Source organism: Maribacter orientalis (genome assembly GCF_900109345.1).
GTDB classification, from domain to species: Bacteria; Bacteroidota; Bacteroidia; order Flavobacteriales; family Flavobacteriaceae; genus Maribacter; species Maribacter orientalis.
The window spans coordinates 115,344-230,686 of sequence record NZ_FNZN01000004.1 but is presented as its reverse complement, the minus strand read 5'-3'; the positions used below and the strand labels follow the sequence as shown (position 1 = coordinate 230,686).

Sequence of the window (115,343 nt, the reverse complement as noted above, 5' to 3'; positions counted from 1 at the left end):
ACCTAGTTTAAAAGTCTGTTCATTCATTGCTTTTGTGTTTCAAGATTTAAAATAAAATTAATACCTATTTTTAATACTTGGTAATATTAATTTTGTCATCAATCCATAACTATGAGTAATCAACTTGAGTTACGTCATTTAAATTATTTTCTTGCTGTCGCGAATGAATTACATTTTAGAAAAGCTGCAGAGAAATTATTTATATCCCAACCTGGACTAAGTCGACAGATACGGCAAATGGAAGATATTCTTGAAACGCAATTGTTTGAACGAAACAAGAAAAAAGTTTCACTTACGCCAGCGGGTCATTATTTAAAGAAAGAAGTTGAATTTATATTCAATCATCTTGAAAACGTAGAACGACAACTAAAATTAGTTGGTGATGGCAATAGTGGAGAATTACGAATAGGGTTTTTAGGTTCTGCAATGCAGCAGATTATTCCCGATTTATTATTAAAGATTAAAGATAACTATCCAAAAGTAAAAACATCTTTAGAGGAGCTTTCAAATTTTGCACAAGTAGAGGGCGTTCTTAATGATCAATTGGATATGGGTTTCGTACGTGTTTCTCGTGTGCCCAATACCTTACATATGAAAACTGTCTTTAGGGATACCTTTTCATTAGTGCTGCCAGAAAGATATCCTATGTTGACTCGTGAGTTTGAAGGAATGCATCAATTTATAAATGATGAATTTATTCTTTTCAGTCAAACATATAGCCCCTTGTATTATGATACCATAATGAGTATTTGTCAAGATGCAGGTTTTGCGCCGAAAGTCTCGCATAAATCAGTTCATGCACATACCATTTTTAAATTAGTAGAGAATCATATGGGTATCGCTATTGTTCCAACAGCTTTGCAGAACGGATTTAAAATGCGGGTAAAATTTATTGAACTTAAGAATATTCCTCAGCGGGCAGAACTATCGGTCATATGGAAAAAAGAGCATACGAATCCGGTTTTGAAAAATTGCATGAAGTTACTTTTAGAAAAATAGAGTTAAATCAACGTAAGATATGTTCGTACTTTACTTTTAGTAAATGCGTAACATAAAATTTATGCGATAAGGCTTAATTTTACAAGATAAAATGACAGTATGATATTTGATACAATAAAGAAGAGAAGGTCCATATTTCCAGTTCAGTATAATGAAACCCCTATTGCGAAGGCTGATATAGAAAAAGTACTAGAAGCTGCCAATTGGGCCCCAAACCATAAGTGTACCGAGCCTTGGCGTTTTAAGGTGATTCAAGGAAATGCGAAAAATCGATTAGGAATATTCTTATCTAAGAAGTATGAGGAAGTTGACCCTAGGCCGAAAGCTATAAAAATTAAAAAGCTTCAGGAGAATCCACAAAGGGCAAATGCGGTTATTGCTATTTGCATGCAGAGAGATCCAAAAGAATCTTTACCAGAATGGGAAGAAGTTGCTGCAGTTTCTATGGCCGTGCAGAATATGTGGTTAGTATGCACAGAAATGGGTATAGGCTCGTATTGGTCTTCACCGGGACTCATAAAATATATGGATGAATTCTTTTCGCTTGCAGAAGGTGAAAAATGTTTAGGATTCTTTTATATGGGGAATTTTGACGGAGATCTTCCTGAAGGAAAACGAAATCCGATTGCTTCAAAAACAGAATGGATTACTGAATAAGCTTAATTAAAGAAAGGAAATAGAGAGCCTTTGTGTTGCCAGGCTTCAGAAATGAATAAGCCTAAGTATACAATGGCTACCAAGAATTTCATAAAAGTACCCGTTAAAAATCCTAGAAATGAACCAAAAGCCGCTTTCGTAGCGGTTTTTTTATCCGCCTTATTTAAAAGTTCACCTACTAGAGCCCCAATGAAAGGCCATATGATAATACCAAAAGGACCTAATATGGGAAAGAAAAGCGCGACTATTAAACCAATTGTGGTGCCGATTACCCCAGCTTTTGTGCCTCCGAATTTTTTAGTTCCTATGGCAGGTATTATATAATCTAAGGCAAAAACCAGTAAAGCAATGGCTAAAGTAATGCCTAAGAATGTCCAAGTCATGTCAATTACACTCGTAGAATGAAGTAGAAGTAACCCCACCCAGCTAATTGGCGGCCCAGGTAATATGGGTAAAAAACTACCTATTATGCCCACTAGCATTAGTATAAAGCCAAGTATCAATAAGAAAATATCCATTGTTTAAAGTAATTGTTTCGTGTTAGACTAAGATAGGTCTCTAAAGTTACAGGAGAATCAACGAATATTATTTTTTGTAACTAAAAAATTAGTTTAAACTAAATATTTAGTTATATTTGAATATCAAACTAAAAGATTAGTTGAATGAAACAGTTAACAAAAGCCGAAGAAGAGATCATGCAAGTTGTATGGCAATTGCAAAAATGTAATGTTGCAGCAGTTATAGAAAAATTACCTGAACCAAAACCGGCGTACAATACAGTTTCTACCATAGTGCGTATTCTTGAAAGTAAAGGCTTTGTAGATCACGAGCAAGAGGGAAAAGGGTATTTGTATTTTCCGTTGGTACAAAAGGCCGATTACAGCAATCAATCTATTAATAAACTGGTAGATGGTTATTTTCAAGGTTCGTTTAAAAGTATGGTGTCCTTTTTTATGAAGAAAAATGATATGAGCTTGTCTGAATTGGAATCGGTATTGAATGAAATTAAAAAAGAAAAGCCATGATACAATATATATTGGAGTGTATTGCCTTTCAATTACTATTCTTGGGTATTTATGACTTTTTTCTAAAGAGAGAAACTTTTTTTCAATGGAGCAGGGTTTATTTGCTTGGTACGTTTGTATTGTCTTTGATTTTACCCTGGGTAAAAATAGAAGCATTTAAACAAAAAGTACCGCAGACTTTTGCCGCATATCCTGAGTATTTATGGGGACTACAAAATGCCGAAGTTGTGGTAAATAGCAAGGATGTAACTTTGTGGAATGTAACTTGGCAAGAGGGTGTTCTATATGGCGGAATGATAGTAGCATTGTTGTTTTTTAGTTTAAAAATCAGGCAATTATATCTGTTAAAAAAGCGAGGTGAGCAGGTTCAATTTCCAAATTTCACACAAGTAATCATAACAAATAGCAGCAACGCCTTTTCATTTTTTAAATCCATATTTATCGGTGACAAGGTGCTAAAAATGAAACATGATACCATTATTGCACATGAGTTGGTACATATAAAACAAGGTCATACTTGGGATCTATTATTCTTTGAATTGATGCGAATTATCGCATGGTTCAATCCTTTAGTATATGTGTATCAAAATCGAATTTCAGAATTGCACGAATTTATCGCAGATGCTCATGTAGCCAAGGAAGACAAATCTGAACAATATCAGCAGTTATTATCGCAAGTTTTTCAAACCGAGCATATATCATTCATCAATCAATTTTTTACAAAATCATTAATCAAAAAACGAATCGTCATGTTACAAAAATCAAAATCAAAAAAAGTCTGGCAGTTAAAGTATTTGCTATTAATTCCTATGGTATTGGGAATGTTGCTTTACAGTTCTTGTGAGGTAGTATCAAAGAATGAATATAGTGAATCAATAAATGAAACAAGTTTAAAATCTGGTACTGAAATATATTTCTCTAACGTAGAGCACGTACCAGTATTTCCAGGGTGTGAAAATGTTACGGATAAAAAGGCTTGTTTTAATGAAATGATGCAACAACATATCAGTAAAAATTTTTCTTACCCCGAGCAAGCTTTTGAGGCGGGTATTGAAGGAAGGGTAAACGTTATGTTTACGATTGATGAATATGGAAATGTTGACAATCTAAAGATGAGAGGACCAGACCCATTGTTGGAAGGTGAAGTTGAACGGATTATTAAAAGACTACCAAAAATGCAACCAGCAAAACATCAAGGAAAAGAGGTCGGTATACCTTACTCAATTCCAATAGTATTTAAATTGGATTATTTAAACTCGTCAAAAGTTTCAAATAATGATTCTGAAAATAAAAGTGAAGTACCTTTCGCAGTTGTAGATGAAGTCCCAATTTTCCCAGGCTGTGAAGATGCTGCAGATAAAAGGGCTTGTTTTAATGACAAGATACAATTACATATTGGTAAGAACTTTAATTATCCTAAGGCTGCACAAGACGCAAATATTGAAGGTAGAGTAAGCACTATGTTTATGATCACTACGGAAGGAGTAATTGAAAACATTAAAATGCGTGGACCAGATAAATTATTGGAAGATGAGGTGGAGCGAATCATTAAGCGATTGCCTAATATGATTCCCGGTAAAAATGAAGGTAAGCCAGTGAATGTACCTTATTCTATTCCGGTTACTTTTAAATTGCAATAGAACATTAAACAAAGTCAATATGCGTTTCGACCACTTATTTGTTTAAGCAACTCCTCAAAAAAATCGTAATTTCACCCGTAGAACAGGTGTGATGAAACGAGTTGTATATTTTCTTTTATGTATACTGGTAAGTTCTTGTTCGTTCTTTGAATCAAAACAAAAACGAACTCAAGAGCTTATAAATGAAGAATTGCGTCATATAGATTGGAATAGTGTTGACTCTTATCCCTTTTTCTACACCTGTGATGAAGCAGCTACCAAAGCTGAACAGAAATCATGCTTTGAAGAAACATTGATTACTCATTTTCAGGAAACCTTATACGATTTTGAGTTTACGCTTTCCAATACCGAAAGTGAGACTGTCTCCGTTATTTTTGTAATCGATACAATAGGTAGAATCCATGTCACCGACATAGAAAAAGATGCTTGGGTATTGAAACAAATGCCAGAATTTGATGGTGTCATTACCCAAAGCTTAAAGAATCTTCCTAAACTTGCACCCGCTTTAAAAAGGGGGATTCCGGTGAACACCAAATACCGTATACCTGTTCAATTAAATACAAACTAAACATTTTGGCGAACGAGAAAATTATATTGGGTATTGACCCTGGTACAACTATAATGGGTTTCGGACTCATTAAAGTAGTGGGTAAAAAAATGGAGTTTATTCAAATGAACGAACTGCTACTTCAAAAATATAATGACCCATACACAAAATTAAAGCTCATTTTTGAGCGTACGATTGAGTTAATTGACACCTATCATCCCGATGAAATAGCTATTGAAGCGCCATTTTTTGGTAAGAACGTACAGTCGATGCTTAAATTAGGCAGAGCTCAGGGTGTAGCCATGGCTGCGGGACTTTCACGACAAATCCCAATTACTGAGTACCTTCCTAAAAAAATTAAAATGGCGATTACCGGTAATGGAAACGCCAGTAAAGAACAAGTGGCAAAAATGCTGCAAAGTGTATTAGGATTAAAAACGTTACCGCAAAACCTGGATAGCACCGATGGTCTAGCGGCTGCCGTATGTCATTTTTATAACGAGGGTAGAGTTGAGGTTGGTAAAAGTTATACTGGCTGGGATGCTTTTGTGAAACAAAACGAGAAACGGGTGAAAAAGTAGTTTTCAGTAATCAGTTTCAGTAGGCAGTAACAGTGTTCAGTTAGCAGTATTAGTAAATAGTAATAAATATCATATGCATTTTCAAGATTTATTGGCTTATAAAAGGTCTTTTACACTAGCTATGAAGATTTTTCATATCTCAAAGTCTTTTCCAACAGAAGAAAAGTATTCTTTGACTGACCAAATGCGACGTTCGTCAAGAAGTGTCAGTGCAAATATTGCAGAAGCTTATCGCAAAAGAAGATTTCCTAAACATTTTATAAGTAAGTTGACCGATAGTGATGCGGAAAATTCAGAAACACAAACATGGCTTGAATTTGCGTTAAAGTGTGAGTATCTTGACCAAGATACTTTTGATGAGTTTAAAAGCGATAGTGAAGAAGTAGGTAAGCTTTTAAATTATATGATTAATAACCCAACAAAATTTGGTTCAGAGTAATTTACTGTCAACTGCAACTGATTACTGAAAACTAAAAAAATGAGCGGAATATACATCCACATTCCATTTTGCAAACAAGCTTGTCATTATTGTGACTTTCATTTTTCTACCTCGATGGGGAAGAAAGAGGCAATGGTGAACGCGTTATGTAAGGAGCTAGAATTGCGTAGGGCGGAGTTTGAAGGAGAAACTGTAGCGACAATTTATTTTGGTGGTGGTACACCATCTGTTTTGCAAACGGATGAAATAGGGCAAATATTGAATGCGGTTCGTGCGAATTATACTGTTGTCGATACTCCTGAAATCACCTTAGAGGCGAATCCTGATGATTTATCCGAAGAGAAAATAGTGCAATTGGCAACGAGTTCTATAAACCGATTAAGTATCGGTATTCAATCGTTTTTTGAGGAGGATTTAAAACTGATGAATAGGGCACATAATGCTGCAGAGGCAGAAAAAAGTTTGCAGTTGGCAAGGCAACATTTCGATAATATTTCCATTGATTTAATTTATGGAATGCCCAACATGAGTTTAGCGCGTTGGAAAGAAAATATTGATAAAGCGCTTGGATACGGAATTCCGCACATATCTAGTTATGCATTAACCGTAGAGCCCAAAACGGCCCTTGCCAAATTTGTGGAAAAAGGATTGGTTTCACCGGCCAGTGATGAAGAAGCACAAGAGCATTTTAACCTCTTGAACGAAACACTTTTGGGTGCGGGATTTGATTGCTATGAAATCTCCAACTTTGGAAAACCTGGTTATTACTCAAAAAATAATTCCGCGTATTGGCAGCAGAAAAAATATATAGGTATTGGTCCGTCTGCACATTCTTTTGATGGTGTACGCAGGGGGTGGAACATAAATAACAATCCGAAGTATATTAAATCGATTGAGCAAGATATCGTTCCTATGGAGGTGGAAGTGCTATCCGCTACTGATAAATACAACGAATATATAATGACGGGCCTTAGAACTATTTGGGGAGTATCTTTAAGTAGAATCGCAACCGAATTCGGCCCAAAGTTTAAGGAATATGCGATATTACAAGCCGAAAAATTTATTGAAGAACATCTTTTATTTGTAGATGATGAAACACTTAGAACAACCAAAAAAGGCATGTTTTTAGCAGACGGCATTGCAGCTGATTTGTTTATGGTCAATCTAAAATAAGTGTGGGAATAAGAAACCTTTTAGATTCGAATAACATTACTTGAACCGTTTAAAAAGTTGTAATTTTCTTAATTCAAAATACAACGTTTAATCAACCATTCAACTGCACACGTATTGACAGTAGTAAAATGAAGACCACCATATCCTACAAAACCAAAGAATACCACATAGACCTTTCGAAACCGTTAGATATTTCGATTGCGGTTAGTGGCACTAAAGAAAATGTAAATGCCTGGTATATCGATGCCCCCAAAATTTCACCACATACCGATGGTGATTTTATAGGTAGTATTTCGGCAGGCTCAAGTACAAATTTTTATGATATTTGGTTCAATCCACATTCACATGGTACGCATACGGAATGTGTAGGGCATATATCAGAAGTACATCAATCTATAAATCGGAATTTACATCAGTTTTTCTTTTTAGCTGAGGTTATTACTATAGCTCCTTCAGAAGAGAACGGTGATTTGGTCATTACTAAGAATCAGCTAAAAAAGCTGTTAGAAGATAAAGTTCCTAAGGCTTTAGTAATTCGCACGATGCCGAACTCTGAAACCAAATTAAACAGACAATATTCTAATACCAATCCTCCTTACATTTTAGAGGAAGCAATGGATTATATTAAAGAATTGGATGTAGAGCATCTGTTAGTTGATTTGCCATCTGTGGATAAAGAAAAAGATGATGGGCAGTTATTAGCACACAAAGCATTTTGGAATTTTAGTGGTGAGGTACGATTAAGTGCAACAATAACAGAATTTATCTATGTGAAGGATGCTATCGCCGATGGAAGCTATTTTTTAAATCTTCAAGTAGCCCCATTTGAAAACGATGCAAGCCCAAGTAGACCAGTACTATATAAAATAGAATAATCATGAAAAATGTATTGAAATTAGAAGAAGTTGCCTTAATGGGTCTTGGTATATTTATGTTTGGCCTATTGGGTTATCAATGGTGGTGGTTACCTGTGTTGATATTAACTCCCGATGTATCGATGTTGGGCTATCTAGCGGGACCCAAGATTGGTGCAATGTGTTATAATATAGTTCATCATAGGGCTGTAGCTATACTATTGTATTTCGTAGGTGCCTATTTTATGTTGCCTATAGTTGAATTAATAGGAACAATTCTTTTTATACATATAGCTATGGACCGTATCTTTGGCTACGGACTTAAATATGATAAAGGGTTTAAGTTTACTCATTTAGGTGAAATAGGAGGGAAAAATGGATAATGTTTTTGATACGTTTCTTGGGTTGCTCTTAGGTGCTATAGGTACGTATTGGGTTTTTACATTTTTTAGGGGTAAGAAAACCAAAGAGATTACTACACATCAGTCTACCGTGCTTTTAGAGAAAATGAGAAGTGTATGTAAGCTGATATCCGTTGAAGGAGATTTTGCTGAAATCTACAAGTACGAGAATGTAAAGGAGTTTATGAGCTTGGTAAGCAGTAAGAAAAAAGCTTTGGTCGTTATAAAGGCAAAGGCCCATATTGGATATGATCTTAGCAAGTTGATGATGCATGCTGATGAAGAAAGAAAACTAATTGTATTGGATAATTTTCCTCAACCAGAGGTGTTGAGTATAGAGCCAGAATTGGAGTTTTATGATATTAAGAGTGGGTTTTTTAATTTTTTCGTGCCGGATGATTTGACGAAATTAAATGCAGAGGCGAAAAAACATATTCGTGAAAAAATTCCTGAAAGCGGTTTAATGGATACCGCTCGTAAAGAGGCTTTACAAACCGTATTAATAATGGAAAAAATTGTGGAAACCATTGGGTGGAAGCTAGATTATACAGCGCTAAAAATACCACAACAACAAATAGAAAAATTAGAGAACCAACGTTAAACAAATAAAATTTAAAAATGAAAAACATAATTTGTATTCTTGTAATAACACTAATGACTAGCAGCATTTTTGCTCAAAATGATAAAGAAATGAAAGAATTCGACTCCAATTTTTCCCATACCGTATTTTTTTGGTTGAAAAATCCAGATAATGCAGCAGATCGCGCAGCTTTTGAAACCTCATTAAAGAAGTTTTTAGATAACTCGGGTTATGCAAAAACAAAGTTTATAGGTACACCACCAAGAGCAAGTAGAGATGTTGTTGATGGCTCTTTTACGTATTCTTTGATTTTGTCTTTTGATTCAGCAGAATCTCAGCAAGCATATCAAGATGAAGCACCTCATAAATTATTTATTTCGGAATCTGAAAATTTGTGGACTAGAGTAATCGTTTACGATTCTACCAGTATCTAAGAACCATGTTGGTCTTTCGAGAGGCAAAAAGCACAGATGTCGACCGTATTGCAAATTTGCATGCTCAGAGTTGGCAACAGAATTACCGAGGTTCATTTAGTGATAAATTTTTGGATAATGAGGTTTTAGATGATCGGTTAACCGTTTGGCATGAACGTTTCAATAATCCAAAAGAGAATCAGCATATAGTTATTGCTGAGGAAAATGGGCAATTGTTGGGGTTCATTTGTTCCTATTTTAAGGAGAGCGCTATTTATGGCACCTATTTAGATAATCTTCATGTAAGTGATGCTGCCAAAGGAAAAGGAATCGGCACAAAATTGATGGGTAAACTCGCTCAAGAAATTAATGGTAGAAACTATAAGAATGGTTTTTACTTGTGGGTTTTGAATACCAATTATGCAGCAATTTCTTTTTATGACCGAATAGGAGGTAAATCTTTAGAGACTGTAGAGGCCAATGATATTGGAGATACCGTTTTTCAAAAGACTCGATATGTTTGGAAGGATATGAATGTATTCTTAAAGGTGGTTAATACTAAAATTCGGATTGAAAGGTAAATTATAAGTGTTTTTTGAGTTTAACCAATAGCCATTTAACAATGAACATTGAAGAATTTAGGGACCACTGCTTAGCTAAAAAAGGGGTGACTGAAACCTTTCCTTTTGATGAGGTTACGTTGGTCTTTAAAGTCATGGGTAAAATGTTCGCACTTTGTGGGTTAGATCATGTACCGTTACGTATCAATTTAAAATGTGATCCGGAAAGGGCTATTGATCTTCGTGAAGAACATGATGGTATCATCGAAGGTTGGCATATGAGTAAAAAACATTGGAATACCGTATATCTCGACCAGCTTGCCCCAAAATTACTTACCGAATTAATTGACCATTCTTATGATCAGGTAGTTTCTAAATTCACCAAGAAATTAAAGGCAGAACTCGATGCCATTTGAAAAGTAAGGTGAAACCATTTTCTAAGGTTATCTTTGCAATTCCTAAAATAGTATGATTTTCATGAAGAATTTAGAGGAATTTTATACCCAGAAAGTTAAGGGGTTTGATAAGGATATTGATGAATTAAACCAGAAGTTATTTTCTTTTAGTGCACTACGTTTAATCATATTTTTAGGAACCGTTGTTGCCGTTTATTTTGCATCGGTCAATGCGAAATATGTCATTGGAGTTTTATGTGTTGGTATTCCTTTGTTTCTATTTTTGGTAAGTAAATACGCCAACCTTAAAAAAGAAAAAGCAAAGATTGAAGAGTTAAGAAATCTTAATTCACTCGAGTTACAGGTGCTTAAAAGGGATTATTCAAAACTTTCAACTGGTAAAAAATTTGCTGAGGATACGCATTATTTTAGTCAAGATATAGATCTTTTTGGTGAAGGTTCTTTTTATCAAGTTTCTAATCGTACCAAACTAGTTGAGGGTAGCCAATTATTGGCTGATATCTACAAAGAGAATTCCATTTCAGATATAAAATCAAAACAAGATGCGATTTCAGAAATGGATGAAAAGGTCGATTGGCGTCAAGAATTTTCGGCTCTGGCAGCATTGACTAAAACGGAAACTTCTACCCATATTATTGCTAAATGGTTAAAAAACTATCAACCTTTCGTGCCAAAAGCCATGAGCTATATTCCTATGGTTTTCTCGGTAATTTCAATTGGTATTTTTATTGCTTATTTCTTAGACCAAATACCTGAATCATTTTTAATTATCTGGTTGGTTTTAGGAATGATTATAGTTGGGGTGTTTACCAAAAAAGTAACTAGTTTAGGGCAGAGCGCTACCAAAATGAAATCTACTTTTGACCAGTACAATCAATTATTAGAAATGATTGAGGCAACAGATTTCACTTCTGTTTTATTAAAAAAGCAACAGGAGAATATCTTAAGTAAGGGAGAAAAAAATTCAAAAGTTCTTAAAAAATTCGCATCGCTGCTTAGTAACCTTGATCGTAATAATAACTTACTGTATCTGATTTTTGCGAATGGGTTTTTTCTACGATCGTTAACTGATTGTTTGGCGATTGAAAAATGGATTAGTAATTATGGTAGCGATGTTGAAACTTGGTTTGATACTATTGCTTTTTTTGATGCCTATAGCAGCTTAGGAAATTTCGCATTTAACCATCCTTCTTTTACGTATCCTGAAATTACCAATGACGATGTAGTGTTGAAAGCAAAAGGTGCAGGACACCCATTATTAGATCCTGCAAAAAGCGTTTTAAATGATATTACTATTGAAGGTGGTCAGTTTTTTATTATTACAGGTGCTAACATGGCTGGCAAGAGTACCTTTTTAAGAACGGTATCCTTACAGATTATGATGGCAAATGTGGGGTTACCGGTGTGTGCAGAATCTGTTACGTATTCGCCAATAAAATTGATTACCAGTATGCGTACGACCGATTCATTAACCGATGATGAATCATACTTTTTCTCAGAGCTAAAAAGACTACGATATATCGTCGATGAAATACAGACCGACCGTTATTTTATTGTGTTGGATGAAATTTTAAAAGGAACAAATAGTACGGATAAGGCTCTGGGTTCAAGAAAGTTTGTAGAGCGATTGGTGAAAAGTAAATCTACCGGAATTATCGCTACCCATGATTTAAGTTTATGTGAAGTGGCGAATGAATATGCGGCAGTTAAGAACCATTATTTCGATGCAGAAATCATTGATGACGAACTGCATTTCGATTATACCTTTAAAGACGGAATTTGTCAGAATATGAATGCGTCATTTCTTTTGAAGAAAATGGGTATTATAGAGTAATAATTAGTAGAAATGAAGATTTTGATAATATTTGAAGTTTAAAATTTACAGATGGATTCATTAACCCAAATAGTACTTGGTGCCGCAGTTGGTGAGGTTGTACTAGGTAGAAAAGTCGGGAATAGGGCAATGCTGTATGGTGCCATTGCGGGTACCATTCCTGATTTGGATGTGCTTACACGCTATTTAATGGATACCGTTACTGCGACCGAATGGCATAGAGGATTTAGTCATTCGATTTTCTTTTCGGTACTCTTTGCTCCAATTTTTGGTTGGTTGGTCTGGAAGTTGAATCGTAAAGAAGATGCTTCTTGGAAAGATTGGTCTTGGCTCATGTTTTGGGGACTTTTCACTCATCCTGTTTTAGATGCCTTTACTACATGGGGAACCCAACTTTTTTGGCCTTTAAAAATCCGTCTTGCCTTTCAAAGCGTTTTTGTCATTGACCCCTTATATACCGTACCTTTTATAATCTTTTTGATTTTGGCACTATTTCAAAATAGAACAGCCCTAAAAAGAAAAAGGTATGTAAAACTTGGGCTAATCATAAGTAGCTCATACTTAGTATTGACATTAGTCTTAAAAGGAATCGCTTTCGGAAAATTTGAAAACGCCCTTGATAGGCAAAAGATTAGTTACAATCAAATGAATACAAGGCCTGCACCTTTTAATACTATTCTTTGGATGGCTAATATCGAAACAGAAGATGCCTACTTAATGGGTAACTACTCTTTTTTTGACTCCAAACCCATCGTGTTTACAGCATATTCTAAAAATCATGAATTATTGGCTGATTTGGCTAAAAATGATAAAGTGAAAAGGCTCATACAGATAACCGAAGGTTGGTATACCATTTCAGAAAAGAATGGCCAGCTCTATTTTAATGACCTAAGATTCGGATTAATTAGTATGGATGAAACTGACACTCAATTTGCATTCAGTTACAAGATTGTACCAAATGGGAAAGATATAATTGTTGAGGAAATGCCGAAATTTAAACGGGATGCTAAACGTCTCATGGCATCGTTATGGCAACGTATTGGGGGGAATTAAATTATTAAAAAGGATATCCTATGGCAAAATTCAATGTCATGTTGTTGTCAATGTTTCCAAAGAATGGAACGTTCCATCTATTATTCTCAGGCAAGTACGGCACACGTAGTGGTGAAGCTAGATCTAATCGAATCACAAAATTCTGAATATCTAATCGAAGACCAAAACCTACCCCAGCTGCAACCTCCTTTAACCAATCTTTTTCAAACTTACCATCGGTAAAAAGGGTTTGTGAAAAGTTGCTTGTTAGTTGGTCATCTTCAATATCTGAATAATCGCCTGTTAGCCATACATTGCCAGCATCAACAAAAAAGGCGCCTTTTAAATATGAGAATAAAGGAAACCGATATTCAACATTGGCCTCTAATTTTAAATTACCAGATTGGTCAAAATAATCTGTTGTTGCATTTTCAGTTTCGGCATTAAAATTTCCGGGTCCTAAAGAGCGTATATTAAAAGCTCTTACGCTATAAGGGCCACCAGAATAAAACTGTTTCACAAAAGGTAAGGTTTGGCTATTACCATATGCCACCCCCCAACCAGCATAGATCCGGGAAACCAATGTACGTTCTTTTTTCCAGCGCATATAAAACCTTAAATCGGCATCAACTTTGGCATATTGAGCATATTCTGAGCCGAAAATGGTATTCGAACTACGACTTACAAGATTTAACATGTTACCAGCTAAATCCAAATTCGTGGTAAAATAAAGAGGATATTCTTTACCAATGTTTGAGACTTCATCGTAGGTGAAACTATATAAAAGGCCAGCAATAAACTGTTGCTCAAAGCTTAAACTTAAGAAAGGGTTGTCATCAAGTATGGTTTGAAACTCATCGGTTACATTTGTTAGTCGAGAATAATTTATACTAATGGGATCTAACTGATGATATACATATTGATTTTCTTTCCATGTATACCCAAAGGATGCATTTGCAGAACTTAATCTGAACAATTGGCTACGCTGAAGAAAATTTAGCCCCAAAGAAACCTTAGTTTTAGGTACAGCATATTTAAATCTGCTCGGTGAAAATGGAATCGATCTAGGAATAATAAGGTCTGCGTTTATACCACCCGCAATACTACTTAAACTCGAGTTATTTCCGCTAGATAGCTGAGACTCGTAAGAAAAATTAGCTGAAACACTAAAAGTTTCTCCTCCATTAAAAACATTTCTATTGCTATGGGTCAATAGAATTCCAGGGCCTGTAAATCCGTTAGATTTGGTTACTGCTTGTAATTCTGCTCTTATAGAGCGTTTAGTTAAAGGTGCCAAATAGATGTTGGCCGCCAAAGAACCGCCATCACCATCTGTAGCAGTGGTGTCAAGCTCGGTATATTGAATATTTACATACTTGTAACTTCCTAATGCCGATAATCGGTTGCTGGTTTGTTTAGATATGCTCGCATCATACAAATCACCTTCATTGAATAGCAGATAAGATTCTAGTAATTCTGGTTTGAAATACAATTCATTTTGAACAAAGTCGATACTGTCAACTTGGGTGACATTATTTTTTGTCAAAGGCAATGTATCTCCTTCAATTGAGTAATTTGGGTAAACAGTGATAGAATCAATTGTATAGGGGATAGAAGCACGAGCAGGTACATCTTTCTTAAGCCTTAAAAAAAGGTCAAATTTTTTGTTTTTATATTGATTTGTATCCGCTTCAAATATCAAAAGGTCTTCTTGGCTATTGTAGTAACCACGTTGTTTTAGTCCGTTGTTTAATCGAGTTCTTTCCGCTTTTAATAAATCGAGGTCAAAACGGTCTCCTTTAACTAGTGCCGTTTCAGTTAGCATTTTTTCTATTTCCTTATAAATAGGTAGTGAATCTGATTCTAGATTATAATTTTCCAATACATAAGGTTCTGGTAAACTTGCCATATAATTAACGGAAGCAAATTTGCCGTCAATGGTCGTTTTAGAATCTGAGCGACTATAGAAGAAACCATTATTATCTAGTCGATTTAATATCAATTCTTCTACCCGTTCCGTATTTACATCTGAAATATAAACAGGCTCTTCACCAAATGATTTATTTAAGAATTTATAGAAAAAGCCAGGTTTTTCACGTTGCGCCTTGTAATGAAAAAATAGGGCGGGTTTCATCCCTAGAAAAGTAGCGTTTGGGTTGGGTTCTATGAGGTTGAATAATTCTGTTTTAACCTCTTTAATGCCTTTTAAATCACTTACTATTTCTAGTTCAAGTTCAGCGCCAGTGTATAATTGTTCTCCTTCTGGTATGTACTTCTCTATACCACATGAGTAGATAAGCAAGAAAACCAAACTGAATACGGTATTATATGTATAGTTTTTATTTTTCAATAGTGCGAAATCAATTATTCTTTACTTTTTCTTTTTCAGCTCTTCTTCTTTTGAAGTTTTTTTTACGATATTTTCTTTTTTCAACGGATTAAATAATTGACTGAATTTATTGAACTCACGGTCAAAAATAAAGGCCACCCCAGTAACGATCAATTGACCATCGATAACGTTTTGATATTCCTGTCTTCTAAACCCTTTTAATCTATAGGTGCCTTCTTCGGTCAACAAATACTCTAAAGTTACATTACCGATTAAAGGTGTTGCAGTATCGCTCGACGAAGCACTACCCTCTACATCTAAGGCACTACCTGCGGTAACTATCAATCTATCGTCAAAAAGTTTTTTACTGGCGTTTATATTTAGCTGTGTACGGCTTTGTGCTGTACCACTTTCATAATCATCAAAGCTATCTAAATCAAAGCCTAGTTCAAAACCGGTTTTACCTAACAGTTTGTTCGAAATGGAAGTTAGTTCACTAGAAAGAACTTTGTTTACATTATTTCGTGCAATAGATATTGCACCGCCAGAACTACCATCACTACCTGTAGTAGGGTAAAATCGATTGAGAGCCAATAATGAAAATACTTGCTTATTCAATTCAGATTCTTGTTGGTTCAGTTGTTGAATGCGGCCATAGACAGCACCACCAAAATTACCTCTAGCATTTTCGGGCATATCCAATGCGAAAGACAGTTCGGGTTGCATAAGCTGTCCATCTATATTTAAATAAACCAAAAAGGGTGCTGATTGTTGGTAAGAACCCGATACACTGCTATCTTGACCATAGCTGATGGAAGACATTAAAGAAGCGGCCGATGTTTCGATCTCGTAAATAGCGGTCACGTCCATTTTGGCATCGTAGGGATCGCCACTCCAAACTATACTACTTCCTTTTTGCAATTTAAATTCACGACTTACCAAATTATATAAACTGGTTCGGTAAAAACCTGAATTAAGTTCTAATCTTCCCGATAATCTAATGTCTTGGTTTGGATCAATATTTAAGTTAAGAATCGCTTCTCCTGAAGCTTGTAATTTATCTTGTGTCTTTTCATCTAGAACAATGGTGAATGTGGCTTCATTGGCAATTTCTAAGGTGGTGTTGATATCCATACCTGCGAAAAATGAATTTGACGCCTCGCCGTCGTTACGTGTTAATATAGCATCAGGATTTTCTCTGTTTACGAAAATGACCACACCGTCACGTTCTTGTATATCTAATTGGTCTTGTGGTACTAAATAGGTTAGGTCAGTAATATCTCTAACTCTAAGTTTCCCATTTATAACGGGCATTTCTAAATTACCACCAACTATTAAATTAGCACGTATACTAGCAATACCATACACTAATTCATCATCACCTTTTTTAGAATCTAATACTCTAAATTTATCGGTCTTAATGGTAAGGTCAAAACCAGGATTTAGTATGTTTTTCGTTATAATTCGCCCATCTAAAGTTAGTGTGCCTTGGTTGACATCATTTATTTGGAAGCTGTCTAACGTTATTTCATCTTGATTAATATCTATTGCTTGATTGTTAATTTCTAAAGTAGTCTTGTAAGAAGATAAGCTTAAACCGAAATCATTAAAATTAAGTCTTCCTGAATATTTCGGTTCTGAAAGTGTGCCCCTTAGAAGTAAGTTTCCATCAATATATCCTTTGGCGTTGGTAAGTTGGTCTTTCGCAAATCCCTGTATTATACTAGCTTCCAATTTTTGAATGTCAAGCTCCATGTTTAGGTCAGCGGAAGTTTCTTTTGCCGAATAATCGCCAGTTAAGGTCAAATTGGCAGCGCCATCTTTTAAAGCTAAATCAAAGTCATATTCAGATAGTGATTTTGAAGATGCGCCTAGGGTTAATGTACCTAACGGATTTGACATTACCTGAAAATCTTTGATATCAATATCAGCTACTAAACCTGAGGCACTATAGGGATTAAGTATTACGAAACTACCCTCAACTTTCCCTTTTGCCAAAGCTTCTTCAGGATTCAAAAAACTTAGAAAAGTCTGTAATTGAAAATTTTCAAAAAGTATGCCTAAATGGTCGGTTTCCATTTTAGGTATTTTAGTAGAAATTTCTAATTTTTGGGAATTTCTGCCCAGTATAACATTTTGAAAATTGGTGTAAGATTCTGCAATTACAATATTATTATCTTCTGGTATTTTCCATTGTTTATTGTTGAGTGTCAGGTTATCAGGGGATATATGCAGTTTCAGAGTATCTTTTTGAAATACTAGTGAAGATGAAATATGCAATACTTGAACCGTGTCGTTTTTAGAGTTAAAATCTAAAACAAGTTGCTTGTTTTTAAGACTTCCCTCTAAGTAAGTCTGTTTTAAGTGTATCGGGTCATAAATTAATTCGGCTATGCCTGCTGAGAATTTAAGGTCAACGGAATCTGCTTTTACAAAAGCATTTAAACTATCGACAGAGCTGCCTGCGTATGCTATATGGGGTACTTTTGCTTCGGCTGAGATTAGTTGCTTTCTTGAATTGAAGCTGGCGTCTATATTCAAAGAATCTAAGTCTTTTATTCCATTGAAAAATACTTTCGATAAAACAGGGGTTGGCACTATCGCGAGTGCCAGTTTTGCCTCGATGCTATCTTCTGGCTCAAAGGCTAAAGTGTCATTTGTGAAATAGTGTTCTATTTGTTTTTTAAGGGCATCTGTAATACGATTGGGTGATGCATTCGATGAGAGTTCCCCATTTAGAAAGTCGCTGCGAATAGAAACATCCGTGATTGAATCTTCAATATGTGCTCTTAACGATACTGTTGAAATTTGATATTGCTCGTTATCCGCAATTGCAATACCATCGTTAATATTAGCCTTAATAGTAAAGTTTGAAGGTGTTCCCGTATAAGTTCCGTCTATGTTGGCTGCAACTTTAATATTATTCTTTGTAAGTCCCAATTTTTGCAAATCTGCTCCAATAATATTCGAACTAAAGGTTATGTCATTACTTTCTGATTCTAAAACAAGAGTAGAAATGGCCTTCATGTTTAAATTAGGGTCATTGATATTGGCTGTAACTTTTCCGTTACCATCTATCATATTACCAGAAATATCAATTGCCTTATAGGTATAACCAGCATATTGAAATTGTGAAATGACTCCTTCAATGTCTGCGTTTATAGTACCTAAAGTTGTTCCCGAACCTGAGCCTTTTAGGCTAAGGGATAATTTGTCTAATTGTTCGTTTTGAAGAAGTTTATTTAACTGCAAACTATCGACCGAAACTGCACCATTAAAACGTATCATTTTACCAAAATTGACCTTGGCATTAATCTGAGCAAAACCTTCGGGAATATTGATGTCCAAATCGGACTTTACCCATGTTGTTCCTCCAGATAGGCTACCTGTGGCAATTATGGTTTCTGGAACCGAAATTCCGATTTCTTTTAACGATATTAATTTATAAATATCATTTTTGGTGCTCGAAAAGTTAATATTGTTCAAGCTGTATTGAAGTGAATCTACATTGGTCAGATTGCTAATTGATCCTTTTACGGCCAATTTAGTGTTGGGACCCCATTGTAATTTGGTATTAAGATCACTTACTTTATTTAGGTTACCTTCGGCTTTAAAAGAACCTGTTATGTTATGTGTTGATAAAGAATCTAAGTATTGATTTTGGGCAAATTCGGGTACAAATTTTTGTACATCGCCTACGTCTAAATTTAGGTTTGAAATTGAGGCTGATAAGGTGCTGTTCTTCGGGTCTTTAAATGCTTTATTCAATGATTGAAATTGAATTTTTAAATTTGCCTCTGCCGTACTTTGGTTAATATGAAGAGCAACATCTGACAATGAAGCATTCGTGTCGGTCAACCCTGCTTTAAAAGTTAATTGATCTAAATGAATTCCGCCAGGCTCAGAAAATGAAAACTTTGAAACAAGTAGATTAAACTTTTCTGGTTGATATTCAAAATTGTTTGCTAGTAGATGTAGTTGTTGAATTTTAAATGCATCAGAATCAAATAGATTTTCTCTTTGCTGCGTGTTGTTTAAGGTATATGTAAACGAGTTTTTCTGAATTTCTATATTCTTGGCCGCTAAAATAAATTTAGGCCATTCAAAACTCTTTGCTGTGTTTGTATCTTCTAATAATGGTTCCTCAGCAGTTAGATTTAGTTTAAAGTGGGAGTCATTAAATATCAGGTCTTCTGTTTCGTATTGATTTTCGGCAATATTAGCCAATAGGCTAGTAAGATTAATTGTGCCTAATTGTAAATCGGTATTTAGACCATCTGGTTTACTATTGTAATTGACCAAAAGATTATGTACGCTAAATTCATCGACTTCAATATAGGGCAACAACGTACTAGTAGTGTCTTCACTCACAGGAAATGGATGTGACTGTAAATAGCTGAATTGTGTGTCATTTAAGGAGAATTCGTCTATTGAGAATTTCATCTTTTCCAAGTCAAATTCATTAACATCAACAGCTAGTTTCCCTAAAATTAGTTTTATGTCCGTTCCTAAGTAAGCATCATTATAATTCAACTTCCAATCAGAGAAATTTAATTCACCCAATGCAATTTTTAATGGTTCAGTAGTTGTAGCACTACTATCAGTCGGAGTGGTTAATGCATTTATTAGAAAAGAGAAATTAAAGTCGTCTATATTATTGTCTCTGCTGATGTTTACTACGACGCTATTTGAAATTACGCCATCAATCGATAACTGATTCTTAAATAATACAGGATAAATAGGAATGTCAGCTTGAAGTGATTCAGAATAAAAGAGAGTGTCACCCTTTTTATCTTCTAGGTATATTTGATCGGCCTGTAAATCGCCAGAGAACGTTAAATATAAATGTCGAACAGCAACCTTCGTATTGGTCTTGCCTGAAATATACTTAGTCACTTTAGAAACAATGAGGTTTTGAGCCCAAGGGGTTCTAATAACCAAAACCAAAATAAAAAACAGTATTAAAACACTGAGAATAATTTTCCCGAAGAGTTTTAGGTATTTTTTAATTTTTAGATTTTTCATGGTCATATGGTAAACATGTTAAGCTTGAATAGTAATATTCAATTCTGAGCTTTGTTAAACTAAGATCCAAGCTGTGCCATAAAACCTGTTACTATTATAATGAGTAGTACTATTATGATAACCAGGTTATAAAACCTTCTTTTTTTCTTCTTGGTTTCTTTAAGTGTTGCCATAATACTGCAAAGTTAAGACTACTGTGCAATAATTTTAACTTAATTCGAATTAAGATTATCTATATAGCTAATGAGTTTTTTGCTAAAATTTCATCTATTCTTATAGAGAATATTTTATTCATCGATACTTGTCTTCATTCGAACTACATTAAAGAGGGTTTTTATCTATAAGGTATAATTAAACACTAATGAAGAAGATACCTTTGGAGCGTAGAAAATGTTAAACTATTAATTTCACCAAAGTATAATCCATATGAAATCAGTTGAAAATATTAAAAGATGTTTAGGTTATTTTGAAGCCGCCAGTCAAAATGAAATATATGAGATTAGTAATTTTAATGTGACTAGTACTGAGCTAATTTTAGAGGCTATAACCATATAATAATTGTTTAGGTAGTTCCCCCAAATCTACTAAGGACCAATAGGAATATTGGTCTTTTTTTATTTTAGACCTTTTATCTGAATATCGTGAAAGCTATCTGCTTGTAGCCGTAACAATTCTTCTGCCTTTTTCTTTTTGTAACCATACAACTCTGACTCACCTTTTAAATCTTCATATATTTTTTGGTTGATATCACCATCAGTCGAAACGATTAATTTACGCTGGGCAACTTTCTGTGTTACCCAAGAAGACAAAATACTTTCTTCTTCTTCTGATTTTATATCATATTCACCTTTTTGAGCTAATAGTTTGGCAATTATTGGAGAAGTCTCAATTGCTAAAAACAATAGGAATATAAAGAAAGACGGAAGCCAAGGCAGTTCATCTAAAGCTGTAATTCTAGCCATTAGTCCATCAAAACTATCAATAATGGGTTGGGAGTTTTTTACTACTTCAGCATATTCAGTATTTAAATCAGCAATCTGTGTTTCAAGACCAGTTATTCTTTCAGCGTTTGTTGTTTTTAATGCGTTTAATTCATTCAACGCAGCATCGTGCTTTTCACGCTTTTCTGCATAAACCGGACCTTTTCCCAATAACTTGGTGCCAGCTGTGCCTTCTGCTTCGTTGATGTACACATCATATAAAGCATTTGTCTCAATCTCTTTAGTTGCTATCTCTGTTTTTAAAGCAGTAATTTCTTGATTTAGTTGCTCAACTTTCGGGGTGTATTGTAACGCTAATTGGTCTTTGTTGGCTAAGGTCAATTCATTTTTTTGCTCTAATAAAACCTGATTGATTTCCTTTTCAAATATTTTCATTTCCAGTGGTTTGGAAATTACTATTGCAATTATTATCGCTAATAATATACGTGGCGTAGCTTGAAAGAATTCTTGACTAAAACTATTACGTTTTTTTATCGTACTAACAATAAATCTATCTAAGTTGAAAATAAGCAGACCCCAAATGAGACCGAATAATATTGCGGTATACACATTATCGAAAACTGTAAAAAGTGCATAACTACTGGCTATAAATGCCATAACGGCCGTAAAGAATACAGTGGCCCCTATGCCAGCATATTTGTTCTGTTCTCCTTTTGAGCATGTTTTTAATAGCTCGGCATCAGCGCCTGAGCAAAGAATAAAAAAGTCTTGTATCATGATGATTGATTTTGACCCTCCAGAGGCGGGCAGATTGATGATTGTATATAATGGGTGAACGTAACTATTTCATTTTTGGTACGCAAAAAGCCCTCGAAAAGAGGGCTTTAACATATGTTTGACGTTATTTCTATTCGATTGTTACAGGCTCTTTTGTAATTCGAACAATTTGCTTGCCATTTTTGATGCGCGATTCTATATTCAACTCTTTGTTTTTCCTTAATAAATCAATGGCTTTGTCAGATGAAACTGCTTTGCCTTCATACATAAAAGTGGCCCCTTTTTTAGCTGCGTTAATAACAAAGTCTAAAGGAGAAGGAGGGGTTGGTGGTGAAGGAGGTGGTGGAATTCGTAAATCATTATTTTCCTTATAAATCCGAACTTCTGGTTGCTTATTTGAAAAAGGTAGCGTTTCTATTTTAATATCTTTTTCTTTCTTTATAATTTGAAACCCTTGTTCAGCTGTTATTATCTTTCCATCATAATAGAATTGTGCATCTTGTTCTTCAAGTGAACGTAAGCTTTCCAAAAGATTTGAGGAAATCGCTTTTTTAGACGAACCAGAGTTATGAATATATACTCTCATGTTTTCCTGAGTTTCAAAATCTATATTTTCTATATCGCTACCGGAATAAAACGTATTTGTGGTTGTTGGAATGCCGTTAATCGTTTTTAGGTCAAGGTTGTTATGGTCATAAGAATCTTGGTTCTTTAAAATTTCTTTTAGTTGGTTATCTGCAAAATCAGAAGTGTTTAGTGCTTTAGGAGCGTTTGGTGAACGCGGTGGAGCAGGAAAATTTAAGGATGATTCTACATTTGTTTTTGGTTCTTTTGGTATTGGAGGAGGTGGAATAGTACTTTTCTCTCCTTTTAAAACCCTAGGCGCTTTTGGAGGCTGTGGTGGTTCAGGAAATTTAGGAAAAGGTTCTGAGTCTACTTTTTGTGACTCTGTCATTAATTCATAGATACGGTTTAACTGGTCTACATCTGATTTTACGATGTGAATATTTCTACCTTTGTTCATCATGGTATTATACTTTTTAGCCAATTTGTTGTAGGCTACAATTTGTTTTTTCGTTGCATCTTCTTGTTTCTCCTTTGGTAAACATTCAGGAAAAGGTTGCGCTTCATCTTTTTGAGCCGCACTCATATTACGGTAGATGGTTTCTAATATGTTTAAATCCTTTAAAGGGATATTCCTTTTTTCAATTGGGATGGCATTGTATTTTTTTGCGAGCGAATCATATATTTTAATTTCTGGAGTTATCTCTAAATCCGTTGTTTGAATACTACTGTTAGATTTTTCTTTTTTGACGATAATTTTGGTTTCACTAAAACCATACAGTAAAATTGCGAGTAAGGGGAGAAGTACTGTGCTTCTTAATACAATCCCTTTTTTTGATGTTTGTTTTTTCATGATTTTAAAACGTTTTTTGATTGATGAATAATTGATGGCGTTTGACAGCGGCTGATACTTCTTTTCACTATCGGGTGATAAGTACGATAGTAACGTATTCTTATAAGAAGTCTGGTCGATATTGTTTTCTAAGACCGATTGATCTGCCAAAAACTCGTGATTTAATTTTATGGCTTTTTTAGAAAGATATATCAATGGGTTTACCCAAAATATGACCTGTAGGAGTTCTACAAAAAGAACATCCCAAGTGTGTTTTTGCTTGGCATGGGTTTCTTCATGTAGCAGTACTTCTTTAGGAATCTGATTGCTTTCAAATTTGGATTTATTTAGGAAAATATAGCTCATAAAGGTATGAGGTATGATTTTCTCTTGTAAGAGTACTTGTGTTATTCTAGCTAATTTATGTTTTGGGTTTTTACGGATTCTAAAAAATATGTGTAATAGGTTTCTCAGGAATTTTATGCCAAAAAAGAAGAGACCAATAAAATAGATGCTCCAGAGTAAAGGCGCTATGTCTAAAACACCTGTTTCTAATGCTGTTGGTACATTGATGATATCTTCTGGTTGTTGAACAGCTTGTTCTGTTGGGTAGTATATTTGATTTATAGGTTCAGATTCAACATACTCCGTATATACCAAGGCAGGTACTATTAATGAGAATAGTAAAGCTCCAAGCAAATAGAATCGTTTTAATCTATGTATACTTTCCTTTTCTAAAAATACGTTGTAAAAGACATACAGAATAGCAAGGCAGGCCGTTGATTTTAGAATATATACCAGCATAATTATTTCTTTTTTATTTCAATGTCTATCAATTTCTTTAAATCTTCCAATTCGGTTTTGCTCAAATTGGTTTCTTGGGTAAAAAACGAAGCGAACTGACTAGCGCTGTCATTAAAAAAGTTTTTAATGAGTCCGTTTACATGTTTTGAGAAATAATCTTTCTTTTTCACAAGCGGGAAGTATTTCCTACTTCTTCCAAAATTTTTATAATCAATGAAGCCTTTATCGGTCATACGTTTAAGAAGTGTTGCTACCGTTGTGGTAGCAGGTTTAGGTTCTGGATACTCTTCTAGCAAATCTTTCATAAAAGCTTTTTTCTGTTTCCAGAGAATATTCATTAATTCTTCTTCCGATTTTGACAACTGCATTTTCTACAAGTTTAGAATGTGTTCTACAAACATAGAATAAATATTTTAATTCTACAAGTGTAGAGTGAAATTAGTTATTTTTGCCTTAAGTATAGAGGTCAAAAGCTCGCATTCGCGTATTGCGTAGCGTACTTGTAACGAATAGCCCGACCCTAATTCTTTGGGGAAAGGCCCAACCACCACATGAAAAAGATGTAAGTTTGTTTTTAAAATAACCAATAATGAGTGTATTATCTGATTTGGAAGCACGTAGCGGTTCAACTTGCGAACTTTGTACGGGTACCAATAATTTAGAAGTTTTTGAAGTGGAGCCAGTTTCTATAAGTGGAGTTGATTCGAGTATTTTGGCGTGTCAAACCTGTCGTACACAAATTGAAGACGCTGAGCAAATGGATGCTAACCACTGGCGCTGTCTTAATGATAGTATGTGGAGTGAATATGATTCTGTAAAGGTCGTTGTCTGGCGTATGTTGTCACGTTTAAAGTCTGAAGGATGGCCTAAAGACCTTTTGGATATGATGTATTTGGAGCCAGAAGTTTTAGAATGGGCAAAAGCTACAGGTGAAGGGGTGGCCGAAGCCGATAAAATAATACATAGAGATGTGAACGGTGTAATTCTAGAAAATGGTGATAGTGTAGTATTGATAAAAGACCTTAAAATAAAGGGCTCTAGTCAAGTTGCTAAGCAAGGTACTGCGGTTCGTAGAATTTCATTAGACCGTGAAAATGCTGAATATATTGAGGGAAAGGTAGGCCCTACGCTTACTGTAATTATTACGAAGTACGTTAAGAAAATTTAAAAAGTCTTTGCGGGTAAAACGAAGCGATCTATTAGTTTGGTATACCAAACTAATAGATCGCTTCGTCGCTAAAAAGCTCTTGGCAAAGCCATTTATTTTATTTGTTCATTTCGGTAAAATACTCATAGAAGTATGGAATTGTTTCAATGCCTTTAAAATAGTTCCAAACCCCGAAATGCTCATTAGGGGAGTGGATTGCATCACTATCTAAGCCAAAGCCCATTAGAATAGTCTTGCTGCCCAATTCTTTTTCAAACAAAGAAACAATTGGAATACTACCGCCACTACGTTGTGGAATAGGTTTTTTCCCAAAGGTAGTTTCATACGCTTTTGACGCTGCCTGATAAGCAATAGTATCAATCGGAGTAACATACCCTTGCCCACCATGGTGTGGTTTGACTTTAACCGTAACCCCTTTTGGGGCAATCGACTCAAAATGGGTTTTGAATAGTTCTGTGATTTCTTTCCAATCTTGATTAGGAACCAAACGCATAGAAATTTTTGCAAAGGCCTTGCTTGCTATAACCGTTTTTGCACCTTCACCAATATAACCCCCCCAAATACCGTTTACATCTAAGGTAGGTCTGATGGAGTTGCGTTCATTTGTAGAATATCCCTTTTCACCGTAAACAGATTCAATATCAAGAGCTTTCTGATAGCTTTCTAAACTAAATGGCGCTTTTGCCATTTCTGCTCTTTCTTCTTTTGATAATTCTTCAACTTTATCGTAAAAACCAGGTATGGTTACATGATTATTTTCATCATGAAGACTGGCAATCATTTTTGTTAGTATATTGATTGGGTTGGCAACCGCTCCACCATATAGTCCTGAATGTAAGTCTCTGTTTGGTCCCGTTACTTCTACCTCCACATAGCTTAATCCACGAAGTCCGGTTGTGATAGAAGGCACATCGTTAGCAATCATTCCCGTATCTGAAATTAAAATAACATCATTGGCCAACTTCGCTTTATTCGCAGCTACATAAATACCCAAATTATTACTGCCGACTTCTTCTTCACCTTCAATCATGAATTTGACGTTGCAAGGCAGTTGATCGGTCTTTACCATCAGTTCTAATGCTTTAACATGCATGTACATTTGGCCTTTGTCATCACAGGCTCCTCTAGCATAAATAGCACCTTCTGGGTGTGCATCGTTCTTTTTAATAACCGGTTCAAACGGTGGTGAATGCCATAAGTCAATTGGATCTGCGGGTTGCACATCATAATGGCCATAAACTAGTACAGTCGGTAAATCAGGATTTATAATTTTTTCACCGTATACAATTGGATATCCTGCAGTTTCATGAATTTCTACAACATCGCAACCTGCTTCTTCTAACCTTCTCTTTACTGTTTCGGCTGTATCTATTACATCTTGCGAATAGGCAGGATCTGCACTAACCGATGGAATCTTAAGTAGTTCTATAAGCTCATTTAAAAATCGATCCTTATTTTCCGATAAATAATTCTTTACGTTTTTCATGTACTATATTATATGACTTTTGATAAAAGTACGAAAAGCGTAATTTTTAAATGGTAAAATTTAGAGAATTGAATTTTTGGCTTATATTTGCAGCCCGATAATAATCGGATATTGATGCAGGCGTGGTGGAATTGGTAGACACGCTAGACTTAGGATCTAGTGCCGCAAGGTGTGAGAGTTCGAGTCTCTCCGCCTGTACAACGAAAGCCTCTTGAGAAATCTGGAGGCTTTTTTTATGGGGTAAATTCGTTTTTAACTCTGAGAAACAAAAGGTTAGACTAATGTGGCTTTTTTCGATAGCTTTCTTTGATGAACTTAATTGAATTCTTTTGGTAACTTTTGAATTACTGTTCGTTGCAAAAAAAAATTATTGAAAGATATCTTTTCGAATTATTCAATTTTCAACTTTTTATATAATCTTCTTTGAAGATTAAAACTAGCGAATCATTTATTAATTCATTTTTATTCGGTAGGTAATATTACGATTGGTAATGACGGTAAAATTATTATTGACTGTTGCCAAAACAACTACTCTGTCAGAAATACAACCGTTCTCTGATGCTTCTACATAAAAGCTAGTAGATGTGGAAATGGCAGGTGTAGTAAAAGATGTTCCGGTTCCTAAAGAAGAACCTCCAGTAGGGTTTAAATACCAATTTAATGTTCCTGAAGATACAGATGCTTCTAAAACAACGGTTCCAGGTCCATTTCTGAAGCCGGGTGTTGTACTTGTTACTATTGGTGTAGGCAAAACTATAATACTCAATGTTTTGGTATTTGTATTTCCAGCCGAATCTCTAATTGTCACGGTATAATCATAATTACCTGCAATAAGACCAGAAATTACTGGATTTTGGATAGTTGAGGTATATCCGTTTGGCCCTGTCCATAAATACGATGCGTTTGAAGAACCTGTGCCCGATGGATTCGAATATAAATTCAATAAGTCTCCCTCGCATATCGCGCTATTCGAAGTAGGTGTAACCGACAACGTTCCGCCCTCTTCGTTTAAATCTGTAAAACTAAATTGCGCCCCAGCAGCACCGTTACATGTAGAATAGATAGTGGTGCCTATAATCAATCTTTTTGCAGCATTACAAGGTTTGTCTGTAACAAGTTCACCCCCAGTATCAATCTTGAAATTGGCTCCTGCTGGAAGAGATAAACTTACGTTGGAAATCCATTCTGCTATGCCTCCATTTGCAATTGTGATAACTTGTGTATTCAGGGTTGAAGTTCCACTTACAAAAAAATTATCCATGGCTCCTGTACCATCCCCTATGGTTACCGTGTTGATGGTATTTGCAATGGTTGATGAAATTGAGACGGAGTTGCCTCCAATAATGTGTACGTCATTTGTGCCAATAATTTGGCCAGGATAATAGGTTGCCGGAATCCATGCTGTTCCATTATAGGTATTCCAAATACCAACACTTGTCCAATTTCCTGAGCCGACAGATTTATAGTCTCCAATTTGTTGTGCATTTAAATTCGCTAAACCTAAAATGACCGTTATAATTGAGAGGATGAATAATTTCATTTTCCATTTGTTCCATTATCAAACTGTAAAATATTACTATTTGAATTCTAACAAAAGGAAATGTTGTGTAAGTGAAATAAGCTGTGGTTGTATTCTGAAATTTCACCTTCTACAAGAAGTTCATCTAATTGTTCTGAATCTTCGGCTATCGTTACCATACCTAGGTTGATTTTTCCATTAACTTTATTCGGATTGTCAAATCTCTTTGTGGTGAACCCTGTAAAACTAACTTCGATATAAAAATCGGGTGGATTGGTTTCTAGAACAAAACTACCGTCTTCGATTGTAGTTGTGCCAACGATTGGTTTTTGGTCTACAGGATTTCCAACCAATACCGTTGTAAATTAATCGGGCCACTATTGTTGTCTTCTACTATTTTACCAGTAATTATGGTTATTTTTTCTTAAGCTGTTGGTTGGTTACAAATGAAAATGAAAAATATAAGAAGAATTTAATAAGTAGTGGAAGGTAAATTCGATTGTAAATTTTTATTGATAAATAGATAACTGTAAAGATGCAGCATACTTAATTATTATTGAATAAAAATTCTACAGACAACTAAACTTTTGATATGGATGATACCAAGTGTTCGAATTTGGATAACTAATATTGGATAACTAATAAAAGTATTTTATTGTTAAACAGGAAAAGGCGATTGAATAATGGATCACAATATGATTTTAATTTTTACTGGCCGTAGAAATTAATTAGAACATACTTTTTTTTGCATCTTATTTCTACTTAGGTAACACGGTTACAATTACACGCTTATATCTTGAGAGTACTGGCGTACCCTTATCAGAAACCTTGAGGATGAAATGAATTGTTTCTTTTTTAGATACTTCTGGTGCGGTGAGGTTGACAATATGCACATTGTCTGCACCCATATTTATCTTCTTTTTATAGGAGCCAATTTCTGGGTATTGAAACCATAAAAAGCTAAGGTTATCACCATCAGGGTCTGTGGAGTTCAAAGCATCAAGAAAAAAGCCTTCACCCGATTTTACGGTAAAAGTTTCGGGGTGAGTCAATACAGGTACCGGTGGATGATTTGCTTCTTCAAAATTCATAACAGACCAATCCATACGGGCGGCAAAATCATTTTGAAAATCATCTCTCCAGCGCCATAATGTTTCTTTGTACCCATTGAAAGTGATTGTATCCGGTTTGATAGATCTTCCATATTCATTTGGTATGTAAGGGCTATAGCTGTCATTGGTATTGGTCCAAATTGCTCTAGTTTCAGGTGCGATAGTTACAATTGAACCGCCTTTTTTGGTTTTCGAAAAATCAGGCTTATATAATTCGTATCGACCTCCCCAGCCACCCAATTCAGGATGTTCAGCATCATTAAGTCCATTGGGTATTAATGATAAGAAAGCGGGCGTATCTCCCTCTACGCCCCAAGCTACATCAGGATAGATAGCGCCTAGCGGACCATGATTTTGTTGAATATGTTTTGCAATCCAATCATTACTTATTGTGGTGTTATCGATGCCTTTGATATATGAGTTGATTCCTGTCCAAGTTGCTTGGCTATATTCATCTCCAGGGCTAACAATATAAAACAAATCTGGAAAATTATTCCTAATCCAGATGCCGCTATCATCTTGATCAGAGATGGTGTAAACTCTAAGTTTAGAAATTAGCCTTTTAGCTTCTTTTTCACTTTTTGTGTTTTTGATTTTATGTAATGATTGCGCAAGTGTATTTACTCCTCCCCAAACCGAAATCCACAATGGTCGGTCATCATCTTCTTCAAGTATTTTTATTATCCAATCTGTACCTTCTGAATCCATTCCTTCTCCAACACCCAACATACCGTATTTTGGTAGACCTGACTTAATCAATTTTGAAAGGGAATTGGCATTAGGATAGTTTTTGTCATGTATTAAAAGGTTGGAGTGAATTTCACCATAAGCGCTAACTATTTTGTCTATAGACTCAGGATTGATTTTAGCTTGCAACCAACAAGAAGTAGTGGCAATCATGCCTTTGATGTCAATTTCATTGGCATATAGAAATAAACGTACAAACGATTGAGTGTCGTCTGGATCAGCTTCAATGTCTGATAATATAATTACCCTATTTTTTGTGGTTGTTTGGGCATGACAGATGATTTGACTCGCAAATAGTGTTAAACAAAAAAGTAAAGTGATTTTCATTAATTAAATGTCTTAGAATATTGGATTAATGGAATCCTAAATTAGTCCTTTTATTTAGTAAATAGTAGTTTGCCATTAAAGTCCTTTTCCTACAATGAATTCAGATTAAATCATTTGCATCAAAACTGTTTAGAGATTTTACTTAAATCAGGAATATGTTTGTACATAATTGTAAATCAGTATTTATTAGGTTAATCTAACATAGATAGTAGATAATATGCTTGTGTTATTGTTTCCTAAGATTTTAAACCTTTGTATAATATTAATGCAAAGAATTAAAATCATGAAGAATATAAAATTTTACCCAACGATATGGCAAACGATACCGTTCTCTTTAGATATGGTTGATATCTGGAAAAGAAAGACAAAGAAAAAATTAAAACAGGTTAAATAAAATGATTTAGTCTTTAATAGGATGATTATGATTATTTAAGGATATAAATTTTTGTCCAAATAAAAAGCCCCTTTTTACAAGGGGCTTTTTTTAAAGTTTTTTTTAACAATATGGGCTATGGTTAAAAGATTAAACTATCCCTATTAGGGCTAAAAGAGTTCCAACTGCAACGACTGCTAAAAAAGCATTCATTGCAATAATTAACACGGATAGATAAGAATCTACCCCCGTTTTAAATGATAAATTATTCATAACATTACCTACTTTAAAGTTATACTACTAAAGCTAGTTGATGTTTGCAACATTTAAATAGACAATGTTGTAAAACCTCACAAACCTGTTGTATAGTCTTACTTTGTTGATGTTTGGTAATTCTTGTAATGTATTTTATCTATTAAAATGGTAATTTATCGATACTTGTTTAAAATGCACTCTATAAATTAAAGATTTTTGATGTTGTGAATTTAAATTATTCAATTAAACCAATCCAATCTGCTATAGCAGCTAGGGGTACTGAAATAAGTATCAGTATTAAGCAACCAATCATTAATTTTAAAAAACCATTGAGCATTTTAACTCCTGAAGAAAGTTGTTGTTCCATAATCATAGTTCTATTGTTCTGTACTCAATATAAGGATATTGGGGTTAACGTGCTGTGAAATAGAGGTGTAAAATCGACTAAAGTATCAAATCACCTTTGTAAAGTAAGATTTACCTATTTAGAACCAATTATCTATGTGGTAATTTATATGGATCGAGGTTAAAGCAAAAAATAAATTCTAAGATTGAATTTTTAAATTAATTACATTCATTATTTTGCTGGTCGCTCCTTTTCTTGAGGTTATATAAGAATAGTTTATTTGACCTGTTTTTTCCTTATAATCTACTCTTTCAAAACACAAATTCATGTTTTTTCTAAACTCAGATGGGCTGTGTATAGATAAAACCCCTTTTAGTTGTACCAATTCTTCAGCTTCTGCAAAGCCATCGTATTTTGGACCTATAATAACTGGTATGCCATATACGGCAGGCTCTAATGTGTTGTGTAAACCGGTAGCAAAACCACCACCTACATAAGCTACATCTGCATAACTATATATTTTGGTCAATATGCCAATAGTGTCTATGATAATGACTTGATAATTTGTAGGGTCTTTATCACTAAGTTCAGAATAGCATAAAACAGGTTTATGTACAGCTTGTTTAATAGATTCTATATGTTTTGCTTTCATAGTATGTGGAGCAATAACGAATTGAATTGGATGAGTGTTTTGGTTAATATAATCTATAATGATATTTTCATCTTCTGGCCATGTGCTACCAGCTACAAAACAGAATTTGTCTTGCTTAAAACTACTCATAAAATCTAAAGAATTGTCTTTTTCTAGAATTTCGTTTACCCTATCAAAACGAGTATCACCTGCAATAGTCGCATTATTAAATCCGATAGAATTGAGTAAGTCATATGACTTTTCATTTTGAACAAAGAAGTGCGTAAACTTGGATAACGCTTTTCGCATGAATGCGCCATACCATTTAAAGTAAATCTGACTTTCTTTGAATAAAGCAGAGATTAAAAAGGTAGGTATATTCTCTTTTTTTAATGATGATAGGTAGTTCGGCCAAATTTCATATTTAATAAAGATCACCAATTCTGGATGAACTGCTTTTAAAAACTGTGACACATTTTTTCTAGTATCTAATGGTAAATAGCATATTACATCTGCGGTTTTACTGTTCTTTTTTACTTCATAACCTGATGGAGAAAAAAAGGAGAGTACTAATTTATGATTAGGACGAGTCTTTCTCAATTCTTCCATAATGGGGAGTCCTTGTTCGTATTCCCCTAACGATGCAGCGTGAATCCAAATAACTTTATCCTTTTTTGAGATAGTTTTTTTTAATATTGAAAATGTCTCTTTTCTGCCATTTACAAAAAGAGATAGTTTGGTGTTTACCAAGGCTAATGCTCGAAGAATAGCAGAAGCGGTTAAGACAAGAAGATTATAAAGAAAGTACAAACCTATGCTTTTGGGCTAAATTACGTTTCTTTCCATAAATTTAGTGTCGTCTGTTTCGTATTTTTGTATCGCTTCATGTAATTTCAACAGATGAAAAAGATACAAATGGTAGACCTAAGTGGTCAATACCAAGAAATTAAAGTTCAAGTCAACTCCGCTATAACTCAAATACTAGAAACATCGGCCTTTATAAATGGTCCTGAAGTTCATGCATTTCAAAAGGAGTTAGAAACGTATCTAGGTGTAAAACATGTAATTCCGTGTGCAAACGGTACAGACGCATTGCAAATTGCAATGATGGGATTGGGTTTGAAGCCAGGGGATGAGGTTATTACTGCAGATTTTACTTTTGCCGCAACCGTGGAGGTTATCGCGCTATTGCAATTAACACCGGTTTTGGTAGATGTATACCCTGACACCTTTAATATTAATATTGAGGCCATAGAAAAGGCAATTACACCTAATACAAAGGCAATTGTTCCTGTTCATCTTTTTGGACAATGTGCTAATATGGATGCCATTCTTGCCTTAGCTGAAAAGCATAATTTATATGTGATAGAGGATAATGCACAAGCTATTGGCGCTAAATACTTATCTAAAAACGGTAAAAAATCTATGGCGGGTAGCATGGGTCAGGTAGGCGCAACTTCCTTTTTTCCTTCTAAAAACTTAGGATGTTATGGTGATGGAGGTGCTATTTTTACCAATGATGATGAATTGGCACATATCATAAGAGGTATTGTAAATCATGGTATGTATGAAAGATATCATCATGACGTGGTGGGGGTTAATTCTAGATTAGATTCTATACAAGCTGCTGTTTTGAGAACAAAACTTCCGAAATTGGATGGGTATTGTGAAGCTAGAAGAAATTCAGCACGGGCATATTCAAAAGCGTTTAAAAATCAAGAACATATCGTTACGCCGGTTACCGTAAATAATTGTGATGGTATTTGTGATGTGTGCGATTGTCATGTTTTTCATCAATACACCTTAAAAATTACCAACGGAAAAAGAGATGCGTTGGTGAAATATTTAAACGAGAACGAAATTCCTTGTGGGGTATATTACCCGATTCCCTTACATAAGCAAAAAGCTTATGTAGATAAGCGATATAAGGAAGAAGATTTTCCGGTTACCAATCAATTAGTGAAAGAAGTAATCTCATTACCGATGCATACAGAATTAGATGAGGAACAGATTAACCATATTACAAAGATGGTTATCGAGTTTGTGAATGGTTAAATATGTAAGTGTTCTATATTTGGTTAAAGTTGAAATATCATTTAGATGAAAGTATTAGTAACAGGTGGGTTAGGGTTTATTGGATCACATACAGTTGTAGAACTTCAAAATAAAGGTTTTGAGGTCATCATCATAGATGATTGCTCAAATTCTGATGAAAAAGTACTTATAGGTATAGAAGCCATTACCGGTAAAAAACCTCTTTTTGAAAAGTTGGATTTGAAGGAAAAGCATAGCGTAGAAGATTTTTTTCAAAGACATCAAGATGTTGCAGGCGTTATCCATTTTGCTGCTTCAAAAGCGGTAGGGGAGAGCGTTGAAAAACCATTACTTTATTATGAGAACAATATTGGTACATTAATTTACATCTTAAAAGAACTTTGTAAAAAAACCAAGTCAAGTTTTATTTTCAGCTCTTCATGTACGGTTTATGGCCAAGCAGATAAAATGCCTATTACCGAAGACGCTCCGGTTAAGGTTGCCGAATCTCCTTACGGTAATACAAAGCAAATGGGCGAGGAAATTATTGCGGATACCTGTAAAGTTACACCTAGTTTAAATGCTATTGCATTGCGTTATTTTAATCCGATGGGAGCCCACCCAAGCGGAGAGATTGGTGAATTACCAAAAGGAGTTCCACAAAACCTAGTACCATTTATTACCCAAACGGGAATCGGCTTAAGAAAAGAATTATCTGTATTTGGTAATGATTACCCAACACCAGATGGTACTTGTATTAGAGACTATATATATGTCGTCGACTTGGCTAAAGCACATGTTGTTGCTTTAGAGCGTTTGTTTCAAGAAAAGAATGAAAAAAACTATGAAGTTTTCAATGTAGGTACCGGTACAGGAAGTTCTGTATTGGAAGCTATTCATAGCTTTGAAAAAGTTTCAGGCAGAAAGTTAAATTATAAAATTGTTGATAGAAGGCCAGGTGATATCACTTCGGCATATGCTGATACAACTAAAGCGAATACTGTTTTAGGGTGGAAAGCTGAATATACTTTAGATGAGGCCATGAACTATGCATGGATCTGGGAACAGAAAATTCGTGATTGAAATTCTTATTCTCAAGGACTTGAATAAGGGGAAATATGGTTATATTTCCCCTTATTACTTTAAACATTATCTCATGAAAAACTTGAACCTAATAATTTGTTTGTTCGTTACTACTATAATCTCTGCACAAGATATTTATATCCAATGCGGGACAATTTATGATACTAACTCTGGAAAGCTTATTAAGGATAAAACAATAGTGGTCTTTGAGAACAAAATTAAATCTATTGAGAATGGTTTTGTTTTTGGAACAGATTCAGATAGGATAATCAATTTAAAGGATAAAATTGTGTTGCCTGGTCTTATCGATATGCATGTTCATATAGAAGGAGAGTATAATGCACAATCCTATATAAAAGAATTTACAGCAAATGAAGCTGATATCGCTTTAGAATCAACGGTTTATGCTAAACGTACATTGATGGCTGGTTTTACTACGGTGCGTGATTTAGGAGGTACCGGTGTAAATATTGCGCTTAGAAATGCTATTAATGGAGGCCTGGTAGATGGACCGCGTATTTTTACTGCAGGCAAGGCGCTTGCTACTACCGGAGGGCATGCCGACCCAACCAATGGTAGGCGAAATGACCTGATGGGAGATCCAGGCCCAAAAGAAGGAGTGGTGAATTCTGTGCCAGATGCAAAAAAAGCGGTGAGACAACGATATAAAAATGGAGCTGACGTCATTAAAATTACCGCAACAGGTGGAGTTTTAAGTGTTGCTAAAAGTGGTCAAAACCCGCAGTTTACACTAGAAGAGATAAAAGCGATTACAGAAACTGCAAAGAATTATGGTTTTACTGTTGCTGCACATGCCCATGGAGATGAAGGTATGAAAATAGCGGTTTTGGGAGGCGTTAATACCATTGAACATGGTACATTAATGAGTGAGGAAACTATGGATCTGATGATTAAAAACCAGTGCTATCTGATTCCAACCATAAGTGCAGGAAAGCAAGTTGCTGAAAAAGCCCTTATACCTGGTTTTTTCCCAGAAATTGTTGCTAAGAAAGCTTTGGAAATAGGGCCTAAACATCTTGCTACTATGGCAAAAGCTTATAAAAAAGGTGTTCCGATGGGTTTTGGTACTGATGCAGGTGTATTTCCTCATGGTAAAAATGCGATTGAATTTGGATATTTGTTAGAAGCGGGTATTCCAGTAAAAGAATCATTAAAGCAAGCAACAATTATAAATGCAGGTTTATTGGGTGTGCAAGAAAAATTAGGAGAGATTAAACAAGGATATATAGCAGATATTATAGCGGTTGAAGAAAATCCTGATCAAAATGTGAAAACATTGGAGAATGTAATTTTTGTAATGAAAGAGGGTGTTGTTTATAAGCAATAAGCGAATCAAGCTTATACGATTGAGTTATTCAAGATAGAGAGTAGTTGTTTAGGTCAAATGAATTTGGAAGTTGTTAATAGTGGTCAATTATTGGATATCGCAAGTGAAAGTTTGCTCATTAAGGAATTATCTACACAATTGGAAAAAGACTTTAGTCTTGCCAATATTTCTTTGAAATTACCACTGAAGTTTGATGCACAAACTTTTGTATCTATGATTCGAGAAAAAGTTTATCACTTGATGATGGAGCATTTTGCAGAGTATCTTAACCTTCTTTATATAGTGGATGTGCCAGAAAGAGAATTTCAATATATTGAAGTCACAGACGCAGTAGAAGTTGCAGATCAAGTAACCTTTTTGATTCTGAAACGCGAATATCAAAAAGTATGGTATAGAAATAAGTATAAATAGGCAGAATATTATTCGTTGCTGAAATCTGCTTATTATGACTAAACTTTCACATAAATACTATTCTTATCCATAAGATATCCAACGAACCAGCAAGTCAACATAATCCATAATGCAAACAGTAGTGATCCAAAGTAGTCACCTCCTGTCGCAATGAAAATATTTTCTGCAATCCAGTTATAGGCGCTAGTGCCTTTCATTGATATTACACCTAACGAAATAACAAACAATTCTGACAATAAGTATATAAATAAAGTGTTTCTACCAAAGATTTCAAAAAAATAGGTCCACTTACCAGGTTTTCTCATATCCAGTAAATATATTAAAGTGGCTATGATGAATAAATCGATACCACAAGTCAGTAAAACGAACGAACTAGACCAAAGTTTTTTATTGAATGGCATAATTAAATCCCAAGCAAAACCAGCCACAACTAATATGGCCGCGACCATTAGTAATTTTGCTATGGTTTCAAAATTTTGACCATTCTTCTGAATGAATTTTCCCGTAAGATATCCAGCAATTACATTAACGATAGCGGGAAGTGTGCTCAATAATCCTTCAGGGTCAAAAGCGACACCTCCATTACCGTGGTACATGTGTTTTTCCCCAATTAAAAACTCGTCAAGTTTTATAACTGCATTACCCAATAGTGTTAAGTCGCCAAACGCAACAAGTAGAATATTGTAGCCAATTAATGCTAATATGCTGAATATAATGACGGTTCTAGTTTTAAAATAATGAAGGAGAAGAGATGCAAATAAATAGCAAAGAGCTATGCGCTGTAATACACCAAAAATTCGGGTCTCTGCAATAGGTTTTAAGTTGCCGTTCTCGAAAAAAGGAAACCAGTACATTAAAAAGCCTAAAAGAAAAATAATTAAAAAACGTTTAAATATTTTTTTAAGGAAAGCGCCATCGCCAATTGCTTCATATTTTTTCATGCTAAAGCTCATAGCATTACCAACCACGAATAAAAAGGTAGGGAAAACCAAATCGGTCAAGGTGAATCCGTTCCATTCGGCATGTTTTAATATCCCGAAACTTGTATCGCCATTTCCAGGTGAATTAACTATTATCATTAGAGCAACATCCATTCCCCTAAAAACATCTAATGAAAGATATCTATTTTTTAATGTATTCATTTTGGTTGGTTTGGTCGGTAGTGAAAGGTAGCATAAAATTTAAAAGTAAACACGAACAAAAGGCATCAATGCATTGCCATAAATACTTTTACTATCATTATAGAGTAAATCATATCGTAAGCCGAGCGTCACATTTCGTGTGCTATAACCAAGGCCAACAAAGAAAGCAGGTAACCAATAATTATCTTCAATATTGATTGTTTGGGTATATAATGTTCTATTGATGCGTAATTGTTCAAACTCTGTAGAAAGCTGAAGTTGTGGTATAGGATTAAAAAGTGATAGTACGCTTCCGCCGTAGGCTAAAAATTTATCATCGTTGAACTTAGCGTAATTAAAATTTAAACTTGTGCCTAACGCTATTTGGTCATTAAATTGGTAAATGGCGCTTGGTGATATTGAGCCATTAAAGCTATTGTTGCTAAAACCTAAGCCAATGCCACCGCCAAATCTAACGTTGTTCCAAAAATCGGCATTGTTAATTGAATTTTGAGCAAAAGAAAAAATAAAATTGAGGATGGCTAGAAGTATAAAAAGTAATTTTTTTAAGGCCATTTATATATTTTGTTTTAAAGTTTCATTTTTTTCAATAATACACTATATTCTTCCGTTAGATATGGTAAATGTTGTAAATTTGTACAAATTTATTCTAAAGATACAGAAAGTAATTCATGGATAAATATTCCTTTTTGAATACCGCTCATACCTCTTTTTTTTCAGAGCTATATGATAAGTATTTAGTGAATCCGGATAGTGTAGAGCCAAGTTGGAGAGCCTTTTTTCAAGGTTTTGACTTTGGTCTAGAGAGTTCGTTAGGTGAACTAGATATTGATGAAAATCGAACTACAGCTATAGTCAATGGCAACAAAAGTGAAATGCCAGAATCTCTACAAAAGGAGTTTCAGGTAATTCGTTTAATTGACGGTTATAGAAGTAGAGGTCATTTGTTTACAGAGACTAACCCGGTTAGAGAGCGAAGACATTACGAGCCAACTTTAGATATTCAAAACTTTGGTTTAGAAGAATCTGATTTAGCAACAGTTTTTAATGCGGGTGATATCATCGGTATTGGGCCATGTTCGTTAAATGAAATAATTAGACACCTTCAAAGCATTTATTGCGATGCAATTGGTGTTGAGTATATGTTTATTCGTAAACCTGAAAAGGTGAAATGGATACAAGATTGGATTAATGTTAATGACAATCATCCAAATTTTGATTCAGACCGAAAAAAGCATATTCTTAAAAAATTAAATCATGCGATTTCTTTTGAAACTTTTCTTCATACGAAGTACGTAGGGCAGAAAAGATTTTCTTTAGAGGGGAACGAATCTTTAATACCTGCATTAGATGTGATTGTTGAACGTGCTGCAGAAATGGGTGTGAAACAGTTCGTTATGGGTATGGCACACCGGGGCAGATTAAATGTACTTACTAATATTTTTGGTAAATCGGCGAAAGATATCTTTAGTGAGTTTGATGGTAAAGATTACGAGCAAGAGATTTTTGATGGCGATGTTAAGTACCATTTAGGCTGGACATCCGATAGAAAATCTGATAATGGTAATAAAATTAAGATGAATATTGCGCCAAATCCGTCACATTTAGAAACGGTAGGTGCAGTTGTTGAAGGTATAGCAAGAGCAAAACAAGATGCTCATTATCAAGACGATTTCTCTAAAGTTCTACCAATTGTAGTTCATGGTGATGCTGCAATAGCTGGTCAAGGTGTGGTATATGAATTGGTTCAAATGGCCAATCTTGACGGGTATAAAACGGGTGGTACTATACATATAGTAGTTAATAATCAAATAGGGTTTACTACGAACTATTTAGATGCTAGAACATCTACGTATTGTACTGACGTTGCAAAAGTTACTTTAAGTCCAGTACTTCATGTAAATGCAGATGATGCAGAAGCAGTTGTACACGCCTCACTTTTCGCATTGGAATATAGAATGCGATTTGCAAGTGATGTATTCATTGATTTGTTAGGATATAGAAAATATGGTCATAACGAAGGTGATGAACCTAGGTTTACACAGCCAAAATTATATAAAGCGATAGCAAAGCATAAAAACCCAAGAGATATTTATGCAGAAAGATTGATGCAAGAGGGTGTAATTGATGATACCTACGTTGCTGAGCTCGAAAAACAATATAAAGACTCTCTTGAAGAAAAATTAGAAGATTCAAGAAAAGAGGATAAAACCGTAATCACGCCTTTTATGGCCGATGAATGGAAAGGCTTTGAAAATGTGCGTGAATGGGAAATGATGGAAACCTTTGACACCACTTTTGATAAAGATAAATTAACCAAAATCGCTAAAGTTTTAACAGAATTACCTAAAGGTAAAAAGTTCTTGCGAAAAGTTGAAAAATTGGTTAATGATCGTCATAATATGTTTTTCGAATCTGATAATCTAGATTGGGCAATGGGTGAATTATTGGCTTATGGCTCTCTATTAGAAGAAGGTTTTGCAGTGCGTATGTCTGGTCAAGATGTTGAGCGTGGTACTTTTTCGCATCGTCATGCCGTAATGAAGGTTGAAGAAAGTGAAGAAGAGGTTATCCTTTTGAACATGCTTTCTGAGGAACAAGCTAAATTTCAAATTTACAATTCACTTTTATCAGAATATGGTGTTGTAGGTTTTGATTATGGCTATGCCATGGCCAGCCCTAATACATTAACTATTTGGGAAGCTCAATTTGGAGATTTCAGTAATGGAGCCCAAATTATGATTGACCAATATATTTCTGCTGCAGAAGATAAGTGGAAACTTCAAAACGGATTGGTAATGTTATTACCTCATGGTTATGAAGGTCAAGGTGCTGAACATTCCTCAGCAAGAATGGAGCGTTATTTACAGTTATGCGCTAAGGATAATATGTATATCGCAGATGTAACAACGCCTGCACAGATGTTTCATATCTTAAGAAGACAAATGAAGGCGAATTTTAGAAAGCCTTTAATCATATTTACACCTAAAAGTTTATTAAGGCATCCAAAAGCGGTTTCAAAAATTTCTGATTTGACTGAAGGTAGTTTTCAAGAAGTTATCGACGATGAAACGGCCGATGCTAAGAAAGTTAAAAGTTTAGTTTTCTGTACGGGTAAATTTTATTATGACTTATTAGCAGTTAAAGAAGAGCAAAATAGAGATGATGTTGCTCTTGTAAGAGTTGAGCAATTATTTCCATTACCTGAAGAGAAAATGAAAGAGGTAATGGTGAAGTATAAGAATGCAGATGACTTTGTTTGGGCACAGGAAGAACCAAGAAATATGGGAGCATGGAGTCATTTATTAATGCACTTTAGCGAAGTTCAAAAATTTAGAGTAGCTTCTCGACGTTTTTATGCCGCCCCTGCTGCAGGTAGTGCGGTTAGGTCTAAAATGCGTCATCAACAAGTAATAGATTATGTCTTTGATAAGTCAAAGGATAATATGTTCAAACCCAAAGATTTAAAATAACATATCAAATTATAGAAAGAATGATTCTAGAAATGAAGGTCCCTTCACCGGGAGAGTCTATCACGGAGGTAGAAATAGCGGAATGGTTAGTTCAAGATGGGGATTACGTAGAAAAAGATCAGGCAATCGCAGAGGTAGATTCAGATAAGGCTACTTTAGAGTTGCCAGCTGAAGCAAGTGGTATTATCACGTTGAAAGCTGAAGAAGGAGATGCTGTAGCGGTAGGTGCGATTATATGTTTAATTGATACTAGTGCTGCTAAGCCAGAAGGTGATGATAATGGCGCTTCATCTGCATCTAACGGTGAGAAAGTAAAAAAAGAAGTCGTTGCTGAAAAAGCTCCGCAAACTGCTCAGGCTAAAGCAACCTATGCATCGGGAGTTCCTTCACCTGCTGCAAAGAAAATTTTAGACGAGAAGGGGGTTGATAAAAATACCGTTTCTGGTTCAGGTCGTGATGGTAGAATTACCAAAGAAGATGCTGTGAATGCGGTTCCTTCTATGGGTACTCCTACTGGTGGTAATCGTGGTGAGACAAGATCGAAATTGTCTATGTTACGTAGAAAAGTTGCAGAACGATTGGTTTCTGCTAAGAATGAGACCGCAATGTTAACCACTTTCAATGAAGTGGATATGAGTGCCATCTTTGAACTTAGGGATAAGTATAAGGAAGATTTTAAAAATAAGCACGGAGTAGGGCTTGGTTTTATGTCTTTTTTTACTAAAGCAGTTGTTAGAGCCTTGGAGATGTACCCGGCTGTTAATTCTATGATAGATGGTAAAGAAATGATTTCTTTTGATTTCTGTGATATTAGTATCGCGGTATCGGGGCCAAAAGGACTTATGGTGCCGGTAATTAGAAATGCAGAGAATTTAACTTTTAGAGGTATTGAGGCAGAAGTGAAAAGACTTGCTATTAGAGCGCGTGAAGGTGAAATAACTGTAGATGAAATGACAGGTGGTACCTTTACTATTACTAATGGTGGTGTCTTTGGTTCAATGTTATCAACACCGATTATTAATCCACCACAGAGCGCAATTTTAGGTATGCACAATATTGTTGAGCGACCTATCGCACGTGATGGTGCTATTGCAATCGCCCCTATTATGTATGTTGCGGTTTCTTATGATCACCGTATCATCGATGGTAAGGAGTCAGTAGGTTTCTTAGTGGCCATTAAAGAGGCATTAGAAAGCCCTGAAGCGTTATTGATGGATAATAATGTGAAGAAGGCTTTAGAAATGTAATTTTAAAAAAAAAAACAAACAAAAAGCGCTGAGAATTCTCAGCGCTTTTTGTTTTTCAAATAGAGACATTTGTTATCGTAGTCAATTATTGCTTTCGATTTTTTTAGAATATCTGCACCAATTATTCCATCTACGGGTTCGGCATTATGGGCAATCAACGCTTCATTTACATGTTTAAGATCGAATAGAACAATTTTAAGTTTATTGAATTGCCATGAACGTAAGTCTATTACATTTTTTTTTGAGATAAGCGTTTCCATGTTCGTAGCTCCTGCGCCAGCAGCCTTTATTTTAGATTCTTCCGATACAAGATTGAAATGTTCAATACGGTCCATGCCAATACATGTGTTCGAAGCACCTGTATCTAAAATGAACCTACCTTTTATAGAGTTTATTTTGGCGTTAATTTCAAAGTGATCTGTAGCTGTTAAAATCAATGGAATATTGACGTAGTTTTTCTTCTTTAAGAATTTTTTGAGGGTGCTCATTACTCATTTTTTTCAAAGATAAGTCTATTTTTGTGGCATGATGATAACCGACACACATACGCATTTATATAGCGAAGCTTTCGATGAGGATAGAAGTGATGTTGTTCAAAAAGCAATTGATTTAGGGGTTGGGCGATTTTTTGTACCAGCAATTGATTCTACGTATACGCAACGCATGCTTGATTTGGAAAAAGACTTTCCGAAGCATGTATATCTAATGACTGGTTTACATCCTACACACGTGAAAGAGAATTTTCTAGAGGAGCTTTCTCATGTTGAAGAAATGCTAGCCACTCATAAGTTTTATGCAATTGGCGAAATCGGAATAGATTTATATTGGGAAAAAAAGTATTTGAAAGAACAACAAATTGCCTTTAAATCTCAGATACAACTCGCGAAAAGGAATAAACTCCCTATTGTAATTCACTGCAGAGATGCGTTTGATGAAGTTTTTGAAATTTTGGAAGATGAAAAGGGTGAAGATTTAAGAGGAATTTTTCATTGTTTTACAGGTACATATGAACAGGCGCTTAGGGCGATATCTTATAACATGAAATTAGGTATTGGGGGCGTTGTGACTTTTAAGAATGGTAAAATTGATATGTTTTTAAAGGATATCGATTTAAAGCATATTGTATTGGAAACAGATTCTCCTTATTTGGCACCTACTCCATATAGAGGCAAAAGAAATGAAAGTTCTTATATTGTTAATGTTCTCGAGAAATTAGCTGATATTCATCAGATTCCTAATGAACAGGTTGCTTTGGTGACAACCAAGAATTCGATAGAGGTATTTGGAATTTAATAATTATTTAAAAGAGAAAATGTGAGCACAGCTAAGAGTAGTATTTTGTTGATTTACACAGGGGGTACGATCGGAATGATGAAGGATTATACTTCTGGGGCGTTGAAAGCTTTTGATTTCTCGCAGTTATTGAAGAATATTCCAGAACTTAATCAGCTAGATTGTACGATATCAAGCTACTCTTTTGAGCATCCTATAGATTCCTCGAACATGAATCCTACCCATTGGATTGCAATAGCAGATATTATTTCAGTAAAGTATAATGAATATGATGGTTTTGTGGTACTGCATGGGAGTGATACGATGAGTTATACCGCTTCTGCTCTTAGTTTTTTGCTAGAGAATTTAGCAAAACCTGTGATATTAACTGGTTCGCAATTGCCAATTGGTGATTTAAGAACCGATGCTAAAGAGAATTTAATTACGGCGATACAAATAGCAGCATTGAAAAATAAGGGGAAAGCTGTAATTCAAGAAGTGGGACTTTATTTTGAATATAAATTGTATAGAGGAAATAGAACAACTAAAATAAATGCAGAACAATTTCAGGCATTTGCCTCTTTAAATTACCCTCAACTAATTGAATCGGGTGTTCATTTGACAGTATTTAATGAATATTTATTACCACAAAAGAAGAAATTAGGCTTAAAAACTCATAGAAATATGGATGATAATGTTGCTATTTTAAAAATTTTTCCAGGAATTAACAAAAATGTTATCGATGCCATGTTGGGAGCTAAAAATTTAAAAGCACTTGTTTTGGAAACATACGGTTCAGGAAATGCACCAATGGAAGAATGGTTTTTGGAGCGATTAAATAATGCTATAGAAAATGGTATTCATATAATTAACGTTACACAATGTTCAGGCGGTGCGGTTATGATGGGTCATTATGAGACAAGTTCAGGGTTAAAGAAAATGCAAGTTATTAACGGTAAGGATATTACGACCGAAGCAGCAATAACAAAGGCAATGTATCTATTAGGTTGTGGTGTCTCGCATGACTTATTTAAAACAGTTTTCGAAACTTCTTTGCGTGGCGAAATGCTTTAAAATTAACACTGGTTTAATTTCTTTAACTAACATTTTTTTTGTTATTTGCCCACCCTTAAAAAGGGTAATTTAGAGAGGTGGCCGAGTGGTCGAAGGCGCACGCCTGGAAAGTGTGTATACCCCAAAAGGGTATCGAGGGTTCGAATCCCTTCCTCTCTGCAAGTAAGTTTTACTTTTTTTATATTGTTTTTTTTTTATCTTTAACCCTATTAACTAACTAATTTAAGTTCGAAAAAATGAAAAAATTATTCCCAAGCCTAGCAATTGCTGGGGCATTTGTAGCAGGTACAAATATGGCAAGCGCTAAAGTAGCTGCAGTAGCTTTATTACTTCAAGACGCAACACCGGAAGCAGAGAGAGGTTTTACTCAAATGTTAAAAGAAATGTTTATTACTGGTGGTGCCGGATTTATGGGTATCGTTCTTTTATGTTTGATTCTTGGTTTAGCAGTTGCTATCGAAAGAATTATCTATTTAAACATGGCGAGTACAAACACTGCTAAGTTGAAACAACAAGTTGAGGATGCATTAGCGTCAGGTGGTGTAGAAGCTGCTAAGGAAGTTTGTAGAAATACAAAAGGTCCTGTTGCATCTATTTACTATCAAGGTTTAGATAGAGCAGGTGAAAGTGTAGAATCTGCTGAAAAAGCTGTTGTTGCTTACGGTGGAGTTCAAATGGGACAATTAGAGAAGAATGTTTCTTGGTTGTCATTGTTTATCGCTATTGCACCGATGCTTGGTTTCATGGGTACGGTAATTGGTATGATTCAAGCCTTCCAAAAGATTGCTGCTGTTGGTAACTTAAGTGCATCTCTTATTGCAGGTGATATTCAGGTTGCATTATTAACAACGGTATTTGGTCTTATTACGGCTATTATACTTCAAATTTTTTATAATTATATCATTGCAAAAATTGACAGTATTGTTAATGATATGGAAGATTCTTCGATTTCTTTAATCGATATGTTAGTAGATCACAAAAAATAAGTAACACTTTTAATACCTAAAATATTATGCAAAAAATTGTAAAAATAGCATTGGTAGTAATAGGATTACTTGGTGCGGTTTTATGGTTCATGCTTCCTGAAAGGGATATGCCTGCTGCTGAAGCGGCTCAAAGCGGAGCTATGAACTTTATGTTTATTATAACTTATTTCCTTTTAGCGGTTGCGGTTATAGTAAGTTTAGTCTTTACCTTGAAAAACCTATTTTCTAATCCACAAGGATTGAAAAAAACCTTGTTTGTAGTAGGTGGTCTTTTATTGGTAGTTGGTATATCTTATGTTATGTCAAGTGGGACGGACGTTGCTCCTGAATTCATGGCTATGACAACTGAAAGTACAGTTAAGAAAATTGGTATGGGATTGAATGTTTTCTTTATCCTTACCATTATAGCTGTGGCGTCTTTGGTGTTACCAGCAATTAAAAATATGTTTAGTAAATAATAAAATAAAGAACTATGGCTAGAAGAGCAGGAGCACCAGAGGTTAGTGCTGGTTCGATGGCGGACATAGCTTTCCTTTTACTAATCTTTTTCTTGGTAACAACTACCATTGAAACAGATGCAGGATTGGATCGTATGCTTCCACCAATGGAACCACCTACGGAGGAACCACCAATTATTAAACAAAAGAACATTTTCACGGTAAATATTAACCGTAATGGTCAATTGTTGGTGGAAGATGAAATTCTTCCAATTAATAAATTGCGCGAAAAGGCGATAGCGTTTTTAGATAACGGTGGAGCGCCTCAAGGTAGCCCAGATTATTGTAGCTATTGTAAAGGAAAGCGTAATGCTGAATCTTCAGATAATCCGACAAAGGCGATTATTTCTTTAAAGAACGATCGCGAGACAAAGTATAGTACCTACATTACAGTTCAAAACGAATTGGTAGGGGCTTATAATGAACTTCGTAACAGAGAATCTAAGAGACTATTCGGTAAAGAGTATGTTGATATGGAAGCTGAGTATTTGAATCCTGAAACTGATGATTCTGTTAAAGAAGAATTAAAGGAAAAGGTAACTCGTATTCAAGGTTTGTATCCGCAAAAATTATCTGAAGCTGAAACCTCAAAAGAATAATTAACAACTAAAAGTAACACTATGTCAAAATTTGCAAAGAAAAAAGACGGAGAGATTCCAGCAGTTTCCACTGCTTCACTTCCTGACATTGTATTTATGCTTTTGTTTTTCTTTATGACGGTAACAGTAATGAAGGATAGTTCTTTAAAAGTGGAAAACGTACTTCCAAATGCTAGTGAAGTTAAGAAATTGGAAAAGAAAGATCGTGTAATCTATATTTATGTTGGTAAGCCAACTAGAGAGTACGAGAAAACTTTTGGTACAGAACCAAAAATTCAATTAAATGATAAATTCGCTAGTCCATCTGAAGTTGGTGATTATATTTTGATGGAAAGGGCTAAGAAGCCTCAAGAACTTCAAAATGTATTGACTACAGCTTTAAAAGTTGATAAGAATGCTAGTATGGGATTAATATCCGATATTAAACAAGAGTTGAGAAAAGTAAATGCTTTAAAGGTAAATTATACTACCTATGAAGGAGATGCTTTTAATAATCTACAATAGTTAGTTAGTAGAATACAAATTTTCAAAACGCTTCAAATTTATTTGAAGCGTTTTTTATTTCATTAACTTTACTAGATGCGATTCGTACTTCTATTTTTTCTTTTACCGTTTACTTTCTTTGGTCAGAACGGTAATGATAGCTTAAGCAGTCAAAAATATTTTGAAGACCAGTTTTATTTAGGTTTATCATATAATTTTCTATTGAATCACCCTGAAGGCTCTAATCAACGGAATTTATCTTATGGACTACATGCAGGCGTTATTAAAGATATTCCTTTAAATCGCTCAGGAACTAAAGCTATTGGTATCGGAGCTGGGTTGGCGTTAAATAGTTATTACTCGAATCTTGTGGCGAACTTATCAAATAATGAAATCACCTATAGTATTGATGATAATATTACAAGAAGTAAATTGGAAACCCACCTTTTTGAATTTCCCTTAGAATTTAGGTGGCGTAATTCAACACCCGAAGAATATAAATTCTGGAGAATTTATACAGGTATTAAAGCCGCCTATATAGTAGGAGCTAGGTCAAAATTTGTTTCGGATACCACTAGTGATGGATTTTATAATACAGATTTATCAAGATTTCAATATGGTCTAACATTGAGCTTTGGTTATAATACGTTCAACTTAAATGCATATTACGCATTAACAGACCTTTTTAACGGTAGTGCAACTGTTAATGGAGAAGTACTTCAATATCGACCTCTTCGAATTGGACTTATATTTTATATTCTATAACCAGAACCGTACAGTTAACAACTGAGATAGCAGGCCGATAAAAACACCGATAAAAAGTTCTATTCTAGTGTGCGCTTTTAAATAAAGTCGTGCTGTTAAAATAGCGCCTGTCAGTAAAATGAAAATGCTAATTGCGATTATTAGATTGATTTCGAAATGGATACTCAGGTTAATAAGATACATGAGTAGGCCACTTACACCTACAGCATGTAAACTTGTTTTAAAGTTAAATAATAACAATAATAGGCACGCTACCGTAGCTCCTAATAGGCCTGTGAAATAAAAATATATCTCGCTAACATAATTGTTAGGTATTACTTTATATAATATTAAAAGCAGTATAGAAGCATGAATGTAAAGTGGGTATTTACGTTCTGTCGCTGTTTCCAAAAATATTGAATTAACTAATCCTACGTTTTTTAAAATGAAAAATGTCACAATAGGGATTATGACGGTCAATATAAATATGGGTAATATGCTGGCACTTTGTATTTCTAAAGGCGTGTATTTAGGGGTAATTAGAAAATAAGCAATTGTACCTCCGATAGGGATGAAAAGAGGATGAAGTAGATAAGACACAAAATTTGAAAAAACCTTCATTAGATTTCCTTTCTCATTCGGGCAACAGGTATGTTAAGCTGTTCCCTGTATTTAGCAACCGTCCTTCTAGCAATTGGATATCCTTTTGCTTTTAAGATAGCTGCAAGTTTGTCATCGGTTAATGGTTTCTTTTTTACTTCGTTTTGTATTACAGTTTCTAGAATTTTTTTTATTTCCTTAGTAGATACATCTTCACCTTGTTCGTTTTTCATTGATTCAGAAAAATATTCTTTTATCAATTTTGTACCATATGGGGTGTCTACATATTTGCTATTGGCAACTCTAGATACAGTGGAGACATCCATTCCAATTTCGTCAGCAATATCTTTCAATATCATAGGACGCAAGTTTCGCTCGTCACCAGTTAAAAAATATTCACTTTGATAGTGCATAATGGAGTTCATAGTAATAAACAAAGTCTGTTGACGTTGTCGTATTGCGTCGATAAACCATTTTGCAGCGTCTAATTTTTGCTTGATGAACATAACCGTGTCTTTTTGAGATTTGGACTTGTCCTTGGCCTCTTTATAGCCTTTGAGCATATTGCTATATTCTCTTGACACATGCAACTCGGGTGCATTACGGCCATTAAGGGTTAATTCTAATTCACCTTCGACAATTCGTATGGCAAAATCAGGTACAACATGCTCTACAATTCTATTGTTGCCAGAATAAGAACCACCTGGTTTAGGGTTTAATTTTTCAATTTCACCTATAGCTTCTTTTAATTCCGCCTCTGAAATATTATGTTTTTGAATTAATTTTTGATAGTGTTTTTTGGTAAAGTGCTCAAACGATTTTTTCAGAATAGCGATTGCCAATTCTACACTTGGGGTAAGTTCTTTACGTTCTAATTGAATAATTAAACACTCTTCTAAAGAACGGGCACCTACACCTGGTGGGTCTAAGTCTTGAACGATGGCAAGAATTTTTTCTATGGTTTGCTCATCGGTGTAAACGTTTTGGGTAAATGCCAAATCATCCATGATGTCGGCAATTGGTCTTCTGATATACCCGCTTTCATCTACGCTGCCTACTAAAAATTCGGCAATGGTCCATTCATCATCACTTAAATAAAAGGTATTTAATTGATTTATTAGATATTGATTAAATGAAATACCTGCAGCATATGGTACACTTTTCTCCTCGTCGTCTGAACTATAATTATTTGCTTTGGTACGATAATCGGGAATTTCATCATCACTTAAATAGTCATCAATATTGATGTCTTCTGTGTTGATGGTCTCATTATCAGAATCATCTTCATAAATATCATCATACTCGTCAGAGGCTGTTTCTAATTCTTCCTTTCCTGTTTCCAGAGCGGGATTTTCCTCTAATTCTTGTTTTAACCGTTGTTCAAAGGCTTGTGTGGGCAGTTGAATCAGCTTCATCAATTGAATTTGCTGAGGAGATAATTTTTGGGAAAGTTTAAATTGTAGATGTTGTTTCAGCATTACTTTTTTCTAGTACTGGTAAAAGTAACTAAATCCGCTTAGAATTCTGCATTCTGTGGTGTTCTAGGAAATGGGATAACATCTCTAATGTTACCCATGCCTGTTGCAAAAAGAACTAATCGTTCAAATCCAAGTCCAAAACCACTATGCTCAGCTGTGCCGAATTTTCTTAAATCTAGATACCACCAAAGTTCTTTTTCATCAATGCCTAATTCCTTAATTTTCTCTTTTAGAATATCTAAGCGTTCTTCTCTTTGCGAGCCTCCAACTATTTCGCCTATACCAGGGAATAAAATATCCATAGCTCTAACGGTTTTACCATCTTCATTTAGACGCATATAGAAAGCCTTGATTTTTGCTGGATAATCAAATAATATCACCGGACAGTTAAAATGCTTTTCAACAAGGTAGCGCTCATGCTCACTTTGTAGGTCGGTACCCCATTCTTCAATAGGATATTTAAATTGCTTCTTTTTGTTCGGCTTGCAGTTTTTAAGAATGTCGATTGCCTCTGTGTAGCTTACTCGCTTGAAATTATTGTCGACGACAAACTTTAATTTTTCTATTAAAGGCATATCACTGCGCTGTGCTTGTGGTTTGCTTTTTTCCTCGTCTAATAATCTTTTCTCTAAAAATTCTAAATCCTCTTGACAATGTGTCAAAGTATATGAGATAACATTTTTTATGAAATCTTCAGCTAAATCCATATTAGCATCTAAATCAAAGAAAGCCATTTCTGGTTCAATCATCCAAAATTCTGCTAAATGCCTAGAAGTATTTGAATTTTCAGCTCTAAACGTTGGCCCGAAGGTATATACTTTACCTAAAGCCATGGCATAAGCTTCAGCTTCCAATTGCCCTGAAACGGTTAAGTTGGTTTCTTTTCCAAAAAAATCTTGTTTGTAATCAACTGCTCCATCTTCTGTTAAAGGCGGATTTTTTTCATCAAGTGTTGTTACTCTAAACATTTCCCCTGCACCCTCGGCATCGGAACCTGTAATTATGGGAGCGTGAAAATAATTAAAACCGTTTTCTCTAAAATAATTGTGAATAGCGAATGATAGGGTAGACCTAACACGCATTATTGCGGCAAATGTATTCGTTCGAATTCTTAAATGTGCTTTTTCTCTTAAAAATTCTAAGGAGTGTTTTTTAGGCTGAATAGGATATTCTTCTGGGTCAGCGATACCTAAAACTTCTAAAGCCGAAACTTGAATTTCAACCGATTGTCCTTTACCTTGGCTTTCTACAAGCGTACCGGTAATTTTTAATGCTGCTCCTGTATTTACTTTTTTTAATAATTCTTCATCAAAATTTTCGAAATCTACTACACATTGAATGGTATTCAATGTTGACCCATCATTTAAAGCAATGAACCTATTGCTTCTAAAGGTTCTTACCCAACCTTTGATAGTTATTTCTTGAAGTAAATTTTTACTTGATAAAAGTTCTTTTATAGTAGCTGAACGCATGCTTATTGAATTGAAAATTAAAACGCCAAAGATAGGATTTTGTTAAAAAATAATTGGCTTATGTTATGATATAAAACAATGACCTAAATGAATTTTATTTAATTGTTATTTTCATCTTGTGGCAATATGTCTATCTGCGGTTTTTTGAGTGTTTGCTTGTTGGCGATACTTTTTTCTAATGATAACAGTAATGAAGGTAAAAGAATTAGATTCGCAAGCATTGCAAGAAGCAGTGTTGCCGAAACCAAAGATCCTAAGGCTACCGTACCCCCGAAGTTGGAAATTACAAAGACCGAAAACCCGAAAAATAATACTATTGATGTATAGAACATACTTACCCCAGTTTCACGTAAGGCATTGTATACCGATTTTTCAATTCTCCAACTGTTCGCCGTTAATTCTTGCCTATACTTCGCTAAGAAATGTATGGTATCATCCACTGAAATCCCGAATGCAATACTGAACACTAAAATTGTAGAAGGTTTTATAGGCACGCCAACAAAGCCCATTATGCCTGCCGTAATTACCAATGGTAATAGATTTGGGATTAGCGAAATGATAATCATTCTAAAAGATCTAAAAAGATAAGCCATAAAAAGAGCAATTAAGCCAATAGCCAATGCGAGAGACATTATTAGGTTTTTAACTAAGTACTTTGTTCCCTTTAAGAATAAGAGCGCACTACCGGTCATGTAAACGTTGTAGCGTTCGGCTGGAAATATTTTGGAGATATGCTCCATTAGCCGCGCTTCAATTTGTTCCATTCGAGTTGTATTTACATCTCGCATGAATGTCGTTATTCTCGCGGTTTGACCAGTGCTGTCCACAAATGTTTTCAATAGGTCGCTGTTGTTGGAAGATTTTCTTGCAACATCCATAATGAAAGTATTCTCTTGACTTGTGGGTAATTGATAATATTTTGGTAGGCCATTATAAAAAGCCTGTTTAGAATACTTCACTAAATTAACTACAGATACTGGAGAAGAGAGTTCTGGAATATCTTCAATAACCTCTCCTAATTCATTCATGCGTTTAAGAGTGGCTTGTTTTAAAACACCCTTAGGTGTTTTTGTGTCAATCACTATTTCAACGGGCATTATGCCTTTAAACTCTTTTTCGAAAAATCTTATGTCGTGAAAAAACTCGGCATTCTTAGGCATATCCTCAATCGGACTTCCTGATATTTTAATCTGATAAATACCGATTATGCTTATGACCAACAAGGCAATAGAAACAATATAAACAGATATTCTTCTATGTCTTACGATGCGCTCCATCCAACTTACGAAAGCGTCGATCCACTTTTTATTTAAGTGTTTTAGATGTTTTGTTTTAGGCAAAGGCATGAAACTATATGCAATAGGAATGATAAGTAAAGAAAGAATAAATATGCCTATAATATTTATAGAGGCAACAATACCAAATTCTTTTAAAAGCTTGCTATCGGTAATTATGAAAGTGGCAAACCCAGAGGCTGTGGTAATATTTGTCATTAAAGTAGCATTTCCAATTTTAGAAATAACTCGCTGCAATGATAACGCTTGATTACCGTGTTTTTTAACTTCTTGTTGGTATTTATTAATTAAGAATATACAGTTGGGAATACCAATAACTATAATTAATGGTGGTATAAGGGCTGTTAGAACAGTAATTTCATATTGCAGCAAGCCTAGAAGACCAAAGGCCCACATTACGCCAATAATTACTACACACATAGATATTACCGTAGCACGAATACTTCTAAAGAAGAAGAAAAAGATTAATGAAGTAACACCTAGAGCGGCCAGAATAAATTTACCGATTTCATCGATAATATTCTGGGAATTCATGGTTCTGACATACGGCATGCCAGATATGTGAACATCTAAATTTGTTTCTTTTTCAAAATTCTTAACTAACGTATTTAAATCTTGTAGAATAAAGTCCTTTCTTACTGAAGTGTTAACAATATCCTTATCTAAATTTACAATAGTTCTTACTGTTTTACTTTCTTTATTGTAAAGTAGATTTTCATAAAATGGCAGATCATTGAATAAATGATTCGTAATGCTATCAACTTCTATTTGAGAATTTAGTTCTCCCGTTATTAACGGTTGCATTTTAAACTCTTGCTTCTCATTATCTTTTATCAGTTCTTGTAGATTGTCGGTAGAGAGTACAAAATCTACTTCAGGAAATGCAGCTAATTGCTTACTCAGTTTATTCCATCTATTAAAATTGATAGGATTAAAAAGAGCGCTATCGCGTATAGCAAATACAACAGCATTACCTTCTTCGCCGAACTTGCTAAGAAAATCTTGATATTCTTGGTTTACCGGATGGTCATCTGGTAATAGATTGGTTTGCGAACTTGAAAATCGCATATATTGCCACTGCATGGCCATGAAAATTGTAAATCCAACAATGAGAAAAATGATTAGGATTCTGTTTCGCAGAATAATGTTTGCCGTTTTCGGCCAAAATCCTTTAGTTAGTTTAGCTACCATAACTGTTTTTGCAGGTGGCAAAGGTAACCAATAGGTGCATTTGTTCCTAAAAGGAAAAGTTTAAAATTGGCTATAAACAAAAAAAGCTACCAATTTAAGGTAGCTGGGTATTTAAATGAATAGTGTAAACCTATACTTTCATAATTTCCGCTTCTTTTTTGGCAAGAAAATCATCAATCTTTTTTGTGTAAGCATCGGTTATATCTTGAACATCTGCAGTTGCATTCTTCTGAAGGTCTTCTGAGATATCAAGATCTTTAATTTCTTTATTTGCATCTTGCCTAGCGCTACGTACACCCACTTTTGCATGTTCTGCCTCAGCTTTAGCCTGTTTTGTAAGTTGTATTCTTCTTTCCTCTGTAAGTGGCGGAACATTTATGATAATTAAATCGCCATTGTTCATAGGGTTGAAGCCTAGGTTGGCATTCATGATTGCTTTTTCAATCTCTTGAAGCATTCCTTTTTCCCATGGTTGTACAGAAATAGTTCGACCGTCGGGAGTATTGACATTGGCTACCTGTGATAATGGGGTTTGGGAGCCATAATAATCAACTAGTATAGATGATAACATTGCAGGGCTAGCTTTACCTGCTCTAATTTTTAAAAATTCACGTTCTAAGTGGGCCATAGCGGCATCCATTCCTTCTTTTGTCGCGTCTAAAATAAATTGTACTTCTTCGTTCATAAAACAATAATATTACTTTCTCAAAACATAAACTGTACCAAAATTAAATATTGACTGTTGTACCAATACTTTGGCCGTCAACAATTTTAAGTAAGTTTCCTTTTTTGTTCATATCAAAAACTACAATTGGTAGTTCATTTTCTTGACTTAATGTGAAGGCGGTCGTATCCATAACTTTCAAGCCTTTTTTAAGGACATCGTTGAAAGATATCGTATCAAATTTGGTGGCGTTTTTATCTTTCTCTGGGTCTGATGTGTAAATACCGTCAACACGAGTACCTTTTAGAATTACATCGGCCTCTATTTCAATGGCTCTTAAAACTGCTGCTGAATCTGTAGTGAAATAGGGGTTGCCGGTTCCGCCACCGAAAATAACTACTCTTCCTTTTTCAAGATGTCTCATAGCTCTCCTTCTTATGAAAGGTTCGGCTACTTCATTAATTTTTATTGCAGACTGTAGTCTGGTTTGAACACCACACATTTCTAATGCACTTTGCAGGGCTAGACCATTTATTACAGTTGCCAACATACCCATATGGTCTCCTTGTACACGATCCATACCTGTAGCTGCACCTGCTAATCCTCTGAAAATATTTCCTCCGCCGATAACAATAGCTACTTCAATTCCTTTTTCTACTACTTCCTTAATCTCTTCTGCATATTCGTTAAGCCTGTTGGAGTCAATTCCATATTGCTTTTCACCCATTAGTGCTTCGCCACTTAATTTTAGAAGAATTCTTTTGTAGTGCATCTTTATTTTTTATTTGCCATCAAAAATAATGAAAATATTTGATGGGTGTGGTCAATATTTTGTGGAAGCAAAACATAATTCTTTCAGAATGGTATATCATAGATTATATATCTTTGGCATCCTTAAATTAACAAGAAAATTAGTTATTGATCATGAGAAAAATAATAATAGTCTTTGCTCTAGCAATATTGTTTAATGCCTGTGGAACAGGTAAATCATTATTATTTGAGAATGCTGGTCCAATTTTAACTACGATAGATTTGGTAAATGTTGTTGATGATCGTGTTAGGGTTGAAATAAACCCAAGTTATTTTGCAACTGAAACGGTATTGTTTAGAATACCTAAAACCGTACCTGGTACATATAGTTCGGATAATTACGGAAAGTATATTCAAGATTTTAAGGCGCTCGATTATAAAGGTAATCAACTTGAGGTTGTTAATTTTGATGAAAATTCTTGGAGTATTTCGAATGGTAATCAACTAGATAAGGTTGAATATTTGGTGAATGATACCTATGATACTGAGAACGAAGTTGCTGACGCGGTCTTCTCACCGGCTGGCACCAATATTTCTAAGGGAAGCAATTTTATGCTTAACCTGCATGGGTTTGTTGGTTATTTTGATGGTTTTCAAGAAACGCCATACACTATTTTAGTCCACAAACCTGAAACACTTGAGGCTACTACGTCACTGTCTCTTGAACCGAACAGAAAACCAGATGCACTTTGGGATGGTTTCACGGCTAAACGATATTTCGATGTTATTGATAATCCTATCATGTATGCTGTGCCAAATAGTGAGATATTCGAAATTAACGGAATCACTGTAACGTTAAGCCTCTTTTCTCCTAACGGAGTGTATAAAGCTGTAGATTTAAAAGATAGGATGATGACTATGATGGGTGCGCAAAAGAAATTTTTGGGTGATGTAGATAGTACTAAAGAATATAATATTTTATTGTATCTGTCAGATATAAATACACCTGACGCACATGGTTTTGGCGCTTTAGAACACCATACATCTACTGTTGTTGTTTTGCCTGAGGCTATGCCAATGGAAAGGTTGGAACAGGCAATGGTTGATGTAGTTTCTCACGAATTTTTTCATATTGTAACACCATTATCGGTTCACTCTAAAGAAATACAGTTCTTTAATTTTAATAACCCTAAAATGTCTCAACATCTATGGATGTATGAAGGTACCACCGAGTACTTTGCGAATTTGTTTCAAGTTCAACAGGGTTTAATTTCAGAGGAAGAGTTTTATGAAAGAATGTTAAAGAAGATTGACAACTCTAAATTCTATGATGATACTATGTCTTTTACAATTATGAGCAAGAATGTTTTAGAAGAACCATATAAGGCGAATTATGCCAATGTATATGAAAAAGGTGCTCTAATCAATATGTCGTTAGATTTAGTGTTACGTGAGAAAAGTAATGGTGAAAAAGGTGTGCTTTGGCTATTAAAGCAGTTGTCTAAGAAATATGGAGTGAATGTTCCCTTCGAAGATGACGATTTGTTTGAAGAGATAGTAGAAATGACATATCCTGAGGTAGATACATTTTTTAAAAATCATGTAATTGGCGTTAATCCAATAGATTATGAACTTTATTTGAAAAAGGTTGGTTTAACTATCTTGGATGTTGAACAGCAAACAGGATATTTCTTTGATGGTCAAGTGCCATATATTGATGTAGATATAGAGAATGATAGCGTTGTATTTATAAGAGAGGGAATAAAATTAAACTCTTTTTTCAATGATTTAGAATTAAAGGGTGGTGATGTTTTACGGGCAATTAATGGAGAAATGATTACTATTGAATCGCTACGGCCTATTATAGGTGAAAGTTTTAGTTGGACTCCTGAAAAGGTTATTGAGGTTACTGTAGAAAGAAATGGAGAGATGGTCACTGTCAAAGGAACTGTAGGTTCACCTATGAAGATGGTCAAAAAAATAACTCTTATAAAAGATGCAACTGAAAAGGAAGTCTCTTTGCGTAATGCGTGGTTAAAATATTAAGTAATATCTGCTCTAAGCGTATTATTCCTTGAAAATTTAAAGATTAAAGTTTAAATAGAATAAATAAAAAAACCGTCTACTTTTAACAGTAAGACGGTTTTTTATTGAGTTAGTTGTATTGTAATTAACCTAATGCTACTCTTTTAAATCCTGTTACTTCTAATTTAGAATCAACAGATTTTACGTATTGAGAAACACTTTGTTTGCTGTCTTTAATGAAGTCTTGATTAATCAAGGTGTTGTCTTTAAAGAAACGCTTTAATTTACCTTTTGCGATATTGTCAAGCATTTCTTCTGGCTTGCCTTCTTGACGTAATTGATCTTTTGCAATTTCGATTTCTTTATCGATTACAGATTGATCAACACCATCCTCATTTAATGCAACAGGGTTCATTGCTGCAGCCTGCATAGAAACATCTTTTGCAACTTCTTCAGCGCCATCAACCGCAGCTGAAAGACCTGTAAGAACAGCAATTTTATTTCCTGCATGTATGTATGAACCAACGAAAGGAGCGCTTAAAGTCTCAAAACCTCCGATTTCAATTTTCTCACCAATAACTCCTGTTTGTTCAATAAGTTTTTCTTGAACAGTCATGCCTTTATAATCAGCAGCTAAGAATGCCTCTTTAGTATCAAAATTGATTGCTAAATCTGCCAATTCTGTAGCCAACGTTACAAAAGATTCGTTTTTAGCAACGAAATCAGTTTCGCAGTTAAGTGAAATGATAACACCACTAGTGTGAGCATCATTTACTTTAGCGATAGCAGCACCTTCAGAAGATTCTCTATCGGCTCTCTTTGCTGCAACTTTTTGACCTTTTTTACGAAGAATTTCAATTGCAGTTTCAAAATCACCTTCAGCTTCTACCAAAGCTGTTTTGCAATCCATCATTCCTGCTCCCGTCGTTTTTCTTAATCTATTAACTTCTGCGGCTGTAATCTTTGCCATTTCTTTTACTTTTAGTGTACCCTTTTTAGGGGGTTATTCTTAATTTATTTATATAAAAAAATGTAGATGCTTATTCTACACCACCTTTAGTGTTGTCTTGCCATTCTTTAAGCTCATCCCAATTACCATCAGCGGCCATTTTAGCCTGTTTTGGCCAAGAAGTAGGATCTAAATGAGCCATTCTTGAACTTGCTTCTGTTAAGATTTCTTTGATTTTTTCAGCATCTCCTTTAGAAAGATCAGCAAATGTAGCAATACCTGCAGCAACCAATGCTTCAGCAGCTTTAGGTCCGATACCTTCTACTTTAGTTAAGTCATCTGCCTCAACTTTTTCTTTTTTAGCAACTGTTTCTTTGGTAGCCTCAACATCAACTTCAACGTTTGGTGCTTTAGCAACTACAGGAGCTGGTTTAGTATCAACCTTTTCAGGAGATGGTGCCGGTTTATCGGCTGCTTCTTTTTTCTTAGGAGCTTTTTCTTTTTTATCATCAGATTTACCTTCAGCAGCATCACCTTTTTCAGACTTACGTTCAGCAAGACCTTCGGCAACCGCATTGGTAACTTCTGTCATAATGATGTCAATTGACTTAGAAGCATCATCATTGGAAGGTATTAAATAATCTACATCTCTAGGGTCACAGTTTGTATCAACCATTGCGAAAATAGGAATGTTCAATTTTTGAGCTTCTTTAACTGCAATGTGCTCTCTCATTGTATCAACGATGAATAATGCACCTGGTAAACGTGTCATTTCAGAAATAGAACCAAGGTTCTTTTCTAATTTTGCACGTAAACGATCTACTTGAAGTCTTTCTTTTTTAGAAAGAGTTAAGAATGTACCATCCTTTTTCATTCGATCGATAGAAGCCATTTTCTTTACAGCTTTACGAATTGTAACGAAATTAGTCAACATACCCCCTGGCCATCTTTCAGTGATGTAAGGCATGTTTACTTTAGCTGCTTTTTCAGCTACTATGTCCTTTGCTTGTTTTTTGGTAGCTACAAAAAGTATTTTTCTACCCGATGCTGCAATTTTACTAAGAGCCTCATTGGTCTCATCTAATTTTGCAACTGTTTTGTAAAGATTGATAACGTGAATACCGTTACGCTCCATGTAGATGTAAGGAGCCATGTTTGGATTCCACTTTCTTGTTAGGTGACCAAAATGCACACCTGCTTCTAATAATTGTTTTACTTCGACTCTCGCCATTTTAAATTTAGTTTACGTTCTTATGAATTAGCAATGGTAAAGTGGTATTTGCAATTGTGCAAAAGCCTTCACCATTTAGATGCTAAACTAATTTACCCTTAATCATAAGTGACTAAAGGATTTTTAATTGTCCTTCAAAGGACTTTCAATGAACTTGTTAATAATCTGGATTTTCCAGTGTGATAAAATATATAAAATAGGCACCCAAAAAGGGTGCCTGGTAATTTTGTGATTTGAATTAACGTTTCGAGAATTGGAATTTCTTACGCGCTTTCTTCTGACCGAATTTCTTACGTTCAACCATTCTTGGGTCTCTTGTCAATAAGCCTTCTGGCTTCAAGATAGTTCTATTCTCAGCATCAATCTCACACATTGCTCTTGAAAGAGCAAGGCGAATAGCTTCTGCTTGACCTGTGATACCACCACCGTAAACATTTACTTTTACGTTATAAGTATCCAAACTCTCGGTTAAAGTGAAAGGTTGTTTTACCTTATATTGAAGTGTTGCAGTTGGAAAGTATACACTTAAATCTTTATTGTTGATAGTAATGTCTCCATTTCCATCAGAAAGATATACTCTAGCTACAGCGGTCTTTCTACGACCAATTTTATGAATTACTTCCATCTTATTTAATGTCTTTTAGATTAACAACAGTTGGTTTCTGTGCTTCCTGACCATGCTCAGTACCTGCGTAAACTTTAAGGTTTCTGAAAAGTTCTGCGCCTAATCTATTTTTAGGTAACATCCCTTTTATTGCTTTTTCAAGAATACCTTCTGGATTTTTATCCAATAATTGTTTTACGCTAGTAGAACGTTGACCACCTGGGTAGCCTGTGTATCTTAAATACGTCTTATCAGACCATTTATTTCCTGAAAGAACAATTTTCTCCGCGTTGATAATAACAACATTATCACCACAATCAACATGAGGGGTGAAACTTGGCTTGTGCTTTCCTCTTAACAAATAGGCGACTTTTGAAGCCATGCGTCCTAATGTTTCTCCTTCGGCATCTACCAATAACCACTCTTTGTTTACAGTTGTTCTGTTGGCCGAAACGGTCTTATAACTTAATGTATCCACTACTGCTATTTTTAACTATTATTTTAATCAATCCCGTCAAAGGGGCTGCAAATCTACGATTATTAAGTTGAATTGCAAATACTTGTTTCTTTATTTTTACATTTTTATTGTAAATATAATTTCTAGAGGCTGTTAAGCTAATGTATTACTGTTAAACTTATCTCATTTAGTGCCAAAATTGTAACAAGTAGGTATTTTTTGCGTCACTCTACTATCATCACCAATCAACCAAAGAACGCATTATTATGTTTAAATATCTTTATCTGTGTCTAATATTTATTTTATGTTTTACTCTTACTTATGCTCAAAAAGACACTTTAAAGATTATCAAGGAATATATCACAGCGCCAATACCTGTTGGAGAGTCGGTAATTATTGATGGAATTCTTTCAGATAGCGCATGGGATAATGTTCATTGGGATGGTGATTTCACCGTTTTTGAACCTAATAACGGTAAGTTGCCTAGCCAGGCTACCATGTTTAAAATTACGTATGATGATAAATATTTATATGTTGGTATTAAATGTTTAGATAGTATACCTAGTAAAATTGAGAAACGTCTTTCAAGACGTGATAGTTTTTCTGGTGATTGGATAGAAGTGAATATTGACAGTTATAGTGACAAGCGAACTGGTTTTTCATTTAATGTATCAGCAGCTGGCGTTAAAGGCGATGAATTTATTTCACAAAATGGGGATTTTTGGGATTCTAGTTGGAACCCTATTTGGTATACATCTACAAATATTGATGCGGAAGGATGGACAGCTGAAATGAAAATACCCTTTAGTCAATTAAAGTTTGGTTCTGAGAAAGAACAAATTTGGGGTCTTCAAGTGCATAGAAGATATTTTAGAGGCGAAGAGCGCTCTATATGGCAACCTATTTCATTAGAAGCTCCAGGTTGGGTAAGTGAGTTTGGAAGATTAAAAGGGTTAAATAATATAAAGCCTCAAAAGCAATTAGAAATACAACCGTTTTTGGTTAATCAATACGATAGATATCCCGCACAAGATGGCAATCCGTTTAGAGATGGGCGAGATTATAAGCTAAATGTAGGGTTAGATGCTAAAATCGGACTCACAAATGATCTTACTTTAGATTTGACTGTAAATCCTGATTTTGGACAAGTAGATGCGGATCCTGGAGCTATTGCATTAGATGGCTTTCAAATTTTCTTTGAAGAACGAAGGCCTTTTTTTATAGAAAACAAGAATATTTTTGATTACGAATTTGCTGATGGTAATGATAACGTGTTTTACAGTAGAAGAATCGGCAGAAGTCCACAAGGTTTTACTACTGCGACTGCTACTGAATTTATTGATGAACCTACCAATTCGACCATTTTAGGAGCCGCTAAATTTTCAGGAAAGACAAAAAATGGGTGGTCATTAGGTCTTTTGGAAAGTGTTACGGGTAAAATGTTTGCAGATGTTGAAGATGTTGCCGGTAATAGAAGGTCTGAGCTTGTTGAGCCATTAACAAACTACCTTGTCGGTAGAGTTCAGAAAGATTTTAATGAGAGAAATTCGTATATCGGAGGAATTTTTACGGCCACAAATAGAAACCTTACCGATGAATTGAATTTTCTAAGAAGTGCCGCCTATACCGGTGGAGTCGATTTTAGACATAGTTGGAAAAATAGAAACTATTATTTTGAAAGTAATTTTGTTACAAGTCATATTACGGGTAGTGAAAAGGCTATTGCCGAAACTCAAAATAGTATAACCCATTTATTTCAAAGAGTAGATGCTGGTCATGTAGAAGTTGATTCTACAAGAACCTCGATGTCAGGTACTGGCGGTAAAATAGAAATAGGCAAAGCCGGTGGTGGAAATTGGCGTTATGATGGTGGATTGATATGGAGGTCGCCAGAATTAGAATTGAATGATATTGGTTTTTTAAGGCAGGCCGATGAAATTAAGCAAACAGCATCTATTAAACGATTGTTTTTAAAACCAACCAATTTTTATCGTCGTGCGCAAATGGAACTAAGTCAGTATACAACCTTTGATTTTGAAGGTAATTACAACAGAGTTCAATATCAATTTGAAGGATTTATAAATTATAAGAATAATTGGTGGACTGAACTTGGAGGGGCACATAAACCAAGAATATTTTCGAACACAGTTCTACGGGGTGGACCAAGGTGGCGATGGTCTGATGAGAATTTCGGATATCTCTTTTTTGGTTCTGATAACAGAAAAAAGGTAAGTTTTACATTAGGCTACGTTAATAGTCAGGCGGCTGAAAATAACTTCTCTTTAGAGCGTTATGTTTTACGGTTATACTACCAACCTTTCGATGCTTTTAGTCTTTCTATCTCATCTGAATATGAAGAGAATCCCAATAAAACGCAATATGTAACTGAAAAAAGCTTTAATGGTACTCCAAGATATATTACAGGTAATATTGATCAACGAACGTTCAGCACTTCTATCCGATTCAATTACAGTTTAAATCCGAATCTATCAATTCAATATTACGGACAACCATTTATTTCTAGAGGCACATATACCGATTTAAATTTTGTAAATAACCCGATAGCTGAAAACCTTAATGAACGGGTGACTTTGTTTTCTAATAATCAAATTAGTAGTTCAGATATTGGAAATCCTTATTTGATAGATGAAGATATAGATGGAATAGTTGATTATGAAATAGAAAATCCAGATTTTTCATTCGTTCAGTTTAGGTCAAATCTTGTTTTAAGATGGGAGTATATACCTGGTTCAGAAATCTTTTTGGTATGGTCGCAAGGTGTTGTAGGTTCTGCAAATCCTTATGAAACCCTAGGGAATAATTTAGATGCTCAAATCTTTGGACAAAAGAAGGATAATACATTTCTAATAAAAGCTACCTATCGTTTTGTTTTATAAGTGAAATTTGTTTGTGAAATAATATGTTGATAATTTCGTTTTAAAAGGTTAATAACCAATTTTAACAACGATGTATAAACATATTTTATTCTTTTTAGGGATGGCTCTGGTGCTCATTTCTTGTAGTTCAGACAAAAATGATAGCGAAGCAGAAACCCAAGTTGCAAGCACTGCTATTTTAGGCACTTGGGATGCCACTGAACTTGTAATTGATGATGCTACAGCGTCGGATAACACAAAATTTGCAAAAGGGATTCTGGATCTTTTAACGGATAAAGATTGTTATGTAGTTACCTTGACATTTAACGAAGATTTAACGGCTAGTGCTTCTAATTCAGCAAACTATGTAGAAGTAAATGCAACTGGTACGGGTTTAGATATTCCTTGTCCAACTGAGTCTGACATCGAATCAAGCACCTATACTTTTGATGGTACTACAGTGACGACTACTAAAAGTGACGGCGAAGTTTTAAATATTACTGTTTCTATAGATGGAGATATTATGACCGTTGATGCTGCTGATTTGAAAATTCCGAACTTTTCGGATGACGGACAAATGATTTTCGTAAAAAGATAATTTTTTTTATTCTAGATATAAGCCCTCACAATTATTTGTGAGGGTTTTTTTATAAAAGAACTCTATGTGATATTTAATACTATCTTTAAAAATCACAATAGTACTTTTTTGAATATTTCAATGAATAAATTAATTGTCAAATTCCTTTTATTAGTATCGCCATTTTTCCTTACAAATTGTATAGATCCGGTTGAACCTGAGTTTGAGTTTAAAGAAGGTTTGGTTTTTATAGAGGGTATAGCTACGACTGTAAAAGGAGGCTCTTATGTGATAATTAATAAATCGGTAAATGAATTTGGAATAAATAAAACAAAATTTGAAAATGGAGCATCTGTTTCATTTGTAAATTCTTTGACGGGCCAAGTAGTTGAATTAGTAGAATTGGAAGGGGCATATGTGCCTTCAATCGAATTTAAGGCTAATGTGGGTGAGCAGTGGGAAATTGATGTTGTCTTAGAAGACGGCAGGCAATACCGTTCCCAACCTGAAACAGTATTGGAATCTGTTCCTATTTCAAATATTAAGGCTTCCTATAATCCCGAATTGCAATATAATGACGGAACAGGCTCTTTTGAACCTGGCCATGCTATTTCAATTACTTTTGATGATCCGGTTAATGAAGAGAATTATTATTACTGGACATTCAAATCTTATGAAAATTTATTGGTTTGCCAAGTCTGTTTTGATGGTATTTACCGTGATGGGTTATGCGGCCCTACCAGCATATCTACACCTGATTATTTTAGTTACACTTGTGACACAGATTGTTGGAAAATTAGATATCCAGAAAGTATATCGATATTTGATGATAAATTTTCAAACGGAAAGACTACAACTGATTTAATTGTTGCCAATGTACCACTATATACAAAAGAAAATATTGTGGTAGAAATTCAACAGTTATCGTTGACTCCAGATGCATTTGATTATTATAAAGTCTTAAAAGACTTGGTCGATAATAATAGTGGGTTCAATGCACCTCCGCCAGCAGCATTAATAGGTAATATATACAACCCAAACGATTCAGATGATTTTGTGTTTGGCAGGTTCACTGCCGCTGCTACATCAAGTGCTGATATTTTTATTAAAAGAGGTGATATTCCAGAAAATTCATTGGAAACTCAAATGCCATTGAGCATTGAACCAACATTTATGTCTCCTTACCCACCCCCTGCAACTATAGAAGCTCCTTGTAATGAAGGAAGATTTAAAACAGCGATACAGCCAGAAGCATGGATGAATTAGATCAAGATAAAAATCATTTTTCAAGGAAAGCCATAAATCTTATTTTGGGTTTAGTGTTTACGGTTTTATGCTCAACTACAATTGCAGCTCAAGAGTATCTTTTAGTTGTAGAAGTTATGGATGAGCTAACACAGCAACCATTGGAGAGTGCAGAAATTATTATCGATCAATGTTCATGTGGTGGAATCACAAATAATAATGGAATTTTCTCTATTAATCTTCCTCAAAATACCTATTCGGTTCATGTTAATTATATCGGTTTTAAAAGTGAGACCACTAATGTTAACTTAAACTCTAGGAAGAAAATTATAATTAACCTTGTTGAAGAACAAGAGCAGCTTTCTGAAGTTGTTGTTAGAGCTAAACGCATTAATGATAATTTGGAATTACCCCAAATGGGAGCCTTGCAATTACAAACACAAGAGTTGAAAAAAATACCATCAGGTCTTGGCGAGGCAGATGTCTTAAGGAGTATGACTCTTTTGGCAGGGGTAAATAATGCTGGTGAAATCAGTAATGGGTTATCAGTTAGGGGTGGCGCTTTAGATCAAAATTTATTACTATTAGATAATGCGCCTGTATTTAACCCAACCCATCTTTTTGGTCTTTTTTCAGTATTTACTCCAGATGTTATTTCAAGTGTTGACTTGTATAGAGCTAATATTCCTGCACGATACGGTGGTAGAATCACCTCGGTATTAGATATAAAGGTGAAAAATCCATATGTAGACAAATTTAAATTGAGTGGGGGAATAGGTATTGTTTCAAGTCGTTTGAATATTGAAACGCCTATAATTAAAGATAAGCTAATGATGACTTTTGGCGGACGAGCAGGTCTCACAGATTTTTTATTGCCTTTGGTTTCAGAACGATTAAAGGATACAAAGGCTAAATTTTATGATAGTACTTTAAAATTATTATATCTGCCAACAGAAGATGATCAAATAACATTTACTGGATTTTATAGTAAAGATTTTTATCAATTGGATTTGATTACACAAATACAGAATATCAATGCGAAAAATAATCAGTATGATTTTAAAACGCTCAATGGCACGCTAAATTGGAGGCATTCTTTTAATGATAAAAGTAATCTAAGAACATTCTTAGTAATGAGTGATTATACACCAAAAACTATTTTTCCAGAAGTAGATAATCCAAATGAAATTATATTCGAATCTAAAATTAACTATCAAAGTTTTGCTACAGAATTTTCTAAAGAGATTAAATCTAATCTAGATTATTATGTAGGTGTTCAGGCTAATAAGTATCAGATTAGACCAGGAGAATTACGCCCAGGTAATGGAAATAGTGTAGTAGCGGTATCTTTGGCTGAAGAAAACAGTTATGAATTTGCTGGTTATGGTAATATCAATTTTAAGCCAGTTACCAATATGGCCATTTCAGCTGGTTTAAGATTTAGTCATTATGTTCTTGTAGGTCCTTATAAACAAGCACAATTAGATCAAACAACAGGTTTGTTATTAGGTGTTACTGATTTTGAAAAGGGTGCAGGGGTGAAGACTTATAATGGATTGGAGCCTAGACTAGGAGCTAATATAAAATTAAATGAAACTACATCGATAAAGGCAAGTTACGCAAGACTAAACCAATATCTTCAAAATGTATATAATTCAACAACACCATTGCCTACTTCTAGATGGAAGACTTCTGATTCAAATATAAAACCCCAAATAAGTGATACTTATGGATTAGGGATTTATAAAAATTTGGCGAATAATGCTGTTGAACTGGGCTTAGAAGGGTATTATCGCGATTCTAAAAATAACTTGACCTTTAAGCCTGGAGCAGATTTTTTTCTTGAAGAGTTTTTAGAAAGAGATGTCATTCAGGGTGAGGGTAGGGCATATGGTGTTGAGTTTAGTATAAAAAAATCTAGTGGTAAAGTAAATGGCTGGTTAAACTATACATGGTCTAGAAGTTTGTTAAGATCCGATAATGAAAATCTTGGAGATCGAATAAATAATAATAATTGGTATGCTTCAGATTTTGATAGACCACACGTTGTAAATTCAACCATAAATTTTGAAGGAGATAAGTATAATACATGGAGTTTTAATTTCACAGGGCAAACAGGAAGACCTTATACTGTTGCAAATAGTGTTTTTAAATTAGAAAATATTGATGTTCCAATTTTTATTGAACGTAACAATGCAAGACTTCGGCCTTACCATAGGTTAGATTTCTCTTGGAATATAAAGTATGGTGAGAAAGTAAATAAAAGATGGATTGGCGATTGGACATTTACAATCTATAATGTTTATAGTCGTCGAAATCCTTTTAATATATATTATTCCCAACGTCAGGCAGGTGTTGATGCAGATGTGTTTTTGGGAAGCCCATTAGGTTCTTATGAACTTTCTATTTTAAATAGTCCACTATTTGCATTGACCTACAATTTTGTTTTTCAATAATAGATATTTTATTCCTTAAAAAACTTACGCTGTATATTTTGATGTTCCGTTTGAATGGTTAGCAAATAAACCCCTTTCTCTAAATTAAAAACAGGAATATTAAGGGCGTTATGCTGAATTACCCAATGATGCGAGATAACCTGCGTACCGTACATGTCTGTTATTATAATCGATGCATTGGGTGAATTATGAAGACCTAAAACATTTATAACATTAGTTGCTGGATTAGGAAAAACTTTTATTTTTATGGTGTTTTTAGTCTCAACACTTATTTCTTGTTTATATGATTGGGAAAAACCTAGATGAATAGCGGTTATGAAAATGACAAATAATATTACGTTTTTCATGGTATTTTACAATAGAATAGTAAATACCTAACGTCTTGTTAAATGTGTTTCTTGTAATATTAAGAAGGTTTAACATCTAGGAAAATAGTGTTAATGCGCCACCAACCAATTTTCTCCTACACCTACTTCCACATCTAAAGGAACATCTAATTTGTAGGCATTCTCCATTTCAGACTTTATTAAAGTTTTTAATTCCTCTAACTCTGGGTTGTAAATATCAAACACCAATTCATCATGTACCTGTAAAAGCATTTTAGATTTGTAATTACCTTCTTCAAGCTTTTTATGAATGTTGATCATGGCTATTTTGATAATATCAGCGGCACTACCTTGAATAGGAGCGTTTACTGCATTACGTTCAGCGGCGCCTCTAACAATGGCATTGCTGCCGTTAATATCCTTAAGATATCTTCTTCGGCCTAAAACAGTTTGTACATAACCATTTTCACGAGCAAAATCGACTTGCTCGCTCATATAGTTACGCAATTTTGGGTAGGTCTTATAATACGTGTCTATAAGTTCTTTTGCTTCTGATCTTGATAAATCTGTTTGATTACTAAGGCCGAACGCAGATACTCCGTAAATGATTCCAAAATTGACCGTTTTAGCATTACTACGTTGTTCACGGGTTACTTGTTCTATAGGAATATCAAAAACCTTTGATGCGGTTGAAGCATGAATATCCTCGCCATTTTTAAAAGCCTCTATCATAGTGGTTTCTTCGCTTAAAGCAGCAATGATTCTAAGTTCTATTTGAGAATAATCTGCAGCCAATAACGTATAATTTTCATCTCTTGGGATGAATGCCTTACGAACTTGACGACCACGTTCGGTTCGAATTGGAATGTTCTGCAAATTGGGATTATTGCTGCTTAAACGACCTGTTGCAGCAACTGTTTGCATATAATCTGTATGAACACGCCCGGTAGATGGTTCAACTTGTTCTGGTAAAGCATCTACATAAGTGCTTTTCAATTTAGCCAAACCCCTATAGTCTAAAACATTTTGAATAATTTCATGGTCTTTTGCTAAATACGATAACACATCTTCTGCAGTTGAGTATTGACCTGTTTTTGTCTTTTTAGGTTTTTCTACAAGTTTTAGTTTGTCAAATAAGATTTCACCCAACTGCTTTGGTGAACCAATGTTAAATTCGGTGCCAGCGTCTTCATAAATTTTCTTCTCAAGGGTAGCGATATCATTATTTAAATCTGAAGAGAGTGAATTAAGAAACTCTTTGTCAAGATTTATTCCTTCCAATTCCATGTCGGCTAATACCCGTAATAAGGGAATTTCAATTTCTTGGAATAATTTTTCTGTATTTGCTTCTTTAAGCTCTGGTCTAAAATGTTGTGCCAGTTGAAAAGTAATATCGGCATCCTCTACTGCATACTCCGTTTGTTTTTCTACAGGAACTTCTCGCATATTCAACTGGTTCTTACCTTTTTTTCCAATAAGTTCGGTAATAGATATTGGAGTATAGTTAAGGTAGGTTTCCGCCAAAACATCCATGTTATGACGCATATCAGGATTGATAAGGTAATGCGCTAACATGGTATCGAACAAAGGTCCCTTTACATCAACATTATATTTGTCTAAAACTTTGATGTCATATTTTAGGTTCTGACCTATTTTCTCAATTTTTTCAGATTCAAAGAAAGGGCGTAGTTCTTCAATAAGGGCTTGAGCTTCTGCTTTATCTTCAGAAAAAGGAATATAAAAACCTTTAGTGGCTTCCCAAGAAAAAGCAATTCCTACTAATTCTGCCGTTAAAGGATTCAATCCTGTAGTTTCTGTATCAAAACAAACAGATGTTTGCTTCATCAAATTTTGAAGAAACAATTTTAATGCCATGCCAGGGGCTATACTTTGGTATGCATGAGCTACATCGGTAATTGTTTGTCTACTTGAATAGTCTTTAATGGTTACAGGTGAATCACTAGGGCTACCAAAAAGCGAAAACTGACCTGATCCTGCATCTTGTTCTTGTTTTTTGCCTGTTGGTGTGCCGGTTACTTGTGTTACTGTTTCTTCAGATTCATTTGAAAACAGTTTTAGGAATTGCTCTTTTAATCTTCTAAACTCTAACTCTTCAAATATTTCTTGAACTTTTTCAAAATCAGGCCTAGAAAGTTCGTAATCTGATGCGTTAAAGGTTACATCACAATCAATACAGATAGTTGCTAGCTTTTTAGAAAGAATTCCAAGTTCTTTGTTTTCTTCAATCTTCTCTTTCATTTTTCCTTTCAGCTTATCAGTATTTGCTAAAAGATTTTCCATACTACCGAACTCAGCAATGAATTTTTTGGCAGTTTTATCGCCAACACCTGGTAGACCGGGTATATTGTCACTGGCATCGCCCATCATACCTAAGTAATCAATAACCTGTTCTGGTCGTTCAACTCCAAAGCGTTTTTGAATTTCTGGAATTCCCCATATTTCAATGCCATTACCCATGCGTGCAGGGCGGTACATGAATATGTTTTCTGAAACTAATTGTCCAAAATCCTTATCCGGAGTCACCATAAATACTTTGTAATCTTCCTTTTCCGCTTGTTTGGATAAGGTACCGATAATATCATCTGCCTCCCAGCCTTCTAAAACTACACTAGGTATATGCATCGCTTCTAAAATATTCTGAATATAGGGTATCGCTATACGAATGGCATCGGGCGTTGCATCACGGTTTGCTTTATAGGCTTCAAACATATCTGTACGCTCTACACTACCTCCTTTATCAAAGCATACAGCTAAATGGTCTGGTTTTTCTCTTCTAATTACATCGAGCAAAGAATTCATAAATCCCATTATCGCAGACGTATCCATGCCTTTAGAGTTGATTCTAGGATTTTTTATCAAGGCATAATAGCCACGAAATATCAATGCATATGCGTCTAGCAAAAAGAGTCTTTTTTGATCTGCCATTTTTGAATATTAAATGTGAGGGATTAAAAGTACAAATTGAAAGGGAAACTAACCCAAGGATTAGTCAAGTGGTTAGACATTAAAATTTTTCTAAGTCAACCTGTCTTAACTTTTCAAATAACTATCTGATGGGTTATTTATGTGACCATCTTTGGTATATGTTCTATAGGTGAACCCTGGGTGAATACAATAACCACCTGTTTCTCCTTTTTTATTAATAGCAATAAAGCCAATTTGAAAATCTTGTTTGTCTTTATTTTTTGCGATAATACGTTTAACACCTTCTTCACAAGCTTCTTGTGGTGACTTTCCTTGTCTCATTAATTCAACAATAAGAAAACTACCAACTGTTCTCACTACTTCTTCACCTACACCTGTAGCGGTTGCTCCACCAATTTCATTGTCCACAAACAATCCTGCACCTATGATTGGAGAGTCTCCAACTCTACCAGCCATTTTGTAGGCCATGCCACTAGTGGTGCAAGCTCCTGAAATATCTCCTTTTTTATCAATAGCTAACATGCCTATGGTGTCATGATTTTCTATATTTATTATGGGCTTGTACTGTGAGGTTTCTTTCCATTTTAACCATGCTTCTTTTGACTCTTCGGTCAATAAGTCGGTTTTCTCAAAACCTTGCTCGTACGCGAATTGTTCTGCTCCTTTACCTGCAAGCATAACATGTGGTGTTTCTTCCATTACTTTTCTAGCCACGGATATTGGATTCGCAATATTTTGCATTGCTAAAACAGCTCCGCAATTACCATCCTTATCCATAATACATGCATCTAAGGTGACATTGCCATCACGGTCAGGTCTACCGCCATTACCAACGGTACTGTTATTTAAATCGTTTTCTTCGACCATAACGCCTTGGTGAACGGCATCAAGCGAGCTGCCACCAACTTTTAATACTTCCCATGCTTTGGCGGTCGCGTTACCGAAATCCCATGTGCAAATAGCGATAGGGGTAATTCCGATAGAATTTGTTTCTTTCGAAGTTGTTTTTTCAGTGTAGGATGCTAACAATGGAGCTGACATTATTCCTGCAGCAACCGTACTTGATTTTCTAAGGAACTTTCTTCTTTTCATGGGTTGGGTTCTTTACTTTTAACAAGCCTAAATATAAGAATATGCTAGTAGAAGTTTGTGCTAATTCGTTAGAATCTGCCTTAGTTGCCGAACGTGCTGGTGCAGACCGCATTGAGTTATGTTCTGAGTTGGCAGTAGGGGGATTAACTCCATCTTACGGATTGTTGAAAGCGGTAAAAGAACAAGTGAGTATTCCTGTTCATGTATTGATTCGTCCTAGAAGTGGCGATTTTACGTATTCGGATGCAGAGTTTGACATTATGTTGACCGATATAGCGCTATGCAAGGAACTGGGATTTGAAGGTGTCGTATCTGGGGTGCTTAACAAAAGTTTTACTTTGGATGTAGAACGAACACGAAAATTAAAATCTTCAGCAGGTGATTTAACGTTTACATTTCATAGGGCATTTGATTGGGTTAAAGACCCATTTAGAACCCTTAAGCAATTAGATGATTTACAGATAAGTTATATTTTGTCTTCTGGCCAGCAAAAGTCTGCACTCTTAGGTATTGATTTATTGTCTGATTTAAAGCTGCAAAATTCTCGTGTTCAAATAATGCCAGGTTCAGGAATAAATGCAGGTAATGTTGAACTTTTTAAGAAAAAGGGTTTTAGTATTGTTCATTTATCTGGTACGGCAATGACTGAAACTTTGTCTAAAGCACCACTGATTTCTATGATTTCAAGTGGTTTTCTAAGTGATGATCATAAAGCGGTTACAAAGTTAGAGAATATAAAGGCAGTTATGAATAAGGTTAAATAAAATGCAAATGAGCTCGTATAAAGTTGTGATACGGATATCTTTGTAAAAAAGAAACTATGATACGTTGGATTATTTTTATCTTGGTTTATATAGCACTGGGGTTTTACGTAATACAGGCCTTAAAAACTATTGCTAAACAGCCATGGTGGTCTTATTTATACATTATTGTTTCGTTGTCGGTAATGGTCAATTTTATATATCAGTTTACGGTAGGTGATGATACCAGTAGAGTTTTAAATGTACCTAAAAGCTATGCGTTTGGATTTTTATTGACAGTACTTACTTTCAATATCATAACCATTATCTTTTTATTTTCTGAAGATTTGTACAGAATCACTTCCGGAATTTATCATAAAATTTATGGGGTGGACAAAGAATTTGGCCTACCGGCACGTAGGCGATTTTTGAGTTTAATCGCCCTTGGGATAGCTTCAATACCTTTTGGTGCACTTCTTTACGGCATGTATAAGGGTAAATACAACTTTAAGGTTTTAAAATATACTTTAGAATTTGATGATCTTCCCGATGGTTTTGAAGGCTATCAAATTACTCAGATTTCAGATATTCATAGCGGTAGTTTTGATGATAGAAAAATGATTGAGTATGGTGTTGATCTAATTAATAAACAAAAAAGTGATGTGCTTTTGTTTACAGGTGATATGGTAAATAATATGACTTCAGAAATGCTACCATGGGCAGATTTATTCTCAACCTTAGAAGCTAAAGATGGTAAGTTTTCTGTTTTAGGTAACCATGATTATGGAGATTATATACCATGGGAGACTGAGGAGTTAAAGAGTCAGAATTTAGAAGACCTAAAAATATTGCAGAAAAAAATGGGTTTTGATTTGTTGCTTAATGAACATCGATATTTAAAGAAAGGGACGGATAAAATTGCTTTGGTAGGAGTTGAGAATTGGGGTAAGGGTGGATTTAAAAAGGCCGGAGATTTAAGCAAAGCAGCTTCTCAAATCAATGAGAATGATTTTAAGATACTAATGAGTCATGACCCATCTCATTGGGAGATGGAAGTAATCAAAGATTCATATCATTACCATTTGACTTTAAGTGGACATACCCATGGGATGCAATTTGGAATTGAAATACCAGGATGGATCAAATGGAGTCCTGTAAAATGGAGATATCCTTATTGGGCAGGTATTTATAAGGAAATGGGTCAATTTATTAATGTAAATAGAGGTTTTGGGTTTTTGGGATATCCAGGAAGAGTTGGTATATGGCCGGAAATTACTGTCATTACATTGCGAAAAAGGGCATTAACATGATTTTAACCCTTTTAGAAGCCTACAAATGCATCCGCTAGGGTAGTATTTTAACAATTTTTATTACATTTGGCTAACATAGTAAAGCATTTTATATGTCCAAATTTGGTGAGCTTATAGATTTACAAGTACCGGTTCTTCTCGATTTTTATGCTGAGTGGAATGAACAGTCTACTGCAATGCATCCTGTATTGAGAGATGTTGCTGCAGCTCTAGGCGATAGAGGTAAGGTTATTAAAATTGATGTGGATAAAAATAAAGAGCTTTCCCAAGCTTTACGTGTTAAAGGTCTGCCAACCTTAATGATCTACAAAAAAGGCGAAATGGTATGGCGCCAAAGCGGTGAGCAAGATGCAAATACCCTTATTGGTATTCTTAAGGAGTACGTTTAACTTTTCTAAATAAATTCTATTAGCTAAGCATTGCCTTGGGCTTTCGCCCAAAGCTTATTGTTGTGCCTTTATGCCAACAGTGTCTTGTAATATGTCGGTATTTGTATTGTCTGTCTGTATCGTATCTGAAACTGGTAATGTATCAATCATATCTGGGTCAGATTCTAATCCGCCCTCTGGTAACGTCATATCATCCTCGTCTTTATAGAAATGTTGAAATTTATCTATATACTCGTTAAATATTAAAGTTTCTTTTTCAGCCATCTCTTCAGTATCGTTAGCGATGATTATATCTATATTACGCCTATAGGCTTCCATATCGGCGATAATGTCATCGATGCTACTGTATTGTTCATCTAAACTTACTGAGGCATAGTATTCTAATCGTTCTTGATACTTCTTCTTCAATGTTTCGAAAAGTTCACGCGCTTTTTGGCTTTCACCCACTTTATAGTATCCATCGATAAATGGTTCTATAAGCGTATAATAACCGAATTTTTCAACTGGCATATTTGTTAATGATATTTCAATAATATCTTTAGCCTTATCCATTTTGTTCTCTTTGATCAATGCTTCCATCAATCGGGCTAAATTGCCTCTAAAAGACACACTTTGTATGCGTGTTTGCGTGTCATGGTAAATATCACCGCCTGCATTACCCCAATCCCATTTCTTAACAATATCATACATTAAATCTGTATCAATACGGCCTAATTCAAAAGCATTCGGGCGTTCTGTACGAATAGGGACCAATTTGTACGCCAAACCATCTAATTGCAGGTAATCTTTCATCCATAGATATTCTGCATCATCAAAACTTCCTCCTGAAAAATACAATGGTCTTTTCCAATCATTATTGGCCAAAATATCTAACATCATCATACTCTTTTTGGTGATAGCGCCAGGTAAGTCTATGTCGATAAAATCAACAATTAAATCTGCATCCTTTTCTTTAACAAGACCACTATTTAATACATTCTGTTTGTTAACTGGAACCCTTATTTTATTAGTTGGGTAATACACCATATTTTGAGTGTCCTCTGAGTACTGACTTAAATCAGCGCCATTTTGTTCAAAAAGATATTTGAGCTTTGTTCTAGGTTTGTCGCTATCTATCCAATTAATGAAATCTTTAATAGGCCATCTATTTTCGGTAATACTTTGGTGATATAGCACATCTCGTGAGCCCCATCTATATTTCTCATGTGAAATTTGAGAAGGAATAGGAGCACTTTCGTATGCAGCAACCTTCATTTGATCTACGTACCAATCTGTTTCAAAAAGACTCGTACAAACTACACGTACGTCTGTTCTATAATGCTCTATTTCTTGTGCATACCAAATAGGGAAGGTGTCATTATCACCAATGGTGAAAAGTATGGCTCCTACATCTTCTTGACAAGAATCTAGATATGCTTTTGCAGAAGAGTTAGCCGTAAAACGATTAGATCGGTCATGGTCATCCCAATTTTGAACCGCCATAACCGTAGGTACTGCAAGTAGTGTGACAATAACCACAACAGGAGCTAATATTTTCGGTGTTATCCAATCTTTAAAACTGTCGTAAAGCCCGTATACGCCCAAACCTATCCATAGTGCAAAAACATAGAATGAACCAACTAAGGAATAATCACGTTCACGTGGTTGAAATATACCAGGGTTGGTGTAAAATTGAATTGCCAAACCTGTGAAAAGAAAGAAAATCAATAATACCCAGAACTGTTTTTTGTCTTTTGAAACTTGAAAAACAATCCCAATTATACCTAATAGAAGCGGTAAAAAGAAGTAGGTATTTCTACCAGGATTATTCTTAATATCGCTCGGTAAATTATCTTGACTTCCTAAACGCCAACTATCTATGAAATTAATACCGCTAAGCCAATTTCCATTATCGTTGTAACGACCTTGAACATCATTCTGTTTACCTACAAAGTTCCACATGAAATAGCGTAGATACATGTAATTGAATTGAAATTCAACCATGTATTTAATATTATCCCAAACAGTCGGTGGCTGTACTTCAATATACTCATCAAAACGTTTTAGAAAACTAATGTATTGATCTGCACCAATTTCACCATTAGCAAAACCTATTTTAATCTGCTCAGCAGCTTGTCTTAATTCTTGATTTGGTTGTGTGATTCTAAAATCTAACGCCCCAAAATAACGCATGTAATTTTCTGCATTTTGTGAACTCCACATTCTTGGCAATAGACCTAGATGTTTTGGATTAGGGCCTTGAACTGCATCTTTGAATTTGTTTACAACAATATACTTACCTAGGGTATAATCTTTTTCATATTTCGGTTTGCCATCTTGGTCTTCACCAGCTGAAGCAAACATATCTGAATAATACGCACCATATACAGGGCTATCTACCCCTGGGTATTGCTCTCTATTATAATATGCTAAAAGAGCTCTTGCATCTTCTGGATTATTCTCATTAATAACTACCTTGGCATTTGCTCTAATTGGGAGCATCAACCAGGAAGAAAATCCTAAGAATAAAAACATCATACATAATACGATGGTGTTTCCGGTTCTAAAATTATTCTTACGAGTGTAATTCAAGCCAAAATAGAAAGTAGCAATAAATACTAAGCCGATGATAATTGATCCTGAATTGAAGGGTAGTCCAATGCTATTAATGAAAAAGACTTCTCCCCATCCAAAAAGCTGAAGTACATAGGTAAGTGAGAATTTATAAACTAACATTAAAATTGCTATCACAATAATATTAGCTAACAAGAAATTTTTAACTGTAGTCTCTTTATAGGTTTTAAAATAATATAAAAGTCCAATAGATGGTATGGCTAAGAAGCCCATGAATTGAATACCGAAAGTAAGGCCTACAACAAATGAGATTAAAATAATCCATCGGTTACCTCGTGGGTCATTTAAATTATCAGTCCATTTTAAGCCTAGCCATAATAATAAGGCCATGATGAAACTTGCCGTTGCATAAACCTCTGTTTCAACTGCATTGAACCAAAAACTGTCTGAATAGGTAAAGGCAAGTGATCCTACCAATGCACTACCAAAAACAGCTATAGCTTTACTATTTGTGAACGGACCATCTTTATCGATAAGTTTTCTGGTGATGTTTGTAATTGTCCAGAACATAAATAAAATGGTAAATGCACTTGAAACACCTGACACTAAATTCACCATCATGGCAACCTTATTAGGTTCGAAGGCGAACATAGAGAAAAATGCACCTATCATTTGCAGTAAAGGAGCTCCTGGTGGGTGTCCTACCTGCAGCTTTGCGGCTGTAGCTATATACTCGCCAGCATCCCAAAAACTATTTGTTGGTTCTACGGTAATATAGTATGTAATAAGGGCTATGAAAAATACGGACCATCCTAATATGGTGTCCCACTTATGGTAGTTCTTTGAAAACATGAAGCTTGGGTTAAACCTAAGTGGCGAATTTACTAATTAATATAGAGAAGTTTGTACTATTTTTATAAACCTTTAACAGGGTAAAAGCACTATTTTTTATTATTACATTAAAAAATGTTTGGTGAAACCAAACATTGTTTTAAATTTGCACCCTCTTAGAAGGTATTGGCCCATGGTGTAATGGTAACACTTCGGTTTTTGGTACCGTCATTCAAGGTTCGAGTCCTTGTGGGCCAACTAATGAGAACAAAGAAAATCCCGATATCATATGATGTCGGGATTTTTGTTTTTAACAAACTGTGTATTCGTTAAATTTGTGGAGTGATGAGATTTGATATGAATGTTAACGAGAAGAAATGGCTATCTATTATGTCAGTATTTTTGTACATTTAATCTAATAACGTTAGTAATTTATCGGAAAAGAAACCATTTCGATGTCGTTTTGTTATAATTTAGTGCCCTTAATAACTTGACCTATGAATCTTTCTCCAAAAATTTTAAAAATTTTATTGATTATTGTGTTGCTTGGATTTGGCATTGGATTTTACTTGCAAGATTTAAAGCACGAAGAAAGTACTACACATGCATGGAAAGCGAACCGTTATAATTTAGATAGGTTCAATAAAATAATGGAGTACAATAAAAAAATGAATTCCACTAACTGGAGGGTTTTGCGAGACAGTATCGATCAGCAATTAGATACACTTATGATTCTTCGTTTTAGAAAAGAAGTGGATAGCATGAACAATAATCAGCTTGAAGTTCAAAGCGATCAGGTAGAGGTTCATGCCTCGTTTGGTCCTCAATAGTACTCATTAAGGTTAAAAAAAGACGACCCTTTTTAAGCTATTTCGTATGCTATTTTTATATCAAATAGGATCTTCTTTTGATGTTTACTGCGTTTTTTCAATACTATGGTCGTTTGCTGATTCTATTTCAGAAGCACGTAATGCATCTTCAGCTAAATTGCGTTCTAATATTTCTTCATCTATTTCATCTAGCATGGTTCCCATTTTGCGTTTGTCGTGAATCATAGCCCACGTCATAACTAAGCTTGTTGCGATTATTACAAATAACAATATACCCGATTCGAATCCTTCTACTTGAGCTTCCATGGGTATCGCGTAAAAAAGTAATATGGTTATTAATCCTCTTGGGGCAATAAATAGTTGTGGTAGTATGTCTTTGCCGACAAAGATAATAAGTACAATAAAGCGTATTGCGTAAATAGAGGCTATTATTAGTAAACTCACTATTGCTACATTAACGCTTAATAAGGTTGCAAGCACAATTGTGATTCCGAATATCACAAAAAAGAAGGTGCGAACGACAAATGCGGTTTCTAAAGTTATTATATGTAGTTCATGATATATTTGTTGCATCCGTTCAGATTCCAAGAAAATTTTTGTTTTCCCAGGAAAAAATAAATTCACATTCTTTACAATTAAACCGAATATGAGGATTATAATTAAAGAGGATAAGTGCATCTTTTTTCCAATTGCATATAGTAGCAGTAATACCGATATGAGTAAAAATTGTTTTGCCTGACTTTTAATACGTTGAAATATTAAGATGATAGCATAACTCGCAACAATTGCAATTATGATGGTTAGTACTAAATTTCCTGCGAAACCTACTACACCAGCATCCTCTGTAGGATTTAGTTTGCCTATTAAGAAATAGAACATCATAATACCCATGATGTCAGAAAAGGTGCTTTCATAAATATGAAATTCTTTTTTAGTTTCTGCGAGTCCGCCAACACTAGGTATAATTATAGCGCTTGAAAGAATGGATAGGGGGGTTGCGTATAGCCAGGCAGATTGCATGGTCATATTGGGTATGAATTGATATAGAATGAGTGCTGCTATATATGCAGAGCCAATTAAGCCTATTAAAGCAACCGCCATTGATTTTAGAATAGGCCATAATTTTTCTTTCTTCAGCTCTAGTTCTAAAGCGGCCTCAAGTACAATCATAATTAAACCTACTGTTCCTAATATTTCTAAGGAGCCTTTAAAATCGGGTATTTCAGGAATAAAAAACCCTAAGCCTATCTTTATTAGTATGCCTAATACGATTAGCATTAACACTGCAGGTATATTCGTTTTTTTTGATATGCCATTAAATAAGAACGACAATACAACAATAAGCGATGCGCCAATGATTAGGTTATAGGAGGATAAAATTTCCATTTGGTTGTGTTTTGGTTGACATTCGCCTAAAATTAACATAAAAACTAGCCTTGCTTCTTTCTAAAGAGGTTATTTTTTATTTGACTGTTTTAGTGTTGATTGAATTAGGAAGTGAAACGGTATTGTAGGAAATTAAATTTATTGTATATTTGCAGTGCTGAAAGGATATAAAAGTATTCATGAGGGGACAATTAGTCCCCTCTTTTATTACTTATTATTTATGCTAAAGGAAAAAGTAAAAGAATTATTAGAGCAAGGTCTTGAAGAAGACCCATCCCTATTTTTGATTGATTTTACCATGGGTGCTGATAATAGTATTCACGTGGTAATAGACGGTGATCATGGGGTTACGGTTAGTGACTGTATGAAAATTAGTAGGGCTATCGAGCATAATTTAGATCGAGACGAGTACGATTTTTCACTAGAAGTTGCTTCGGCAGGTGCTTCGGCTCCGTTAGTAATGCCACGTCAATATTTAAAGAATGTTGGAAGAAAGCTTGAAGTTCAAACAAAGGATCAGAAATTCGAAGGTAATTTAACCTCGGTAAATGATGGATTCATTGTTTTAGAGTGGAAGGCAAGAGAGCCTAAGCCTATTGGAAAAGGAAAGGTTACGGTTCAGAAAAAAGAAGAAGTAAATTTTTCAGATATTATTAAAGCAAAAGTTGTATTAAAATTTTAATTGTAATTACCAATGGAAAATATTGCGTTAATTGAATCTTTCTCAGAGTTTAAGGACGATAAATTCATAGACAGGGTAACGTTGATGGCCATTTTGGAAGATGTTTTCAGAAATGCGCTTAAGAAGAAGTTTGGTTCAGATGATAACTTTGATATCATTATTAATCCGGATAAAGGGGATTTAGAAATTTGGCGTAACCGTATCGTGGTTAACGATGGTGAGGTTGAAGAACCAAATGAGGAAATTTCTTTATCTGCAGCGCGTAAAATAGAGCCAGATTTTGAAGTTGGTGAAGATGTGTCTGAAGAAGTTAAATTAATCGATTTAGGGAGAAGAGCTATTTTGGCATTACGTCAGAATCTTATTTCAAAAATTCATGAGCACGATAATACAACTATATATAAGCACTTTAAGGATTTAGAGGGGGAGATTTATACTGCAGAGGTGCATCATATTCGTCATAAGGCTATAATTTTGTTGGATGATGAAGGAAATGAAATCATTCTTCCTAAAGATAGACAGATACCATCAGATTTTTTCCGTAAAGGAGATAACGTTAGGGGTGTAATCGAAAGCGTTGAATTGAAAGGTGCAAAACCCACTATTATAATGTCAAGAAGCTCACCTAAGTTTTTGGAGCAATTATTCTTCCAAGAAATACCAGAGGTTTTTGATGGTTTAATTACAGTGAAGAAAGTTGTTCGTATTCCAGGTGAAAAGGCAAAAGTTGCTGTTGATTCTTATGATGATCGTATTGATCCTGTAGGTGCTTGTGTAGGTATGAAAGGTTCTAGAATTCATGGTATTGTTCGTGAATTAGGTAATGAGAATATAGATGTTATTAACTGGACAGCTAACCCACAATTATTGGTTACTAGGGCTTTGAGTCCAGCGAGAGTTTCATCTGTGAAATTGAACGAGGAGAAAAAGACTGCTCAAGTTTATTTGAAGCCAGAAGAGGTTTCGAAGGCTATAGGTAGAGGTGGTCATAATATTAGATTAGCTGGTCAGTTAACTGGTTATGAGATAGATGTATTCCGTGAAGGAGTAGAGGAAGATGTTGAGTTAACAGAGTTCTCTGATGAAATCGATGCTTGGATTATTGAAGAATTCAAGAAGATTGGAATGGATACAGCTCGTAGCGTCTTAGAGCAAGATGTTGCAGATTTAGTGAAACGCACTGATTTAGAAGAGGAAACTATTTTAGAAGTTGTGCGAATCCTAAAAGAAGAATTAGAAGATTAGCTATATATTAGCACTTAAATAAAAGAACGGGAATCAGTATTTATGGCAGACAATGCAAAAATAAGGCTTAATAAAGTTCTTCGTGAACTTAATATTTCCTTGGATAGGGCAGTGGACTTTCTTAATGGGAAAGGACATGATGTGGAAGCGAGGCCTACCACAAAAATTTCTGACGATGTTTATCAAGTATTGCTTGACGAGTTCCAAACGGATAAGAGTAAAAAGGTTGCATCTAAGGAAGTCGGAGAGGAAAAGCGTAAGGAGAAAGAGGCAATTCGTGTTCAATTGGAAAAAGAGCAAGAGGATCGTCGATTAGCGCGTGAGCGTAAAAGTACCGAGGCTGGACAGAATACTTTGGTTGGCAAAGTTGAACTTGCAGGTCCTAAAATGGTGGGTAAAATTGACCTTAGTCCTAAGAAGAAAAGGGAAGAGCCTGCTAAAGAAGAACCAAAAGTAGAGGAAAAGGTTGAAGCAAAAGTAGAGGTCAAAGAAACTCCTAAGGTTGTAGAAGAAAAGCCTAAAGAAGTTCCTGTTGTTCCAAAAGTGGAAGTTAAGAAGGAAGAACCTAAAGTTCAGGAACCTAAAGTTGAGGGGCCAAAAGTTGAGGTAACTAAAAAGGTAGAGATTAAAAAAGAGATTCCAAAAGAACCTGAAGTAGAGGTTAAGGCAGAATCTGATGAGCCAAAAACTATTGAGACTCAATATCAAAAGCTTACCGGACCAAAAATTGCTGGTGAGAAAATTGATCTTAGTAAGTTCGAAAAGCCAAAGAAAAAGAAAGAAGAAAGAAAGCCTGCTGACAAAGCGGGTGTTGATCGTAAAAAGAGAAGAAGAAGAATTGTAACAAAGAATCCTTCTGGACCAGGTCAAACAAGAACAGCTCCAAATACTGGAGATCGTAATAAAGGTAGAGGTCGATTTGCACCTGTAGCAAAAGTAGAGCCTACTGAAGAAGATGTACAAAAACAAGTACGTGAAACCTTAGAAAAACTTCAAGGTAAGTCTAAAAAGGGTAAAGGTGCTAAATATAGAAGAAGCAAAAGAGATCAGCACCGTGAACAAACGGAGAAAGATCTTGAACAACAAGAATTAGAGAACAAAGTACTTAAAGTTACTGAGTTCGTTACGGCAACTGAGGTTGCGACCATGATGGGTGTTTCTACCACCGAAATTATTTCTGCTTGTATGTCTTTAGGTATTATGGTAACAATGAATCAGCGTTTAGATGCTGAAACCTTGTCTATTGTGGCTGAAGAGTTTGGTTATGAGGTCGATTTCGTAACAGCTGATATTGAAGAAAGTATAGTTGAGGCCGTTGATGCCCCTGAAGATTTGAAACCACGAGCTCCAATCGTAACAGTGATGGGTCATGTGGATCACGGTAAGACTTCTTTGTTGGATTATATACGTAAGGAGAATGTTATTGCCGGTGAAAGTGGAGGAATCACTCAACATATTGGTGCTTATGGGGTTACGTTAGAGAATGGAGAGCGTATAGCTTTCTTAGATACACCTGGTCACGAAGCGTTTACAGCTATGCGTGCTAGAGGTGCTCAAGTTACCGATATCGCAATAATCGTAGTTGCTGCAGATGATGACATTATGCCACAAACGAAAGAAGCTATTAGTCATGCGCAAGCTGCTGGTGTGCCAATCGTTTTTGCTATAAATAAAATTGATAAATCAACAGCTAACCCTGATAAAATAAAAGAAGGTTTGGCACAAATGAATTTGTTGGTAGAAGATTGGGGTGGAAAAATTCAATCTCATGATATTTCTGCAAAAACAGGTTTAGGTGTTAAAGAACTATTAGAGAAAGTATTACTTGAAGCTGAAATTTTAGAGCTTAAGGCAAACCCTGATAAACGTGCTTCTGGTACAGTTGTAGAGGCCTTTTTAGATAAAGGTAAGGGTTATGTGTCTACGGTTTTAGTTCAGTCGGGTACCCTTAAAATTGGTGATTATGTATTGGCCGGTACCACTAGTGGTAAGATTAAGGCAATGCAAGATGAAAGAGGTAAATCTGTTACAGAAGTAGGTCCTTCTCGACCAATATCTATATTAGGTCTTGATGGTGCTTCGCAAGCTGGTGATAAGTTCTATGTATTAGAAGATGAACGTGAAGCTAAGCAAATTGCTTCTAGAAGATCGCAATTACAACGTGAGCAGTCCGTAAGAACACAGCGTCATATTACTCTTGATGAAATTGGAAGAAGAATCGCGTTAGGTGAGTTTAAAGAACTTAACATTATTCTAAAAGGTGATGTTGATGGTTCTGTTGAAGCATTGACTGATTCATTCCAAAAATTGTCTACAGATGAAATCCAAGTAAACATTATACATAAGGCAGTTGGTCCTATTACGGAGTCAGACGTTTTATTGGCTTCAGCTTCAGATGCAGTTATTATTGGTTTTAATGTAAGACCAATGGGTAATGCTAAGGCCATTGCTGAAAAAGAAGAAATAGATATTCGTATGTATTCTATTATATATGCTGCTATCAACGACCTTAAAGATGCAATGGAAGGTATGTTGTCTCCTGAGATGAAAGAGGAGATTTCTGGTACCGCTGAAATAAGAGAGACATTTAAGATTTCTAAGATTGGTACTATTGCCGGTTGTATGGTAACTAGTGGAAAAATCTTTAGAAATTCTAATATCCGATTAATACGTGACGGTGTAGTAATCTATACTGGTACTCTATCTTCCTTAAAACGATTTAAGGATGATGTTAGAGAGGTAGCTAAAGGATATGATTGTGGTCTTCAGGTTAAAAACTATAATGACATCATAGAAGGGGATATTGTAGAAGCATTCCAAGAGGTAGCAGTTAAGAAGAAATTGAAATCTAAATAAGAATTTAGGAATATAAGTTAAGCTAGGGCTTAATAATGCTCAAAAAAAAATCGACCTAATTGGTCGATTTTTTTGGTTTTAATAACATCGCATCTGGATATTTAATCCGGACCTCGTTAAATTTTCGTTCGGCATCTAATTTAGATGTGAATCGACCAACACGTACACGATAAGTAGGAGAGTCAAAATCAATTTTTGAAGGTAGATCAGGAAAATCTTCTTCAACATTTGCTTTTATGCGCTGCGCTTTGGCGTAGTCTCCAAATCCAACTTGTATCCTATAGTATTCGTTATTACTTAATGAAGATTTATATATCTCTAATAATTGATCAATTTTTTGATCTTGTTGAATGTTTACTTTAGCGCCTTGTGAATAGCTAAAATGAGTAAAACATGCAAAAAGCACCATTGTACTTAGTATTTTCATAGCCTATGTGTAGTTTTATTTTGAATCGTTACAAAAGTAAATTATTAAGGATCAAACAAATAAATCAGAGTTTATTTAGAATATTTCTAAATTGTAAATTATAAATACATTAACATTTTCAAAATAAAGTCTATGTCGTATTTTTGTCTCCGATTTAGGCGTTTGATGGATATTAATAGGTTTCATCTACGACCAAAATCATGCCAAGATTCCGATAGAAATATTCGATATATGAAAAAGGTTCCATACCGAAATCAGTTTTCTAAAATTTTAGGTTTATCCCTAATTGTATTTTTACTTTTTGCAAGCTCATTAACTGCGCAAGATGCTGTTGTTGATGCAACGGTAACAGAAGCTGCCGCTGCTGGTGGTGACGCTGCGAAAGGTAAGGCTTTGTTTAATCAGAACTGTGCTGCATGTCATGCGTTAAATCGTAAAATGACTGGTCCTGCATTAGCAAATGTAGAGAGTAGATTGAGTGAAGATGAAGGATTGGGGAAAGAATGGCTGTATAGTTGGATAAAAAATAGTCCAGGTGTAATTAAGTCTGGTGATGCTTATGCTAATAAGGTGTATGCGGAATACAATCAGGCTGCAATGACTGCTTTTCCAACATTATCCAATGGTGATATTGATGACATTTTAGCGTATACCGCTGCTCCGGCACCTGCCGCTCCTGCCGCTGCCGCTGGTGATGTTCAATCTGGTTCTGGCGGGTCTGCAAGTTCGGCTGGCGTGTCTAACGAAATTATCTTGGGAGCTTTAGTTCTGGTATTCGGACTTCTTGTGGTAATGTTGTTGTTGGTTAATAAAACATTGCAACGTATTGCTCAAGCAAATGGTATTGTCGTTGAAAAAGAGAATGCCGAAAAAAGAACTCCGATTTGGAAGGCTTTTGCTCAGAATCAATTTTTAGTTTTGGTTACAGCAATATTCCTTTTGCTGGGTAGTGCTTATTTTGCTTACGGATGGATGATGCAGGTAGGTGTTGATCAAGGTTATAAGCCTATTCAACCTATACATTATTCTCATAAAATACATGCTGGTGATAATAAGATTGAATGTAAATATTGTCACTCCTCTGCGAGGGTTTCAAAACATTCCGGAATTCCTTCTTTGAATGTTTGTATGAATTGTCATAAGTCTATTTATGAGTACGCTGGTAATCCAGAAGGTCCTACTCAAGAAGATTTGGAGAACGGCTATACCAACGAATTTTATACAGGGGAAATCAAGAAATTGTATAAAGCTGTTGGATGGGATGAAGAGAGTCAAAAATACACTGGTGAAAGTCAGCCTGTAGAATGGGTTCGTATTCATAACCTTCCAGATTTCGCATATTTCAATCATTCGCAACATGTTTCTGTTGCCGGTGTTGAATGTCAAACATGTCACGGTCCTGTTGAGGAAATGGAAATTATGTATCAATATTCTCCATTAACTATGGGTTGGTGTATAGATTGTCACCGAGAAACCAATGTTAAGGTAGAAGGTAATGAGTATTACGAAAAAATACATGCTGAACTTTCTAAGAAGTATGGTGTAGATAACTTGACAGCTGCTCAATTGGGTGGTCTGGAATGTGGAAAGTGTCATTATTAATAATAAATTAAAGAAGCTAATTACAGATAATACGTATGGCATCAAACAAAAAATATTGGAAAAACGAAGCGGAGTTAAATCCTAACGATTCCATTGTTGAGGCGCTAAAGCAGAACGAATTTGTAGAGCAGATTCCTGTTGATGATTTCTTGGGTGACAAGGAAACTTTGTCTTCCACAAATACAAATCGTAGGGATTTCTTGAAGTATGTTGGTTTTAGTACAGCTGCGGCTTCTTTGGCTGCCTGTGAAGGTCCGGTTATAAAATCGATACCTTATGTTGTGCTTCCAGAAAATATAGTTCCTGGTGTTGCGAATTATTACGCAACTACAATCGCTAATGGTTTTGACTTTGCGAGTATTTTAATTAAAACACGAGAAGGACGACCTATCAAAGTTGAAAACAATACTTTGGCTAAAGTCGCTGGTTCTGCTAATGCAAGAGTGCAAGGTTCTGTTCTTTCATTGTATGATAGTACTAGATTACAGGGTCCGTTAGCAAATGGCGAGCCAGTTGAATGGGATGTGTTGAAAGCTACGGTTAAATCTAAAATGGGCGGACTTAAGGGTTCTTCTAAAAAGATTGCTTTGCTTACTCAAACTTACGCTAGTCCATCTACGGATCGTTTGTTGACTGACTTGATGTTGGCAAATGAAAATGTAGTTCATGTAACTTATGATGCAATTTCTGAGGATGCTGCTTTAACTGCATTTGAAAATAAGTATGGTGAACGTGCTTTGGCGGATTATAATTTCGAAAAAGCAGGCTTAATTGTTTCTTTTGGTGCTGATTTTCTTTCAGATTGGCAAGGTGGAGGTTACGATGTGGGTTATTCTAGGGGTCGTGTTCCAAAGAAAGGAAAAATGTCTAGGCATGTACAGTTAGAGGCGAATATGTCTTTAACAGGTGCTAATGCTGACAAGCGAATAGCTATGAAGCCAAGTGCTCAAAAAGTGGTATTGGCCAAGTTATATGGAAAACTAAACGGTACCTCTGTTAGTGGAAATACTTCAGAATATGATGACGCTGTCGATATTTTGGCTGCTGAAATAAAGAAAGCTGGATCTAATGCTGTTGTAGTAACTGGTTTAGATGATGTTAATGCCCAGGCTGTAGTTTTGGCGATTAATGAAATGTTATCAAGTAAAGCCTTTGATGTTGCAGCTCCTAAGTATATTAGAAAAGGTGATGTTAAAGCTGTAAATTCTTTAATTGCTGATATGAAAGCAGGAAGAGTTGGAGCGTTAATAATTGATACGGTAAACCCGATGTATTCTTTGCCAAATGCAGTAGATTTTAAAGAAGGGCTTTCTAAAGTAGATCTTACTGTTGCTTTTTCAACAATTTGGAATGAAACTACCGAAGCTGTGCAATATGTTGCAGCAGCAAATCACTATTTAGAATCTTGGGGTGATGTTCAGATTAAAAAAGGACATTACAGTTTAATGCAACCTACTATAAAAGAATTATTTGATACGAAGCAGTTTCAAACATTTATATTAGAATTGTTAGAAAGTGATCAATCGTATTATGATTATATAAAACAAACATGGACTGATAATGTTTTGAACGGTGCAAACTGGAATCAAGCATTGCAAGACGGTGTTTTTAGTGCTGAAACCATGGTAGTTGATGCTGATGGTTCTACTCAAAATGCTATTTCGTCAGCAGAAGTTTCTGAAGTAATAGGTTTGGCTCCAATTGCTTCCGCAATTCGTAGTTTGGCCAATACGACTAGCGATGGAATGGAGCTTACTTTGTATTCAAAAGTAGGTATGGGTGATGGTCAGCAGGCTAGTAATCCTTGGCTTCAAGAATTTCCTGACCCGATTACAAGAGTATCTTGGGATAACTATGTTACTATTTCTAAAGCTGATGCAGCTGAATTAGGTGTAGAGAATGTGAATGTCGCGAATGGCGGTATGGATGGTAGTTATGTTAAGCTTACCGTTAATGGTGTGAGTTTAGAGCAGGTTCCTGTTGTTGTTCAGCCTGGTCAAGCGAAAGGTTCAGTGGGTCTTTCTTTTGGTTACGGTAAGAAAGTAGGGTTGAAAGAAGATATGCGGACGGGTGTAAATGCCTTTAAGTTATATGATGGTTTTAGTGCCAATCAATCTGTAAGTGTAGAGAAAGTTTCAGGTAATCATGAGTTTGCCTGTATTCAATTACATAAAACCCTTATGGGTAGAGGGGATATTATAAAGGAAACAACTTTAGAGATATTCAATACGAAGGATCACTCAGAGTGGAATGAAGTTCCTATGGTTTCTTTAGACCATCAAGAAGTTCCTGCAACATCAGTTGATTTATGGGATAGTTTTGATCGTACAATCGGTCATCATTTCAACATGTCAATTGATTTGAATGCATGTACTGGATGTGGTTCTTGTGTTATAGCATGTCATGCTGAAAATAACGTACCTGTTGTTGGTAAGGCAGAGGTAAGAAAGTCAAGAGATATGCACTGGTTGCGTATTGATAGATATTATTCTTCTGAAGAGACTTTTGAACAAGATGATACTAAGAAGGATGAATTTGATGGCTTAACGGGCGAAAAAGGATCATTAAGTGGTTTTGGTGAATTAGAAGATCCATCTGAAAACCCACAAGTTGCCTTTCAACCTGTAATGTGTCAGCATTGTAATCATGCACCTTGTGAAACTGTTTGTCCTGTAGCGGCAACTTCACATGGTAGACAAGGTCAAAATCAAATGGCTTATAACAGATGTGTAGGTACAAGATATTGTGCTAACAACTGTCCTTATAAAGTACGTAGATTTAACTGGTTTTTGTATAATAACAATGATGAGTTCGATTTCCATATGAATAATGATTTGGGTAAAATGGTTTTAAACCCAGATGTTAATGTTCGTTCTAGAGGGGTTATTGAAAAATGTTCGATGTGTATTCAAAAAACACAAAAGACTATTTTAGATGCCAAACGAGATGGACGAGTAATTGAAGATGGAGAGTTTCAAACCGCCTGTTCTTCAGCTTGTAGTAATGGAGCCATTGTATTTGGTGATGTTAATGATAAGGAGAGTAAAGTGGCAGAATTAAAGGAGAGTGATCGTATGTATCATTTATTAGAGCATGTGGGTACTCAACCAAATGTTTTCTACCATGTTAAGGTTAGAAACACCAACGAAGCATAATCAATAGTAGAAAGTAATTATAACAAAAGTCTATGGCGTCGCATTACGAAGCACCTATACGTAAACCTCTTGTAATTGGAGACAAAGGCTACCACGATGTAACAGTGGATATTGCCGCTCCTGTAGAAGGAAGAGCAAATAAGCATTGGTGGATAGTTTTTTCCATTGCCTTAGTGGCATTTCTTTGGGGAGTAGGTTGTATAATTTATACGGTCTCTACCGGTATCGGTACATGGGGTCTTAACAAAACCGTTAACTGGGCTTGGGATATAACCAACTTTGTTTGGTGGGTAGGTATTGGTCATGCCGGTACATTAATTTCAGCGGTGCTTTTATTATTCCGTCAGAAATGGAGAATGGCAATTAACCGTTCTGCGGAAGCAATGACCATTTTCTCGGTTATTCAAGCTGGTCTTTTTCCAATAATTCACATGGGTCGTCCTTGGTTGGCATATTGGGTATTGCCTATACCAAACCAGTTTGGTTCATTATGGGTAAACTTTAACTCACCGCTTCTTTGGGATGTATTTGCTATCTCAACTTATCTATCTGTATCTTTAGTATTCTGGTGGACAGGTTTACTTCCAGATTTCGCAATGATTAGAGATAGGGCTGTTTTGCCTTTTCAGAAAAAAATATATAGTTTATTAAGTTTTGGATGGACAGGTCGTGCTAAAGATTGGCAACGATTCGAAGAGGTTTCATTGGTACTTGCTGGTTTAGCAACTCCATTGGTATTATCGGTACATACCATTGTATCTTTTGACTTTGCTACCTCGGTTATACCAGGATGGCATACAACTATCTTTCCACCTTATTTCGTTGCTGGTGCTATTTTCTCAGGATTCGCAATGGTGAACACATTATTGATAATAATGAGAAAGGTGTGTCATTTAGAAAATTATATAACTATTCAGCATATCGAGTTAATGAACATCGTAATCATGCTTACGGGTTCTATTGTAGGTTGTGCCTACATTACCGAATTGTTCATGGCGTGGTATTCTGGTGTTGAATATGAACAATATGCATTCTTGAATAGAGCTACCGGACCTTATTGGTGGGCTTATTGGTCAATGATGACTTGTAATGTATTCTCTCCACAGTTCATGTGGTTTAAGAAGCTTAGAACTAGTATTATGTTCTCTTTCTTTATTTCTATTGTTGTAAACATTGGAATGTGGTTCGAAAGATTTGTGATTATCGTAACCTCTTTGCATAGAGATTACTTGCCATCATCTTGGACAATGTTCTCTCCGACATTTGTAGATATCGGTATATTCATTGGTACCATTGGGTTCTTCTTTGTACTGTTTCTTTTATATGCTAGAACATTCCCTGTTATTGCTCAGGCAGAAGTAAAGTCTATTTTGAAGGCTTCTGGTGAAAAGTATAAAAAACTAAGAGATGCTGGTAAGCCTTTATATCAAATTTCAACCTTAAAGGCTGTAGTGAAAGAACCGATTACTGATGATGTTATCATGGGTGAGGTTAAGCTACCTGTTGATGATAAAGTGGGAGTATCTGATTTGTTAAGTGCAGTTGGTACATTTGATGCGACAACACAACAAGCAGATAACTTGAAATTGGTGAAAGGTATTGGTCCGCAAATGGAAGCAACCTTGAATAAATTAGGAATTTACACATTTGCCCAAGTAGCTAGAATGACAGAGCGTGAATATAACTTGTTAGATTCAATTACAGGTTCGTTCCCAGGTAGAGCTCAGAGAGATGATTGGGCAGGTCAGGCAACTATATTATTAAATAACAAAAGATAAATATGGCATCTAAAGTTATACATGCTTTTTACGACGATGATGATGTACTTATGCTTGCCGTTAAAAAGGTAAAAGCAGCGAAACATCATATTGACGAAGTATATTGTCCTTTTCCTGTACATGGATTGGATAAGGCAATGGGATTGGCCCCAACTAGAATTGCAATTACATCCTTTATGTATGGTTGTGTTGGTCTGGCGGTGTCAATTCTTATGATGAACTATATCATGATTGAAGATTGGCCTCAAGATATTGGTGGTAAGCCAAGCTTCAGCTATATCGAGAACATGCCGGCATTTGTACCGATTATGTTTGAATTAACAGTGTTTTTTGCAGCTCACTTAATGGTTATTACTTTTTATCTTAGAAGTAGATTATGGCCTTTTAAAGAAGCAGAAAATCCTGATGTAAGAACAACGGATGACCATTTTTTAATGGAAATTGAGATCCATGATAATGAGCAGGAATTAAAGGATTTATTAATGGAAACAGGAGCTGTTGAAATTAATGTATCAGAAAAAAACAGTCATTAAATATGAACAGTTTTAAAAACATAGCAATACTATTTGCTTTAGTCGTATTGGTTACATCTTGTCATAATGATAAGTCACGTAATTATCAATATATGCCTAATATGTACGAGTCAGTTGGTTACGAGACTTATGGTGAGGCAGCGTTTTTGCCAAATCAATCTGAAGCCTTGTTGCCTCCTGCGAATACTATTAACAGAGGGTGGCTGCCTTACGAAATTGAAAATTCACCTGAGGGAAAAGAGTTGGCTAGATTGCAAGGAAGCCCATTAGATTCTATGAATGTTGAAAAGAATTTAACTAATGGAGGTCAATTATATTCTATTTATTGTGCTATATGTCACGGTGATAAAGGTGATGGTAAAGGAACCTTGGTAAAGAGAGAAAAGATATTGGGTGTTCCAAGTTATGCTGATCCTGTTAGGAATCTAACAGTAGGATCTACATATTACACAATTCATTATGGATTAAATTCTATGGGCTCTTACGCTTCTCAAATGAATACAGAAGAAATGTGGCAAGTATCGGAATATGTAATGCAATTGAAACAAGATTTAACCAAATAATAGGTAAACAATACTATGTATACGTTTTCAAATAGACTTAAAATAGCTTCCATTATTCTAATGATTGTAGGTGCATTAGGAATCATTGGAGGATTTGTTATGGCTCCTGGAACTATAGCAGAGGCAAAGGCCATGGTAGCAAGTCATGACGGTGGTCATGGTGATGCACACGAAACTGAAGCTGCACAGGCACCAAAAGAAAATGATCATGCTGTTGCTGATACACATGGTGAAGAACATGATTCTTCTCATGATCAACATCTATTAGATCAATTAAAAAATAGGCCATGGGCTGCATTATATGTAGCGGCATTCTTTTTTATGATGATATCATTAGGTGTTTTAGCCTTTTATGCTATACAACGTGCTGCGCAAGCAGGATGGTCGCCATTACTCTTTAGAGTGATGGAAGGAATAACATCTTATTTGGTTCCTGGGGGAATTATTGTTTTTGTTATACTTCTACTTTCGGTATTACATATGAATCACTTGTTCATCTGGATGGATGCTGATGTAGTAGCAGATGATGCTTTATTACAAGGTAAGTCCGGTTATTTAAATCCTACTTTCTTTTTAATTAGAGCCGCGATATTTTTAGCTGGATGGATAGGATATAGAGAATATTCAAGAAAATTGTCATTGGCTCAAGATGAGTCTGATGATAATTCAAACTTTAAATTAAACTTTAGAATTTCTGCAGGTTTCTTGGTATTTTATTTAATATCAGAATCTATTATGTCTTGGGATTGGATAATGAGTGTTGAGCCACATTGGTTTAGTACGCTATTTGGTTGGTATATCTTTGCAAGTATGTTTGTGTCTGGTATTACTGTTATTGCAATGGTTACCATATACTTGAAATCGAAAGGTCATTTGCCAGACGTTAATAATAGTCATATTCATGATTTAGCAAAATTTATGTTCGGTATTAGTATTTTCTGGACATATCTATGGTTTTCACAATTCATGTTGATTTGGTACTCGAATATTCCTGAAGAAGTAACATATTATATAACTAGAATTGCAGATTATAGATTGCCTTTCTTTGGTATGGTAGCTATGAACTTTTTGTTCCCTGTACTATTATTGATGAATAGTGATTATAAAAGAATTAATTGGTTCGTTATATTGACAGGTATTGTAATCCTTGCAGGACATTATATGGATATATTCAATGCTATTATGCCATCAACTGTTGGTAAGAACTGGTACATTGGAATTCCTGAAATTGGTTCAGTATTATTTTTTGCAGGATTATTTATATTTTGGATTTTTAGAGCACTTTCAACTGCTCCCTTGCAACCTAAGAGAAACCCGTTTATTGAGGAAAGTAGACACTTTCATTATTAATAGATAAGTAAGTATAACATTTATATATACGATGACGACATTATTGACTTTAGCTGTTCTTGTTCTTGTAGCGATTGCCATTTGGCAGTTGACTAAAATCTTTGAATTATCTCAGCTTAAAACTGCGAATCACCAAATAGCTACGGATAGCGATAATAAGAATAACGGTTACATGTTATTCGCATTTTTGGTGTTTATATACGGAATAACTATTTTCAGTTTTTGGAAATATGGTAAATTCTTATTGCCAGAAGCTGGTTCAGCTCATGGAGAAGAGTACGATAGTTTGATGCTAGTTTCTATGGTAATCATTTTCATTGTACAAACTATTACTCAGGCATTATTACACTATTTTGGATATAAGTACAGTGGAAAAAAAGGTCAAAAGGCATTATTTTATGCTGATAATGATCGTTTAGAATTTATCTGGACCATTATACCGGTAATTGTTTTAGCAGGTCTTATTTTATGGGGTCTTTATACTTGGACAAGTATTATGGATGTCAATGATGAGGATGATCCTTTAATTGTCGAGCTATATGCCCAACAATTTAACTGGACGGCTAGATATGGAGGTAGTGATAATGTTTTAGGCGGTGCTAACGTAAGAATGATTGATATTGATAAAGCAAATGTTCTTGGTTTGGATGAAGCAGATTCATATGCTCATGATGATGTTATTGTAAAGGAACTTCATTTGCCAGTAGGTAGAAAAGTAAATTTTAAAATGCGTTCTCAAGATGTTTTACATTCTGCTTATATGCCTCATTTTAGAGCACAAATGAATTGTGTGCCTGGTATGATAACAGAATTTTCTTTTACACCTATATACACAACGGAGGAGATGAGATTAAATCCTGATGTTGTAGATAAAGTGAAAAGAACAAATAAAATTCGTGCAGAAAAATCCGCTAGTACTGGAGAAGTTATTGATCCATGGGAATTTGATTATATTTTGCTTTGTAATAAGATTTGTGGAAAATCGCATTATAATATGCAGATGAAAATCATCGTTGAATCTGAGGAAGATTATAATAAGTGGATGAAAGATCAATCAACTTTTGCTGAAACAGTTATGAAAGATGATTCTCAACCCGCTTTCAATATGGTAGAATCTGTAGAAGTGGAGGAGTAATTCGGTATTACTCGAATAGAAAAAGGCTATAATAAGAAAATTAATAAAATAAAGATTACGATTATGTCAGCAACAGCACATGCACATGTAGATGATCACGCACATGACGATCATGGACATCATCATCATAAAGAAACTTTTGTAACAAAGTATATCTTTAGTCAAGACCATAAAATGATTGCTAAACAATACCTTATTATTGGTGTTTTGGTAATGGGTTTTATTGGTATTGCAATGTCATTATTGTTTAGAATGCAATTGGCTTGGCCAGGAGAGTCTTTCGCTATTTTTGAAGCTCTTCTTGGTAAATGGGCTCCAGGTGGTGTAATGGATGCTGATGTGTATTTAGCATTGGTTACAATGCATGGTACCATAATGGTGTTTTTTGTACTAACCGCGGGTTTAAGTGGTACATTTAGTAACCTTCTAATACCACTTCAAATTGGTGCTAGGGATATGGCATCTGGGTTCCTTAACATGGTTTCATTTTGGTTATTTTTTGTTGCTAGTGTTATAATGGTAATTTCATTATTTGTTGAGGCTGGCCCTGCAGCAGCTGGTTGGACGATTTATCCACCTTTAAGTGCATTACCTATGGCTCAACCTGGTTCTGGTATGGGTATGACGCTATGGCTAGTTTCAATGGCCATTTTCATTGCGTCCTCCTTGTTAGGTTCTTTGAACTATATCGTTACTGTAATTAACCTTAGAACTAAAGGCATGTCTATGACTAGATTGCCTTTGACAATTTGGGCTTTCTTTGTAACAGCTATTATTGGGGTAGTTTCCTTCCCTGTTCTATTATCAGCGGCATTGTTGTTGATAATGGATAGAAGTTTTGGAACTTCATTTTTCCTTTCAGATATTTTTATTCAAGGAGAGGTGCTTCACTATCAAGGAGGGTCACCAGTATTATATGAGCATTTATTTTGGTTCTTAGGTCACCCAGAAGTATATATTGTATTATTACCTGCATTAGGTATTACATCAGAAGTTATGTCAACAAATGCACGTAAACCAATTTTTGGTTACCGTGCCATGGTTGCTTCAATACTTGCTATAGCATTTCTTTCAACAATAGTTTGGGGTCACCATATGTTTATCTCAGGTATGAATCCTTTCTTAGGTTCCGTATTTACATTTACAACATTATTGATTGCAATACCATCTGCGGTAAAAGCATTCAACTATATAACCACGTTATGGAAGGGTAATTTGCAGCTCAACCCTGCAATGTTATTCTCTATCGGTTTGGTTTCTACTTTTATTAGTGGTGGTCTAACGGGTATTATTTTAGGAGATAGTACATTAGATATAAATGTTCATGATACCTATTTTGTAATTGCTCACTTTCACTTAGTAATGGGTATTTCGGCATTATATGGTTTGTTTGCTGGTGTATATCATTGGTTCCCTAAAATGTTTGAAGGAAAAATGATGAACAAGAATTTAGGGTATGTTCACTTTTGGGTAACCGCTATATGTGCTTATGGTGTATTTTTTCCAATGCACTTTGTCGGTATGGCAGGTGTGCCAAGAAGGTATTATGAGAATACAGCTTTCCCAATGTTCGATGAGTTAACAGATATACAAGTATTGATGACTGTGTTTGCAATCATTGCAGCTGCGGCACAATTAGTTTTCGTTGCGAACTTTATTTATAGTATTTTCTACGGTAAGGTTGGACCACAAAATCCTTGGAAATCTAATACGTTAGAATGGACTACAGAACAGAAGCATATTCATGGTAACTGGGCTGGTGCTATACCTGAAGTTCATAGATGGGCATACGATTATAGCAAAGTTGATGAGAATGGGGAATATATAATTCCAGGTCAGGATTTTGTCCCACAAAATATTCCTTTACAGGAAGATGAAGAGGAAATGAATCATTAAAAAATTAAAAATAAAAAAGCCCAACTTATATAAGTTGGGCTTTTTTTTGCTAACTCCTTAAGATATTGCTAAGTTATTTTTAGATAACATAAAAAGCAATATCTTCATTTTTAAAAAAAATAAGATTATGAAAAAGTTCGCCCTTCTGTTAATTGTTTCGGTTATTTCATTTCAAACTTATTCTCAACGAAAACCAAAAATAAAGGGTAATAAAAATGTTATTGAGGTAAGAGAAGATTTAGAACCTTTTACCGCTATAGAACTTTCTGATGATTTAGATATCGTTCTTCAAAAATCTTCTCAAGAAGGATACGCTTTAGAGCTAGATGATAATTTATTGGATGTGCTTAGATTTAAAGTGGATAATGGTATTTTGAAAATTTCATCTTTCTATAATATTACCTCTAAAAGAAAGCTTGATATCACTATTTTCTTCCAAGAATTAAGATCTGTAAAGATGTTAAATGGAAAGATTAGTATGAAAGATGTTATTTCAACAGATCGTTTAAAGGTTCAAACATCTGGCACTTCTAGGTTAGAATTAAATGCTACTGCTGATATTATCGATATTACAATGGAAGAAATTAGTTCAGGTGATTTTAATTTGGCAAGCGATTCTCTAAATGTAATTTTGAAAGATAGAATTGATGTTAAACTATATACTACAGGTTCCAATAATCATATATATATGTATGAAAATGCTTCAGCTAAGGTTGAAGGTACTGCAGACTTTTTAATGGCCAAATTATATGGTAATAGCTCATTGAAAGCGTCTGATTTACAGGCAAACGATGTTCTTTTGATTACAGAAGACTCTCCTAATGCTGAAGTTAGAGTGTTAAGTAATTTTCAACTTAGTTCTAAAGGAGGTTCTAGAACAAAACTTTTTGGTGATCCGAAGATTACAATTTCAGACTTTTTAGATACATCAAGGTTAGAAAAGGAAAATAACTAGTTTGCTATAGGTGCGGTTAAACAATGGTCAGGTATTCCAAAACCATCTACTAAGCTATCTAGATGTGGTCTCAATTCTGTACAGAGTCTTTCAACACGTTGTCGTATAGCTTTTGATTTGGAGCTACCAATATAACCTTGTTCTAAATACCAAGAGGCATCTTTTCTTATTTCATAAAGAGCGTAAAGTATTCCTAGTTTTTCAAATAGTGCTTTGTGTTGAGGATCTGTTATAGTACTGTTGTGCTCTATAAACGATTTGTATGCAAGTTCTACGCTATATGCTTTGCCAAGTGTTATTAAGTGAGTCTGTACTTTAAGAAAGGCTTGGTAAGAAGGAATTCCTTTTTTAATATAACCTCTAATTCTCATGGCTATAGTATAGGTCAATCTTCGTGTTCTATGTTCAAAAGCATGTATATGAAACTTAGCATTGTACAAATGGTCTTTATCCGTTTTGTTGGTGTATAGTGGGTTTACGTTTGATAGTTTATCGCTTATTTGTGAACTCAATAATTTTAGTACCGTTGAAAAGCCTGCGCTATTGAATTCTGCTTTAAAGTCAGAAAGCACTCCCTTAGCTGCTAATTGCAACAGAACATTATTGTCCCCTTCAAATGTGGTAAAAATGTCAACATCGCCTTTTAGATCTGCAATACGGTTCTCTAACAAATACCCTTTGCCGCCACAGGCTTCTCTGCATTCTTGAATAGTGTTATTTGCATACCATGTAATAATAGATTTTAATCCTGCTACTTGTGTTTCTACTTGTCTTTTGTCGGGTTGAGACTCATCACAATAAACCTTCATCATTTTATCTAAGGTAATGTGATAGACATAAGCACTTGCGACTAAAGGTGTTAATCGCAATTGATGCGATGGATAATCCATCAATAAATCTTCTTGAATTTTAACACTATCATTAAACTGTCTTCTTTTCAATGCGTGTTTTATAGCTACGGTAAGTGCGAATTTCGCACCTCCTAGACCAGCTCTGGCAACGCAAATCCTTCCACCTACTAAGGTGCCTAACATGGTAAAAAACCTTTTATTCGGATTTTTTATTTCCGAATAATAATTTCCATTACCGAGAATTGTTCCATATTTATTTAACAAATTTACTTTAGGCACTGAAACCTGATTAAACCATATTTTTCCATTATCAACACCGTTTAGACCTAGTTTGTAGCCATTATCTTCAACTTCTATTCCTGGTAGTAATTCATGGTTTTCATTTCTTAGTGGAACTAAAATTGCATGAACTCCTTCATTTTTTCCATTAACGATTAGTTGGGCGAAAACAGAAGCCATTTTAGAATGCAATGCATTACCGATATATTCTTTATTGTCATTTTTCCCGGGAGTATGAATAACCAGTGTTTCTGTAGTGTGGTCGTATGTTGCTGTGGTCTTTATTCCTCGTACATTAGAACCATGACCTGTTTCTGTCATTGCAAAACACCCTAAGAGATTAGCAGAACCAGCATCGGTAAGGTACTTATCGTGATGTTTTTTAGTTCCTAATTTTTGAATACTACCTCCAAAAAGCCCGAATTGAACACCAAATTTTATTGCCAAACTCCCATCAACGAACATCATGTTTTCGAAAATTGAAGCGTAACCTTCCATGTCGCTTTTACCACCATAGGTTTCAGGGTAGGCCATAGCGCCATAACCCTTATCTGCTAAAAATTCTACTTGCTTTAAAACATGATTTCTGAACTCTTCTTTATTTCTGCGTATCTTCCAAGAAAATATGGGGTCTTTTAAAATTTGTCTAAAATTATCGACTACCTCCGCATGATTTCCTTTTAAAATTCTATCAATTTCTATAGCAGAATATTGAGCCGAGTTTTTATCTACATCGATATGAACATCGAATAAATGGTTGTAATGATTCGGTTGAATACCAAGATTAACTTCTATTTTTTTAATATGGTCATTCAATGCAATTCCGTTATGATAATGCGAAGCAACTTTCTGGCTAAATGCTGTTAAAGGATAGGTCTCATACTCTACTAATTTTACACCGCTGTTAGTGATGATTTGTTTCCAAGATTTGAATAATTGATTTTTAGGCGGATTTTTTTTATCCAACCAATTACGTAGTTGTTTTTTATCACTTTGGGTTAAAGAGATGTCCTCTGTTATAGCATTTTCAACGACATTAATTTCAGATGCTGATAATAGGTCGTCAGACCAGATAATATAAAATATGGCAATATATTGAAGAACTTCTGCGGTATAATTTTCTTTTGTCATACTATGAATTTACAATTTTTATGCCTAATTCTAATGAGTATATAATGCGCTGTATGTCTATTTGTTAAATTAAATTTAGAAAACTACCTACCAAAGAAGTTATATTGTGTTTGTATATCTTTGTGAGTATATGAATGAGCATTTAGACCCATCTGCTGAAGGTTTCTCAAATGAGGAATTGGATATTGAAAGAGCATTACGCCCAATTAATTTTGACGATTTTACAGGTCAAGAACAGGTGCTTGAAAATCTTAAGGTCTTTGTTGAAGCTGCCAATAGAAGAGGTGAAGCCCTTGACCATACCTTGTTTCATGGCCCTCCAGGATTAGGAAAAACCACTTTGGCCAATATCTTGGCTAATGAATTGGGAGTAGGAATAAAAATTACTTCAGGTCCTGTTTTAGATAAACCTGGTGATTTAGCAGGATTGCTAACCAATTTAGATGAACGCGATGTATTGTTCATAGACGAAATACATAGATTAAGCCCTATAGTTGAAGAATATTTATATTCAGCTATGGAAGATTTTAGAATTGATATAATGATTGAAACTGGGCCTAATGCCCGCTCTGTTCAAATTAATTTAAATCCGTTTACGTTGATTGGAGCAACTACCCGCTCGGGCTTATTAACTGCACCAATGCGGGCTAGGTTCGGTATTCAAAGTAGATTGCAATATTATTCAACAGAATTGCTTTCTACAATTGTTGAACGTAGTGCCGAAATATTACGTGTTCCAATTACCCAAGATGCAGCAATTGAAATTGCAGGAAGAAGTAGAGGTACACCTAGAATTTGTAACGCATTACTAAGAAGAGTTCGAGATTTTGCTGAAATTAAAGGTAATGGCTCCATCGATATGGAAATTTCAAAGTTCAGTCTTAAAGCTTTAAATGTTGATGCTCATGGTTTAGATGAGATGGATAATAAAATTTTGACTACAATTATCGATAAATTTAAAGGAGGCCCAGTCGGAATTTCTACATTAGCTACAGCAGTATCTGAAAGTTCAGAAACCATTGAGGAAGTGTATGAACCGTTTTTAATACAACAAGGTTTTATAATGCGAACGCCTCGTGGGCGTGAAGTAACTGAGCTTGCTTATAAACATCTCGGTCGTGTAAAGGGCGGAATTCAACCAGGGTTATTTTGAGTATTGATATAAAATCTAAATGGACCAATAGTATTAAAACCGAAGCCAAACGCCTCGGTTTTTTATCATGTGGTGTATCCAAATCTGATTTTTTGGAAGAAGAGGCACCAAGACTGGAAAAATGGCTCAACAATAATATGCATGGCGAAATGGGATATATGGAGAACCATTTCGATAAACGTTTAGACCCTCGTTTGTTGGTAGAAGGTTCTAAATCTGTGATTTCACTTCTTTTAAATTATTTTCCAGAAGAAACACAAGTAGCAGATACCTATAAAATTTCTAAATATGCATATGGCCAAGATTATCATCATATCATTAAATCCAAATTAAAACAATTACAAGAATTTATTACAGAAGAAATTGGTGAAGTCAACGGGCGTGCCTTTGTAGATTCTGCCCCTGTTTTGGATAAGGCATGGGCTGCTAAAAGTGGCTTAGGATGGATTGGTAAAAATAGTAACTTATTAACTCAGCAAGTAGGGTCTTTTTATTTTATTGCAGAGCTAATCGTTGATATAGAATTGGAGTATGATCATGCGGTGACAGATCATTGTGGAACTTGCACGGCATGTTTAGACGCCTGCCCAACGCAAGCAATTGTTGAGCCTTATGTCGTAGATGGTAGTAAGTGCATTTCTTATTTCACTATAGAATTGAAAAATGAGTTGCCCATTGATGTTAAAGGAAGTTTTGATGACTGGATGTTTGGTTGCGATGTTTGTCAAGATGTATGTCCTTGGAATCGGTTTTCAAAACCCCATAAAGAACCGTTATTCAACCCTAATCCTGAATTGCTCTCAATGACAAAAAAAGACTGGGAAGAAATTACTGAAGATGTTTTTCAAAAAGTCTTTAAAAAGTCTGCTGTAAAACGAACCAAGTTTGAAGGTCTAAGTAGAAATATCAAGTTTTTAAAATAAAATAGGTTACTCAATCGTTTTCGAAAGCTTTTGTTTCTTAGAAAGATTGTGCTAAGGCTTAATTATATTATATTGCTTATTGGTTAATATTGTGTAATTCTAAAATTATACAAGGTTCTAATAAGAATACTGTAATTCCTTATCTAGTTAAAGATTAATAAACGTAAATGAAAATAAAAAAACCGAGTCTTAGTTTTTGGCAGATTTTTAATATGAATGTTGGGTTTTTAGGAATTCAATATAGTTTCGGATTACAGCAAACAGCCATTAATCCTATTTTTTTATACTTAGGTGCACCTGAAGATATGCTTCCAATTCTAAATATTGCAGGACCAATTACTGGGTTAATTATTCAACCTATAATAGGTGCAATGTCAGATAAAACATGGTCAGAACGATGGGGTCGACGTAAACCCTTTTTTTTAATTGGTGCAATTTTGGGAAGTTTGTGCTTATTCGCTTTTCCAACCAGTCCTGTGTTATGGTTTGCCGTAGGACTTTTGTGGATTTTAGATGTGGGTAACAATATGGCCATGGAGCCGTATCGCGCATTTGTTGGTGATAAATTACCAGAAAAACAATTGAGTCTAGGGTATCAAATGCAAAGTTTGTTTGTCGGCGCTGGTATTCTTTTGGCCAATGGTTCTATTGTATTATTTCAATACTTATTTGGCGGTGAATCTGTAGAATTGGCAGGTACCATCCCTACTTGGTTGTATTACTCATTTTATATTGGTGCAATTCTTTCGATTACTACAATATTATGGTCTGTTTTAAAAACACCTGAAATTCCACCTACTTCCGATGAACTAGCAGATATTAATCAGGCAAAGGCTAAGCCTTTTGCCGAGCGTATCGCATTGCCTTTTATTGAAATTTCAGAGTCCATTAAGAAAATGCCGAAATTTATGTGGAAGCTTGGTGCGGTTTATCTTTTTCAATGGTATGCTTTGTTTATTTATTGGCAGTATACAACTCCGTTATTTAAACTAACAATGGGGTATTCTACCGGCGAAGCGGCATCTCAATCCGCACAAATGAGTTTAACCTATAATATTGTGACTATGCTTGTAGCTTTGGCTTTAGTGCCGTTGACACTAAAGTACGGAGGTAAAAAAGTGTATGCGTTAAGTTTGGTAGGTACGGCGATTGCCTTATTTGCAATTCCATTCATTCAAGACCCCATAATGGTATTAGTGCCAATGGTTCTTTTTGGTATTGGCTGGGCGGCAATGATGGGGATTCCTTACACCATGGTTTCAAAAGTGGTGCCTCAGGAAAGACGTGGTGTTTATATGGGAATATTAAATATGATGATTGTAATTCCTATGGGTGTTGAAACACTTACATTCGGCCCTATTTATAAGTATTTATTAGGTGGAAATGCCGTTAATGCGATGTTATTTGCAGGTGCGTTTTTCGTTATTGCAGCATTTTTTGCTATGCGTTTGAATGTAGATAAAAAGGAAGAAGCCTTGGAATTATAATTATTTTAATTCTTGCCGGTTCACTTTAGGGTAATATTTTTATTAATATAAATATAGCTTCTTTTCACGCTTCTATAAAGATTACCTTTAAATTTGTTTTTTTAAAATAGAAGAGCATGAGCAATGAAAAGCTAAGAAGGGAAGCACTTATTTATCACGCAAAACCACAACCTGGTAAGATAAAGATTGTACCAACAAAACCTTATAGTACACAACGAGATCTTGCTTTGGCGTATTCACCTGGCGTTGCAGAACCATGCTTGGAAATAGCTAAGGATAAAGAAAACGTTTATAAATATACTTCTAAAGGAAATTTAGTAGCCATTATTTCAAACGGTACGGCTGTTTTAGGTTTAGGTAATATTGGTCCTGAGGCTTCTAAACCGGTGATGGAAGGTAAAAGTCTTTTATTCAAGATTTTCGCTGACATCGATGGTATCGATATTGAAGTGGATACCGAGGACGTAGATAAATTTATTGAAACGGTAAAGATGATTGCTCCAACTTTTGGAGGAATTAATCTGGAGGATATAAAAGCTCCTGAGGCATTCGAAATAGAGCGTCGATTAAAGGAGGAACTCGATATTCCTGTGATGCATGATGACCAGCATGGAACTGCCATTATTTCTGCTGCGGCATTACTAAATGCATTAGAACTCTCCAATAAGAAAATGGAGAACGCCCGTATTGTAATCAGTGGTGCCGGTGCGGCGGCTGTTTCATGTACTAAACTGTATAAAGCTTTTGGGGCGAAGGCAGAGAATATTGTAATGCTCGATAGCAAAGGTGTAATTAGAAAAGATGCTGAAAATTTATCAGAATCCAAGAAAGAGTTTGCTACAGATAGAAAAATAGATACGCTTGATGAAGCCATGGTGAATGCAGATGTATTTGTTGGGCTATCCATTGCGAATGTAGTATCACCGGCGATGCTTACTTCTATGGCAGAGAATCCGATTGTTTTTGCAATGGCTAATCCGGATCCAGAAATCGCCTACGATTTGGCTGTTGCCACCCGTAAGGATATTATAATGGCAACGGGAAGATCTGATCATCCAAACCAAGTAAATAACGTGCTAGGTTTTCCATTTATTTTCAGGGGAGCTTTAGATGTTAGGGCAACCGCAATTAACGAGGCTATGAAAATGGCTGCTGTGAAAGCACTGGCCAATTTAACAAAACAACCTGTGCCAGAGCAAGTAAATATTGCATATGGTGAAACTAGGTTGACTTTTGGAAAAGAATATATAATTCCGAAACCTTTTGATCAACGTCTAATTTATGAGATACCCCCAGCTGTTGCCAAAGCGGCAATGGAAAGTGGCGTAGCAAAAGCACCTATTCAAGATTGGGACAAGTATCGAGAAGAATTAATGATGCGTTCTGGCAATGATAATAAAGTTGTTCGCCTATTGCATGGTAGAGCTCGTACTAATGCTAAGAGAATCGTATTTGCAGAGGCAGACCATTTAGATGTTTTAAAGGCGGCTCAGATTGTATATGACGAAGGTATCGCTATACCTGTGCTTTTAGGTAGAAAAGATATTATTTTAGAATTAAAGAAGGAATTGGAGTTTGATGCCGATTTGGCAATCATTGATCCAATGTCAGAAGAATTTGATGAGCGTCATATACGTTACGCTACTAAATATTGGGAAAGCCGTAAACGAAGTGGAGTTACTTTTTACAGTGCAAAAATAAAAATGCGTGAGCGTAATTATTTTGGAGCTATGATGGTTTTAGAAGGTGATGCCGATGGTATGATATCGGGTTATTCAAGAGCTTATCCAACAGTGGTGAAACCAATTTTGGAGGTAATTGGAAGGGCAGCTGGAGTGAAAAAAGTGGCTACTGTAAATATTATGATTACTGAAAGAGGGCCTTTGTTTTTAGCAGATACTTCTATAAATATTGAGCCAAATGCTGAAGAGCTAGCAGATATTGCACAAATGACTGCAAATGTAGCTTCTAACTTTGGATTTGATCCGGTTCTGGCGATGTTAAGCTATGCTAACTTTGGATCTTCTTCACATCCGAATGCAAGAAATGTTAGGGAAGCAGTTCGAATTTTGCATGAAAAAAAGCCTAACTTAGTTGTTGACGGTGAAATTCAGATAGATTTTGCGCTTAACAAGGAGTTGCATCAAAGTAAATTCCCATTTTCAAAACTTGCAGGAAAAACTGTAAACACATTGATTTTTCCAAATTTAGAATCGGCTAACATTACGTATAAATTGCTTAAAGAATTAAATAAAGCAGATTCAATTGGTCCGATTATGGTAGGTTTGAGAAAATCTGTGCATATCATGCAATTAGGGGCAAGTGTTGATGAAATAGTTAATATGGCTGCTGTTGCCGTCATTGATGTGCAAGAGCGCGAAAAGCGCAAAAAGGCAAAAGAGACAAAATAATTTTATTTAAAAGAAAAATAGAAATAGGGAAATAAGTTTGAAACTTGATTTCCCTATTTAATTTAAGGGCATATGATACATCACCTAAGGGGTAAATTGGTAGAGAAGAATCCAACACATATTATTATTGAATGTGGTGGAGTTGGCTATTTTGTGAATATATCATTGAATACGTTCTCTAAATTACCAGCACAGGAGAATATTTCCATATTTACCCATCTTCAAGTGAAGGAGGATTCTCATACCTTATATGGTTTTATGGAGAAATCTGAACGTGAAATTTTCAGATTGTTACTGTCAGTTTCAGGTATTGGTTCAAGTATTGCCAGAACAATGCTTTCTTCAATGTCACCATCTCAAATTAGAGATGCAATTGCTAATGGCGATGTCCCCGCGATTCAAGCAATTAAAGGAATTGGAGCTAAAACTGCCCAACGTGTAATTTTAGATCTTCGAGATAAGGTATTAAAAGTCTATGATATAGACGAACTTTCACTGAGTGCAAACAATACAAATAAAGATGAAGCGTTATCTGCTTTAGAAGTTCTAGGCTTCGCACGTAAACAGGCAGAACGGGTTGTCGATAAAGTGCTTAGTCAAGATTCTTCCTTAAGCGTAGAGAATATTATTAAACTCGCGCTGAAAAATTTGTAATAAGTTTAAAAAATCAGGGCAATTAAAAATCTTAAAACTTCTTTTAAGTATATCTTTCTATTCTGTATGTTTTTTGGTTCTATGGCGGTTGTTATGGCGCAAGAAACAGAGGAACAGGAAATTGATTCTGTAAAGACAGGATTTGATCTTGGTCGTATACTTCTTGAGAATCCAGATAGTATCGTTTCCAAATATATTTACGACCCAAAACTTGATCGTTATATCTATAATGAAAGCGTAGGGGATTTTAATATAGGATATCCAATAATTCTTACTCCTGATCAATATTTTGATTTTATAGAGAAAGAAGGTATTAAATCTTATTTTAAAGAAAAGTCCGATGCTTTTTCTGGCAGAAAAGCCGGTAGTGAAGAAGCACGTAAAAACTTACTTCCTAATTTTTATGTGAACAACAATTTTTTCACCTCCATATTTGGAGGTAATACTATAGAGATAATTCCACAGGGTTCTGTAGCTATGGATTTAGGTGTTATTTGGCAAAAGAACGATAACCCATCCCTTTCCCCGCGTAATAGAACCAATCTTTCATTCGATTTTGATCAGCGTATTAGTCTTAGTATGTTGGGTAAAATAGGAGAACGTTTACAGGTAACCGCAAATTATGATACCGAAGCAACTTTCGATTTTCAGAATATTGTAAAGCTTGATTATACGCCAACTGAAGATGATATTATTCAATCTATCGAAGTTGGTAATGTGAACATGCCTTTAAATAGTTCCTTAATTCAAGGAGCGCAGAGTCTTTTTGGTGTAAAGACCAAATTGCAGTTTGGTAAAACATCGGTAACTGCAGTATTTTCTGAACAACGTTCGCAAAATAATACGGTAGTTGCTCAAGGCGGCGGTACGTTAAACGAATTCTCATTGACCGCTTTAGATTATGATGAGAACAGACACTTTTTCTTATCTCAATATTTTAGAGATAATTATGATCGTGCACTTTCAACGTATCCATATATACAAAGTCAAGTTCAAATTACACGTATAGAAGTTTGGGTTACCAATAGAAGTCAACAGACATTGAATGTGCGAAATGTTGTTGCGATTCAAGATTTAGGAGAGTCTAATAGAGACAAAACTAGAGTTGGAATAAATAATGGAAGTGGAGCAAATTTCTTTAATGGAGTTGGCGATTTAAGACCAAGAAACAATGCAAACGATTATGATCCGGCATTAATTGGAAATGGAGGTGCATTAAACGATAATATTAGAGAAATAGCAACTGTAGAAGGCGGTTTTAATGCTGCAAGTTTTTCTGGAGGGTATAGTCCGAACCAAGGTTTTGATTATGCGTTATTGGAGAACGCTAGAAAATTGGAGCAGGGCAGAGATTTTGAGTACAATACCCAATTAGGTTATATTTCTTTAAACCAAAGATTAAGCAATGATGAGGTATTAGGAGTCGCTTTTCAATATACTTTTCAAGGTGAAGTATTTCAGGTTGGTGAATTTGCGAACGGCGGGTTAGAAGCTACTACGGTTTCACAAGGTGCAAATCCTATTATTGAGAACAATACCCTTGTACTTAAATTATTAAAAAGTAATATTACCAACATCAACGATCCTATTTGGGATTTGATGATGAAGAATATATATGCTACCGGTGCATTTCGTTTGAGCGAAGACGATTTTAAGTTGAATATTTTGTATTCTGATCCTACGCCTAGAAACTATATTACACCTGTTGAAGAAGGTCCTGGTTCAGGTTGGCCTGAAGGCTTGGAGGAGCGTATTCTTTTGAACGTCTTTAATCTAGATAGATTAAATGTATATAATGATATTCAACCAGGTGGTGATGGTTTTTTTGATTTCGTAGCCGGTCAGACTATAGATGTACAAGGTGGTCGTATTATTTTCACGAAAGTAGAACCGTTTGGTCAATTTCTATATGAACAATTAGAGAACGGTAACAGTGGTCAATATAATAATACATCTGGGTATAATGCTAACCAAGAGCAATATGTCTTTAGAGACATGTATGAACTGACGAAGGCTGCTGCATTACAAGATCCAGAAAAAAATAAGTTCTTATTAAAAGGTAATTATAAATCAGAAGGTAGTAACGGTATTCCTATTGGCGCATTCAATGTTCCGCGAGGATCTGTACGGGTTACTGCAGGAGGTCGACAACTGCAAGAGGGAATTGATTATACCGTAAATTACCAAGCAGGAACCGTACAGATTTTAGATCCTAGTTTAGAGGCTTCTAATGTTCCTATCAATATTTCTGTAGAGAACAATGCAGTGTTTGGTCAACAAACACGTCGATTTACAGGTGTAAATGTTGAGCATCAAATCAGTGAAAAATTTGTTCTGGGTGGTACCTTGTTAAACTTAAATGAACGTCCGTTAACACAAAAATCCAATTACGGGGTTGAACCGGTTAACAATACTATTTTCGGACTAAACGGTAATTTTTCTACCGAAGTACCTTGGTTGACACGTATGGTTAACAAGCTTCCAAATATCGATACCGATGTTCCATCGAATGTATCCATTAGGGCTGAGATGGCCATGTTAAAACCTAGTTCTCCGAAAAATGCAGACTTCGATGGGGAAACAACTACTTATTTAGATGATTTTGAAGGTGCTCAAGCATTAATAGATATTAGAGCTTCGTTAGGTTGGTCTATATCAAGTATGCCTTTAGAGTTTGGAAACGGAGGTCAACTTTTCGGTAGTTCTCCTGACGATGCAGACAACTTATTAAATGGTTATGGTAGGGCTAAATTATCATGGTATACCATAGATCCTATCTTTTATACCAATCAAAGACCTGCAGAAATAAGTGATGATGACGTTTCTACAAACCCTACGCGTAGAATATATATCGATGAAGTTTTTCCACAGACCGATGTTGCTCAAGGTCAAACTCAGGTGCAAACTACCTTAGATATGGTGTACTATCCATCAGTAAAAGGACCTTATAATAACAACCCAAATTTTAATGTTGATGCACCTAGTGAAAAATGGGGTGGTATGATGCGCTCACTAAGTAGTACCGATTTTGAGCAAAGTAATGTGGAGTTCGTTCAGTTTTGGGTAATGGATCCGTATGTAGATGGTATTGCATCAGGTTCAGGAGAACTAGTACTAAATTTAGGTAATATTTCAGAGGATATTTTACGTGATGGTAAAAAGCAATATGAAAATGGATTACCGGGAGTAGATAGTAACGATTTTATAGCACCTACCTCATGGGGCGAAGTACCTGCAACACAATCTTTAGTTTATGCATTTGATGCTAGTGAGGCTAATAGAAGTTTGCAAGATATTGGTTTTGATGGATTGAATGATGTTAACGAAAGTTCAGTTTTTACGAATAATAATGGTAGTGATCCAGCCTTGGATAATTACTCTTATTATTTGAATAGAGAAGGAAGCATCTTAGAAAGATATATAGATTTTAATAGTCCTGAAGGTAACTCACCCGTTTCTGTAACAAATACCGATAGAGGTTCTACAACGTTACCTGATGTTGAAGATATCGATAGAGATTTAACTATGAATACGGTCAATAGTTATTACGAATATCGAATAGCGATTAAACCTAACACATCAATTAATGATAAATATGTAACCGATATTAGAGAAGGTGTAGCTAGTGGTACTAGAATACCAAATGGAGATGATGTAAATTATAGATGGATTCAGTATAAAATTCCATTAAGTGATTTTAGCGATGCTGTTGGTGGAATCACTGATTTTAGGTCAATAAGCTTCATGAGAATGTACATGACGGGTTTTAATAATCCTACTGTACTTCGTTTTGCAACCTTAGATTTGGTTAGGGGAGATTGGCGTACGTATACTAAAACATTACAAGATAAAGATGTAGATAATGATCCTTCCGATGATGGTACGACCTTAGATGTAAATACGGTAAATATTGAAGAAAATAGCAATAGAACGCCTATTCCATATATATTACCACCTGGTGTTATTAGAGAGCAATTAAACAACAACAATACAATTATCCGTCAAAATGAACAATCTCTTTCTTTATTGGTAGAGAATTTAGAGCCTCGAGATTCTCGTGGTGTATTCAAGAATTTAAATATCGATATTCGTCAGTATAAGAATTTGAAAATGTTCATGCACGCTGAAAAAATTGTAGATAGTGATTATGCAGATACGTCTACACCATTGGTTGGTTTCTTAAGAATGGGAACAGATTTCTCGCAAAACTTTTATCAAATAGAACTTCCGTTAGAATTTACTCCCTTTACAGCTGTTTCGGATAGTGAGGTATGGCCAGAAGCAAATGAGATGAATATTGCCCTTAGTGATTTGAACAAAGTGAAGTCTCTATGGATATCTGATGGTGATTTAAGTGATATTCGATTTTTCGAAGTAGAGAACGGTGAAGTCATTCCAGTAAATGAATTCGATGTTCGTACATCTGGAAGAATAAGAATTGGAATAAAAGGTAATCCTTCGTTGGGTAGTATTCGTACCATAATGGTGGGTATTAAGAACCAAGATATTTTACCCGCTAGAGGTGAGGTATGGTTCAACGAACTTCGTCTTGCCGGTTTAGATAATAATGGAGGTTGGGCTGCCATTGCTGCCATTGATGCCAATATTGCCGATTTTGCAAATATCAGTGCAACTGGTAGTAAGAGTACTTCTGGTTTTGGTTCTATTGATCAAATGCCAAATGAACGTGCTCGTGAAGACGCCATTTCTTATGATGTTGTTACGAATGTTAATGTGGGTCAATTACTTCCTAAAAAATGGGGAATTCAGTTACCGTTCAACTACGGAATATCTGAGCAGGTAATTACTCCTGAGTTTGACCCGGTATATGATGATTTAAAACTTGAGGATAGAATAGCCGCTGAAGATACACAAGAAGGAAAAGACGATGTTTTAGAACAAGCGGAAGATTATACAAAGAGAACAAGTATTAATTTAATAGGAGTTCGTAAGGACCGTGGAGAAGAGGCCGATGCCAATTTTTATGATATTGAAAACTTCACTTTTAACTATAGTTATAACGAAACAGATCATCGCGATTTTGAAATTTCACAATTAAGGGACCAAACGGTGAATACCGGTTTTGTGTATAACCACAGTTTTGAACCTTTAGAGGTTGCTCCATTTGCAAAAAAAGATTCACTTTTTACAGGTAAGTACTGGCAATGGCTAAAAGATTTAAATTTAAACCTATTACCATCGACCATTGGGGTGAACTCCAACATTAATAGACAGTTTAATTCACAGCGATTTAGAGATGTGTATCAAGAGAATGAGGATAGAATTCAATTACCAGAATTGCAACAACGTAATTATCTATTTAATTGGCAGTATGCGGTTAATTATAATCTAACTAAATCATTACGATTAAATCTTACGGCATCGAACAATAATATTGTTCGTAATTACCTTAATGATGATGAGCCCTTAGAATCGGTAGATAGAATTAACAATGCGCTAGGGTTATGGGACGGTTTCTTTGATATTGGTGAGCCAAACAGGCATTCACAACAGATGCAATTAAATTATGAAGTTCCTTTTGCAAAAATACCTGCTTTAGATTTTATTAGTACACAATATACCTACACCAGTAATTTTGATTGGCAACGTGGCGGCGATGCTATTCTAGCGGTGGTAGGTAGTGATGTCAATACCGTCCAGAATGCAAATACGCATACCATTACATCATCATTGACCTTACAAAAATTCTATGATATGATAGGGCTGAAAAAGCGCGCAGCTCCAAAAGCACCTACCGCCGGACCAATTAGAAGGGATAAAGCAGGAGTGCCAGCAGAGGATCAAGCAAAGATTAAGGGTAAGACAAGTGATATGTTCAATACAGTAGTTGATATAGTTACTATGGTTAAAAGATTGAACCTTAACTACAGTGAGAATAATGGTACAGTACTACCTGGGTATACGCAATCGGTTGGGTTTATGGGTACCGCCCGGCCAACAATAGGTTTTGTTTTCGGTAGTCAGGCTGATGTTCGTTTCGAAGCGGCTAAAAATGGTTGGTTAACAAATTTTCCGGAATTTAACGAGCAATTCATTCAAAGAACAAATAAGCAATTAAATATTACTGCTACAGCACAACCGACAAAAGATATTACTATTGATTTGGTTGCTGATAGACAATATTCAGACAGTTATCAAGAAAACTTTAATGTTGAAGATCAAGAATATAATGTGCAGTTGGGTAACAACTATGGTAGCTTTAGTATTTCTACCATGATGATTGGTACCGCATTTGGTAAAAGTGATGAGTTTGATTCAAGTACTTTTCAGCAGTTTAAGGAAAATAGAATTACGATAGCAAATAGATTAATTGCTGATAGGTCTCAACCATTCGGTAATCCAGATGATGATGGTTTTCCACAATTGTATGGCAAAACCCAGCAAGAAGTTTTATTGCCTGCATTCTTTGCAGCGTATACAGGGCAAGATGCTAGTCGTGTTAACTTAGACACGTTCAGAGATATACCAATTCCTAACTGGAGCATAAAGTATACAGGGTTGATGAAGAGCAAATGGTTCAAAAAGAAATTCAAACGGTTTTCTTTAAGTCATGGATATCGTTCTTCATATAGTATTAACTCGTACCAGACGAATCTTGAAAAGGTTCAGTTACGTAATGATGGTTTGCCTCAAGTTGATCCTGAAAATGGCGATTTGTTGTCAGATTTAATTTTGAATAACGTAGTGCTTACAGATCAATTTAATCCGCTAGTACGGGTAGATTTTGAGATGAAAAACTCTATCAGTATTTTGGCCGAGGTTAGAACAGATAGGGCTTTATCACTAAGTTTTGATAACAACCTTATGACTGAAATAAATGGTAAAGAATATACGGTAGGTATGGGGTATCGATTTAAAGATGTCAAATTTGTGACAAATATTGGTGGAAATAAAACGAGATTAAAAGGAGATTTAAATTTGAAGGCCGACGTAACATTGCGTGATAATATTACTATTATTAGAAATCTAGATATTAACAACAATCAAATAACTTCGGGGCAAAATTTAATGTCACTTAAATTTACTGCAGATTATGCACTTAGTAAGAACCTGAATGCTTTGTTCTTTTATGATCATTCTTTTTCGAAATTTGCGGTTTCTACTGCATTTCCACAAACTACAATTAATACAGGGTTTACCATACGCTACAATTTCGGTAATTAATAAAAGACTCAATTAGTCTTAGAAATATTCTATTATCAA

General features: G+C 35.1%; 90 protein-coding genes and 3 tRNA genes (1 of these 93 only partly in view). 60 read left to right on the top strand and 33 right to left on the bottom strand.

The genetic code is table 11. The features are described 5' to 3' along the window. Nucleotides 1-27, bottom strand: the 5' end (the start) of a protein-coding gene (gene hutH / locus BMY56_RS10670; protein WP_091623787.1) for a histidine ammonia-lyase. 1,548 nt of this gene lie to the left of the window's left edge; only the first 27 of its 1,575 coding nucleotides appear in the window; its start codon is at nt 25-27; its stop codon lies off the left edge, out of view. An 84-nt stretch (nt 28-111) separates the two neighbouring features. Between hutH and BMY56_RS10665 the strand changes: the two genes are divergently transcribed. Then, nucleotides 112-999 (top strand): LysR family transcriptional regulator, encoded by an 888-nt coding sequence (locus tag BMY56_RS10665; protein ID WP_091623784.1) that lies wholly within the window; start codon nt 112-114, stop codon nt 997-999. Nucleotides 1,000-1,098: 99 nt separating this feature from the next. Next, the gene (locus tag BMY56_RS10660) at nt 1,099-1,656 is read left to right on the top strand and encodes a nitroreductase family protein (RefSeq protein ID WP_091623782.1); all 558 of its coding nucleotides are present in this window, start codon (nt 1,099-1,101) and stop codon (nt 1,654-1,656) included. Between the two features lie 2 nt (nt 1,657-1,658). Here BMY56_RS10660 and BMY56_RS10655 read toward each other — a convergent pair whose 3' ends face one another. Continuing rightward, nucleotides 1,659-2,174, bottom strand: coding sequence for a DUF456 domain-containing protein (locus BMY56_RS10655; RefSeq protein ID WP_091623780.1), 516 nt, complete (start codon nt 2,172-2,174; stop codon nt 1,659-1,661). Nucleotides 2,175-2,318: 144 nt separating this feature from the next. Between BMY56_RS10655 and BMY56_RS10650 the strand changes: the two genes are divergently transcribed. The 14 genes from BMY56_RS10650 (at nt 2,319) to BMY56_RS10585 (ending at nt 13,172) form a co-directional block, all read left to right on the top strand. Further along, a complete protein-coding gene (locus BMY56_RS10650; protein WP_079511789.1) occupies nt 2,319-2,681 on the top strand; it encodes a BlaI/MecI/CopY family transcriptional regulator in 363 nt (120 codons plus the stop codon). Beyond that, entirely contained in the window at nt 2,678-4,321 is a 1,644-nt protein-coding gene (locus tag BMY56_RS10645) for a M56 family metallopeptidase (RefSeq protein WP_091623778.1), read from the top strand. The genes BMY56_RS10650 and BMY56_RS10645 overlap by 4 nt, the downstream gene beginning before the upstream one ends. A 91-nt stretch (nt 4,322-4,412) precedes the next feature. Then, entirely contained in the window at nt 4,413-4,889 is a 477-nt protein-coding gene (locus tag BMY56_RS10640; protein ID WP_091623776.1) for an energy transducer TonB, read from the top strand. Between the two features lie 5 nt (nt 4,890-4,894). Continuing rightward, entirely contained in the window at nt 4,895-5,449 is a 555-nt protein-coding gene (ruvC, locus tag BMY56_RS10635; protein WP_091623773.1) for a crossover junction endodeoxyribonuclease RuvC, read from the top strand. A gap of 73 nt (nt 5,450-5,522) precedes the next feature. Beyond that, entirely contained in the window at nt 5,523-5,888 is a 366-nt protein-coding gene (locus BMY56_RS10630) for a four helix bundle protein (protein ID WP_091623771.1), read from the top strand. Nucleotides 5,889-5,927: 39 nt separating this feature from the next. Then, nucleotides 5,928-7,061 carry a radical SAM family heme chaperone HemW gene (gene hemW / locus BMY56_RS10625; RefSeq protein WP_091623768.1) on the top strand — a complete coding sequence of 378 codons (1,134 nt, stop codon included), beginning with the start codon at nt 5,928-5,930 and terminating at the stop codon, nt 7,059-7,061. Between the two features lie 128 nt (nt 7,062-7,189). Then, the gene (locus BMY56_RS10620; RefSeq protein WP_091623765.1) at nt 7,190-7,936 is read left to right on the top strand and encodes a cyclase family protein; all 747 of its coding nucleotides are present in this window, start codon (nt 7,190-7,192) and stop codon (nt 7,934-7,936) included. A 2-nt stretch (nt 7,937-7,938) separates the two neighbouring features. Further along, nucleotides 7,939-8,298: a DUF4260 domain-containing protein gene (locus BMY56_RS10615; RefSeq protein WP_091623763.1), complete on the top strand. Its 360-nt coding sequence runs from the start codon at nt 7,939-7,941 to the stop codon at nt 8,296-8,298. Further along, a complete protein-coding gene (locus BMY56_RS10610; protein WP_091623760.1) occupies nt 8,291-8,917 on the top strand; it encodes a DUF4230 domain-containing protein in 627 nt (208 codons plus the stop codon). The genes BMY56_RS10615 and BMY56_RS10610 overlap by 8 nt, the downstream gene beginning before the upstream one ends. Before the next feature lie 17 nt (nt 8,918-8,934). After that, complete coding sequence (locus tag BMY56_RS10605; RefSeq protein WP_091623757.1) at nt 8,935-9,330, top strand: Dabb family protein; 396 nt, start codon at nt 8,935-8,937, stop codon at nt 9,328-9,330. A 5-nt stretch (nt 9,331-9,335) separates the two neighbouring features. Then, complete coding sequence (locus tag BMY56_RS10600; protein ID WP_091623754.1) at nt 9,336-9,890, top strand: GNAT family N-acetyltransferase; 555 nt, start codon at nt 9,336-9,338, stop codon at nt 9,888-9,890. Between the two features lie 41 nt (nt 9,891-9,931). Further along, nucleotides 9,932-10,285, top strand: coding sequence for an MmcQ/YjbR family DNA-binding protein (locus tag BMY56_RS10595; RefSeq protein ID WP_091623751.1), 354 nt, complete (start codon nt 9,932-9,934; stop codon nt 10,283-10,285). 61 nt (nt 10,286-10,346) lie between these two features. After that, entirely contained in the window at nt 10,347-12,119 is a 1,773-nt protein-coding gene (locus BMY56_RS10590; protein ID WP_091623747.1) for a MutS-related protein, read from the top strand. A gap of 51 nt (nt 12,120-12,170) precedes the next feature. Beyond that, nucleotides 12,171-13,172, top strand: coding sequence for a metal-dependent hydrolase (locus tag BMY56_RS10585; protein ID WP_091623744.1), 1,002 nt, complete (start codon nt 12,171-12,173; stop codon nt 13,170-13,172). A 4-nt stretch (nt 13,173-13,176) separates the two neighbouring features. On the opposite strand, the gene tamL is transcribed toward BMY56_RS10585, so the two are convergent. The 5 genes from tamL to BMY56_RS10560 all read right to left on the bottom strand — a co-directional run bounded on the left by tamL (nt 13,177) and on the right by BMY56_RS10560 (nt 24,791). After that, nucleotides 13,177-15,501 carry a translocation and assembly module lipoprotein TamL gene (gene tamL, locus BMY56_RS10580; RefSeq protein WP_091623742.1) on the bottom strand — a complete coding sequence of 775 codons (2,325 nt, stop codon included), beginning with the start codon at nt 15,499-15,501 and terminating at the stop codon, nt 13,177-13,179. Between the two features lie 21 nt (nt 15,502-15,522). Next, nucleotides 15,523-20,505 carry a translocation/assembly module TamB domain-containing protein gene (locus tag BMY56_RS10575; protein ID WP_177170954.1) on the bottom strand — a complete coding sequence of 1,661 codons (4,983 nt, stop codon included), beginning with the start codon at nt 20,503-20,505 and terminating at the stop codon, nt 15,523-15,525. 614 nt (nt 20,506-21,119) lie between these two features. Next, on the bottom strand, nt 21,120-22,223 hold the full coding sequence (locus BMY56_RS10570; RefSeq protein ID WP_091623737.1) for a DUF4407 domain-containing protein: 1,104 nt from the start codon (nt 22,221-22,223) through the stop codon (nt 21,120-21,122). Between the two features lie 130 nt (nt 22,224-22,353). Continuing rightward, entirely contained in the window at nt 22,354-24,423 is a 2,070-nt protein-coding gene (locus BMY56_RS10565) for a M56 family metallopeptidase (RefSeq protein ID WP_091623734.1), read from the bottom strand. A gap of 2 nt (nt 24,424-24,425) precedes the next feature. Beyond that, entirely contained in the window at nt 24,426-24,791 is a 366-nt protein-coding gene (locus tag BMY56_RS10560) for a BlaI/MecI/CopY family transcriptional regulator (protein WP_091623732.1), read from the bottom strand. A 221-nt stretch (nt 24,792-25,012) separates the two neighbouring features. Here BMY56_RS10560 and BMY56_RS10555 point away from each other — a divergent pair, with 221 nt between their 5' ends. Then, nucleotides 25,013-25,591 (top strand): PhnA domain-containing protein, encoded by a 579-nt coding sequence (locus BMY56_RS10555; RefSeq protein ID WP_091623729.1) that lies wholly within the window; start codon nt 25,013-25,015, stop codon nt 25,589-25,591. A gap of 97 nt (nt 25,592-25,688) precedes the next feature. On the opposite strand, the gene BMY56_RS10550 is transcribed toward BMY56_RS10555, so the two are convergent. Further along, complete coding sequence (locus tag BMY56_RS10550; protein WP_091623725.1) at nt 25,689-27,077, bottom strand: dipeptidase; 1,389 nt, start codon at nt 27,075-27,077, stop codon at nt 25,689-25,691. A 116-nt stretch (nt 27,078-27,193) separates the two neighbouring features. Between BMY56_RS10550 and BMY56_RS10545 the strand changes: the two genes are divergently transcribed. Then, a tRNA-Leu gene (locus BMY56_RS10545) sits at nt 27,194-27,275 on the top strand. Between the two features lie 253 nt (nt 27,276-27,528). Here the strand turns inward: BMY56_RS10545 and BMY56_RS10540 are convergent. The 5 genes from BMY56_RS10540 to BMY56_RS10525 all read right to left on the bottom strand — a co-directional run bounded on the left by BMY56_RS10540 (nt 27,529) and on the right by BMY56_RS10525 (nt 33,197). Then, nucleotides 27,529-28,617 carry an Ig-like domain-containing protein gene (locus tag BMY56_RS10540; protein ID WP_091623723.1) on the bottom strand — a complete coding sequence of 363 codons (1,089 nt, stop codon included), beginning with the start codon at nt 28,615-28,617 and terminating at the stop codon, nt 27,529-27,531. A gap of 47 nt (nt 28,618-28,664) precedes the next feature. Next, nucleotides 28,665-28,949: a peptidase associated/transthyretin-like domain-containing protein gene (locus BMY56_RS10535; protein ID WP_091623720.1), complete on the bottom strand. Its 285-nt coding sequence runs from the start codon at nt 28,947-28,949 to the stop codon at nt 28,665-28,667. 405 nt (nt 28,950-29,354) lie between these two features. Then, a complete protein-coding gene (locus BMY56_RS10530) occupies nt 29,355-30,782 on the bottom strand; it encodes a DUF1593 domain-containing protein (RefSeq protein WP_091623718.1) in 1,428 nt (475 codons plus the stop codon). A gap of 863 nt (nt 30,783-31,645) precedes the next feature. Beyond that, entirely contained in the window at nt 31,646-31,777 is a 132-nt protein-coding gene (locus BMY56_RS18990; RefSeq protein ID WP_262493784.1) for a hypothetical protein, read from the bottom strand. Between the two features lie 178 nt (nt 31,778-31,955). Next, on the bottom strand, nt 31,956-33,197 hold the full coding sequence (locus BMY56_RS10525; RefSeq protein WP_091623715.1) for a 3-deoxy-D-manno-octulosonic acid transferase: 1,242 nt from the start codon (nt 33,195-33,197) through the stop codon (nt 31,956-31,958). A gap of 90 nt (nt 33,198-33,287) precedes the next feature. Here BMY56_RS10525 and BMY56_RS10520 point away from each other — a divergent pair, with 90 nt between their 5' ends. The 4 genes from BMY56_RS10520 to BMY56_RS10505 all read left to right on the top strand — a co-directional run bounded on the left by BMY56_RS10520 (nt 33,288) and on the right by BMY56_RS10505 (nt 37,263). Continuing rightward, nucleotides 33,288-34,442 carry a DegT/DnrJ/EryC1/StrS family aminotransferase gene (locus tag BMY56_RS10520; protein ID WP_091623712.1) on the top strand — a complete coding sequence of 385 codons (1,155 nt, stop codon included), beginning with the start codon at nt 33,288-33,290 and terminating at the stop codon, nt 34,440-34,442. Nucleotides 34,443-34,487: 45 nt separating this feature from the next. After that, nucleotides 34,488-35,504, top strand: a complete 1,017-nt coding sequence (gene galE, locus BMY56_RS10515; RefSeq protein WP_091623709.1) for a UDP-glucose 4-epimerase GalE — start codon at nt 34,488-34,490, stop codon at nt 35,502-35,504. Between the two features lie 73 nt (nt 35,505-35,577). Further along, nucleotides 35,578-36,852 (top strand): metal-dependent hydrolase family protein, encoded by a 1,275-nt coding sequence (locus tag BMY56_RS10510; protein WP_091623707.1) that lies wholly within the window; start codon nt 35,578-35,580, stop codon nt 36,850-36,852. Nucleotides 36,853-36,909: 57 nt separating this feature from the next. Further along, on the top strand, nt 36,910-37,263 hold the full coding sequence (locus tag BMY56_RS10505) for a hypothetical protein (RefSeq protein ID WP_091623704.1): 354 nt from the start codon (nt 36,910-36,912) through the stop codon (nt 37,261-37,263). A gap of 38 nt (nt 37,264-37,301) precedes the next feature. On the opposite strand, the gene BMY56_RS10500 is transcribed toward BMY56_RS10505, so the two are convergent. Next, the gene (locus tag BMY56_RS10500) at nt 37,302-38,405 is read right to left on the bottom strand and encodes an acyltransferase family protein (protein WP_091623701.1); all 1,104 of its coding nucleotides are present in this window, start codon (nt 38,403-38,405) and stop codon (nt 37,302-37,304) included. A gap of 39 nt (nt 38,406-38,444) precedes the next feature. Further along, entirely contained in the window at nt 38,445-38,960 is a 516-nt protein-coding gene (locus BMY56_RS10495; protein ID WP_091623698.1) for an alpha-ketoglutarate decarboxylase, read from the bottom strand. A gap of 116 nt (nt 38,961-39,076) precedes the next feature. Here BMY56_RS10495 and BMY56_RS10490 point away from each other — a divergent pair, with 116 nt between their 5' ends. Both BMY56_RS10490 and odhB read left to right on the top strand, forming a co-directional pair. Then, nucleotides 39,077-41,878 carry a 2-oxoglutarate dehydrogenase E1 component gene (locus BMY56_RS10490; RefSeq protein WP_091623695.1) on the top strand — a complete coding sequence of 934 codons (2,802 nt, stop codon included), beginning with the start codon at nt 39,077-39,079 and terminating at the stop codon, nt 41,876-41,878. A 20-nt stretch (nt 41,879-41,898) separates the two neighbouring features. Next, nucleotides 41,899-43,125 carry a 2-oxoglutarate dehydrogenase complex dihydrolipoyllysine-residue succinyltransferase gene (gene odhB, locus BMY56_RS10485; RefSeq protein ID WP_091623692.1) on the top strand — a complete coding sequence of 409 codons (1,227 nt, stop codon included), beginning with the start codon at nt 41,899-41,901 and terminating at the stop codon, nt 43,123-43,125. Between the two features lie 38 nt (nt 43,126-43,163). Here the strand turns inward: odhB and BMY56_RS10480 are convergent, their stop codons facing one another. Further along, nucleotides 43,164-43,613 carry a retropepsin-like aspartic protease family protein gene (locus BMY56_RS10480; protein WP_091623690.1) on the bottom strand — a complete coding sequence of 150 codons (450 nt, stop codon included), beginning with the start codon at nt 43,611-43,613 and terminating at the stop codon, nt 43,164-43,166. A 37-nt stretch (nt 43,614-43,650) separates the two neighbouring features. Between BMY56_RS10480 and BMY56_RS10475 the strand changes: the two genes are divergently transcribed. The 8 genes from BMY56_RS10475 to BMY56_RS10440 all read left to right on the top strand — a co-directional run bounded on the left by BMY56_RS10475 (nt 43,651) and on the right by BMY56_RS10440 (nt 48,801). After that, entirely contained in the window at nt 43,651-44,418 is a 768-nt protein-coding gene (locus BMY56_RS10475) for a TatD family hydrolase (RefSeq protein WP_091623687.1), read from the top strand. A gap of 21 nt (nt 44,419-44,439) precedes the next feature. Then, nucleotides 44,440-45,471, top strand: coding sequence for an asparaginase (locus tag BMY56_RS10470; RefSeq protein WP_091623684.1), 1,032 nt, complete (start codon nt 44,440-44,442; stop codon nt 45,469-45,471). Between the two features lie 71 nt (nt 45,472-45,542). Continuing rightward, nucleotides 45,543-45,630 (top strand) — tRNA-Ser (locus BMY56_RS10465). A 77-nt stretch (nt 45,631-45,707) separates the two neighbouring features. After that, nucleotides 45,708-46,457, top strand: a complete 750-nt coding sequence (locus BMY56_RS10460; protein ID WP_091623682.1) for a MotA/TolQ/ExbB proton channel family protein — start codon at nt 45,708-45,710, stop codon at nt 46,455-46,457. Nucleotides 46,458-46,483: 26 nt separating this feature from the next. Then, nucleotides 46,484-46,915: a hypothetical protein gene (locus tag BMY56_RS10455; RefSeq protein ID WP_091623679.1), complete on the top strand. Its 432-nt coding sequence runs from the start codon at nt 46,484-46,486 to the stop codon at nt 46,913-46,915. A gap of 14 nt (nt 46,916-46,929) precedes the next feature. After that, nucleotides 46,930-47,553, top strand: a complete 624-nt coding sequence (locus BMY56_RS10450; protein ID WP_091623677.1) for an ExbD/TolR family protein — start codon at nt 46,930-46,932, stop codon at nt 47,551-47,553. 21 nt (nt 47,554-47,574) lie between these two features. Then, nucleotides 47,575-48,057 carry an ExbD/TolR family protein gene (locus BMY56_RS10445; RefSeq protein WP_091623674.1) on the top strand — a complete coding sequence of 161 codons (483 nt, stop codon included), beginning with the start codon at nt 47,575-47,577 and terminating at the stop codon, nt 48,055-48,057. 75 nt (nt 48,058-48,132) lie between these two features. Beyond that, nucleotides 48,133-48,801, top strand: coding sequence for a porin family protein (locus BMY56_RS10440; RefSeq protein WP_091623671.1), 669 nt, complete (start codon nt 48,133-48,135; stop codon nt 48,799-48,801). Here BMY56_RS10440 and BMY56_RS10435 read toward each other — a convergent pair. The 6 genes from BMY56_RS10435 to pyrH form a co-directional block, all read right to left on the bottom strand. After that, nucleotides 48,796-49,401 carry a hypothetical protein gene (locus tag BMY56_RS10435; protein WP_091623669.1) on the bottom strand — a complete coding sequence of 202 codons (606 nt, stop codon included), beginning with the start codon at nt 49,399-49,401 and terminating at the stop codon, nt 48,796-48,798. The two genes, BMY56_RS10440 and BMY56_RS10435, sit on opposite strands and share 6 nt — an antisense overlap. Next, the gene (rpoN, locus tag BMY56_RS10430) at nt 49,401-50,858 is read right to left on the bottom strand and encodes an RNA polymerase factor sigma-54 (RefSeq protein WP_091623666.1); all 1,458 of its coding nucleotides are present in this window, start codon (nt 50,856-50,858) and stop codon (nt 49,401-49,403) included. Before rpoN ends, BMY56_RS10435 begins: the two co-directional genes overlap by 1 nt. Nucleotides 50,859-50,896: 38 nt before the next feature. After that, on the bottom strand, nt 50,897-52,330 hold the full coding sequence (asnS, locus tag BMY56_RS10425; protein ID WP_091623663.1) for an asparagine--tRNA ligase: 1,434 nt from the start codon (nt 52,328-52,330) through the stop codon (nt 50,897-50,899). A 98-nt stretch (nt 52,331-52,428) separates the two neighbouring features. Then, the gene (locus BMY56_RS10420) at nt 52,429-54,816 is read right to left on the bottom strand and encodes an efflux RND transporter permease subunit (protein WP_091623660.1); all 2,388 of its coding nucleotides are present in this window, start codon (nt 54,814-54,816) and stop codon (nt 52,429-52,431) included. Between the two features lie 130 nt (nt 54,817-54,946). After that, a complete protein-coding gene (gene frr, locus BMY56_RS10415; protein WP_091623657.1) occupies nt 54,947-55,501 on the bottom strand; it encodes a ribosome recycling factor in 555 nt (184 codons plus the stop codon). A gap of 43 nt (nt 55,502-55,544) precedes the next feature. Then, nucleotides 55,545-56,252 carry a UMP kinase gene (gene pyrH, locus BMY56_RS10410; protein WP_091623654.1) on the bottom strand — a complete coding sequence of 236 codons (708 nt, stop codon included), beginning with the start codon at nt 56,250-56,252 and terminating at the stop codon, nt 55,545-55,547. 152 nt (nt 56,253-56,404) lie between these two features. Between pyrH and BMY56_RS10405 the strand changes: the two genes are divergently transcribed. Continuing rightward, on the top strand, nt 56,405-58,276 hold the full coding sequence (locus tag BMY56_RS10405; protein WP_091623652.1) for a M61 family metallopeptidase: 1,872 nt from the start codon (nt 56,405-56,407) through the stop codon (nt 58,274-58,276). A gap of 124 nt (nt 58,277-58,400) precedes the next feature. Here BMY56_RS10405 and tsf read toward each other — a convergent pair whose 3' ends face one another. The 4 genes from tsf to rplM form a co-directional block, all read right to left on the bottom strand. After that, on the bottom strand, nt 58,401-59,225 hold the full coding sequence (gene tsf, locus BMY56_RS10400; protein WP_091623649.1) for a translation elongation factor Ts: 825 nt from the start codon (nt 59,223-59,225) through the stop codon (nt 58,401-58,403). Between the two features lie 70 nt (nt 59,226-59,295). Beyond that, the gene (gene rpsB / locus BMY56_RS10395) at nt 59,296-60,435 is read right to left on the bottom strand and encodes a 30S ribosomal protein S2 (protein WP_091623646.1); all 1,140 of its coding nucleotides are present in this window, start codon (nt 60,433-60,435) and stop codon (nt 59,296-59,298) included. Nucleotides 60,436-60,673: 238 nt separating this feature from the next. Beyond that, nucleotides 60,674-61,060, bottom strand: coding sequence for a 30S ribosomal protein S9 (gene rpsI / locus BMY56_RS10390; RefSeq protein ID WP_027064994.1), 387 nt, complete (start codon nt 61,058-61,060; stop codon nt 60,674-60,676). A gap of 1 nt (nt 61,061) precedes the next feature. Further along, complete coding sequence (rplM, locus tag BMY56_RS10385) at nt 61,062-61,517, bottom strand: 50S ribosomal protein L13 (RefSeq protein WP_091623643.1); 456 nt, start codon at nt 61,515-61,517, stop codon at nt 61,062-61,064. A 245-nt stretch (nt 61,518-61,762) separates the two neighbouring features. Between rplM and BMY56_RS10380 the strand changes: the two genes are divergently transcribed. The 4 genes from BMY56_RS10380 to BMY56_RS10365 all read left to right on the top strand — a co-directional run bounded on the left by BMY56_RS10380 (nt 61,763) and on the right by BMY56_RS10365 (nt 68,650). Further along, nucleotides 61,763-64,393 (top strand): DUF5916 domain-containing protein, encoded by a 2,631-nt coding sequence (locus tag BMY56_RS10380; protein ID WP_091623641.1) that lies wholly within the window; start codon nt 61,763-61,765, stop codon nt 64,391-64,393. 70 nt (nt 64,394-64,463) lie between these two features. Beyond that, nucleotides 64,464-64,970, top strand: a complete 507-nt coding sequence (locus BMY56_RS10375; RefSeq protein ID WP_091623639.1) for a lipocalin family protein — start codon at nt 64,464-64,466, stop codon at nt 64,968-64,970. A gap of 120 nt (nt 64,971-65,090) precedes the next feature. Beyond that, entirely contained in the window at nt 65,091-66,215 is a 1,125-nt protein-coding gene (locus BMY56_RS10370; RefSeq protein ID WP_091623635.1) for a DUF4249 domain-containing protein, read from the top strand. Continuing rightward, a complete protein-coding gene (locus tag BMY56_RS10365) occupies nt 66,203-68,650 on the top strand; it encodes a TonB-dependent receptor (RefSeq protein ID WP_091623632.1) in 2,448 nt (815 codons plus the stop codon). Before BMY56_RS10370 ends, BMY56_RS10365 begins: the two co-directional genes overlap by 13 nt. Before the next feature lie 8 nt (nt 68,651-68,658). On the opposite strand, the gene BMY56_RS10360 is transcribed toward BMY56_RS10365, so the two are convergent. The 3 genes from BMY56_RS10360 to BMY56_RS10350 form a co-directional block, all read right to left on the bottom strand. Then, nucleotides 68,659-68,997 carry a T9SS type A sorting domain-containing protein gene (locus BMY56_RS10360; protein ID WP_091623629.1) on the bottom strand — a complete coding sequence of 113 codons (339 nt, stop codon included), beginning with the start codon at nt 68,995-68,997 and terminating at the stop codon, nt 68,659-68,661. 90 nt (nt 68,998-69,087) lie between these two features. Then, nucleotides 69,088-71,922, bottom strand: coding sequence for a DNA polymerase I (gene polA / locus BMY56_RS10355; RefSeq protein ID WP_091623627.1), 2,835 nt, complete (start codon nt 71,920-71,922; stop codon nt 69,088-69,090). A gap of 105 nt (nt 71,923-72,027) precedes the next feature. After that, entirely contained in the window at nt 72,028-73,014 is a 987-nt protein-coding gene (locus BMY56_RS10350; protein ID WP_091623624.1) for an isoaspartyl peptidase/L-asparaginase family protein, read from the bottom strand. A 41-nt stretch (nt 73,015-73,055) separates the two neighbouring features. Between BMY56_RS10350 and BMY56_RS10345 the strand changes: the two genes are divergently transcribed. The 3 genes from BMY56_RS10345 to BMY56_RS10335 all read left to right on the top strand — a co-directional run bounded on the left by BMY56_RS10345 (nt 73,056) and on the right by BMY56_RS10335 (nt 75,453). Beyond that, the gene (locus tag BMY56_RS10345; RefSeq protein ID WP_091623621.1) at nt 73,056-73,778 is read left to right on the top strand and encodes a copper homeostasis protein CutC; all 723 of its coding nucleotides are present in this window, start codon (nt 73,056-73,058) and stop codon (nt 73,776-73,778) included. 56 nt (nt 73,779-73,834) lie between these two features. Beyond that, entirely contained in the window at nt 73,835-75,064 is a 1,230-nt protein-coding gene (locus BMY56_RS10340; protein ID WP_091623618.1) for a metallophosphoesterase, read from the top strand. A 92-nt stretch (nt 75,065-75,156) separates the two neighbouring features. Continuing rightward, on the top strand, nt 75,157-75,453 hold the full coding sequence (locus BMY56_RS10335; protein ID WP_091623614.1) for a thioredoxin family protein: 297 nt from the start codon (nt 75,157-75,159) through the stop codon (nt 75,451-75,453). A 54-nt stretch (nt 75,454-75,507) separates the two neighbouring features. Here the strand turns inward: BMY56_RS10335 and BMY56_RS10330 are convergent, their stop codons facing one another. Beyond that, nucleotides 75,508-78,858 (bottom strand): glycosyltransferase family 117 protein, encoded by a 3,351-nt coding sequence (locus BMY56_RS10330; protein ID WP_091623611.1) that lies wholly within the window; start codon nt 78,856-78,858, stop codon nt 75,508-75,510. Nucleotides 78,859-79,024: 166 nt separating this feature from the next. Between BMY56_RS10330 and BMY56_RS10325 the strand changes: the two genes are divergently transcribed. Together BMY56_RS10325 and BMY56_RS10320 are read left to right on the top strand one after the other, a co-directional pair. Beyond that, nucleotides 79,025-79,095 (top strand) — tRNA-Gln (locus tag BMY56_RS10325). Between the two features lie 239 nt (nt 79,096-79,334). Continuing rightward, on the top strand, nt 79,335-79,667 hold the full coding sequence (locus BMY56_RS10320) for a hypothetical protein (RefSeq protein ID WP_091623609.1): 333 nt from the start codon (nt 79,335-79,337) through the stop codon (nt 79,665-79,667). 84 nt (nt 79,668-79,751) lie between these two features. On the opposite strand, the gene BMY56_RS10315 is transcribed toward BMY56_RS10320, so the two are convergent. Beyond that, nucleotides 79,752-81,053 (bottom strand): cation:proton antiporter domain-containing protein, encoded by a 1,302-nt coding sequence (locus BMY56_RS10315; RefSeq protein ID WP_091624460.1) that lies wholly within the window; start codon nt 81,051-81,053, stop codon nt 79,752-79,754. A gap of 220 nt (nt 81,054-81,273) precedes the next feature. On the opposite strand from BMY56_RS10315, the gene rimP reads away from it, so the two are divergent. From rimP to infB, 3 genes are read left to right on the top strand one after another with little or no spacing between them, the layout of a single operon-like run. Further along, on the top strand, nt 81,274-81,735 hold the full coding sequence (gene rimP, locus BMY56_RS10310; protein ID WP_091623606.1) for a ribosome assembly cofactor RimP: 462 nt from the start codon (nt 81,274-81,276) through the stop codon (nt 81,733-81,735). Nucleotides 81,736-81,747: 12 nt separating this feature from the next. Continuing rightward, entirely contained in the window at nt 81,748-82,980 is a 1,233-nt protein-coding gene (nusA, locus tag BMY56_RS10305; protein WP_091623603.1) for a transcription termination factor NusA, read from the top strand. Between the two features lie 42 nt (nt 82,981-83,022). After that, complete coding sequence (infB, locus tag BMY56_RS10300) at nt 83,023-85,836, top strand: translation initiation factor IF-2 (RefSeq protein WP_091623601.1); 2,814 nt, start codon at nt 83,023-83,025, stop codon at nt 85,834-85,836. A gap of 55 nt (nt 85,837-85,891) precedes the next feature. Here the strand turns inward: infB and BMY56_RS10295 are convergent, their stop codons facing one another. Next, complete coding sequence (locus BMY56_RS10295; RefSeq protein ID WP_079511709.1) at nt 85,892-86,263, bottom strand: SPOR domain-containing protein; 372 nt, start codon at nt 86,261-86,263, stop codon at nt 85,892-85,894. A 231-nt stretch (nt 86,264-86,494) separates the two neighbouring features. Here BMY56_RS10295 and BMY56_RS10290 point away from each other — a divergent pair, with 231 nt between their 5' ends. From BMY56_RS10290 to BMY56_RS10250, 9 genes are all read left to right on the top strand, one after another. Continuing rightward, nucleotides 86,495-87,865, top strand: coding sequence for a c-type cytochrome (locus tag BMY56_RS10290; RefSeq protein WP_091624457.1), 1,371 nt, complete (start codon nt 86,495-86,497; stop codon nt 87,863-87,865). 35 nt (nt 87,866-87,900) lie between these two features. Continuing rightward, nucleotides 87,901-91,020 (top strand): TAT-variant-translocated molybdopterin oxidoreductase, encoded by a 3,120-nt coding sequence (locus tag BMY56_RS10285; RefSeq protein ID WP_091623598.1) that lies wholly within the window; start codon nt 87,901-87,903, stop codon nt 91,018-91,020. 32 nt (nt 91,021-91,052) lie between these two features. Next, nucleotides 91,053-92,798, top strand: coding sequence for an NrfD/PsrC family molybdoenzyme membrane anchor subunit (nrfD, locus tag BMY56_RS10280; RefSeq protein WP_091623595.1), 1,746 nt, complete (start codon nt 91,053-91,055; stop codon nt 92,796-92,798). Nucleotides 92,799-92,800: 2 nt separating this feature from the next. Next, the gene (locus BMY56_RS10275; protein ID WP_079511705.1) at nt 92,801-93,331 is read left to right on the top strand and encodes a DUF3341 domain-containing protein; all 531 of its coding nucleotides are present in this window, start codon (nt 92,801-92,803) and stop codon (nt 93,329-93,331) included. Between the two features lie 2 nt (nt 93,332-93,333). Then, nucleotides 93,334-93,894, top strand: coding sequence for a c-type cytochrome (locus BMY56_RS10270; RefSeq protein WP_177170953.1), 561 nt, complete (start codon nt 93,334-93,336; stop codon nt 93,892-93,894). A 15-nt stretch (nt 93,895-93,909) separates the two neighbouring features. Next, entirely contained in the window at nt 93,910-95,244 is a 1,335-nt protein-coding gene (locus BMY56_RS10265; protein WP_091623593.1) for a quinol:cytochrome C oxidoreductase, read from the top strand. A gap of 31 nt (nt 95,245-95,275) precedes the next feature. After that, nucleotides 95,276-96,379, top strand: a complete 1,104-nt coding sequence (locus tag BMY56_RS10260; protein WP_091623590.1) for a cytochrome c oxidase subunit II — start codon at nt 95,276-95,278, stop codon at nt 96,377-96,379. A 63-nt stretch (nt 96,380-96,442) separates the two neighbouring features. Further along, entirely contained in the window at nt 96,443-98,275 is a 1,833-nt protein-coding gene (locus BMY56_RS10255; RefSeq protein WP_091623587.1) for a cytochrome c oxidase subunit I, read from the top strand. A gap of 127 nt (nt 98,276-98,402) precedes the next feature. Then, on the top strand, nt 98,403-99,230 hold the full coding sequence (locus BMY56_RS10250; RefSeq protein ID WP_091623585.1) for a GIN domain-containing protein: 828 nt from the start codon (nt 98,403-98,405) through the stop codon (nt 99,228-99,230). Here the strand turns inward: BMY56_RS10250 and BMY56_RS10245 are convergent. After that, entirely contained in the window at nt 99,227-101,491 is a 2,265-nt protein-coding gene (locus BMY56_RS10245) for an acyl-CoA dehydrogenase family protein (RefSeq protein ID WP_091623582.1), read from the bottom strand. The genes BMY56_RS10250 and BMY56_RS10245 overlap by 4 nt on opposite strands. Nucleotides 101,492-101,621: 130 nt before the next feature. On the opposite strand from BMY56_RS10245, the gene ruvB reads away from it, so the two are divergent. The 6 genes from ruvB (at nt 101,622) to sov (ending at nt 115,304) form a co-directional block, all read left to right on the top strand. After that, nucleotides 101,622-102,644: a Holliday junction branch migration DNA helicase RuvB gene (gene ruvB, locus BMY56_RS10240; RefSeq protein WP_091623579.1), complete on the top strand. Its 1,023-nt coding sequence runs from the start codon at nt 101,622-101,624 to the stop codon at nt 102,642-102,644. 2 nt (nt 102,645-102,646) lie between these two features. Continuing rightward, nucleotides 102,647-103,567, top strand: coding sequence for a tRNA epoxyqueuosine(34) reductase QueG (gene queG / locus BMY56_RS10235; RefSeq protein ID WP_091624451.1), 921 nt, complete (start codon nt 102,647-102,649; stop codon nt 103,565-103,567). A 167-nt stretch (nt 103,568-103,734) separates the two neighbouring features. Beyond that, nucleotides 103,735-105,054, top strand: a complete 1,320-nt coding sequence (locus BMY56_RS10230; RefSeq protein ID WP_091623576.1) for an MFS transporter — start codon at nt 103,735-103,737, stop codon at nt 105,052-105,054. 116 nt (nt 105,055-105,170) lie between these two features. Further along, entirely contained in the window at nt 105,171-107,465 is a 2,295-nt protein-coding gene (locus BMY56_RS10225) for an NADP-dependent malic enzyme (protein ID WP_091623574.1), read from the top strand. A 72-nt stretch (nt 107,466-107,537) separates the two neighbouring features. Then, nucleotides 107,538-108,119 (top strand): Holliday junction branch migration protein RuvA, encoded by a 582-nt coding sequence (gene ruvA, locus BMY56_RS10220; protein WP_091623571.1) that lies wholly within the window; start codon nt 107,538-107,540, stop codon nt 108,117-108,119. A 66-nt stretch (nt 108,120-108,185) separates the two neighbouring features. Continuing rightward, entirely contained in the window at nt 108,186-115,304 is a 7,119-nt protein-coding gene (sov, locus tag BMY56_RS10215; protein WP_091623568.1) for a T9SS outer membrane translocon Sov/SprA, read from the top strand. Nucleotides 115,305-115,343: the final 39 nt, after the last annotated feature.

What these genes read in the sequence shown, in the direction of transcription:
- BMY56_RS10665 (WP_091623784.1), top strand. Translation starts at nt 112, where the DNA reads ATGAGTAATCAACTTGAGTTACGTCATTTAAATTATTTTCTTGCTGTC.
- BMY56_RS10660 (WP_091623782.1), top strand. Translation starts at nt 1,099, where the DNA reads ATGATATTTGATACAATAAAGAAGAGAAGGTCCATATTTCCAGTTCAG.
- BMY56_RS10655 (WP_091623780.1), bottom strand. Translation starts at nt 2,174, where the DNA reads ATGGATATTTTCTTATTGATACTTGGCTTTATACTAATGCTAGTGGGC.
- BMY56_RS10650 (WP_079511789.1), top strand. Translation starts at nt 2,319, where the DNA reads ATGAAACAGTTAACAAAAGCCGAAGAAGAGATCATGCAAGTTGTATGG.
- BMY56_RS10645 (WP_091623778.1), top strand. Translation starts at nt 2,678, where the DNA reads ATGATACAATATATATTGGAGTGTATTGCCTTTCAATTACTATTCTTG.
- BMY56_RS10640 (WP_091623776.1), top strand. Translation starts at nt 4,413, where the DNA reads ATGAAACGAGTTGTATATTTTCTTTTATGTATACTGGTAAGTTCTTGT.
- BMY56_RS10630 (WP_091623771.1), top strand. Translation starts at nt 5,523, where the DNA reads ATGCATTTTCAAGATTTATTGGCTTATAAAAGGTCTTTTACACTAGCT.
- hemW (WP_091623768.1), top strand. Translation starts at nt 5,928, where the DNA reads ATGAGCGGAATATACATCCACATTCCATTTTGCAAACAAGCTTGTCAT.
- BMY56_RS10620 (WP_091623765.1), top strand. Translation starts at nt 7,190, where the DNA reads ATGAAGACCACCATATCCTACAAAACCAAAGAATACCACATAGACCTT.
- BMY56_RS10615 (WP_091623763.1), top strand. Translation starts at nt 7,939, where the DNA reads ATGAAAAATGTATTGAAATTAGAAGAAGTTGCCTTAATGGGTCTTGGT.
- BMY56_RS10610 (WP_091623760.1), top strand. Translation starts at nt 8,291, where the DNA reads ATGGATAATGTTTTTGATACGTTTCTTGGGTTGCTCTTAGGTGCTATA.
- BMY56_RS10605 (WP_091623757.1), top strand. Translation starts at nt 8,935, where the DNA reads ATGAAAAACATAATTTGTATTCTTGTAATAACACTAATGACTAGCAGC.
- BMY56_RS10600 (WP_091623754.1), top strand. Translation starts at nt 9,336, where the DNA reads ATGTTGGTCTTTCGAGAGGCAAAAAGCACAGATGTCGACCGTATTGCA.
- BMY56_RS10595 (WP_091623751.1), top strand. Translation starts at nt 9,932, where the DNA reads ATGAACATTGAAGAATTTAGGGACCACTGCTTAGCTAAAAAAGGGGTG.
- BMY56_RS10590 (WP_091623747.1), top strand. Translation starts at nt 10,347, where the DNA reads ATGAAGAATTTAGAGGAATTTTATACCCAGAAAGTTAAGGGGTTTGAT.
- BMY56_RS10585 (WP_091623744.1), top strand. Translation starts at nt 12,171, where the DNA reads ATGGATTCATTAACCCAAATAGTACTTGGTGCCGCAGTTGGTGAGGTT.
- BMY56_RS10575 (WP_177170954.1), bottom strand. Translation starts at nt 20,505, where the DNA reads ATGAAAAATCTAAAAATTAAAAAATACCTAAAACTCTTCGGGAAAATT.
- BMY56_RS10570 (WP_091623737.1), bottom strand. Translation starts at nt 22,223, where the DNA reads ATGATACAAGACTTTTTTATTCTTTGCTCAGGCGCTGATGCCGAGCTA.
- BMY56_RS10565 (WP_091623734.1), bottom strand. Translation starts at nt 24,423, where the DNA reads ATGCTGGTATATATTCTAAAATCAACGGCCTGCCTTGCTATTCTGTAT.
- BMY56_RS10560 (WP_091623732.1), bottom strand. Translation starts at nt 24,791, where the DNA reads ATGCAGTTGTCAAAATCGGAAGAAGAATTAATGAATATTCTCTGGAAA.
- BMY56_RS10555 (WP_091623729.1), top strand. Translation starts at nt 25,013, where the DNA reads ATGAGTGTATTATCTGATTTGGAAGCACGTAGCGGTTCAACTTGCGAA.
- BMY56_RS10550 (WP_091623725.1), bottom strand. Translation starts at nt 27,077, where the DNA reads ATGAAAAACGTAAAGAATTATTTATCGGAAAATAAGGATCGATTTTTA.
- BMY56_RS10540 (WP_091623723.1), bottom strand. Translation starts at nt 28,617, where the DNA reads ATGAAATTATTCATCCTCTCAATTATAACGGTCATTTTAGGTTTAGCG.
- BMY56_RS10530 (WP_091623718.1), bottom strand. Translation starts at nt 30,782, where the DNA reads ATGAAAATCACTTTACTTTTTTGTTTAACACTATTTGCGAGTCAAATC.
- BMY56_RS18990 (WP_262493784.1), bottom strand. Translation starts at nt 31,777, where the DNA reads ATGGAACAACAACTTTCTTCAGGAGTTAAAATGCTCAATGGTTTTTTA.
- BMY56_RS10520 (WP_091623712.1), top strand. Translation starts at nt 33,288, where the DNA reads ATGAAAAAGATACAAATGGTAGACCTAAGTGGTCAATACCAAGAAATT.
- galE (WP_091623709.1), top strand. Translation starts at nt 34,488, where the DNA reads ATGAAAGTATTAGTAACAGGTGGGTTAGGGTTTATTGGATCACATACA.
- BMY56_RS10510 (WP_091623707.1), top strand. Translation starts at nt 35,578, where the DNA reads ATGAAAAACTTGAACCTAATAATTTGTTTGTTCGTTACTACTATAATC.
- BMY56_RS10505 (WP_091623704.1), top strand. Translation starts at nt 36,910, where the DNA reads ATGAATTTGGAAGTTGTTAATAGTGGTCAATTATTGGATATCGCAAGT.
- BMY56_RS10500 (WP_091623701.1), bottom strand. Translation starts at nt 38,405, where the DNA reads ATGAATACATTAAAAAATAGATATCTTTCATTAGATGTTTTTAGGGGA.
- BMY56_RS10495 (WP_091623698.1), bottom strand. Translation starts at nt 38,960, where the DNA reads ATGGCCTTAAAAAAATTACTTTTTATACTTCTAGCCATCCTCAATTTT.
- BMY56_RS10490 (WP_091623695.1), top strand. Translation starts at nt 39,077, where the DNA reads ATGGATAAATATTCCTTTTTGAATACCGCTCATACCTCTTTTTTTTCA.
- odhB (WP_091623692.1), top strand. Translation starts at nt 41,899, where the DNA reads ATGATTCTAGAAATGAAGGTCCCTTCACCGGGAGAGTCTATCACGGAG.
- BMY56_RS10480 (WP_091623690.1), bottom strand. Translation starts at nt 43,613, where the DNA reads ATGAGCACCCTCAAAAAATTCTTAAAGAAGAAAAACTACGTCAATATT.
- BMY56_RS10475 (WP_091623687.1), top strand. Translation starts at nt 43,651, where the DNA reads ATGATGATAACCGACACACATACGCATTTATATAGCGAAGCTTTCGAT.
- BMY56_RS10460 (WP_091623682.1), top strand. Translation starts at nt 45,708, where the DNA reads ATGAAAAAATTATTCCCAAGCCTAGCAATTGCTGGGGCATTTGTAGCA.
- BMY56_RS10455 (WP_091623679.1), top strand. Translation starts at nt 46,484, where the DNA reads ATGCAAAAAATTGTAAAAATAGCATTGGTAGTAATAGGATTACTTGGT.
- BMY56_RS10450 (WP_091623677.1), top strand. Translation starts at nt 46,930, where the DNA reads ATGGCTAGAAGAGCAGGAGCACCAGAGGTTAGTGCTGGTTCGATGGCG.
- BMY56_RS10445 (WP_091623674.1), top strand. Translation starts at nt 47,575, where the DNA reads ATGTCAAAATTTGCAAAGAAAAAAGACGGAGAGATTCCAGCAGTTTCC.
- BMY56_RS10440 (WP_091623671.1), top strand. Translation starts at nt 48,133, where the DNA reads ATGCGATTCGTACTTCTATTTTTTCTTTTACCGTTTACTTTCTTTGGT.
- BMY56_RS10435 (WP_091623669.1), bottom strand. Translation starts at nt 49,401, where the DNA reads ATGAAGGTTTTTTCAAATTTTGTGTCTTATCTACTTCATCCTCTTTTC.
- rpoN (WP_091623666.1), bottom strand. Translation starts at nt 50,858, where the DNA reads ATGCTGAAACAACATCTACAATTTAAACTTTCCCAAAAATTATCTCCT.
- asnS (WP_091623663.1), bottom strand. Translation starts at nt 52,330, where the DNA reads ATGCGTTCAGCTACTATAAAAGAACTTTTATCAAGTAAAAATTTACTT.
- BMY56_RS10420 (WP_091623660.1), bottom strand. Translation starts at nt 54,816, where the DNA reads ATGGTAGCTAAACTAACTAAAGGATTTTGGCCGAAAACGGCAAACATT.
- frr (WP_091623657.1), bottom strand. Translation starts at nt 55,501, where the DNA reads ATGAACGAAGAAGTACAATTTATTTTAGACGCGACAAAAGAAGGAATG.
- pyrH (WP_091623654.1), bottom strand. Translation starts at nt 56,252, where the DNA reads ATGCACTACAAAAGAATTCTTCTAAAATTAAGTGGCGAAGCACTAATG.
- BMY56_RS10405 (WP_091623652.1), top strand. Translation starts at nt 56,405, where the DNA reads ATGAGAAAAATAATAATAGTCTTTGCTCTAGCAATATTGTTTAATGCC.
- tsf (WP_091623649.1), bottom strand. Translation starts at nt 59,225, where the DNA reads ATGGCAAAGATTACAGCCGCAGAAGTTAATAGATTAAGAAAAACGACG.
- rpsB (WP_091623646.1), bottom strand. Translation starts at nt 60,435, where the DNA reads ATGGCGAGAGTCGAAGTAAAACAATTATTAGAAGCAGGTGTGCATTTT.
- rpsI (WP_027064994.1), bottom strand. Translation starts at nt 61,060, where the DNA reads ATGGAAGTAATTCATAAAATTGGTCGTAGAAAGACCGCTGTAGCTAGA.
- BMY56_RS10380 (WP_091623641.1), top strand. Translation starts at nt 61,763, where the DNA reads ATGTTTAAATATCTTTATCTGTGTCTAATATTTATTTTATGTTTTACT.
- BMY56_RS10375 (WP_091623639.1), top strand. Translation starts at nt 64,464, where the DNA reads ATGTATAAACATATTTTATTCTTTTTAGGGATGGCTCTGGTGCTCATT.
- BMY56_RS10370 (WP_091623635.1), top strand. Translation starts at nt 65,091, where the DNA reads ATGAATAAATTAATTGTCAAATTCCTTTTATTAGTATCGCCATTTTTC.
- BMY56_RS10365 (WP_091623632.1), top strand. Translation starts at nt 66,203, where the DNA reads ATGGATGAATTAGATCAAGATAAAAATCATTTTTCAAGGAAAGCCATA.
- BMY56_RS10360 (WP_091623629.1), bottom strand. Translation starts at nt 68,997, where the DNA reads ATGAAAAACGTAATATTATTTGTCATTTTCATAACCGCTATTCATCTA.
- polA (WP_091623627.1), bottom strand. Translation starts at nt 71,922, where the DNA reads ATGGCAGATCAAAAAAGACTCTTTTTGCTAGACGCATATGCATTGATA.
- BMY56_RS10350 (WP_091623624.1), bottom strand. Translation starts at nt 73,014, where the DNA reads ATGAAAAGAAGAAAGTTCCTTAGAAAATCAAGTACGGTTGCTGCAGGA.
- BMY56_RS10345 (WP_091623621.1), top strand. Translation starts at nt 73,056, where the DNA reads ATGCTAGTAGAAGTTTGTGCTAATTCGTTAGAATCTGCCTTAGTTGCC.
- BMY56_RS10340 (WP_091623618.1), top strand. Translation starts at nt 73,835, where the DNA reads ATGATACGTTGGATTATTTTTATCTTGGTTTATATAGCACTGGGGTTT.
- BMY56_RS10335 (WP_091623614.1), top strand. Translation starts at nt 75,157, where the DNA reads ATGTCCAAATTTGGTGAGCTTATAGATTTACAAGTACCGGTTCTTCTC.
- BMY56_RS10330 (WP_091623611.1), bottom strand. Translation starts at nt 78,858, where the DNA reads ATGTTTTCAAAGAACTACCATAAGTGGGACACCATATTAGGATGGTCC.
- BMY56_RS10320 (WP_091623609.1), top strand. Translation starts at nt 79,335, where the DNA reads ATGAATCTTTCTCCAAAAATTTTAAAAATTTTATTGATTATTGTGTTG.
- BMY56_RS10315 (WP_091624460.1), bottom strand. Translation starts at nt 81,053, where the DNA reads ATGGAAATTTTATCCTCCTATAACCTAATCATTGGCGCATCGCTTATT.
- rimP (WP_091623606.1), top strand. Translation starts at nt 81,274, where the DNA reads ATGCTAAAGGAAAAAGTAAAAGAATTATTAGAGCAAGGTCTTGAAGAA.
- nusA (WP_091623603.1), top strand. Translation starts at nt 81,748, where the DNA reads ATGGAAAATATTGCGTTAATTGAATCTTTCTCAGAGTTTAAGGACGAT.
- infB (WP_091623601.1), top strand. Translation starts at nt 83,023, where the DNA reads ATGGCAGACAATGCAAAAATAAGGCTTAATAAAGTTCTTCGTGAACTT.
- BMY56_RS10295 (WP_079511709.1), bottom strand. Translation starts at nt 86,263, where the DNA reads ATGAAAATACTAAGTACAATGGTGCTTTTTGCATGTTTTACTCATTTT.
- BMY56_RS10290 (WP_091624457.1), top strand. Translation starts at nt 86,495, where the DNA reads ATGAAAAAGGTTCCATACCGAAATCAGTTTTCTAAAATTTTAGGTTTA.
- BMY56_RS10285 (WP_091623598.1), top strand. Translation starts at nt 87,901, where the DNA reads ATGGCATCAAACAAAAAATATTGGAAAAACGAAGCGGAGTTAAATCCT.
- nrfD (WP_091623595.1), top strand. Translation starts at nt 91,053, where the DNA reads ATGGCGTCGCATTACGAAGCACCTATACGTAAACCTCTTGTAATTGGA.
- BMY56_RS10275 (WP_079511705.1), top strand. Translation starts at nt 92,801, where the DNA reads ATGGCATCTAAAGTTATACATGCTTTTTACGACGATGATGATGTACTT.
- BMY56_RS10270 (WP_177170953.1), top strand. Translation starts at nt 93,334, where the DNA reads ATGAACAGTTTTAAAAACATAGCAATACTATTTGCTTTAGTCGTATTG.
- BMY56_RS10265 (WP_091623593.1), top strand. Translation starts at nt 93,910, where the DNA reads ATGTATACGTTTTCAAATAGACTTAAAATAGCTTCCATTATTCTAATG.
- BMY56_RS10260 (WP_091623590.1), top strand. Translation starts at nt 95,276, where the DNA reads ATGACGACATTATTGACTTTAGCTGTTCTTGTTCTTGTAGCGATTGCC.
- BMY56_RS10255 (WP_091623587.1), top strand. Translation starts at nt 96,443, where the DNA reads ATGTCAGCAACAGCACATGCACATGTAGATGATCACGCACATGACGAT.
- BMY56_RS10250 (WP_091623585.1), top strand. Translation starts at nt 98,403, where the DNA reads ATGAAAAAGTTCGCCCTTCTGTTAATTGTTTCGGTTATTTCATTTCAA.
- BMY56_RS10245 (WP_091623582.1), bottom strand. Translation starts at nt 101,491, where the DNA reads ATGACAAAAGAAAATTATACCGCAGAAGTTCTTCAATATATTGCCATA.
- ruvB (WP_091623579.1), top strand. Translation starts at nt 101,622, where the DNA reads ATGAATGAGCATTTAGACCCATCTGCTGAAGGTTTCTCAAATGAGGAA.
- BMY56_RS10230 (WP_091623576.1), top strand. Translation starts at nt 103,735, where the DNA reads ATGAAAATAAAAAAACCGAGTCTTAGTTTTTGGCAGATTTTTAATATG.
- BMY56_RS10225 (WP_091623574.1), top strand. Translation starts at nt 105,171, where the DNA reads ATGAGCAATGAAAAGCTAAGAAGGGAAGCACTTATTTATCACGCAAAA.
- ruvA (WP_091623571.1), top strand. Translation starts at nt 107,538, where the DNA reads ATGATACATCACCTAAGGGGTAAATTGGTAGAGAAGAATCCAACACAT.
- sov (WP_091623568.1), top strand. Translation starts at nt 108,186, where the DNA reads ATGTTTTTTGGTTCTATGGCGGTTGTTATGGCGCAAGAAACAGAGGAA.